Annotated in this window: 92 protein-coding genes and 2 pseudogenes (1 of these 94 running past the window's edge); 39 read left to right on the top strand and 55 right to left on the bottom strand. The window is 67.0% G+C overall.

The features are described 5' to 3' along the window. From ACJJVL_RS03570 to ACJJVL_RS03580, 3 genes are all read right to left on the bottom strand, one after another. Window positions 1–1,718: ATP-binding cassette domain-containing protein (locus tag ACJJVL_RS03570; RefSeq protein ID WP_405216942.1), on the bottom strand; the 1,718-nt coding region annotated here is incomplete at its 3' end. Window positions 1,719–1,776: 58 nt separating this feature from the next. Continuing rightward, on the bottom strand, window positions 1,777–3,240 hold the full coding sequence (locus ACJJVL_RS03575; protein ID WP_405216943.1) for an MFS transporter: 1,464 nt from the start codon (window positions 3,238–3,240) through the stop codon (window positions 1,777–1,779). A 252-nt stretch (window positions 3,241–3,492) separates the two neighbouring features. Next, window positions 3,493–4,692 (bottom strand): cysteine desulfurase-like protein, encoded by a 1,200-nt coding sequence (locus tag ACJJVL_RS03580; RefSeq protein WP_405216944.1) that lies wholly within the window; start codon window positions 4,690–4,692, stop codon window positions 3,493–3,495. A 183-nt stretch (window positions 4,693–4,875) separates the two neighbouring features. Here ACJJVL_RS03580 and ACJJVL_RS03585 point away from each other — a divergent pair, with 183 nt between their 5' ends. Continuing rightward, complete coding sequence (locus ACJJVL_RS03585; RefSeq protein ID WP_405216945.1) at window positions 4,876–6,138, top strand: glycosyltransferase; 1,263 nt, start codon at window positions 4,876–4,878, stop codon at window positions 6,136–6,138. 64 nt (window positions 6,139–6,202) lie between these two features. On the opposite strand, the gene ACJJVL_RS03590 is transcribed toward ACJJVL_RS03585, so the two are convergent. Next, window positions 6,203–6,796: an NADPH-dependent FMN reductase gene (locus ACJJVL_RS03590; RefSeq protein WP_405216946.1), complete on the bottom strand. Its 594-nt coding sequence runs from the start codon at window positions 6,794–6,796 to the stop codon at window positions 6,203–6,205. A 136-nt stretch (window positions 6,797–6,932) separates the two neighbouring features. Beyond that, window positions 6,933–7,943, bottom strand: a complete 1,011-nt coding sequence (gene galE / locus ACJJVL_RS03595) for a UDP-glucose 4-epimerase GalE (RefSeq protein ID WP_405216947.1) — start codon at window positions 7,941–7,943, stop codon at window positions 6,933–6,935. 126 nt (window positions 7,944–8,069) lie between these two features. On the opposite strand from galE, the gene ACJJVL_RS03600 reads away from it, so the two are divergent. Next, complete coding sequence (locus ACJJVL_RS03600) at window positions 8,070–8,249, top strand: hypothetical protein (RefSeq protein ID WP_405216948.1); 180 nt, start codon at window positions 8,070–8,072, stop codon at window positions 8,247–8,249. A gap of 26 nt (window positions 8,250–8,275) precedes the next feature. On the opposite strand, the gene ACJJVL_RS03605 is transcribed toward ACJJVL_RS03600, so the two are convergent. The 4 genes from ACJJVL_RS03605 to ACJJVL_RS03620 all read right to left on the bottom strand — a co-directional run bounded on the left by ACJJVL_RS03605 (window position 8,276) and on the right by ACJJVL_RS03620 (window position 13,681). Next, the gene (locus tag ACJJVL_RS03605) at window positions 8,276–9,721 is read right to left on the bottom strand and encodes a DUF222 domain-containing protein (protein ID WP_405216949.1); all 1,446 of its coding nucleotides are present in this window, start codon (window positions 9,719–9,721) and stop codon (window positions 8,276–8,278) included. A 246-nt stretch (window positions 9,722–9,967) separates the two neighbouring features. Beyond that, window positions 9,968–11,494 carry a hypothetical protein gene (locus ACJJVL_RS03610; RefSeq protein ID WP_405216950.1) on the bottom strand — a complete coding sequence of 509 codons (1,527 nt, stop codon included), beginning with the start codon at window positions 11,492–11,494 and terminating at the stop codon, window positions 9,968–9,970. Between the two features lie 88 nt (window positions 11,495–11,582). Continuing rightward, window positions 11,583–13,085, bottom strand: coding sequence for a glycosyltransferase (locus ACJJVL_RS03615; protein ID WP_405216951.1), 1,503 nt, complete (start codon window positions 13,083–13,085; stop codon window positions 11,583–11,585). Window positions 13,086–13,198: 113 nt separating this feature from the next. Next, window positions 13,199–13,681 (bottom strand): VanZ family protein, encoded by a 483-nt coding sequence (locus ACJJVL_RS03620; RefSeq protein ID WP_405216952.1) that lies wholly within the window; start codon window positions 13,679–13,681, stop codon window positions 13,199–13,201. A 57-nt stretch (window positions 13,682–13,738) separates the two neighbouring features. Between ACJJVL_RS03620 and ACJJVL_RS03625 the strand changes: the two genes are divergently transcribed. Together ACJJVL_RS03625 and ACJJVL_RS03630 are read left to right on the top strand one after the other, a co-directional pair. Next, window positions 13,739–14,389, top strand: a complete 651-nt coding sequence (locus ACJJVL_RS03625; protein ID WP_405216953.1) for a low molecular weight phosphatase family protein — start codon at window positions 13,739–13,741, stop codon at window positions 14,387–14,389. Between the two features lie 4 nt (window positions 14,390–14,393). Then, window positions 14,394–16,268: a glycosyltransferase gene (locus ACJJVL_RS03630; RefSeq protein WP_405216954.1), complete on the top strand. Its 1,875-nt coding sequence runs from the start codon at window positions 14,394–14,396 to the stop codon at window positions 16,266–16,268. A gap of 32 nt (window positions 16,269–16,300) precedes the next feature. On the opposite strand, the gene ACJJVL_RS03635 is transcribed toward ACJJVL_RS03630, so the two are convergent. After that, window positions 16,301–17,050, bottom strand: coding sequence for a DUF6270 domain-containing protein (locus tag ACJJVL_RS03635; RefSeq protein ID WP_405216955.1), 750 nt, complete (start codon window positions 17,048–17,050; stop codon window positions 16,301–16,303). Between the two features lie 573 nt (window positions 17,051–17,623). Between ACJJVL_RS03635 and ACJJVL_RS03640 the strand changes: the two genes are divergently transcribed. The 5 genes from ACJJVL_RS03640 to ACJJVL_RS03660 all read left to right on the top strand — a co-directional run bounded on the left by ACJJVL_RS03640 (window position 17,624) and on the right by ACJJVL_RS03660 (window position 28,232). Then, window positions 17,624–19,903, top strand: coding sequence for a glycosyltransferase (locus ACJJVL_RS03640; protein WP_405216956.1), 2,280 nt, complete (start codon window positions 17,624–17,626; stop codon window positions 19,901–19,903). 46 nt (window positions 19,904–19,949) lie between these two features. Then, window positions 19,950–21,452 carry a hypothetical protein gene (locus ACJJVL_RS03645; RefSeq protein ID WP_405216957.1) on the top strand — a complete coding sequence of 501 codons (1,503 nt, stop codon included), beginning with the start codon at window positions 19,950–19,952 and terminating at the stop codon, window positions 21,450–21,452. After that, window positions 21,449–22,249, top strand: coding sequence for a polysaccharide pyruvyl transferase family protein (locus ACJJVL_RS03650; protein WP_405216958.1), 801 nt, complete (start codon window positions 21,449–21,451; stop codon window positions 22,247–22,249). Before ACJJVL_RS03645 ends, ACJJVL_RS03650 begins: the two co-directional genes overlap by 4 nt. A gap of 177 nt (window positions 22,250–22,426) precedes the next feature. Further along, window positions 22,427–23,683, top strand: a complete 1,257-nt coding sequence (wecC, locus tag ACJJVL_RS03655; protein WP_405217089.1) for a UDP-N-acetyl-D-mannosamine dehydrogenase — start codon at window positions 22,427–22,429, stop codon at window positions 23,681–23,683. A gap of 46 nt (window positions 23,684–23,729) precedes the next feature. Next, window positions 23,730–28,232: a glycosyltransferase gene (locus ACJJVL_RS03660; RefSeq protein ID WP_405216959.1), complete on the top strand. Its 4,503-nt coding sequence runs from the start codon at window positions 23,730–23,732 to the stop codon at window positions 28,230–28,232. A 1,083-nt stretch (window positions 28,233–29,315) separates the two neighbouring features. Here ACJJVL_RS03660 and ACJJVL_RS03665 read toward each other — a convergent pair. After that, a complete protein-coding gene (locus ACJJVL_RS03665) occupies window positions 29,316–31,856 on the bottom strand; it encodes a heparinase II/III family protein (protein ID WP_405216960.1) in 2,541 nt (846 codons plus the stop codon). A gap of 246 nt (window positions 31,857–32,102) precedes the next feature. On the opposite strand from ACJJVL_RS03665, the gene ACJJVL_RS03670 reads away from it, so the two are divergent. The 3 genes from ACJJVL_RS03670 to ACJJVL_RS03680 all read left to right on the top strand — a co-directional run bounded on the left by ACJJVL_RS03670 (window position 32,103) and on the right by ACJJVL_RS03680 (window position 36,092). Continuing rightward, a complete protein-coding gene (locus ACJJVL_RS03670) occupies window positions 32,103–33,833 on the top strand; it encodes a hypothetical protein (RefSeq protein WP_405216961.1) in 1,731 nt (576 codons plus the stop codon). Between the two features lie 134 nt (window positions 33,834–33,967). Beyond that, window positions 33,968–34,582, top strand: coding sequence for a serine O-acetyltransferase (locus tag ACJJVL_RS03675; RefSeq protein WP_405216962.1), 615 nt, complete (start codon window positions 33,968–33,970; stop codon window positions 34,580–34,582). A 10-nt stretch (window positions 34,583–34,592) separates the two neighbouring features. Next, window positions 34,593–36,092 carry a NosD domain-containing protein gene (locus ACJJVL_RS03680; RefSeq protein ID WP_405216963.1) on the top strand — a complete coding sequence of 500 codons (1,500 nt, stop codon included), beginning with the start codon at window positions 34,593–34,595 and terminating at the stop codon, window positions 36,090–36,092. 425 nt (window positions 36,093–36,517) lie between these two features. On the opposite strand, the gene ACJJVL_RS03685 is transcribed toward ACJJVL_RS03680, so the two are convergent. Then, window positions 36,518–37,960: an APC family permease gene (locus ACJJVL_RS03685; RefSeq protein ID WP_405216964.1), complete on the bottom strand. Its 1,443-nt coding sequence runs from the start codon at window positions 37,958–37,960 to the stop codon at window positions 36,518–36,520. 173 nt (window positions 37,961–38,133) lie between these two features. Between ACJJVL_RS03685 and ACJJVL_RS03690 the strand changes: the two genes are divergently transcribed. Next, on the top strand, window positions 38,134–39,375 hold the full coding sequence (locus ACJJVL_RS03690) for a glycosyltransferase family 4 protein (protein ID WP_405216965.1): 1,242 nt from the start codon (window positions 38,134–38,136) through the stop codon (window positions 39,373–39,375). 25 nt (window positions 39,376–39,400) lie between these two features. Here the strand turns inward: ACJJVL_RS03690 and wecB are convergent, their stop codons facing one another. The 5 genes from wecB to ACJJVL_RS03715 all read right to left on the bottom strand — a co-directional run bounded on the left by wecB (window position 39,401) and on the right by ACJJVL_RS03715 (window position 45,024). Beyond that, on the bottom strand, window positions 39,401–40,549 hold the full coding sequence (wecB, locus tag ACJJVL_RS03695) for a non-hydrolyzing UDP-N-acetylglucosamine 2-epimerase (protein WP_405216966.1): 1,149 nt from the start codon (window positions 40,547–40,549) through the stop codon (window positions 39,401–39,403). Window positions 40,550–40,569: 20 nt separating this feature from the next. Further along, window positions 40,570–41,409 carry an ABC transporter ATP-binding protein gene (locus ACJJVL_RS03700; protein ID WP_405216967.1) on the bottom strand — a complete coding sequence of 280 codons (840 nt, stop codon included), beginning with the start codon at window positions 41,407–41,409 and terminating at the stop codon, window positions 40,570–40,572. After that, entirely contained in the window at window positions 41,402–42,370 is a 969-nt protein-coding gene (locus ACJJVL_RS03705; protein WP_405216968.1) for an ABC transporter permease, read from the bottom strand. The genes ACJJVL_RS03700 and ACJJVL_RS03705 overlap by 8 nt, the downstream gene beginning before the upstream one ends. Before the next feature lie 67 nt (window positions 42,371–42,437). Further along, window positions 42,438–44,219 (bottom strand): glycosyltransferase, encoded by a 1,782-nt coding sequence (locus ACJJVL_RS03710; RefSeq protein ID WP_405216969.1) that lies wholly within the window; start codon window positions 44,217–44,219, stop codon window positions 42,438–42,440. A gap of 58 nt (window positions 44,220–44,277) precedes the next feature. Next, window positions 44,278–45,024, bottom strand: a complete 747-nt coding sequence (locus ACJJVL_RS03715; protein ID WP_405216970.1) for a hypothetical protein — start codon at window positions 45,022–45,024, stop codon at window positions 44,278–44,280. A 283-nt stretch (window positions 45,025–45,307) separates the two neighbouring features. Between ACJJVL_RS03715 and ACJJVL_RS03720 the strand changes: the two are divergent. After that, a pseudogene (locus ACJJVL_RS03720) lies at window positions 45,308–46,556 on the top strand (IS256 family transposase). A 1,188-nt stretch (window positions 46,557–47,744) separates the two neighbouring features. Beyond that, window positions 47,745–48,080: an Lsr2 family protein gene (locus ACJJVL_RS03725; RefSeq protein ID WP_405216971.1), complete on the top strand. Its 336-nt coding sequence runs from the start codon at window positions 47,745–47,747 to the stop codon at window positions 48,078–48,080. A gap of 121 nt (window positions 48,081–48,201) precedes the next feature. Here the strand turns inward: ACJJVL_RS03725 and ACJJVL_RS03730 are convergent, their stop codons facing one another. The 3 genes from ACJJVL_RS03730 to ACJJVL_RS03740 all read right to left on the bottom strand — a co-directional run bounded on the left by ACJJVL_RS03730 (window position 48,202) and on the right by ACJJVL_RS03740 (window position 51,252). Then, window positions 48,202–49,545: a maltokinase N-terminal cap-like domain-containing protein gene (locus ACJJVL_RS03730; protein WP_405216972.1), complete on the bottom strand. Its 1,344-nt coding sequence runs from the start codon at window positions 49,543–49,545 to the stop codon at window positions 48,202–48,204. Between the two features lie 91 nt (window positions 49,546–49,636). Further along, window positions 49,637–49,885: a hypothetical protein gene (locus ACJJVL_RS03735; RefSeq protein ID WP_405216973.1), complete on the bottom strand. Its 249-nt coding sequence runs from the start codon at window positions 49,883–49,885 to the stop codon at window positions 49,637–49,639. Between the two features lie 74 nt (window positions 49,886–49,959). Next, window positions 49,960–51,252 carry a trypsin-like serine protease gene (locus tag ACJJVL_RS03740; protein WP_405216974.1) on the bottom strand — a complete coding sequence of 431 codons (1,293 nt, stop codon included), beginning with the start codon at window positions 51,250–51,252 and terminating at the stop codon, window positions 49,960–49,962. Window positions 51,253–51,457: 205 nt separating this feature from the next. On the opposite strand from ACJJVL_RS03740, the gene ACJJVL_RS03745 reads away from it, so the two are divergent. Then, entirely contained in the window at window positions 51,458–52,015 is a 558-nt protein-coding gene (locus ACJJVL_RS03745) for a DUF421 domain-containing protein (RefSeq protein WP_405216975.1), read from the top strand. Between the two features lie 36 nt (window positions 52,016–52,051). Here ACJJVL_RS03745 and ACJJVL_RS03750 read toward each other — a convergent pair whose 3' ends face one another. The 7 genes from ACJJVL_RS03750 to ACJJVL_RS03780 all read right to left on the bottom strand — a co-directional run bounded on the left by ACJJVL_RS03750 (window position 52,052) and on the right by ACJJVL_RS03780 (window position 59,522). After that, a complete protein-coding gene (locus tag ACJJVL_RS03750) occupies window positions 52,052–52,987 on the bottom strand; it encodes a DUF4349 domain-containing protein (RefSeq protein WP_405216976.1) in 936 nt (311 codons plus the stop codon). Window positions 52,988–53,047: 60 nt separating this feature from the next. Then, a complete protein-coding gene (locus ACJJVL_RS03755) occupies window positions 53,048–55,204 on the bottom strand; it encodes a hypothetical protein (protein WP_405216977.1) in 2,157 nt (718 codons plus the stop codon). Between the two features lie 123 nt (window positions 55,205–55,327). After that, window positions 55,328–56,299 (bottom strand): TetR/AcrR family transcriptional regulator, encoded by a 972-nt coding sequence (locus ACJJVL_RS03760; protein WP_405216978.1) that lies wholly within the window; start codon window positions 56,297–56,299, stop codon window positions 55,328–55,330. Between the two features lie 31 nt (window positions 56,300–56,330). Then, on the bottom strand, window positions 56,331–57,158 hold the full coding sequence (locus ACJJVL_RS03765) for an aldo/keto reductase (RefSeq protein ID WP_405216979.1): 828 nt from the start codon (window positions 57,156–57,158) through the stop codon (window positions 56,331–56,333). 34 nt (window positions 57,159–57,192) lie between these two features. Then, window positions 57,193–57,756, bottom strand: coding sequence for a pyridoxal 5'-phosphate synthase (locus ACJJVL_RS03770; protein WP_405216980.1), 564 nt, complete (start codon window positions 57,754–57,756; stop codon window positions 57,193–57,195). Between the two features lie 144 nt (window positions 57,757–57,900). Next, window positions 57,901–58,164 (bottom strand): ribbon-helix-helix protein, CopG family, encoded by a 264-nt coding sequence (locus ACJJVL_RS03775; RefSeq protein WP_405216981.1) that lies wholly within the window; start codon window positions 58,162–58,164, stop codon window positions 57,901–57,903. 416 nt (window positions 58,165–58,580) lie between these two features. After that, window positions 58,581–59,522, bottom strand: coding sequence for a GlxA family transcriptional regulator (locus tag ACJJVL_RS03780; protein WP_405216982.1), 942 nt, complete (start codon window positions 59,520–59,522; stop codon window positions 58,581–58,583). Window positions 59,523–59,630: 108 nt separating this feature from the next. On the opposite strand from ACJJVL_RS03780, the gene ACJJVL_RS03785 reads away from it, so the two are divergent. Further along, the gene (locus tag ACJJVL_RS03785; protein WP_027020518.1) at window positions 59,631–59,942 is read left to right on the top strand and encodes a putative quinol monooxygenase; all 312 of its coding nucleotides are present in this window, start codon (window positions 59,631–59,633) and stop codon (window positions 59,940–59,942) included. Window positions 59,943–60,574: 632 nt separating this feature from the next. Continuing rightward, window positions 60,575–61,900, top strand: coding sequence for an ISL3-like element ISPfr2 family transposase (locus tag ACJJVL_RS03790; RefSeq protein ID WP_026138135.1), 1,326 nt, complete (start codon window positions 60,575–60,577; stop codon window positions 61,898–61,900). A 97-nt stretch (window positions 61,901–61,997) separates the two neighbouring features. Here ACJJVL_RS03790 and ACJJVL_RS03795 read toward each other — a convergent pair whose 3' ends face one another. The 5 genes from ACJJVL_RS03795 to ACJJVL_RS03815 form a co-directional block, all read right to left on the bottom strand. Then, window positions 61,998–63,200, bottom strand: a complete 1,203-nt coding sequence (locus ACJJVL_RS03795; protein WP_405216983.1) for an MFS transporter — start codon at window positions 63,198–63,200, stop codon at window positions 61,998–62,000. Between the two features lie 62 nt (window positions 63,201–63,262). After that, window positions 63,263–63,610: a DUF6804 family protein gene (locus tag ACJJVL_RS03800; RefSeq protein ID WP_405216984.1), complete on the bottom strand. Its 348-nt coding sequence runs from the start codon at window positions 63,608–63,610 to the stop codon at window positions 63,263–63,265. A gap of 196 nt (window positions 63,611–63,806) precedes the next feature. Continuing rightward, on the bottom strand, window positions 63,807–64,835 hold the full coding sequence (locus ACJJVL_RS03805) for a 6-phosphofructokinase (RefSeq protein ID WP_405216985.1): 1,029 nt from the start codon (window positions 64,833–64,835) through the stop codon (window positions 63,807–63,809). Window positions 64,836–65,045: 210 nt separating this feature from the next. After that, a complete protein-coding gene (locus tag ACJJVL_RS03810) occupies window positions 65,046–66,245 on the bottom strand; it encodes an MFS transporter (RefSeq protein WP_405216986.1) in 1,200 nt (399 codons plus the stop codon). Between the two features lie 199 nt (window positions 66,246–66,444). Beyond that, a complete protein-coding gene (locus ACJJVL_RS03815) occupies window positions 66,445–67,632 on the bottom strand; it encodes an acyl-CoA dehydrogenase family protein (protein ID WP_405216987.1) in 1,188 nt (395 codons plus the stop codon). 222 nt (window positions 67,633–67,854) lie between these two features. Here ACJJVL_RS03815 and ACJJVL_RS03820 point away from each other — a divergent pair, with 222 nt between their 5' ends. Continuing rightward, window positions 67,855–69,024 (top strand): CaiB/BaiF CoA transferase family protein, encoded by a 1,170-nt coding sequence (locus ACJJVL_RS03820; protein WP_405216988.1) that lies wholly within the window; start codon window positions 67,855–67,857, stop codon window positions 69,022–69,024. A gap of 20 nt (window positions 69,025–69,044) precedes the next feature. Here the strand turns inward: ACJJVL_RS03820 and ACJJVL_RS03825 are convergent, their stop codons facing one another. After that, complete coding sequence (locus ACJJVL_RS03825; protein ID WP_405216989.1) at window positions 69,045–69,941, bottom strand: LysR family transcriptional regulator; 897 nt, start codon at window positions 69,939–69,941, stop codon at window positions 69,045–69,047. A 242-nt stretch (window positions 69,942–70,183) separates the two neighbouring features. On the opposite strand from ACJJVL_RS03825, the gene ACJJVL_RS03830 reads away from it, so the two are divergent. From ACJJVL_RS03830 to ACJJVL_RS03840, 3 genes are read left to right on the top strand one after another with little or no spacing between them, the layout of a single operon-like run. Further along, window positions 70,184–71,566: an NAD(P)/FAD-dependent oxidoreductase gene (locus ACJJVL_RS03830; protein ID WP_405216990.1), complete on the top strand. Its 1,383-nt coding sequence runs from the start codon at window positions 70,184–70,186 to the stop codon at window positions 71,564–71,566. Window positions 71,567–71,589: 23 nt separating this feature from the next. Then, window positions 71,590–72,447, top strand: coding sequence for a sugar phosphate isomerase/epimerase family protein (locus tag ACJJVL_RS03835; protein ID WP_405216991.1), 858 nt, complete (start codon window positions 71,590–71,592; stop codon window positions 72,445–72,447). Beyond that, window positions 72,447–73,451 carry a LacI family DNA-binding transcriptional regulator gene (locus ACJJVL_RS03840; protein WP_405216992.1) on the top strand — a complete coding sequence of 335 codons (1,005 nt, stop codon included), beginning with the start codon at window positions 72,447–72,449 and terminating at the stop codon, window positions 73,449–73,451. The genes ACJJVL_RS03835 and ACJJVL_RS03840 overlap by 1 nt, the downstream gene beginning before the upstream one ends. 317 nt (window positions 73,452–73,768) lie before the next feature. Here the strand turns inward: ACJJVL_RS03840 and ACJJVL_RS03845 are convergent, their stop codons facing one another. Both ACJJVL_RS03845 and ACJJVL_RS03850 read right to left on the bottom strand, forming a co-directional pair. Beyond that, complete coding sequence (locus ACJJVL_RS03845; protein ID WP_405216993.1) at window positions 73,769–75,049, bottom strand: TRAP transporter large permease; 1,281 nt, start codon at window positions 75,047–75,049, stop codon at window positions 73,769–73,771. Next, a complete protein-coding gene (locus ACJJVL_RS03850; RefSeq protein ID WP_405216994.1) occupies window positions 75,046–75,705 on the bottom strand; it encodes a TRAP transporter small permease in 660 nt (219 codons plus the stop codon). Before ACJJVL_RS03850 ends, ACJJVL_RS03845 begins: the two co-directional genes overlap by 4 nt. A 161-nt stretch (window positions 75,706–75,866) precedes the next feature. On the opposite strand from ACJJVL_RS03850, the gene ACJJVL_RS03855 reads away from it, so the two are divergent. After that, a complete protein-coding gene (locus ACJJVL_RS03855) occupies window positions 75,867–76,802 on the top strand; it encodes an NAD(P)-dependent oxidoreductase (protein WP_405216995.1) in 936 nt (311 codons plus the stop codon). After that, the gene (locus tag ACJJVL_RS03860) at window positions 76,802–78,451 is read left to right on the top strand and encodes a thiamine pyrophosphate-dependent enzyme (RefSeq protein ID WP_405216996.1); all 1,650 of its coding nucleotides are present in this window, start codon (window positions 76,802–76,804) and stop codon (window positions 78,449–78,451) included. The genes ACJJVL_RS03855 and ACJJVL_RS03860 overlap by 1 nt, the downstream gene beginning before the upstream one ends. A 70-nt stretch (window positions 78,452–78,521) precedes the next feature. Here ACJJVL_RS03860 and ACJJVL_RS03865 read toward each other — a convergent pair whose 3' ends face one another. From ACJJVL_RS03865 to ACJJVL_RS03890, 6 genes are all read right to left on the bottom strand, one after another. After that, the gene (locus ACJJVL_RS03865; RefSeq protein WP_405216997.1) at window positions 78,522–79,478 is read right to left on the bottom strand and encodes a hydroxyacid dehydrogenase; all 957 of its coding nucleotides are present in this window, start codon (window positions 79,476–79,478) and stop codon (window positions 78,522–78,524) included. Further along, window positions 79,475–80,935, bottom strand: coding sequence for an aldehyde dehydrogenase family protein (locus ACJJVL_RS03870; RefSeq protein WP_405216998.1), 1,461 nt, complete (start codon window positions 80,933–80,935; stop codon window positions 79,475–79,477). The genes ACJJVL_RS03865 and ACJJVL_RS03870 overlap by 4 nt, the downstream gene beginning before the upstream one ends. 80 nt (window positions 80,936–81,015) lie before the next feature. Further along, complete coding sequence (dctP, locus tag ACJJVL_RS03875) at window positions 81,016–82,044, bottom strand: TRAP transporter substrate-binding protein DctP (RefSeq protein ID WP_405216999.1); 1,029 nt, start codon at window positions 82,042–82,044, stop codon at window positions 81,016–81,018. A gap of 136 nt (window positions 82,045–82,180) precedes the next feature. After that, window positions 82,181–83,308, bottom strand: coding sequence for a mannose-6-phosphate isomerase, class I (manA, locus tag ACJJVL_RS03880; RefSeq protein ID WP_405217000.1), 1,128 nt, complete (start codon window positions 83,306–83,308; stop codon window positions 82,181–82,183). Between the two features lie 7 nt (window positions 83,309–83,315). Beyond that, on the bottom strand, window positions 83,316–84,137 hold the full coding sequence (locus ACJJVL_RS03885; protein ID WP_405217001.1) for a PfkB family carbohydrate kinase: 822 nt from the start codon (window positions 84,135–84,137) through the stop codon (window positions 83,316–83,318). A 132-nt stretch (window positions 84,138–84,269) separates the two neighbouring features. Further along, on the bottom strand, window positions 84,270–85,283 hold the full coding sequence (locus tag ACJJVL_RS03890; protein WP_405217002.1) for an SIS domain-containing protein: 1,014 nt from the start codon (window positions 85,281–85,283) through the stop codon (window positions 84,270–84,272). A 199-nt stretch (window positions 85,284–85,482) separates the two neighbouring features. On the opposite strand from ACJJVL_RS03890, the gene ACJJVL_RS03895 reads away from it, so the two are divergent. The 7 genes from ACJJVL_RS03895 (at window position 85,483) to ACJJVL_RS03925 (ending at window position 92,328) form a co-directional block, all read left to right on the top strand. After that, on the top strand, window positions 85,483–86,187 hold the full coding sequence (locus tag ACJJVL_RS03895) for a GntR family transcriptional regulator (RefSeq protein WP_405217003.1): 705 nt from the start codon (window positions 85,483–85,485) through the stop codon (window positions 86,185–86,187). Between the two features lie 189 nt (window positions 86,188–86,376). Next, window positions 86,377–87,375 (top strand): ABC transporter substrate-binding protein, encoded by a 999-nt coding sequence (locus ACJJVL_RS03900; RefSeq protein WP_405217004.1) that lies wholly within the window; start codon window positions 86,377–86,379, stop codon window positions 87,373–87,375. 50 nt (window positions 87,376–87,425) lie between these two features. Continuing rightward, window positions 87,426–88,436, top strand: a complete 1,011-nt coding sequence (locus ACJJVL_RS03905) for an ABC transporter substrate-binding protein (RefSeq protein WP_405217005.1) — start codon at window positions 87,426–87,428, stop codon at window positions 88,434–88,436. A 5-nt stretch (window positions 88,437–88,441) separates the two neighbouring features. Further along, the gene (locus tag ACJJVL_RS03910) at window positions 88,442–89,476 is read left to right on the top strand and encodes an ABC transporter permease (protein WP_405217006.1); all 1,035 of its coding nucleotides are present in this window, start codon (window positions 88,442–88,444) and stop codon (window positions 89,474–89,476) included. A gap of 10 nt (window positions 89,477–89,486) precedes the next feature. Beyond that, window positions 89,487–90,248: an ATP-binding cassette domain-containing protein gene (locus ACJJVL_RS03915; protein ID WP_405217007.1), complete on the top strand. Its 762-nt coding sequence runs from the start codon at window positions 89,487–89,489 to the stop codon at window positions 90,246–90,248. Window positions 90,249–90,442: 194 nt separating this feature from the next. Continuing rightward, window positions 90,443–91,573, top strand: a complete 1,131-nt coding sequence (locus ACJJVL_RS03920; RefSeq protein ID WP_405217090.1) for a M20/M25/M40 family metallo-hydrolase — start codon at window positions 90,443–90,445, stop codon at window positions 91,571–91,573. Then, on the top strand, window positions 91,570–92,328 hold the full coding sequence (locus tag ACJJVL_RS03925; protein ID WP_405217008.1) for an HAD family hydrolase: 759 nt from the start codon (window positions 91,570–91,572) through the stop codon (window positions 92,326–92,328). Before ACJJVL_RS03920 ends, ACJJVL_RS03925 begins: the two co-directional genes overlap by 4 nt. A 518-nt stretch (window positions 92,329–92,846) precedes the next feature. Here ACJJVL_RS03925 and ACJJVL_RS03930 read toward each other — a convergent pair. From ACJJVL_RS03930 to ACJJVL_RS03940, 3 genes and pseudogenes are all read right to left on the bottom strand, one after another. After that, window positions 92,847–93,260: pseudogene (locus ACJJVL_RS03930) on the bottom strand (PIN domain-containing protein); the annotation flags it as partial. Window positions 93,261–93,292: 32 nt separating this feature from the next. Continuing rightward, window positions 93,293–93,730: a helix-turn-helix domain-containing protein gene (locus tag ACJJVL_RS03935; RefSeq protein WP_405217009.1), complete on the bottom strand. Its 438-nt coding sequence runs from the start codon at window positions 93,728–93,730 to the stop codon at window positions 93,293–93,295. A 161-nt stretch (window positions 93,731–93,891) separates the two neighbouring features. After that, window positions 93,892–94,848 (bottom strand): DUF4349 domain-containing protein, encoded by a 957-nt coding sequence (locus ACJJVL_RS03940; RefSeq protein ID WP_405217010.1) that lies wholly within the window; start codon window positions 94,846–94,848, stop codon window positions 93,892–93,894. A 131-nt stretch (window positions 94,849–94,979) separates the two neighbouring features. On the opposite strand from ACJJVL_RS03940, the gene ACJJVL_RS03945 reads away from it, so the two are divergent. Further along, window positions 94,980–97,136, top strand: a complete 2,157-nt coding sequence (locus ACJJVL_RS03945) for a cell wall-binding repeat-containing protein (RefSeq protein ID WP_405217011.1) — start codon at window positions 94,980–94,982, stop codon at window positions 97,134–97,136. Between the two features lie 92 nt (window positions 97,137–97,228). Here the strand turns inward: ACJJVL_RS03945 and ACJJVL_RS03950 are convergent, their stop codons facing one another. The 6 genes from ACJJVL_RS03950 to ACJJVL_RS03975 all read right to left on the bottom strand — a co-directional run bounded on the left by ACJJVL_RS03950 (window position 97,229) and on the right by ACJJVL_RS03975 (window position 101,416). Further along, on the bottom strand, window positions 97,229–97,612 hold the full coding sequence (locus ACJJVL_RS03950; protein WP_405217012.1) for a hypothetical protein: 384 nt from the start codon (window positions 97,610–97,612) through the stop codon (window positions 97,229–97,231). A 9-nt stretch (window positions 97,613–97,621) separates the two neighbouring features. Beyond that, window positions 97,622–97,822, bottom strand: a complete 201-nt coding sequence (locus ACJJVL_RS03955; RefSeq protein WP_405217013.1) for a type II toxin-antitoxin system HicA family toxin — start codon at window positions 97,820–97,822, stop codon at window positions 97,622–97,624. A gap of 120 nt (window positions 97,823–97,942) precedes the next feature. Next, window positions 97,943–98,914: a TetR/AcrR family transcriptional regulator gene (locus ACJJVL_RS03960; protein ID WP_405217014.1), complete on the bottom strand. Its 972-nt coding sequence runs from the start codon at window positions 98,912–98,914 to the stop codon at window positions 97,943–97,945. Window positions 98,915–98,947: 33 nt separating this feature from the next. After that, complete coding sequence (locus ACJJVL_RS03965; protein WP_405217015.1) at window positions 98,948–99,775, bottom strand: aldo/keto reductase; 828 nt, start codon at window positions 99,773–99,775, stop codon at window positions 98,948–98,950. Window positions 99,776–99,824: 49 nt separating this feature from the next. Further along, window positions 99,825–100,088, bottom strand: a complete 264-nt coding sequence (locus ACJJVL_RS03970; RefSeq protein ID WP_405217016.1) for a ribbon-helix-helix protein, CopG family — start codon at window positions 100,086–100,088, stop codon at window positions 99,825–99,827. Window positions 100,089–100,213: 125 nt separating this feature from the next. Beyond that, window positions 100,214–101,416 carry an MFS transporter gene (locus ACJJVL_RS03975; protein WP_405217017.1) on the bottom strand — a complete coding sequence of 401 codons (1,203 nt, stop codon included), beginning with the start codon at window positions 101,414–101,416 and terminating at the stop codon, window positions 100,214–100,216. 115 nt (window positions 101,417–101,531) lie between these two features. On the opposite strand from ACJJVL_RS03975, the gene ACJJVL_RS03980 reads away from it, so the two are divergent. After that, on the top strand, window positions 101,532–102,488 hold the full coding sequence (locus ACJJVL_RS03980; RefSeq protein ID WP_405217018.1) for an IS481 family transposase: 957 nt from the start codon (window positions 101,532–101,534) through the stop codon (window positions 102,486–102,488). Between the two features lie 66 nt (window positions 102,489–102,554). Here the strand turns inward: ACJJVL_RS03980 and ACJJVL_RS03985 are convergent, their stop codons facing one another. Next, entirely contained in the window at window positions 102,555–102,902 is a 348-nt protein-coding gene (locus ACJJVL_RS03985) for a DUF6804 family protein (protein WP_405217019.1), read from the bottom strand. 442 nt (window positions 102,903–103,344) lie between these two features. Next, on the bottom strand, window positions 103,345–107,754 hold the full coding sequence (hrpA, locus tag ACJJVL_RS03990; protein WP_405217020.1) for an ATP-dependent RNA helicase HrpA: 4,410 nt from the start codon (window positions 107,752–107,754) through the stop codon (window positions 103,345–103,347). On the opposite strand from hrpA, the gene ACJJVL_RS03995 reads away from it, so the two are divergent. The 3 genes from ACJJVL_RS03995 to ACJJVL_RS04005 all read left to right on the top strand — a co-directional run bounded on the left by ACJJVL_RS03995 (window position 107,753) and on the right by ACJJVL_RS04005 (window position 109,852). Continuing rightward, the gene (locus tag ACJJVL_RS03995) at window positions 107,753–108,709 is read left to right on the top strand and encodes a hypothetical protein (protein WP_405217021.1); all 957 of its coding nucleotides are present in this window, start codon (window positions 107,753–107,755) and stop codon (window positions 108,707–108,709) included. The genes hrpA and ACJJVL_RS03995 overlap by 2 nt on opposite strands. 21 nt (window positions 108,710–108,730) lie before the next feature. Further along, a complete protein-coding gene (locus ACJJVL_RS04000; RefSeq protein ID WP_405217022.1) occupies window positions 108,731–109,189 on the top strand; it encodes a GNAT family N-acetyltransferase in 459 nt (152 codons plus the stop codon). 189 nt (window positions 109,190–109,378) lie between these two features. After that, a complete protein-coding gene (locus ACJJVL_RS04005; protein WP_405217023.1) occupies window positions 109,379–109,852 on the top strand; it encodes a cupin domain-containing protein in 474 nt (157 codons plus the stop codon). Between the two features lie 102 nt (window positions 109,853–109,954). Here the strand turns inward: ACJJVL_RS04005 and ACJJVL_RS04010 are convergent, their stop codons facing one another. Further along, window positions 109,955–110,689, bottom strand: coding sequence for a hypothetical protein (locus ACJJVL_RS04010; RefSeq protein WP_405217024.1), 735 nt, complete (start codon window positions 110,687–110,689; stop codon window positions 109,955–109,957). 254 nt (window positions 110,690–110,943) lie between these two features. Here ACJJVL_RS04010 and ACJJVL_RS04015 point away from each other — a divergent pair, with 254 nt between their 5' ends. Next, complete coding sequence (locus ACJJVL_RS04015) at window positions 110,944–112,725, top strand: DEAD/DEAH box helicase (RefSeq protein WP_405217025.1); 1,782 nt, start codon at window positions 110,944–110,946, stop codon at window positions 112,723–112,725. Window positions 112,726–112,827: 102 nt separating this feature from the next. Here ACJJVL_RS04015 and ACJJVL_RS04020 read toward each other — a convergent pair whose 3' ends face one another. Together ACJJVL_RS04020 and ACJJVL_RS04025 are read right to left on the bottom strand one after the other, a co-directional pair. Beyond that, window positions 112,828–113,286 carry a hypothetical protein gene (locus ACJJVL_RS04020; RefSeq protein ID WP_405217026.1) on the bottom strand — a complete coding sequence of 153 codons (459 nt, stop codon included), beginning with the start codon at window positions 113,284–113,286 and terminating at the stop codon, window positions 112,828–112,830. Window positions 113,287–113,504: 218 nt separating this feature from the next. Next, window positions 113,505–114,176 carry a hypothetical protein gene (locus ACJJVL_RS04025; RefSeq protein ID WP_405217027.1) on the bottom strand — a complete coding sequence of 224 codons (672 nt, stop codon included), beginning with the start codon at window positions 114,174–114,176 and terminating at the stop codon, window positions 113,505–113,507. A 166-nt stretch (window positions 114,177–114,342) separates the two neighbouring features. On the opposite strand from ACJJVL_RS04025, the gene ACJJVL_RS04030 reads away from it, so the two are divergent. Both ACJJVL_RS04030 and ACJJVL_RS04035 read left to right on the top strand, forming a co-directional pair. After that, a complete protein-coding gene (locus ACJJVL_RS04030) occupies window positions 114,343–115,119 on the top strand; it encodes a hypothetical protein (RefSeq protein WP_405217028.1) in 777 nt (258 codons plus the stop codon). A 32-nt stretch (window positions 115,120–115,151) separates the two neighbouring features. Next, window positions 115,152–115,343, top strand: partial view of a sortase domain-bontaining protein gene (locus ACJJVL_RS04035; RefSeq protein WP_405217029.1) — the 5' end (the start) only. It continues 477 nt past the right edge of the window; only the first 192 of its 669 coding nucleotides appear in the window; it begins with the start codon at window positions 115,152–115,154; its stop codon lies beyond the right edge, outside the window.

The following is a 115,343-nucleotide window of genomic DNA, read 5'->3' on the forward strand; positions in this document are numbered from 1 at the left end:
GTCGCGTGACGCGCGTCGGCTGCGCCGTCGCGCTCCTCGACCTGCGGGAAGGGGGAGGGGGCGCCGACGCGGAGCGTCATGGTGGCGAGGGCGAGGGTCGCGGGCTCGTGGCTGGCCAGCACGACGACCGCGTGCTCGGCACGGCGCCGGATGGCGGTGCGCACGCGATCGGCGGCGACGCGGTCGAGGTGGGCGGTGGGCTCGTCGAGCACCAGCAGCGTCGCGCCGCCGTCGACCCGGGCGAGGGCGCGCGCGACGGCGAGGCGGCGCTGCTCGCCCGGGCTCAGCTCAGCGACGGCGCTGTCCGCGACGTGCCCGAGCCCCAGCTCCTCGAGCGCCCCCAGCACATCGGCGCCGGGACCGTCGGCGGCGTAGAGCGCCAGCTCCTCGCGGGGCGTGCGGGCGAAGCCGCGCGGTGCCTGCGGTGCCCAGCCCACGGCATCCGCCCGCACCCCGCGCACCGTGCCGTGCACCTCGGCATCGGCGGGCAGGGTGCCCGTCAGCGCCGCGAGCAGCGTCGACTTCCCTGCACCTGAGGGGCCGGCGACCGAGACAATGCCGCTGAGGCTCGCGGTGATGCCGTCGAGGGTCGGGTGCTCGCGGCCGGCGTAGCGCACGGAGAGTCCGTCCAGGTTGATCGCACCGGCTGCATCGCGCACGTCGGCGGGGGATAGACGATCGATGATCGCCTGCGAGCGGTCGAGCGCCGAGAGCCCATCCTGCGACGCGTGGAAGGCGGTGCCCACTTGACGCAGGGCGTTGAAGGCCTCCGGCGCGAGGATCAGGGCGAGCAGCGCCGGCTCCAGCGCCATCGTGCCCTGCAGCAGCCGAAGCCCCAGGAAGACGGCGACGATCGCGACCGAGATGGTGGCCACGAGCTCGAGCGCGAGCGCGGAGAGGAATGCCCAGCGGAGCGTCTCCTGCGTGCGATCGCGATAGCCGCGCTGCAGCTGCTCGAGCGCGGCAGTCTGCTCGTCGACGCGGCCTAGGCCGACCAGCACGGGCAGACCGCGCGCCAGCTCGGCGAGGTGGTCGGCCAGCCGGGAGAGTGCCGTGAGCGCCTCATCGGTGCGCTGCTGCGTGTGCTTGCCGATCAGCACCATGAAGAAGGGGATGAGCGGCACGGTCAGCACGATGATGACCGCGCTCACCCAATCGGCGCCGAGGATCCGGATGCCCACGAGCAGCGGCACGACGGCGGCGGCAACGATCGCCGGGATCGTCTGCACGTAGTAGTCATCGAGGTCGTCGAGTCCGTCGGCGGCCAGGACGGCCGTGCCGCCTCCCTGCGGCTCGCCCGCGGCAATCCGGCGCCAGAGCTGCCCGCGGATGCCGCGCTTGACCTGGGTGGCGATGCGGCGCGCGAGCACAGAGGTCGCCCATTCGCCTCCGGCGCGCAGCAGCACGCCGAGGATGCCGAGCAGCACGATCGTCTGGGTGTCCGCGGGCGTCAGGCCTCCACCTGCGAGCCCCGCGATCCCGCGCGCGATTGCTTCGGCGATGAGCACGAGCCCGCCTGCGCGGAGCGCTGCGAGCAGCCCCAAGGCGTAGATGCGCCCCTTCGGCACCGGGCCGAGCGCCGGCCGACGGAAGCCGGGGGCATCCGCGCTTCGCTCCGCCTCCAGCACCCACGGATCGTGCTGCGGGGGCGTCCCGACGTCGCCCGCCGGCGTGCGAACCCCGTCTCCCGTGGCGGTGGCTGGGTCGGATCGAGGCACGCCTCCATGATCCCAGTTCCGCGAGACGGCCGCGGAGCACCGGATCCGTGCCGGCGCCTCAGAACTGCTCGGTGTCGTCCTCCGCCGGCTCGGGCATCGCGCTCCGACGGCTGCCGACCAGCACCAGCGCGGCCGCGCCGGCCATCGCGGCGGTGATGAACGCCGCGGTCGCGTGGTTCGGCAGCGCAGCCGATCCGCCGGGTGCGAGCGCGTAGAGCGCCGAGATCACGCCGATGCCGACCGCGGTGCCCGTGCGCTGGGCTGCGGCGATGAGCGCAGAGGCGATGCCCGCGTCGATGCTGGCTGTCTGCACGAACGCGGCATTCGTGTTCGGGCCGACGAAGAGACCGACACCCAGGCCGATGCCCAGCAGCGGCACGAGCATCACCAGGAAGGTGAGCGATGCTGCCGGCAGCACCAGCACGAGCGCGCCGACGATCAGCAGGCAGACCGAGATCATCGTGAGCCCAACGGTGACGATCCGCGTGCCGAACCGCTCCGAGAGCGAGTGCGAGAGCAGCGACCCGAGCACGCTGCCGAGCGCGAACGGCGTCACCACGAGCCCGGCGGCGAGCGCATCGTTCCCGAGGCCGTCGAGCCACAGCAGCGCCAGCATGAGGAACGAGGCAGTGAAGCCGGCGAAGCCGAGGAACGTCGACACGATGCCGATGGGCAGCGCGCGCTGCCGGAAGAGCCGCGGCGGCACGATCGCGAAGCTGTCGCGTCGCTCGCGGCGCCGCTCCCACAGCATGCATCCGGTCATGAGCAGCAGGCCGGCCGCGAGCAGCGCCGCGTTCAACGGCGTGACGCCGGTGCCAGCCGCGAAGGGCAGCACGACGGCGAGGATGCCGGCCGTGAACAGCAGCATGCCGAGCGGATCGCTGCCTCGCGCGCCCAGCGGGTTGTCGCGCGGGATGACGAGCACGGCGGCCACCGTCGCCAGCACCCCGAGCGGCACGTTGAACAGGAAGATGAGGTGCCAGCCGTACTCGCCGCCGACCTGCAGCAGCAGCCCGCCCAGCACGGGGCCGGCGGCGCTCGCTGCGCCGAAGACCGCCCCCATCACCGCAAAGGGCTTGGCTCGTTCAGGGCCCGTGAACAGCAGCTGGATCAGCGCGTTCAGCGGCGTCAGCACCAGACCGCCGGCGATGCCGGCGAGGATGCGGGCGAGGATGAGCTGGGTGGCGTCGGGCGCGAGGCCGCACCAGGCGCTCGCGAGCGTGAAGACTACGACACCCGCAATGAAGACCTGCTTGTGGCCGTAGCGATCGCCGAGCCTGCCGGCCGGCAGCAGCACGAGCGCGAACGCGATCGTGTAGGACGTGAGCACGAGCGACTGCTCGACCGCCGTGGCCCCGAGGCTGTCGCGGATCGCGGGCAGCGCGACGTTCACGGTCGTCACGCTCAGCAGCGTGAGCGCCGTGGGCAGCAGGAGCATCGCGAGCGCGAGCGACCGGCGACGAGCGCTCGGCGCCTCCTGCAGCCGGGCGCCGGTCTGTGGCACGGCCTGCGGCGCAGCCATGTCGCCTCCTCCTGGTCGACGGCGCTGCTTGCTGGCAGCACCGAACCATCGTCATGATCGTGAGCTGCCGAGGCGCAGGCCTGAACCCGGTCCATGTAGCGGGGAGATCCCCTGCATGTCCAAGCACACCAGCAGGACAGCCTCATGGCTTTTCGGCTGTGCCCAGCCTACCGGCCCGCCCGTGCACGTCCCGGAGCGAGCGATCCGGCCAGCGCGGGCGAGCGCGGCAGGGAGCGCGAGGACCGTCGTCGGTCAGCCGAGGAAGTCGGCCAGCCCGGTCAGCAGCCGGTCGATCTCGGCATCGTCGTTGTAGGGGGCGAGGCCGACGCGCACGCCGCCGTCGACGTCGAGCCGCAGCGCGGCGAAGGGCTCCTGGGCGTAGAAGCTGCCGGCAGGCGCGACCACGTCGCGCTCGGCGAGGAACCGGAAGGCGTCGGATGCATCCCGATCGGCGAGCGTGAAGAAGAGCGTCGAGGTGCGGTCGGCGGCGACCGAGTGCAGCGTGACGCGCTCGCCGAAGGCGGCGAGGCCCTCCTCGATGCGGCCGCGCAGGCGCAGCTCGTGCTCCTCCATCGCCTCGTTCGCGGCGATGAGGCGCGCGCGTCGGGTGTCGCCGTCGCCGAGGCCGGCGATGAAGTCGACGGCGGCCGTTGCGCCCGCCATCACCTCGTACGGCAGGGTGCCGAGCTCGAAGCGCTCCGGCACGGCGTTGCTCGACGGCAGCAGCTTGTCGAAGCGCAGCGTCTCGAGCAGCGCGGGATCGGCGGCGAGCGCGGCGCAGTGGGGGCCGAAGAACTTGTAGGGCGAGCAGACGAAGAAGTCGGCGCCCAGCGCGGCAACATCCACCGACGCGTGCGCGGCGAAGTGCACGCCGTCGACGTAGACGAGCGCGCCGACCGCGTGGGCGCGCTCGGCGATGCGGGCAACCGGTGGCTTCGTGCCGAGCAGGTTGGAGGCCGCGGTCACGGCCACCAGGCGTGTGCGCTCGGTGATGATCGTCTCGAGCTTCGACAGGTCGAGCTCGGCGGTGGCGGGGTCGAGCTCCAGCCATCGCACCGTGACGTCGGCGCGCTCGGCCGCCTGGATCCAGGGGCGGATGTTGGCGTCGTGGTCGAGCTGGCTGACGACGATCTCGTCGCCGGGCTGCCAGTCCTTCGCGAGCGTGCGTGAGAAGTCGTAGGTGAGCTGCGTGGCACTGCGGCCGTAGACGATGCCGCGGGCGTCGGCACCCAGCAGGTCGGCGTACGCGCTGCGGAAGGCGGTCACCGCGGCATCCGCGTTCCGCTCCGCGGGCGTCACAGTGCCGCGGTTCGACAGCGGTGCCGTGAGCGTGCGCGCGATCGCTTCGCCGACCACCGCGGGCGTCTGCGTGCCGCCGGGCCCGTCGAAGTGCGCGAGGCCGGAGGCGAGCGAGGGGAACTGGGCGCGCAATGCGGCGACATCGAGGGTCACGGTGCTCCTTCGGCAGCGGCGCTCGGATGGCGCCATCCCCGCAACTCTGCCACGCGCGCGCCCGCGGTGACGTCGGCGGCACCGGTGGGCGACCGCAGAGTAGCCCGGAGGGTTGGCTCAGGACACATAACGATGTTACGCAATTCTTGTCCAGGTCGTAGAGAACGGCGCTACGGTGGCGCCGTGCCGCATCTGCTCGTCACTGCCATGCCGTTCGCCGGGCACGTCCGGCCGATGACGGCTGTCGCTGGCGCCCTCCTCGATCGCGGGCACCGCGTGACCGCCTACACGGGGGCGGCCTACGCCGATGCGTTCGACGAGCTCGGCTGCGAGGTGGTGCTCTGGCGCGACGCACGCGACTTCGACGAGCACAGCATCAGCGACACCTTCCCCGCGACCGGCCTGCCCGGACGGTTCGGGATGCTCGCCGACCTGCACGACCTGTTCATCGGCACGGCGCCCGGCCAGGTCGAGGACATCGTGGCCGCGCATGAGCGCGCCCCGTTCGACGCGATCGTGGGGGATGTGCTCGCGGTCGGGTCTGGCCTTGCCGCTGAGGTGCTGGGGCTCCCGTGGGCGACGGTGTCGCTCGTGCCGCTGTCGCTGCACAGCCAGGATCTGCCGTCGGGTGGGCTCGCGCTGCACTCGGACCAGACGTGGATCGGGCGCGTGCGGGACGCCGTGCTGCGCGCGATGATGCCATCCCCCCGCGAATCGATCGAGCGTGCCTACCGGGCAGCGCGCAAGGCGTGCGGACTGGGCCCCGGTCGTCCGTTCGGCGAGGCGATCTACGCCGAAGCGCTGGTGCTCGCCACGGGTTCGCCGCGGCTCGAGCTCTCGCGCAACGATCTGCCCGACAGCGTCGAGTTCGTCGGCAACCTCGAGCCGCGCGGCCGGCCGATGGGCGCGCTGCCGCTGTGGGCGGAGACGCTGGTCGACGAGCCGCGGCCGGTCGTGCTCGTCACACAGGGCACGTTCGACACCGATCCGGAGAACCTGCTGCAGCCCGCGCTCGACGGGCTGGCGAACGACCATGTGCGGATCATCGCCACCACGGCCGGTCGCGATGTCGGCGATCGCGTGCCACCGAACGCGAGGCTCGTCGACTTCATTGCGTTCCCACCGATCCTGCGGCACGTGCGCGTGGGGGTGACCAACGGCGGCTGGGGTGGCGTACTCGAGATGCTGGCGAACGGTGTGCCACTGGTGGTCGCGGGCGGCAGCCTCGACAAGCCTGAGGTCGCGGCTCGCGTCGCGTGGTCGGGCGCGGGCATCGACCTGCGCACAGGGCGACCACGACCGATTCGGCTCAGGAATGCCGTTCGGCAGGTGATTCGCGAGCCCTCGTTCCGCGAGCACGCCCTCGAGATCGCCGAGGAGTTCCGGCAGCTGGGGGGCGCTCCCCGCGCTGCCGAGTCGATCGAGCGCGTGCTGCTACTCCGGTGAGGGACCGCACGATAGCTTCTCAACGCTGCTGCCTGATGGTCGGCACGCGCCGCGCGAGCCTGGCTCAGCTCGCCTGCGGCACGACCGTCAGCACGCGGCGCACGAAGTTGTCGAAGGAGCGCATGTAGGTCTCGAGGAACTCCTTCGTCGACTCGTTGACGACGTTGTCGTTGGCGTCGTAGTCGTCCTCCTTGAAGGTGATGTACGCCTCGATCTCGTTCATGAGCGGCGCGTTGCAGAACGCCATGATCGATCTCAGATGCTGCTGGCCGACGGCCGTGCCGATGCCGCCGGGTGAGGCGCCGGCGATGCCGACCGGCTTGCGGGCGAACGAGTTGGTGCCCCAGGGGCGAGAGGCCCAGTCGATGGCGTTCTTGAGCGCGCCCGGGATCGAGCGGTTGTACTCGGGCGTGACGAACAGAATGCCGTCGGAGGCCTCGATCGCCTTCTTGAGCGCGGTCGCCTCTGGTGGGTAGTCGCCATCGAGGTCGCGATCATACAGGCCCAGCGTGTCGATCTCGATGAACGAGCACTGCAGGTCTGCTGGCGCCAGCTTGATCAGCGCGTTGGCGAGGCGGCGGTTGATCGACGAGCCAGCGATGCTGCCGCAGATCACGCCGATCGTGTACGGGGGTTCGTGGTGGTAGGTGTCAGCCATTGGGTCAGCATGCACCCACTGGCTGAATGTGTCGAGAGCATGCGAAGTCAGGCGGCGCTCTGCCCGTTCCCATCCGCCCGGTGCCCAGACGATCTCGAGCAAGCCGCGCACATCCTCGCCACGAGGCCGCCAGCCGTCAGTCCGCGTACCCCCGCGGGTTCTGCCGCTGCCAGCGCCACGCATCCCGCACCGCGTCGTCGAGCGAGCGGGTGGCACGCCAGCCCAGGCGCTCGTGCGCGAGGGTGGGGTCGGCGGTCGAGATCGCGGCGTCGCCCGGTCGGCGGGCGACGATCTCGTGCGGCAGCTCGCGACCCACGGCGGCCTCGAACGCACGCAGCACGTCGAGCACCGAGCCTCCGCTGCCGGTGCCGAGGTTCACGGTCAGCACGCCGGGCGCCAGTGCTTCGAGCGCGGCCACGTGGCCCTCGGCGAGGTCGACGACGTGGATGTAGTCGCGCACGCCCGTGCCGTCGGGGGTGTCGTAGTCGTCGCCGAAGATGCGCAGCCGCTCGCGCACGCCCGCCGCTACCTGCGCCACGAACGGCATGAGGTTGTTCGGGATGCCCTTGGGATCCTCACCGATGTTGCCAGAGGCGTGTGCGCCCACCGGGTTGAAGTAGCGCAGCACGGCCGCCTGCAGCGCCGAGTTCGCCATCGAGGCGTCGGTGACGATCGCCTCAATGATGGCCTTCGTGCGGCCATAGGGGTTCTCGAGGTCGAGGCCCACCTGCGCATCTTCGGCGAGCAGCGGGCCCGGCCGCTCGTAGACGGTCGCGGACGAGGAGAAGACGAAGCGTTCGACGCCTTGCTCGGCCATTGCCTCGAGGGTCGCGATCGCCGAGCCGAGGTTGACGCGGTAGTACTCGAGCGGCTTCGCGACCGACTCGCCCACGGCCTTCCGGCCGGCGAAGTGGATCACCGCGTCGATGCGGTGCTCGGCGAGCACCCGACCGACGAGCTCGCGGTCGCCCGCGTCGCCGACCACCAGCGGGATCTCGGTGCCGGCGAGGCGCGATGCGCGGCGCACTGCCTCGTCGCTGGCGTTCGAGAGATCATCGAGGATGACAACCTCATGCTCGTGCTCGATGAGGACGATCGCCGTGTGCGAGCCGATGAAGCCGGCGCCTCCGGTGAGCAGCACGCGCATGGGACCTCCTGGGATTGAGTGCCAGAGCAGTCTAGGCGGGCGCTCAGGCGGGCCTCAGGCGCAGGCACCCGCAACGCGCAGTCGAACCACAGCCAGTTGCCCAGGTGCATGAGCGATAATGGCGTTATGGCGATCTACACGCTCGACAACGGTGTCGAGTACGAAGTGGCGGAATGTCCGCTCTGCGGGCTCGTCGCGCCCCGGCCGCGGGCATTCGACGGCCTGCTGCACTGCGTGCGCTGCGACATGATGTGGCGCGAGTTACCGCGAGCGGCAGCGCCGCCCGCGGCACGGCCAGCGGCGTAGGCGTCGCCGCGAGTCAAACGGTCGGCTCAGGCGACGGGCTGGAGGTAGAGCACGCTTGGATCGAAATCAGTGGCCCAGCCGCGTCTGCGGCGCGGCGCGCGGACTCTGGGGACGACGATCCACCCCCGAGGGCCCTTGAGCACCTCGAGTCTGCCGCGATGCACCTCGTGGTGATGGTGCGTGCAAAGCATGATGCCGTTGTCAATGTCGGTCAGGCCGCCCAGGCTCCAGAAAGTGACGTGGTGCGCCTCGCACCAGCTGATCGGTGCCGTGCAGCCAGGCGCCCGGCAGCCCTTGTCTCGAGCCGCCAGCGCTCGGCGCTGCGCCCGCGAGAATAGGCGCTCCGTGCGGCCGAGGTAGAGCGGGAGCCCGTCTGCGCCGGTGACGACCGCCTGGATGTGCGCGTCGCACATCATGGCCATGGCCACGTCGACCGGTACGGCGTCGCCGGTGCGCTCGTCGGTGGCACTCCCGCCAGGCTCGCCGTCAAGCGCCGCTCGGTAGGTCGCCTCGGAGAGGTGGAGCACGACCGTTGGTGCTTCCCCGCCGACCCGCGGTGCGTCGCTCTGCTCGGCTGCGGTGCTCACCATCGCGATCAGTGCATCGGCCATCTTCTGCGGACGCGTGCGGTCATCGACGAGCTCGGCGCGCTCGCGCTCCTCGTCGGTGAGGAAGACCGGCGTGCGGGGCGACGTGAAGGGGTCCATGGCGGCGAGGAACACCGCTCCCTGATCGGGAGGAAAAGCGAAGCGCCCAGCAAGCATGCCGTCGGCGCGGGTGCCGCAGGTGAGACTGCGCCGCCGCAGCTGCTCCTCATAGCGCGGCTCGACGCCGTCGGGATCCAGACCGTTGCGCCACGCCCGCGCGAGCTTGGCGAGCAGGAGCGGCGTCATCGGCTGCTCGACCACGCCGTCTTCGCCGGGATGCGCCCCGCGCGCGCCGAGAGCCGAGGCGACGAGCGCCCGATCCGCAGCCTCCAGGTCAGCAGGGTTCGCTCGATCAGGCGCGTCACCGAGGCTCTCGATGATCGCACCGGCCTGATCGATCGTCACCGCGCCAGTCGCAACGGCCTCGCTGAGCACAGGGAACCGAGTGGGCACCGTGCCGCCCGAGAGCCTCGGGCTCGGGCGCAGGGCCGCCGAGACCTGTAGCAGGCGCTTCCCTGCTGGATGCGTGATGCCGAACTCGGTGGTCAGCATGTCGAGAGGGTCGCGGTAGCCGCAGGCAACGGTGAAGCGGTCATCCTTCGGCAGGCCGTCGTGCCGCTTGGAGATGTCGTCAGCGATGCGGACGCGCAGCGCGTCATTCGCGCGGCCCACGTCGCCGACAAGGCCGACAGCTATACGGCGCTGCTCTTCGTCGAGGCGGGGGAGCAGGGCATCGAGCGTCGCGGCCGCTGCGGCAATCGCGCCGATCGCTGAGCGCAGGGCGTTCGAGACGTCGGCCGTTTGACCGGTTGACTGCTGTGTCATGATCGCCCTCCTTGCGCTTCTGGGGACCAGTTTATCGAAAGTATGTTCGATCAATCAGAGTTGTCCACAGGTTGCGCGAGCCCGGGTTCGGCGCAGCGATGCACTTCAGTCGAAGAGCAAGGGCGGTCGCCCCCTCGGCGTGCGGGTGCCTCCTCGCCGCGCGGTCAGCGACGAGGAGGCGCGGCTGAGCGCACGTGTTGTCGCTCCTCGCCACGCGGTCGGCGACGGGGCAGTGCCCGCCGAGCGTCAGGCGCTCAACGCCGCTTCACCTTCGGCGATGAAGCGGTAGACGAGCGCGTCGACGCGCTGCTGCTTCGGCAGCGAGAGAGCGGCAACGAGCAGGCGGCGCGAGCTGAGCACCGGCGCCGGCGTAGTCGCGAGGTCGTACTCCGAGTAGCCGGCAGCGCCCCACTTCGGCATCCGGTGCTCCCAGTGGAACAGGTCGTAGAAGTCGTAGCCGCGCAGCGCGTCGAGCGAGAACTGCGTCCACTCCATCCAGCGCGCGATCTCCCCAACGAGCTCTGGGTCGCGCGCGAACGGCGACGCGGTGTACTTGCTGGCCAGCAGCTCGGGGCGCAGGTCACGATCGGCGGTGTTCGTGTACATCCCCGTGATGATCGCCCCACCGACGCCGAAGATCATCGCCGCCTTCGCGGGCGCCGCGATGTAGAGCGCGTTGGCGAGCGCCGCGTAGCGCTGGTAGGTCGGGAAGGTCGCGTTGTAGAGCGCAGCGAACGGCGACGCGGGCGACATCGCCGGCACATCGAGCGTCAGGTGATGCAGGCCCGCGGATGCCGCGACCCGGCTGGCGGTGAGCAGGTCGTTGCGCGTGCTCTTCTGCGGCCGATGCAGCGGGTGATACGTCAGCGCGACGGCGCCCGCACCGCGTAGGTCGACGAGCCCGGCCTCCAACACCGCGCGCGAGTCACGGCCGGAGGTGAGCGTCAGCACCGTCGCGGGTTCGACCGAGATCCAGTTGCGCACCTGCTGCTGCAGCGCATCCCTGAACCCGGTCGCAGCTTCGAGCGGCGGCAGCTCGACGCGGTCGGTGCGCGGCCAGAAGCGCTCGTGCGCGACATCTGAGCCCCGGATGGTGAGGCGCGCGTTCGCGTACACCTGGCCGACGCCGTCGTGGCTCGTGATGAGGCCCGGCAGCCATCTGCCGGCGGGGTCGCGGTAGCCGGGGTGCGCCATCACCCAGCGCATGCGCGAGCTGTCGAGGCCGCCAGCGCGCTGCGAGAGGATCTGGGTGTGCGAGGCGAGGGCCACACCCGAGTCGCCGCGGTGCCAGAACACGGATCGGGTTGCCAGCGGGTCGCCGTAGACGTCGAGTCGCTCGCCCCGGGCGATGAGCACGACGTAGCGGCCGGAGATCCACGCGATCATCTCGTCGAGCGCCGCGGTCTGCGCCTCGACCCCGCGCGCGTTCGCGAGCCCGCGCACGATGCGGCCGGCAACGCCTCGGCGCTTGCTCGGACCACCGTCGTCGAACGCCTGCCCAAGCACAAGCACCTCGGCGGCAGGGGAGGTGGCGTGCTGCCGCTCGAGATCCGGGTCGAGCCGCACGTGCCAGCGGCCGACCGTTAGGTGATCCCAGTGCTCGTGCGGTGCGAACGGCGTGGGGCCGTCGGTGACCACGAACCCCTTCGCGAACGAGTTCTTGTAGCCCCACACCTTGTAGCCGGGCCGCAGCTCGTGCTCACGGCGATGGAAGGCCGCGACGGCGTCACGCCGCTGACGCTCGCGTCGGTGGCTGCGCAGCGCATCCAGCATCGTCGGCTCCCCGTCGCGTTGATCGCGTGCCTACCGCGGCTGGTGCGGGCACGTTGCTGCGAGGCTACCTCGGGGCGCGCGCAAGGGGTCAGGCGGCGCGCTTGTGGCGCTCGCGATGCGAGCCGTCGACGATCGTCGCCGTGATCGCCGTGATGACTGCAGTGCCGACCGCGATCGCGGCAGCGTCAGCCGTCTCGCCCGCGAGGTTGGCGTCGAGCGGCTCGCGAGCGGTCTTCGCCCATCCGTGCACGCCCAGCAGCTCGCGCACGAGCCCAACGGTGAATGCCGGCCAGATGAGCCACGTGTAGGCGAGGTAGACCGGCAGATACGCGAGCGCGACGAGCGGGCTCCAGGCGCCGCCCGGTGCGACGACCACGAGGGCCGCGTACACCGGGCCGATCGAGATGACCGTGAACAGCACGATGAACGCCGGGCTGCTGCCGAGCCACGCGACGTTGCCGACCAGCAGCATCGCGAGCGCCGCGATGAAGCCGGCGCCCATGACGGTCTGCAGCGCGGGCGCGAGCAGGTACAGCAGGTGGTCGATGCGCGAGGCGAGTGCTGAGCGCAGCTCGCGCCCGCTGCGGAGCGTGGGCACGGTCTGCCAGGCTCCCTGCGCCCAGCGGATGCGCTGCCGCAGCAGCCTGCGCACGTCAGTCACGCCTTGCTGGTCGACAGTGGTGAGCACGGTCTGGGAGCCGTGCCAGCCGGCCCGCATCATCCGCACCCCGATGTCCTGGTCCTCCGTGAGGCGGTCGCGCCAGGGGCCCCGCTCGATGCCCGTCGGGAGGGAATCCTCGACCACCAGGTCGTCGAGTGCCGCGAGCCGCATGTACTGCCCGTTGCCACCCATGTTGGCGGTGCCCCAGCGCGAGCGGCCCAGCTGGTAGACGAAGGCGGTGATGGCGAACTCGAGGTGCTGGGCCCAGGTCAGGATGTGCCCGCGGTTGTAGATGCGCACGAGCGACTGCACGCCGCCGATGCGCTCGTCTGCGAATGCGCCGGCGAGCACGCGCGGGGAGTCGGCGGCGACTCGGCCGTCGGCGTCGACGATGCCGACGATGATGCGGTCGGTCGACCAGTGCCGGTACGCGCGCTGCTCGAGCACGTGCTCGTGCAGGTAGCGCCACGCGTCGTCGAGCGCCGCCGACTTGCCGTGCTGCGCGTTCGGCAGCTCGCGGCGCAGCACCTGCAGGCCCGGGGTCCGAGTCTGCAGATCCGCCAGGATCTCGGGAGTGCGGTCGCCGGATCCGTCGTCGATGACGAGCATCACGCGGTTCGTGGCTTCGACGTCGAGGATGCGGCCGACGCTGTCGGCGATCGTCACCTCCTCGTCGAGCGCTGGCACCAGGTAGACCCACAGGAACTCCTGCTCCTGCGCGTCGGCCACCGCGCGGCGCTGCCTCCGGCGTTCGCGCACGCCCTGCACGATCAGCACGCTGACGACAACGAAGCCGATGACCGCGAGCCCAAGGAGTACGACGAGCAGCAGCTGCAGCGGCAGGGGCAAGCCCTGGTACGGGTTCCAGGGCGCGTCGAGGATGCCGCTCGTGAACTGACTCGAGCGGACAGCGACCAAGGGGGCGTGCATGAGACATCCAGTGATGAGGAGCCGATGCGGGAGCGATGTGGCTCAGCGCGTGTACTCCCTCAACCGTACGAATTTGAACTAAAGGAGCAGGGCGGTGAGCACTGAAGGAATCCTCAGGATTGAGTGTGCGAGCCAGGGCCCCGTTGTGCACTGCGACGCCGGCTGGCACGCATCAAGGCCTCGCATGCGACCGCGAGCACCACGCCGATCAGCGCGCCCGCCGTGTTCGCGACGACATCCTTCACCGAGGCCACGCGCCCGGGCAGGAGAACGTGCTGCACGAGCTCGATGCCGATCGTCGTCGCCACGCAGAGCGACAGCGCGATCCACCATCGCCGTGCGCCGAGCAGGAATGTCAGCAGCAGCGCCAGCGGCACGAACATCGCGACGTTCGCGAGCACCTCGAGGCGCGTCCAATAGACCCACTGCAGCAGCTCGCGCGAGTGGAACCACTCGATGCCGCGCACCACCCGCGGCTTGGCGCGCAGCAGCCAGTGCGTGGGCCAGAGAGTGAGCACGCCGACGACGGGGAGCGCTACCAGCATCCCGATCGCCCCGACGCGGCGCAGCGGCGCGGACGGTGCGGTGGCGTGCATCGCTCCATCATCCCGCGTCCCCCTGTGCGATGCGCGTCCTCGCGCTACATTCAACCCATGGCGCGACATGCCGACACGACGCAGTCAGGCGAGGAGATCTTTTGCATCCTCGCGGTCTGCACGGGCAACATCTGTCGCTCGCCGCAGGTGGAGCATCTGCTGCGAGACCGGTTGCCCAGCGCCCTCCCGGGCGCCGACCCGACTGCGATCGAGTTCGCGAGCGCGGGCACGCAGGCTGTGGTCGACGCTCCGATCGAGCCGCAGGCGGCGGCGGAGGCGGCCCGGCTCGGCGTCGAGAGCACAGACGAGCATCGGGCACGCCAGCTCGAGGCGACCCAGATCGAGCGGGCCGACCTCGTCATCGCACTCGCGGCAGAGCACCGGGGCAACATCGTGCGCCTGCTGCCGGCGGCGAACCACCGCACCTTCACGCTCATCGAGCTCACCCGCGTCGTCGAGGCGCTGGCCGAGGGCGGCCGCGTCCAGCCGCCCGAGCCGCTCGGCGACGACGGGGTCGCGGCATTCCTGCAGCGCGTCGTCGAGGCGGCGGCTGCCGCGCGCGGCCTGCTGCCGATCGCCGCGACCAAGGACATCGACGTGCCCGACCCCTACGGCCGCTCGGACAAGCTCTACCGTCGATCGGCGGATGCGGTGGCCGAGCACGTCGACCGGCTCGTCGCAGCGATCGGCGCGCTCGCGAGAAGATAAGGGCGTGAAGCCCCTCGACACTCTCCGCACCGGCCTGTGGCACCTGCGCAAGGGCGGCGTCAGGCAGTTGCGGGATTGGCGGCTGCGGCGCACCATGACCGAGCGGAACAGCGCGACGAGCCGCCCCCGCGATCTGAGCGCCGACATGCCCGTCTGGCCCGTCGCCGATCGCGGCACGCGCCGCCCGCACCTGCGGGTCGGCACGATCATGGATACGTTCTCCGCCAGCGCGTGGGGCTACGAGTTCGACGTCGTCGAGCTGCAGCTGAAGGAGTGGCGCGCGCAGCTGGAGCAGCAGCCGATCGACCTGCTGTTCGTCGAGTCGGCGTGGTCGGGGTCGCGCGGGTCGTGGAAGTTCCTGCTCAGCGGCCCCAAGGCGCCCCACGAATCGTTGCGCGAGCTTGTCGCGCACTGCCGCGAGCAGGGCATCCCCTCGGTCTTCTGGAACAAGGAGGATCCGCCCCACTTCGACGACTTCCTCGAGACCGCGCGTCTCTTCGACCGGGTGTTCACCACCGACGCGAACCTGCTCGACCGCTATCGGGAGGCGCTCGGGCACGACCGTGTCGACGTGCTCGGCTTCGCTGCGCAGCCTGCGCTGCACCACCCGATGCGGCAGAAGGGCCTGCATCAGGAGTTGGATGTCGCGTTCGGCGGCAGCTACTGGTCGCACAAGTTTCCCGAGCGACAGGCGCAGATGGATCTGCTGCTCGGCGCCGCGGCCGAGGTGTCGGAGCGTCGCGGCATCGGCTTCGACATCTACTCGCGATTCGAGAACGACCCGAAATACCGCTTCCCGGAGCGCTTCGAGTCGTTCGTGCGCGGCTCGCTCGACTACGACCGGATGCTGAGCGCCTACCGCGCCTACAAGGTGATGCTCAACGTAAATTCGGTCGTCGACAGCCCGACGATGCTCGCGCGCCGCGTCTTCGAGATCCTCGCGAGCGGCACGCCCGTGGTGACGACGCGCAGCCCCGCCGTCGAGCACTGGTTCGACGGGTCCGAGATCTCGATCGTCGACGACGAGCAGGAGGCCGCGCTCGTGCTGCGCGCGCTCGTGCGCTCGCCCGAGCTGCGCGATCGACAGGTGCACCTGGCCCAGCGACGCATCTGGCGCGAGCACACCTTCTCTCGCCGCGCGACCCAGGTGCTCGAGTCAGTGGGCATCGCCGACACCGCCGCATGGCGCCGGCCGCGCGTGAGCATCATCGCGCCGACCATCCGTCCCCACCTGGTGCCCGGCATCATCGCCACCGCCGGCCGCCAGGTCGACGTCGACGTGCAGCTGCTGCTGCTGCTGCACGGGTTCGACGCCGAGGATGCCGAACTGCAGGCCATGGCGCGCGAGGCCGGCGTCGCCGAGCTGGTCGTGCTGCGCGCCGACCGCGACACCACGCTCGGCACCAACCTCAACCGGCTCGTGCAGGCCAGCGACGGCGACGTGATCGCGAAGTTCGATGACGACGACCTCTATGGTGACCACTACCTGCTCGACTCGTGCTTCGCGCTCGACTACTCGGGCGCCGAGCTTGTCGGCAAGCACGCGCGCTACCTCTATCTCGCGTCGCTGGATGCGACGGTGCTGCAGTCGCCCGAGCGGGAGCACCGCTGGACCGATCTGGTGGGCGGCCCCACGATGGTCGGACCGCGCGCGACGTGGGAGGCGACGCCGTTCGAGGACCGCACGCTGGGGGAGGACACCACCTTCCAGCGGGCGCTGCTCGCCGCCGGCGGCGCCATCTACAGCGCCGATCGGTTCAACTTCATGCAGATGCGGGATGCCCGTGCGGGGCACACGTGGAGCACGGAGGATGAGCGGATCCTGGCGAACGGCTACGTGATCAGCTTCGGCCTCGCTGACGGACACGTCCTCGTCTGACGCGTGATGCTGCGCCGACGCTCGCGTCGCGACTAGGAAGCCTCGGCGAACCCCTCGAAGCCGTGCACCTCACGCAGCTGCCGCAGCACCTCGCGATAGACAGCGGGCGAGTAGTGGAAGGGCGCGAGCCCCCATCGGTGCGCTGGGTCTGCCAGCACGACTTCCTCCGGCAGTTCGACCCTGCGGAAGCCGCGCTGTCGCAGCTCGTCGTAGTAGCGGCGGAACCGCTTGTTCGCCTCGCTGGCGCGCACGCCCATGCTCCACGGCGACGGGTCGCCCTCGGTGGTGCGAACGGCCCACGGCACCTCGAGCACGATGGTGCGGTCGAAGAGCCCGAGCGTGTGCAGCGTCGCGGCGAAGGCGTCGACGCGCTCGCGCCACAGCGCGAAGTGCTCATCGGTGCCGAAGGGGATGAGCTCGGCCTCGTCGAGCGTCTCCGAGACGGACGCGACCTTCATCGTGTCGATGCTGCGCGTCACCACCGTGCCGTCGGGGAAGCGGTGCACGCCGTGTCGCTCGTCGGCCAGATCCCAGAGCAGCACGTCGGTGTCTGCGGCGAGGCTCTCGAGCCGGTCGAGCAACCCGCCCGCGAAGTCGGCTCGGATCATACGTCCTTGGAACTTGGAGGTAACGTCTTCGAGGAGCGGCAGGTGCGAGGAAGCGTCGCTGCCGACAGAGATCAATGACTGGCGCGCCACATAGCCCTTGAGATCGACCGTGCTTGGGGTGGCGAACTCGACAGAGTCGCGAGCAACGCAGCTGCCGTAGACCAGCACTCTCATGGCCTCACTCGCTGGGCTTGTCAAGGCACTCCTATGTTCGAGGCCCGCGTGGTTCGCTTGCCGGTCGGCCGCCCACGATACCCAGCGTGCCTATGAGTGACCGACACTCCCTAGCTCGGCGCGGCCGATCGCCAGTCGGCGAGCGGCTGCGAGCAACGACGTTTCTTGCGAGCGGAAGCTTTGAGGGATGGGCAAGCGCCACCACCGAGGGAGAAGCTGTCGCAGGGCCTGTTGCGAAGGGCGCGGAAGCTGGGTCGTGGAGAACACCGCGCATTGAGCGTGATTCACGCGCGTGGCATCGACTGGTGCGCTAGCGGAATCCTAGCGCGAGCGGCGTCGACCCGGTTCCAGGCGTATGCGGCTTGCATCGTCCCGATACGATGACCGCGCGGCCATCGCCGGTGGCCGTGTGCAATCAACGCAGGATCGCGAGCAGTGACAATGCGGAATGCACCCTGGTGTCTCCCGGTCCCGCGCTCGGCTCGTAGGTTCGGCACGACGTCCCGCACCCCGAACCACGAGGCAGCCATCGCTGCTGGAGGAACCATGAAGTCCCGGTACACAGCGCTAGTAGTGATCTTGGGAATCGGGGCGATTGCCGCCGGCGTCGGTGCCGCACTGATGACCGAGAGCCGTGCAGCCGTGCCAGCTGCTGTCGCGCTCGCCCTCGTCGTGAGCCTCCTCGCCCTTGTTGCGCACCGACTCAGGTACGCGGCGGCGATGGTCAAGGCGCTGCGCGGCGTCGACCGGGCAGTGCGTCGCGTGGCCAGCACGACGGGGAAGACCGCACCACTCGTGCGCGATACTTACGACGCACAGCGCGCCTCTGCCTCTGAGCAGTCCGCCTTGGCGGCGGCAGTCGAGGGTGCAGTTCAGACGATCCCGCCGCTGCATCGCGCGGTTGCGGCGAATGCCACCGACATCACACGTGTCGGTCGTCAGGTGCAAGAGGTTGCGGCCAAGGTGCAACAGGTTGACACTCGGTTTGCGGAGACTCAGCGTGCGGTCGCCTCGATGTCGAAGCAGCTCGCGACTATCGAGAAAGCGCTCTCGGCGGAGCGCTCCGCGCCGCCAAAGCCTGTTCCGAAGCCCGTGCCCACAAAATCTGCTCCTTCGGCGGCTGACCAGTTCGCAGCTGTCGCGCCGGGCAAGACCAACTTCCCGGCACCCACGCTGCGCGTCGGTGTGATCCTCGATGAGTTCTCCGAGGCCGCGTTCAAGCCGGAGTGGCAGCAGCACAAGCTACTCCCGGGGGAGTGGGAGCGTCAGATCGAGGGGATCGCGCTCGATCTGCTCTTTGTCGAAAGCGCATGGAGTGGCAATGACGGCGCGTGGCGCTATCAGCTCGTGGGCTCGAATGCACCGTCAGCGTCGCTGGTCGATCTTGTGCGCGGATGCCGTGATCGCGGCATCCCGACCGTTTTCTGGAACAAGGAGGACCCGCCGCACTTCGAAGATTTCATCGACACCGCAGCGCTCTTCGACTGGGTCCTCACTTCAGACGGGGACCGAATCCCGGAATACCGGGATCGACTTCGGCACGATCGGGTCGCGGTGCTGCCGTTCGCTGCGCAGCCCGCGCTTCACAACCCGGGGCTGCGCCGGGGCGTCATGCGGGACCTGCCTGTCGCCTTCGGCGGCATGTACTTCTCGCACAAGTATCCGGAGCGGCGAGCACAGATGGACTTTCTGCTGCCGGCGGTTGCCGACCTCGGACTCGACATCTACTCGAGACACGCGAATGGTGACGTGAAGTACGCGTTCCCTGCACCGCTGGACAAGTACGTTCGCGGTGCTCTGCCGTACCCGAAGATGATCGACGCGTATAAGCGCTACAAAGTCATGTTGAGCGTCAACTCCGTCGTGGAGTCACCGTCGATGTGCGCTCGGCGCATCTTTGAGGTGTCGGCCTGCGGTGGCGTCATCGTGTCTCCCCCCTCGGCCGCGATCCCGAACTACTTCGAGCCCGATGAAGTTGTAGTCGTGAATGACGCGACGAGCGCGCGAAACGCGACCCGGGCACTCGTGCGGTCGGTCGAACACCGCGACCGCATCGCCTTGCGGGCGAGGCGTCGCGTCTGGGCTGAGCACACGTACGGACACCGTGTTGATGCGATCTGCGAAGCGGTAGGCATCACCCAGGAGCTCGCTCGTGCGCATCGCCCCGGCATTTCTGTGCTGTGCTCCACGATCCGTCCGCACCTCATCGAGGGTGTGTTCGCGACCATCGGCCGGCAGACGGAGACGAACATACAGCTCGTGCTGAACCTCCACGGCGCTGAAGTGTCGGATGCGCAGATCGACCGGTTGGCCCAGGAGCACGGTGTGGCTGACTACACTGTGCTGAGGATGCCTCGCTCGGACACCCTTGGTGCATGCCTAAACGCGATGGTCGACATCGCGGCGCATTCGGTCGTTGCGAAGATGGATGACGACGACTTCTACGGTCGGCACTACTTGCAAGATCTGCTGGACAGCTACTTGGTGTCGGGTGCTGAAATCGTGGGCAAGGCCGCGAGCTACGTCCACTTCGAGGGTCGCGAACAGACCATCCTGAGCGCACGTGCAACGGAGAATCGGTTCTCGACGTTCGTTCGAGGGGCAACGCTTCTGCTCTCGACCGACGTCGCGCGCCGCTTGCGCTTTGGGGCCGGAAACAGGTCTGAGGATACTGAACTGCTGAAGCGAGCCGTGGCGGAAGGGCTCTCGATATACGCGTCCGACCGCTTCAACTACTGTGTCATCCGCAATCGTGATCTCAGCAGCCACACCTGGCGCATCGATGAGGACGAATTGTTCGCAGCAGGAGACCTCGTCGGGTTTGGCGACTTCCGCGGGTTAGTGGAGGCATGATGCTGACGATTGCATGTCACGCAGCAAAGTCAGAGAGAAGCGCCCGATGACTGAGGTCGCCGCGCTGCGGCAGACCTGGGCCAGGCACTTTCCAGCTGTCGGCGAAGAGCGCCTTGCTGGCACGATGTTCGAACGCATGATCTACGCGCGTGGCTACCTATTCACGGATGCGCGACTCGCGGCGGTCCCGAATCACTGGGACAAGGTCGCGTTCGGTAGCAAATGGTTCCTGCACTGGGACCCACGCCTGGAAGTCGGACTCGCGACGCAAGACTCTACGACGGTGCTCGTCATTGGCGTGTGTCTCGACGTTGACCGTTCTATCTCGCGCAACGATCAGCTCGCGCGGGCTCTGCTCGCCATCGCCGGCGACCGCGAGAGCTTCCAAGACCGGATCGATGAGCTTGCAGGGCGATTCCTCATCGCGGTCGCCAGTCCACAGGGGATGCTGCTGCAAGCTGACGCGACGGGGCAACGCCAGCTCTTCTACGCTGACGCGGAACATGGTCGACTGGCAGGATCCCACCCCCGACTCGTTGCGGAGCAGTTCGAAGTCGCTTCGAGTGCATTTGGCACCGCGAATTTTTTCGCTTGCAACGGTTCGGATTGCTTTCCGCCAGGAGTCACCCCATTCGCGGGCGTGCGTCATCTCTCACCCAACTTGGCGTTGGAGATCGAGACGGGACGCATAGAGCGAGTGTTCCCCAGAGCTGATCGCGTGGAGATGGCACCGGAGGACGCAGCTCGATCGCTCGTGGCAGCGGTCGGAGCGCAATTGCCGCTGCTCGCTGCACGGTGGCCCCTGATCACCTCACTGACAGGAGGCTTCGACAGCCGGATCACGCTCGGGTTGACGCGGCATATCTCAGCGCAAATGCAGTACTTCACCTTCGATCAGACATATCGAGAGACGGTCGAAGTGACGCGACACGATACGTCGACCGCGGAGCGCTTAGCGCGCGACCTCGGCTTGCGACACATGACTTTGAGAATCGCGAACCCAGATATGCCGCTTGAATATGTCCGCGCTGCTGCACGCAACTCCCCGGTTTCACACAATCGCGTCGTGTCTTGGGCGTACTACACGTCGTTGCCCCATGATGCGCTGCACATCCGATCGAACCTGTACGAAACCGTGCGGTCCGTGTTCCGAGTCAACGGCATCGAGCACGAGCGACTGACCCCTGAAGTGATGCATTCGATCTACAGCAGGGGGCGAGGGGAGGACCCGCTCGTGCGCGAGGCGTTCGCGCAGTTCATTGATGAGACGGACTTCTCTAACAGTCGCGGGTTCGATCAGCTCGACCTGTTGCACTGGGAGTACCGCATCGGCTCGTGGTTGCCGTGGGTCAACGTCGAGAGCGACATCGCTCATGACGTTGTCATCCCGATCAACTCCCGCCGCATCTTGCGTGACCTGCTTTCGGTACCGCTAGCCGACCGAAAGGCGGGTTCAGCGATGCTGATCGCGGCTCACATGGCTTGGCCGGAAGCCATGGGATACGCGATCAACGGCGTATCGCGACGTGTGCCGGACTACAACGGATGAACACGTCTACCGCAAGCACCTGCGCCACTTACTGGTGGCGGCGTCCCGACGGTCTACTGAACTTCGGTGACGATCTGACGCCCTTTCTCATCGAAGAGCTGTTCCCCAACCTCACGCCGCACTGGGCAGATGTCGAGAACGCCGATCTTGTCGGTATCGGCTCGGTGTTGCAGCAGTTCAAACAGCCCCGCCGCACCCCGTTGGAGTGCTGGGGGGCCGGCTACATCGCAGCGGATTCATGGGCGATGCACGACCGCACTCGGTTCCACGCTGTGCGCGGTGAGCTGACGCTCGCGAAGCTGCAGCCAGCGCAGCAGCGCGGTGTGGTGCTGGGTGACCCTGGGCTACTGATGGGGCTGTTGTTCAATGCGAATGAGATCGAGACCGACTACGAACTCGGCGTCATACCGCACTACGTCGACGCAGGCCTGCCCGCAGTCAGCGAGTTGCGTTCGTCCGCGCACGTGTCGGTAATCGATGTCGCTGCCCCCGTCGAGGATGTCGTCCGAAGCATCGCGCGATGCCGTCGGGTCATCTCGTCAAGCTTGCACGGGCTGGTGGTGAGCGATGCGCTGCGCATCCCCAACCTTTGGGTCAAACTCTCGAACGATGTCGCGGGCGACGGCTTCAAGTTCGCGGACTACTACTCAGCCTTAGGCCGCGAAGCGCATGCCATACCCATCGCGCCAACGCCAGGCCTCGTGCAACTCATTGACGAGCGGTACCGCCCGATCGACGCGCTCGAGGAGATGCAAACGGCGCTACTCGGTGCATTTCCTCGCGAGGTCGCGCACTGACGAACTCTCGCACCTGGCGTTAGCGGATGTCGTGGGCGGGTGCCTGAAGGCGCGTCGAATGGTGCTCGCCAGACGGCGGCGTCGCCAGCGCTGTCGCCAGATAAGATTGCGATTTACGTGCCAGTTTCGAGTAGAGCCCAGTATTGCGGACCTCGAGGCGTACAGGAGGATGGACCCATGACTGAAACCACTTCGACCTTCGACACTGTCAGCGTCGTCGGGCTTGGCTATATCGGCCTGCCGACGGCTGCGTTCATCGCATCGAAGGGTATCCGCGTAATCGGTGTGGACGTGAACGAGTCGTTCGTTGAGCGCATCAGTAAAGGTGAGGTGCCGTTCTTCGAGCCCGACTTCGAGGCAACGCTCGCTGGCGTGGTGAGCAAAGGCGCACTCACGGCGCAGACGACGACTCCGCACGCTGACGCGTACATCGTGGCAGTGCCGACGCCGTTCCAAGAGGACTACTCGGTCGACACCAAGTACATCAAGGCTGCATCCAAAAGCATCGCCGAGCAGTTGAAGGGTGGCGAGCTCGTCGTGCTCGAGTCAACGTCGCCTCCCGGGACGACAGAGGAAATGGCGCAGTTCATCCTCGATGCTCGCCCTGACCTCACCGATGCCGATGGCAAGCCGAACTCGGTCTACTTCGCCCACGCACCAGAGCGCGTGCTCCCGGGCCGGATCATGATCGAGATGGCCGAGAACGACCGCGTCATCGGTGGCGTCACGCCGGTGGCCGGCCAGATGGCGCGGGATCTCTACGCAACGTTCTCAAACGGCAAGCTGCTGGTGACTGATGCCCGCACGGCAGAGATGGCAAAGCTCACGGAGAACTCGTTCCGCGATGTGAACATCGCGTTCGCGAACGAGCTCTCGATCATCAGCGACAAGCTCGACATCGATGTCTGGGAGCTTATCGACCTGGCGAACCACCACCCGCGCGTGAACATCCTGCAACCGGGCCCGGGCGTCGGTGGCCACTGCATCGCGGTCGACCCGTGGTTCATCGTCGCTGCCGCGCCCGAGGAGGCGAAGCTGATCCGGTGTGCGCGTGAGGTCAACGATAGCAAGCCGAAGTATGTGGTCGGCAAGGTGCTCTCGAAGGCGTCGAAGTTCAAGGCTCCGGTGATCGCTGCGCTGGGCATTGCGTTCAAGGCCGACATCGACGACCTGCGCGAGTCGCCGTCGTTGGAGATCGTTCGTGAGATCGCTGCGGAGATGCCGGATGCGAGTGTGCGCGTGGTGGAACCGAATGTCGAGGCTCTCCCCGCGCGACTCTCTGAACTGGCGAACGTGCAGTTGCAGGACGCCGAGTCGGCGATCGCAGACGCCGATATCGTCGTGATGCTCGTCGACCACACCCCGTTCAAGCGAATCGATCGCGGAAGCCTCCAGGAGAAGGTGCTCATCGACACCAAGGGCGTCTGGCGCTGATCGTTCATCACCGTCACGTTCTGATAGTCGAGAGGCACGAGCAAGCATGAGACATTCTGACGAGCAGCGGGATGAGGCGCTGTTGCGCCGGCAGTGGGTGCAAGACGTTGCAGCTGATCAAGACGCATTGCTGAAGAAGTACGAGGGGTTGCTCGCGCGCGACCTGAAGCACCGCAAGCAGCAGCGGCAACACGAGCAGCGTATCCGCCAGTTGGAGGCTGAGGTACGCGCGGCCCGCAAGCAGCAGGACCGTGACCTCACCCGAAGGCTCGCATCGGCTCATGGCTCGCTCGAGGCCTACCGCAAAGAGACTAAGCGACTCAAAGACGACCTGCAGCGGGTGAGATCATCGAACTCGATGCGCATCGGCAAGATCGTGCTCGGCCCTCTGCACGCTGTGAAGCGTCTTGGCTCGCCTTCGAGTCGGCCGAACGTGACGGACCGGCATGCACTCGAGACTGCGGACGCCGCCGCGAGCGCGCATGTCGCACCGGCTGCTGAAGCCCTCGTCCCGTCTGAGCCAGTCACCGGTGCCGCGCATGTGGTGCCCGTGTCAGAACGCTCGCTCGACGCGCTGATCCGGGAATTCGATCAGGATCCGAGCTCGAAGCGCTTCGTGCGAGTGCTCAACAGAATGTGGTTCAACCACGGCTCGATCGAGGCACCTGCTCGATACATCCTCGAACATCCTGAGGCGGCAGAAGCGCTGACTTCGAAACAAGCAGTGCTCGCGACGCGGATTCTGGGTGAGTACCGTCTTGCGCAGCGCGGTGTCTCCGTGCCTCCTCGTGCCAGTGGCATCGCTTACGTCGCCGAGCCTCGCAGGGTCATGTACTGCGTGCACTCGACACCGATCTATAACTCCAATGGATACTCGACACGCACTCGCGGTGTCGCAGCCGGGCTGCAGGCAAACGGCGTTGACATTGCAGTGGTCGCTCGGCCCGGTTATCCCTGGGACTCATCGACTGACTCGGCGAAGCCAGAAGTGAAGCGCACTGAGCGCGCACTCGACGGTGTTCCATACGTTCACCTTCCTGGGCTGCCGCTCACCAGTGCCCCTATCGATCACTACCTCGATGTAGCGGCCGACGCTTATGTCCGTGAGGCACGCCGACAGCGCCCGAGCGTGATCCAGAGCGCGTCGAATCACCGGACTGCGCTACCAGCACTCATCGCGGCACGGCGGCTTGGAATTCCTTTCGTCTACGAGGTCCGCGGCTTGTGGGAGGTCACGACCGCTTCCAGCAAGGAGAGGTGGGACAAGACCGAACAATTCGCATCGATGGCGGGGCTCGAGACGCTCGTCGCGAATGAGGCCGATCTTGTGCTCGCAATTACGCGGCAGACTGCAAATGAACTGATTCGTCGCGGCGTGGACCCCGACAAGATTCACCTGGCTCAGAATGCTGTCGACACTGAGCAGTTCGCGCCCTTCCCCAAGGATGCCGTGTACGCAAAGACGCGTGGGATCCGAACTGATGTACCGGTCATCGGCTTTGCTGGCAGTCTCGTTGCCTACGAAGGACTGGATACGCTGCTCGACGCTTCAGCGATCCTCGTGGCACGGGGAATCGGTCATCAGGTGGTGATCGCGGGCTCGGGAGGGGCAGAGGCCGGGCTTAAGTCGAAGCGTGACCAAATGAAGCTCGCGACGACTCGCTTCTTGGGTCGCTTGCCGATCCAGGAGATGCCGCGGCTGCTCAGTACGTTCGACGTCATGCCCTTGCCGCGGGCCTCGACAGCGGTCACAGAGTTGGTGTCTCCGCTCAAGCCCCTTGAAGCTTTCAGCTCGATGAAGGCCGTCGTCATGTCAGACGTCGCGCCGCACCGTGACCTCGTGGGCTCAGAGCAGCCGCGCGGTCTGCTGTTTCCTCCAGGTGACGCGGAAGCGCTCGCAGATGCATTGCAGCGAATCATTGAGGACGACGACCTCGCGCGTCAGCTCGGACGCACCGCGCGGTCGTGGGTGTTCCACGAGCGAACGTGGAACCAGTTGGGGATCGTCATGCAGCGGGCGCATGCCACCGCCGCGACCGAGTACGACCTAAGGATCGGTGAGGAAGGAAAGCCTCTCGAGGAGTTGCGCATTGGGCTCATCGCCGACGAGTTCACGACAACGACGCTGTCGGCGACCTCGCAGGTCGTTTCGCTGACACGCACCGGCTGGCGGGAGCAACTCGCCTCTGAACGTCTCGATGTGGTTTTCATCGAATCGGCATGGGAGGGCAACGGCGGCGAATGGCACCGCGCAATTGGGCACTACAGCGCAGCGGAGAGCGCCGACATCACCCGGTTGCTCGAGCACAGTCGGTCGCTTGGTATCCCGTCAGTCTTCTGGAATAAGGAAGACCCAGTGCATTTCAACCGGTTCCGCCGCACGGCGTGCCTCTGCGACCATGTGTTCACCACGGATGCGCAGATGATTCCCGAGTACCTCACGACGCCCGAAGCTGTCTCGAAGACGGTCTCTTCGCTGCCGTTCTACGCGCAGACGAAGATCCACAACCCGATGCCGACCGAGCGGGAGTACCGCCACAGCGTGGCCCACGCGGGTACCTATTACGGCAATCGCTACCCGGATCGCTCGAGGCGTCTAATCAAGATGCTCGATGCGGCGGAGCCGTTCGGCCTGACGATCTACGACCGCCAGGCATCGAATCCGGACTCTCCGTACCAGTTCCCTCCGCAATTCGCGCACGCAGTCGCGGGCTCGTTGCCCTACGGCGACGTCATCGATTCGTACAAGAGCCACCTTGCCCAGATCAATGTCAACTCTGTGGAGCAATCGCCGACCATGTTCTCGCGTCGTGTCGTTGAGATCGCAGCGTGCGGCGGCGTCGTGCTCTCCAGTGGCTCGCGCGCCATGACAGAGATCTTCGGGGGCACCATCCCTAGCACGAACGACGAGTCCAGCTGGCGCGCGATGCTCCTGGATTGGTCGATCAACCCCGTCGAGCGGGTGCGAGAGGCATGGCTGCAGATGCGCAGCGTGTACCGCGCTCACACGGCCGACACGGCGATCACACTGCTCGCGCGGACGGCCGGAATACCGGTCGAGAGCCGCGGACTGCCCTTGTACGCGCTCGTCATCGACGACCATTCCGAGGAACTCCTTATCAGCGTGGCACGTCAATCGGTGCCACCGCGCGCTGTGATCGTGGACGCTCGTTGGCTTGACGAGGTTGCAGCTGCGCTCAGTGGGACAGCAATAGCAGTGCTCGACTCAGCGACCGCCAGACTGCACGACTTCGAGTGGGTCGGAGCGGCAAACCAGGTGGTTGGGCGCACACACTTCGAAGATCTGCTGATAGCGACGCGGTTTGGCGATTGGGATCGGTTAGCGTTCGACTACGCGGACGAGGGATCTCTAGGCAGCACCTTGGCACGCCCCGCGTCATCGAGCGTCGTGCACCCCGGCCTCGTGCGGAGCTCCCGTGTCGGCGACGACTTGCATGTTGCGTTGCGTGCAGCTGATGCGCGCACGGTGGAGTTGCTATTCGTTCGGCCGGTGGCCGCCGTTCGCGACGACGCGACCGCGGCCGCAGTCAATCGCAGTGAACTGTCGCCCAAGCGCATCCTTTTTGCGGGTCACGACCTGAAGTTCGCCCGCGCACTGATTCAGTTGCTCGAGGATGCCGGCCACGAAGTCTTGATCGACAGGTGGCAAGGCCACAATCAGCACGACGAAGCAGAGTCTGAACGACTTCTCGCGCGGGCCGATGTGGTGTTCGCCGAATGGGGATTGGGTAATGCCGTGTGGTATTCGGAACATTTGCTACCGCACCAGCGAATGCTCGTGCGCGTACACCTACAGGAATTGCAACTCCCGTACCTTCGTCGTATAAAGCACTCGAACGTCGACGAGTTTCTGTTCGTCGGAGAGTTGATCCGACTTACTGCCATCGAGAGTCATGGTGTTCCGGCAGAGCGGTCATCGGTAGTCCCAAACTTCGTAGACGTGCACGGACTCGACCAGCCTAAGTTTGAGGGAGCGGAGCACACTCTCGGTCTCGTCGGAATAGTGCCGCAACGCAAGCGTCTTGACCTCGCGGTCGAACTCGTCGAACGACTCAGGGCAGTGGACTCCAGATACAAACTGCGAATTAAGGGGAAGCGGCCTGAGGAATACGAGTGGATGCAGCGTCGGCCAGAAGAGCTCGCGTTCTATGAGCGCGCATATGCGCGAATCGATGCGATCAACGCAGAGGAGCCCGGCACCGTCATATTTGATGGGCACGGCGACGACATGGCTGAGTGGTACCGAAACATCGGTGTCGCCATTTCGGTTTCGGACTTTGAGTCCTTCCATTTCACTATCGCAGACGGCGCGGCCTCGGGTGCGGTCCCGGCTAGTCTTGCCTGGGCTGGCGCCGAGTACCTCTACCCGGGTGATTGGCTTTACAGCGACATGCGGGCTATGGCGGATGGCCTTCTGTCACACAGGGTGCCTGCTGGGGATGCCCCACGTGCGGTGATCGCGCAGCGATACGCGCAGTCGAGTGTGCTTTCGGCGCTGGTCAACCGATTGTTTTCCCAGCAAAGCTAGTTGGCCAGTGCTCGCGCACGTAAGCGCCCTGCCTCGCCCGGTGCTTGGGAAGACCCGCGATTCGTTGCTCTGACGCGATCGCGATTGATTCCTAGCGGTTGAGGTCCGACCGACACCGGCGCCACGCCCAAGAGAAGGACGGAGGGAAGAGTTGCGCGCTGCCGTGCCGCGGTCGACCATCACCACGTGCATCAAGAGCCTCGCGTCCGCGTCCGGGGTCGGTCGAGTGACAGCTCGGGCTCGGTCCAAAATGGGGCGGCGGAGGCAGCGCAGGCCCTAGCCCGAGACCGCCGGGCACGAAGTTCGCGCGAGCCGGACAGGGCACGTTAACAGAGAGAAAATTAGGAGACCACCTTGTCGCCGCCAACTACACTTGGCGAGACGTCGACAGAACTGATCAATATAGCTCCTACAAAGCGTGTGAAGATGCGCGATGATCCATTCGCGCAGGAATAATGATCGATATCGACCATTACGGCGACGGTTCAGGCTCTCCGAGCGCTTCGATGTTTGCAGTTATATTCCAGAATCCACCCCGCGGTGAGGACCATGCGGTAGTAATGCGCCCGTACTCGCGTGTGCGTCAGGCGGAAGGCTTAACAATACGGAATTCGAACGCTGGAATTTATAACAACAACACGTAGAATGATAACTTGAGTCCCGGAAGTACGGGCGAGGGTGTCGCGTTCTCTAAACTGCACCCGTCCTGTCAGACTTCAACTCCTATGTATACCTATTCGACGGTCTGCCTGGCTGAATAAAAACACGACGAAGACTTGGTCGTTCCTTTCCGCGACTGGCGACGTGCCGCAAATCAAGAATGCGGTGGGAGAGGTCGTCGCCTCGATGAGACAAGATGGCTCGATCCACATGGAGCAGGTCAAGGCACTAGAAGATCGGGTGACAGCCATGGAGGCTGCGATCGAGGAGATCAAGGGGGAAAAGTTCGTCTTGACCTCATTCAACTGGCCGCTGCGCCAGAGTCATCCCCTCCTGTCTAGCTCCGCATCCCACCGGGGCTCGTTGGTCGCCCGATTCCCGACGCCCTGCAGCCGCTTCTCTGGGTCTCGTGAGCATTGCGTATTATTGGCCAACCGAGACGCGAGGAGTCGTGAAAGGCTTTAGCCTTACGGAGCCAAACCGACCGTAGACGCGAGCGCGATACATTCCTGGCATAAGATCCACCCACGCAAAGTGCCGTTCAACACCGTATGGCACGTTTGCAATCAGCGTGGAATCGCGATACAACTTTACGCTGAACGAGTACCCGGGCCAAGTTGGAAGTACGAGTCGCAATGCGCCAGCTTCAAAAGCGAGGTCCACCCCAGCCTCAATAAACGACTCATGGCCCGGTCGGGCGACTGCAGTAGCAAGTTCTGAGATCAGTTGCTCGCCTCGCTCTGTGCCAGTCGCATTCGCATCCGTAACCAGGACGTCGACCGACCACCCCGCATCCAGGAGCTTCGCTTGAAACGAGCCGAGTTGCTCGAGCTGATGCGTGTCAGGCCCGCGCACCAGTTCTGCCAGACTGAGCAACCCGCCAGCGCTTCGATTAGAGGAAGCGAGCGCGCCCTGCAATTTAAGCAAACCAATTGCCGAGGGCTCGCCGTCGCTCGGAACAAGGAAAAACAAGTCGGCGTTGAGTCGGTACGCCAGGGCCAGGCCAGTCTCCGCCAGCGTCGCTGGGGCCAATACGACGAGCCGTTCAGAATCGTCATCGTGCGCAGCCGAAAGCTCAACGGTGATTGTGTTGACCATCTGTGAGAGTAGGGCCTCAGTCGGCGTTGATTCTATGCGATCGGCTTCAACAATTAGGAAGTTTGATCCGAGAACGCCGATCGTGTCCATAAGGCCTCTATTCGCAGCCGGGCCAGCGTCAGCTTCTAGCAAAGCGACGACAGGCGACGAAAACGCCGGATCGGCGCGTATGACGCGGGGATCAACTGTCGATGTGCGCGCGTCCTCTTCGACCGACTCGTTGTCGTCACTGAAGTTAAACGGCGGCGACAGGCGAAAGTGCGTTGTCATCGCTGTGCTGGATGCGGAGAGTCTCACGCGGACGCACATAGTCGCTTCCGCGACACCGAAGTCACGGAAGTGCCACCCGATTGGTTGCGGCTCGAGCTCGCCGCGGTGCACGGTCAGTTCGAAATGGACGTCAGCGTCGATGCGGGCGTCGGCGATTTTTGTGCCATTGCGGTAAAGTGCAAATCCATCGGGGTGCAGGGTAACTGTAACGTCCGGGGCAACATTCCAGTACGCGTCATATTGGTTAACCCACTCAGACGTAAGCGTGTCCAGGACGGAAAGTCTGTTATGGTCGGCGGCGACCCGTAGCTCTCTCTCATGTTTAGCACCGGACAGTCGGCCCGTGCCCGCGCGAACCACGGCTTGCAGGCCCTCCGTGGTAATGGGAGACATCCAGACGGTCTTCGCGGCAGAATCGACGCGGGGAACAGACCGTCCATTTACAACAACATTATTGTGCGCAAACTGGCTGTACGCGTACTTCGTCAGCGGCTTCGCGTAGTCATATCCATACGGTCCGGCCTCACATAGGATCGGCCTGCCGTCACGCCAAACCAGGATAGAGAGGTCGTCGCTGTGTTTATGGTAGTTGGCGTTGTAGGCAGCTGTGAATGCGATGAACGTGGCATCCGGGTCGCCCCAACTTGATCGGGAGTAGAAGTATCCGCTCTGAGGTAGATGCAATGCGGTGTTTACAGGGCGGCGTCCGCGCGCGCCTTTGGTTGCTGCAAACTCGAACTCCGCGCTATTGAAGACGTTCAGATGGCTGCCCTCGAGACGAGATCTCTTGGTGTCGCTGATGGGCACGAAGTTCCCCGTAGGCAGGATCGCGTGGGTCGCATAGCGCCCGGCAAGCTGAAGTATCGGCGAAAGCGACGGGCGACGATTTGTGGTCAGATCGCGGCAGATGGACTCGTGTTCGGCTAGCGAGCGCGAGATCATCAGATGGTAGGTCGGAGAGTTTTCGATATGGACGCCATCTGGGGTGAATGATCTCGAGAAGTATGCGTCCAAACGCGAGATGCTGGTCTCCAATTTTGCCTCGAGGGCAGGGTCCGGCCAAGTCGCAAGGATGGAATAGTTTCGGAGTGCGATGTCCTGAAACATCCCGTGATTATTGCCGGTGGAGTGGAACTCATCCGTGAGCAAGAGGTCCGAAGTTTCCCGCAGGAGGTCGGTAATAAAGGCTCGATCTTCTTCCTGGAGGCGTTCCCGAATGGCTCGCTCCAGCAGCAACAGACTGAGCAACCTCTGTGCGGTGGTCTCATCGTGGAACGCCATTTCGGCCGGCGACTCTGTCCGCTGGCCGTGCTCCTTCGCCCACCAGCGATACAAGCCTACGACGTGAGCGAGGGCCTCTTCCGAACCATCGTCTTGGAGCCAGGGTATCCACGAACGAGTGAACAAAAGTGCGTGGAGGTAGCGGCCCAATGACCTGTCGCCTCGTGCGAGCCAAACGTCCGCGGAAAACAGGTTCAGCGACCGCCCCGTTGGCCCAGTCACGACCTTGTCGGCAAGGAACCGCGAAAGCGACAGCTGGCCAGCCTCTCGCTTAGGCATTAAGAATGTACTTAGGACTTCATTCTGCAGTTGCACGGGATGGGGCTGGTGCATCGGGCTTGACTTCATGGTGATCTCGATCGGGTCGATGGGCGGGTGCCCTTCGGAAGAAGCATGGTGGAACGTATCGAGCGTACCTGGGTCGTCCGTGCGAGGATGGTTCCACGTACGTTCGAACAGTGAGGCCGCATGCCGCGTATCCCAGTGATATACAGTCGTCGATCAGCGATTCCACTGCCGTCGACTGGTGATACGGCCCGGCTAGGTGAGCGTCTCTTCGGTGTGGGTGTAATTCGGCACGACTTTCGAGACGGCCTGTCTGTACTAGGCGTAGACGGATCGGGCATTGTCAACGGCCGTTTTGTGGTGACGGCTAGTGATGCACGAGAGGCACTCAGCAATGCGGGAGCAGAGCAACTTGACAGCATCGGCAAAGGGATTCGCGGGTCACTTACGCTCTATCTCTACGATCCCCGTGCCGAAACGGCCTACGTGTTGGTGGACCCGCTCGGAGGCAGCCTGACTTACAGCTTCGAAGCGGAGGGCATCTTCTCTATTTCGTCGCACGTCGAGCAGATGGCCGATCTGTTGAGCGGCGAACCGGTCTCGCCACAGAAAAGCCTCGCCTACGCTATGTCACAGTTGGCAACGGGCATGTACGGCGGCGTGGTCGAGAGCAGCTACGAGGGGACGAAGTTGCTGCCGCCCGCGAGTTACGTTTCGGTGAGAAGCAACGGGCATCAGATCCACCGCTACGACTGTGTTGGCGTGGAGACTGATGCCGCATCAATGTCGTGGTCCGAGGCCGTCGAGCGGGCCAGGTTCGAGATTATCGAAAACGTCAGGGTGACTGCCGAGTACGGTGCGCCGCGGCAGATTGCGCATCTGACAGGCGGCATGGACTCTCGTCTAGTGCTGGGTGCCGCGCTCGCAAGTAGAACCACAGATGCTTTCGCGTTCAACACGCGAGGATCTGAGCATACTCGAGACAAGATCGTCGCACGCGCGCTCAGCAGCGTCTTCGGCCTGCAGATGACAGACGATCCGGGCTTAAGCGAGGCCGTGCCGCCTGGTACACGCGAAGATTCGATTCTGGGCCCGCTGAGGTTTACCGGAGGGCTGGCGGTGCCTCCCGTTCATGGCGGCATGTATCCCAGTGGGACCGTGACACTTGCTGGCGGCTACGGCGAGTTCTACCGTTCCTACTCGCGCCCGCAGGACTACATCAACACGCGAGTAAGCGCGCGGGAAGGAGCGCTCACCAAGTGGGGCTCATATGCCTTTGGCGAGCAGCCAGCCGAACGACTGTTCACCGACGAACTGGTCGAAGGCTTTCTTCTGCCGATTGAGGAGTCGATGGAGTTCGCGGCGGCCAAGGGGCTCGGTCCGGACACTTGGGTCGACATCTACTACCGACGCCGCCGGAATAGGCACTTTGTGGGAGAGATTTCGCGGGCATGGAGTCGTCGTGCGCCTCGTTTTGACCCCCTCTACAGCACCTTTGTAAGCGAGTACCTCCTGCGACGCAGTTTCGACGAACGAGTTTCTGCAGCGTTTCAGTTCGATGTCATGGCAGCGCTCGAAGTGTCCCTGCCTCAATATCCATTCGATACGTCGCGATTCAGTCCGACCTATCTGGCACTCCGCGGGCAGCCCACAACGAGAGAGTTCCCACAGGGCATTCTGGCACCGCACGTAAACGATTGGTCGTCGCGGAAGCCGGCCGTAGCGGTCGAGCGCTACCACGACGGCCGTGAGGTCTTGCCGCAAGACAAGTCGACCGCTAGTCGCTACGGCATTTCTACTCCCGCTGCCGCCGCGGTCCGAGTCGCTAGCCGAAATGTCGTTCGGCTAATGCAAGAAATGCCTGGAACAGAACTGGACCGAACTATCAAGCCCAGTGTCCTCCATAAGATTCGTGGTCGTGCGTGGCGGCACGAGTGGAGCCGTCGCGCGCTGTTCACCATCGAGCGCGGCCTGGCTTGGTACCTGGACGGACCGGGGGATAGATGATCCTCCCGCACCCCGGCGCATTACCGAGCCTCCCGATGAGCTCCCCAGCCCAGCACTATCGGCTCTGGGGCCGGAACCGGCACACTGCGCTCGCCGCGCTCGTTCTCACGGTTCGACATCGCCCTCGGCTCGCCATGCTCGATGATGGCGACCGCCCGCAACCGTGGCTGGATTTGCCCTCCGAGACGGTCGGCGAGTTGCCATCGGAGACTGTGGTGCTCTATTCGGCGTTGGACACGCCACCTCCGGCCAGTGTGCCGAAATGTGAATCGTTTCAGCTCGATCTCGCCACCACTGACCGGCTCACCGTCGAGATGCGCCGTCTATCGCTGATCACTTTGCATGGCGTTCAACGCCAGTTGCACGTTTGGGGCTTTGACCGCGAGGCGGCATTCGTCCATAACTTTATCTTCCACGAGTTCAACTGCCGCGTGCCCGCGACGGCTGAGATAGGTGAGGGAACAACGCTCGCATACGGAGGCATCGGTGTCGTGGTGCACAAGGATTCGAAGATTGGCATGAACGTGAAGATTGGCCAGAATGTCACATTGGGCGCAAGAGCGGGAGGGAGCGGACCACCGATAATTGGCGATGATGTTTTTATCGGGCCGAACTCGGTCTGTTTGGGTGGTGAGATCGGCAGCGGAGCCGTCGTCGGTGCTGGCAGCGTCGTTTTGAAGCCTGTGGCCGCAGGCGCGGTGGTCGCCGGGAACCCGGCACGCGTCATTCGCGGCCCTTCGCTCGGATAAGGAGAGCAGTATGAGCACTGTCGACGTGACCGCCTTCGGAGCGGACCCGAGCGGCCGCATTGATTCGTTTGACGCAGTGCGTGCGGCCGCAGCTGTGCTGGAGGAGCATGACACCCTCTACTTCCCCCAGGGCGAGTACTGGACTGCGCGCCGCGATGCACTGCGTCCCGAGCACTTTGTGCCCATCACCGTGAGCAACGTCGTCGTGTGCGGTGAGGGTGCGACGCTGAGGAACTTTATGTTCAACGTGGCAGGTGCGTACGGTGAACCGGTTGCGCTCGGCGCCGTGAGCGAATCTAGCGCTTCGCTGAAGTCGCTTACAGATGTCAACTTGGTCGCCGGCGATTATGCTCAACTTCTGTCCTCCACCAACGCTTATTCTGCGCAGGCGGGCGCTGACCAGGGTGGCAGCAGGAGTCCGTCTTCCGATATTCTCTATCCTGTACGGTTTTCCGAGTTTGCGCGAGTTCGCGACGTTGCGGGCGACGTCTTGCATTTTACGGCGGACCTCATTTTTGATCGCTATCAGCAGCCGGCTCGCGGCATGGAAAAGGCTGAGCTTGCGGCTCAGGGGCCGGAGCTGCGGAAAGTCTACTTCGCGCGGAATGTTGTCTTCTCTGGGTTGGTCTTTGACATGCGGGAACACCGATATTTTCGGACGTTGCGCTTTCGCGCGACACGAGATTGTGCGGTCAGGGGTTGCGAGTTCCTCGCGGGCTCGCAACCGGGTCGCCACCTTCAGGCGTCCGACAGCTTGCGGTTGAAGTTTACTGGCAACTCCAGTTCAAGACGGCCGGGTTCCGACGCTAGGGGATCGTCTTGGAATTCTTTCATGTTCGCCGCCGGTTGTCAGGATGTGCTCTTTGCGGACAATCGAGTATTCGGCGACTGGCAGGCCGTCGACTTCACGTCGTTCGGCGAGAGAGACTTCGGCGAGTCGGAAGATGCAACGACATGGCGCACTACGCAACAGATCCGCGTGGTTGACAATGTTTTCAACAACTGCTCCGACGGGATCACGACTCATCCGGGCACTTATGACGCGACGATATCCGGAAATATCGTTCGTTCTAGCGCGACAGGTGCACGGATTCGTTCACGCAGAAACCTTCTTTGCGGTAATTCGTTCGAAACCAGCCGCGCCGGTCTAGTTGTGTCGTCGTTTTTCGATGAGACAATAGTTTCTTCGAATAGAATCAGACGGACCGACTCCATGGAGTGGAGCGGTCGTTGGGTGGGTCTGCTCGCTCTACTAACTTCACAGGAAGTGATGACCTCAAATGCCGTTGCGAACGTGCTGATTTCGGGCAATGTGTTCAGTGATGCGGCACAGCGCTCCAGTAGCCTGGCGGTTCAGTTTATTCACGACCGCAGAATATCTTCTCGCGCTAAGTCGGATTTTGTGCGCGACTCTGGAAACTCATGCGACGTGCGGATCGTCGCGAATGCCTGGGCGGACTTAAAATCCGAACTCGACCGCGATATCCGGGGAGTTAACTTCGCTGGTTAAGCTTCACGCTGTCGTTATGTAGTGATTTCAGGTGGAGGTGTTGACTGCATCACACACGACTCTGCGGAGGGAGGCACGGGTCAGCCTGGTGAAGCGAAGTTCTGTGCTTGATGGTCGCTTGCTAGTGTCGAACTGTGCGCTTCAGAAGCCGCGTCCTGGTCACCGCGGAGTGCGTTCCGCATGCTGCTCGTACTTATGCGGCGCACCGCGCAGAACGCGGACGCGATGAGCATCTGCAAGGTCGTGGTTTCGCCCCCGCGCCACGAAGCAGAATTCATCGAGCGCAATGGCGTAGCGCCTGGGCGTGGCTTCCAGGCTCTTGCGAGCCTTGCGAAATCGACGACTGACGTTGCTCCTCGATTTCCTGGAGGGTTGGAAAAGACGATGGCACTGCCGTTGGCGCAGTGCGGGGAACGGCGTAACGGCTAATGGAAAACTGAACGGTGTAGCTCCGCGTCTGGCGTAGCGAAATAGGTCTTACGGCGAAGTATAAAGAAGATTGCGCCTGCGACTACCCAAGCACCGAGTGCGATCAGTGACGGCATGCCGAGAGCACCGGGGGAGCCGGGCACCAGGAGAAGCAGCATGAAACCAATCGCGAACGCGCAGCCAAGGAGGCCGATCACCTGAAGGCCGACGGTCGGCGATTGGGCCTCAGACATGCCAGGTAGGCGCCCCGAGCGACCAAGCTTGAATGCGCAGTAGCACGTGTAGAAGTAAGCGACTGTGATGCCAAAGCTGGTCATGTCGACCACCCACAGGAGCGCTGCGCGGCCGAACCAGGGAGTGACGAGGCATATCAAGGTGGTGAATACGATTCCGATGACCGGCGTGTTCCAACGCGGGTGCAGTTCTGCAAACACGCGCGGAAGCATCTTGGCGCGGCCCATAGTCAGCAGGACGCGGCTCGTGGAGACGTAGAAGCCGTTGAGCCCCGTCACGACGCCCATGGAGACCGCGACCAGCATCAGGATCATGCCGATCGGTCCGGCAACTTCAGTGATAGCAACAGCTGGGGGCCATGCCGTGTCCGCGTAGAGCGCCCGCTGATCGCCGACGGCGATGGCGGTGGCGACAGTCATCGCCATGTAGATGAACGTTGCGGCGACGACGCCCCACAGCAGCAGCGCGAGCGCTTTGCGAGGCGAGAAGTCAAATTCACCTGCCGTCTGCGGCACGTTATCGAAGCCGACGTAGGCCCACGGCGCGAAGGCCACGATCGTCGCAATCGCGGCAATTGGTGAGACCTCAGCCGGGAATGCAGGCGGGAGCGCGGTATCAGCACTGGCGAAGTGCGCAACCGCTGCGATCAGGATTGCCGCCACCGCGAGCAGCATCACTACGCACGCGACGAACTGGAGCCGGCCAGACAGTTCGACACCGCGCGCATTTATCCAGGCGAAGACGAGCAGGAAGAGCGTTGACACGATCACTTCGGGCAAATAGATGTCCCAGCCGGCGATGGAATACAACTTGACCTGCATCATGAGATCCGGCAACGCCATGCGGAACACGAGTGCTATTGCTGAAGCGTTGAGTGCCACGATGCCGGCGTAGCCGAGCGTCAGGCACCAGCCAGCGATGAAGGCGTGTATGCGACCCAGCGACGCAAGCGCAAACGCGACTCCGCCGCCGGTCACAGGGAGAGCACTTATCACGGAACCGTAGCTGAGACCGATGACCGCGATGAGCGCGCCACCGATGAGGAATCCGAGCAGCGTCCCGCCCCAGCCCCCGGCGTCCAGCCAATCAAACGGGAGGATGAAGGCGCCCCACCCGACTGCAGAGCCGAGCGCAATTGCGAACACCCATCTTGGTTTGAGCGTCCGCTTCAGGGTGGCCGTCGACGTCGAGGGTTCCGAGCTCATGTGGTGGGTACCTGTCTAGGAGCGGGCACGAAGATTGCGCGCAATCACAACGCAGCGACTCCCGAACCTAGCATGCAGCGTCAATGCTCAAATCGCATCCGCCGTGAAGATGTAACGCATCCGGATATCATGTCCTGGTGAAGTGTGTGATGAATGGCGAGGACTGAGGTCCAGTGCGAGTACTGCTGCTTACACACTATTTTGAGCCGGAGAATGGCGCACCACAGCGACGTTGGCATGCTCTGATCCAACATCTCGTGTCCGCCGGGCACACCGTTGACGTCATCGCACCCCCTCCGCACTATCCGACTGGAAAATTGGATCGTGACGCACCCGCTTCTTCGCGAGCGGGCGGCGTTGCAGTTGGATCGCACGGTGGCACCGTGCACCGTGTCTCGTACTTGCAGCACAACGCGAGTGTTGCGTCACGTACCCTCGACCATCTGTGGGTCGTGAGGGCATCGACCAGTCACGCGTTGAAGCTCGCGCGAAAGGGTGTCATCAACCCGGAGGTCGTGGTCGCGACCGCGCCCGGGCTGCCGACGCTGCTCGCGGGCCGGATCGTCGCGAAGCGGCTCGGCCTGCCCTTCATTGCGGAGATGCGTGACGCTTGGCCTGATCTCGTCTCGCACACGCCGGGTCTGATCAGCGGCAAGGGGCTTGTCTCACGTGTGAAGCAGCGGGTGCACGAAGCTGTCACGTCACTGCAGCGCGGTGCGGCGATGGTCGTGACCACGACGGAGAGCTTTGCGGACGTGCTGCGCGAGCGAGGCGTGGATTCGGTGCACGTGATCCGCAACGGCACGTCGCTCGAGCGCTATGCAGTCATCCCACCGACTCGGCACGACCATGATGAGTTGCGAGTGCTCTACATGGGCACCGTTGGTCGGAGCCAAGGTCTTGAGACGGTGATCAGAGCTGCTGCGGCTGCGCGGCAGCACGAAGTGCCGGTGCAAGTTCGCATCGTGGGGTATGGCGCCGATGTGCCTCGATTGCGCGCCCTCAATGCGGCGCTCGGGTCGCCTGTCGAACTGCTAGACCGCGTGGAGCCGAGCGAAGTGTTCGGCCACTACGACTGGGCTGACACGACCGTGGTGTCGCTACGCGACTGGGAGCCTTTTCGCTGGACTGTGCCGTCGAAACTTTACGAACTGATGGCCACCGGGAAGCACATCACCGCGATCGTCGATGGTGAGGCGGCTGGGCTCGTGCGAGCTTCAAACAGTGGCGACGTCGTGGAGCCTGGAAATGCCGATGCGGTCGCTGCTCTGTGGCAGCGACTCGTGAACGATAGAAGCCTGGTAGCGGGTCACGGTGGCGGCCGTGCATGGATCGCAGCGAACGCTGAATACGACGTGATCGCCGAGCAGTATCGGACTCTGCTCGAGGCGGCCGTGAGAGGCCGCTCGAACTAACCACCGCGCGCTGCGCGGCCGCAGCTCAGATCGAGAACTCAGGCTCCCGCTCACCGACGCCGAGCATCGCAGCGATCGCAGCAATCGCTCGCGCGGAGGCTCTGCCGTCACCGTAGGGATTAACCGAGTTCGCCATCGCGGCGTACGCGTGCGGATCGGTGATCAGGTGGTTGACCTCGAACTCGATGCGCTCGCGGTCTGTGCCGACCAAGCGCACTGTGCCAGCGTCGACCGCTTCGGGCCGCTCCGTGTTCTCGCGCATGACGAGCACGGGCTTGCCGAGGCTCGGAGCCTCCTCCTGCACGCCACCGGAGTCGGTCACCACGATCGTGGACGCAGCCATGACCTTGGTGAACTCCGCATAGCCGAGCGGCTCTGTCACGACCACGTTGTCGAGCCCTTCGAGGTGGGGAAGTACGGCCTCTCGCACGGCGGGGTTGCGGTGGATCGGCAACACGATGATGTGGTCTGTATGCTTGCGTGCGATGTTGGCGAGTGCCTCACCGATGGCCCGCATGCTGCCGCCGAGATTCTCGCGGCGGTGCGTTGTCGTGAGGATGATGGGTCGGCCGCTCTCGAGCGCCTCGGCCAAGCGGCCGTCACTCGGCACCGTGTCCCACGACGCCGCCTCGAGCAGCGCATCGATGACCGTGTTGCCCGTCACCACGATCGACTTGGGGTCGACAGACTCGCGCAACAGGTTCTCGCGTGAGCCCGAAGTCGGAGGCAGGTGCAGCTTCGCCACCTGGCCGATGATCTTGCGGTTCGCCTCCTCGGGGAAGGGCGAATCGATGTTGCTCGTGCGGAGACCGGCCTCGAGGTGCACGACCGTCACCTGTCGATTGAACGCGGCGATCGCGGCCGCCATCGCCGTCGACGTGTCGCCCTGCACGATGACGACATCGGGACGTTCCTGCTCGATGAGTTCGTCGATGCCCGCGATCGCTCGAGAGACGATGCCATTGAGCGGCTGTCCCGGCTTCATGAGATCGAGGTCGTGCTTCGGTGTGATTCCGAAGCGCTTGTTGACCTGATCGAGCATCTCGCGGTGCTGACCAGTGACGACTGGAATGGACACGAATCGCTCGTCGCGCTCGAGCGCATCAATGACGGTGGCGACCTTGATCGCCTCCGGTCGCGTGCCATAGACAGTCATGACCTTGTGCTGCTGCATCAGTGCTCCTTGCTCGCGGCTCAGTACTCGATAGAAAGGTTGGGAGGGTGCGCCTCGGTGGCCGATGCGAGCGCCTTCTTGGCGGCTTCGTGCTTGCCGAGTGCGATGCTGTGCGCGTAGTAGCGATACATGTTCGCCACTCCGTCGGCGGGGCCATCGGCGATCAGGGTGCCGGCGTCGAGCCACAGCGCTCGGGTGCACATGTCTTCGATGGTCTTCGCCGCGTGGCTGACTAGGAACACGGTGCCGGCGCGGGCGATGAGGCCGTGCATGGCCTCTTTCGAGCGCTCCGCGAACGACGCGTCGCCTGTCGAGAGTGCTTCATCGATCATGAGGATCTCGGGATCGGCGGCGACCGAAATAGCGAACCGCAGGCGGGCGCCCATGCCTGACGAGTAGGTCTTCATCGGTTGCTTGATCGCGTCGCCGATGCCTGCGAGCTGTTCAATGCGCTCCTTGGCGAAGTAGGCGTCATCCGGTGTCATGCCCATTGCGAGCGTGCCAAGCCAAATGTTGTCCTCGCCCGAGAGTTCGGGCACGAGAGCGGCGCTGATGCCGAGTAGTTGGGGTTGCGCCGACGCGGTGACGACACCAGATGTGGCTGGCTGCAGCCCCGCAAGCACCCGCAGCAACGAACTCTTGCCCGAGCCGTTGAGCCCCACGAGGCCGACCATCTCGCCCTCACGAGCAGCGAGTGTGACACCGCGCAGCACCGGGCCGGTCACAGAGGTCGATGAACCGCGCTTCCACCATCGGTCTCCCGAACTTCGCTGCACGGTGTAGCGCAGACGCACGTTCTCGGCCGCGATCGTGACCTTCGGCTCGCCGCTCAGGCGCCACCCGGCGTTCGCACTATTCACGGCCGTAACGCTCCTCGTTCCACCAGAAGAGCGTGAACCCGACAATAATCGCACCAGCGACCCAGATGCAGAGCAGCATCCACTGATCGATTGGCGGCACGGCGCCGTCGATCAACACCGCGCGGTACATGTCGAGCACGACGTAGAGCGGATTCGCCTCGACGATCGCCACCGCTGTCGGTCCCAGCCGCTCGACGAATCTGTCGATCGGGAAAATGACCGCCGATCCGTACATCAGGAATCGCGACGCAAAGCTCATCGCCTGCGACAGGTCTGGCATGACCGCGCCCAGCCAGCCAAAGAACAGGGCGAAGCCGAGACTTAAGCCGAGTTGGAGCAGAAGGATGATCGGGAAGAGCGACCACGCCATGGCCGGCGCCTCGTGCGGGGGAATCGCCATGATCATGATGAACATCACGCCCATTGCGGGGAGTGAACTCAAGAGGTCGCGCAGCACCAACGAGAGCGCGAGCGTCGCACGGGGGAAAGCGAACGCTCGAATCATCGCCTTCGAGTTGCGGATCAGTGATGCCCCGCCCGTGATCGCACGTGACATCGGCTGGAACATGAAGACGCCGATAATCACGAACGCGATGTAGTTGTCCATGCCACGCGACATCTGCAGCAAGAGGCCGAAGATCACCCAGTAGAAGATGGCGTCAAGGATTGGGCGGACGATGTACCACGCCATGCCGAGCCGTTCGTTGGCGTAACGGGTCAGCGCCTCGCCTCGAGCGCCCGCCCAGATGAAGTGACGGCGATCGATCAGCTCGGTGAAGTACTCCCTGAGGGGCGGCCGACTACCGACGCGACGCAACTGGCTGGCGTCTCCATAGTTGGCCTTGAGCTCGCTGCGCAATTGCGGCGACAGCAAACTTTCGCCTGCCTGCCGGGTCGACCATGCCCGTCGCCACTTGGAGCGGAGCCCTCGAGGCTCAGCGCGCTGCGACGTAGAGGCCATTCGCGATCCTGGGCTTTTCTTCTCGGGGGTGGGGTGCGATGCGACGGGGCGCACCTCATCGATCTTCTCACATTCCGCGTCTTGCTCCGACTGCGCTGAGCTCTCGGAGGTAGGTCGAACCCACCGAGCTCCAGGTGAGTGTGGCTGCTCGCGCTCTACCTCGCTGCTGCAGGGCAGCCCTTTGGTCGTCGTCCGTTGTGAGCTCGACGATGCGCGCGCACAGCGCCGCTGGGTCGCCAGCGGGGACCGCGGCGTGGAGCTGCTCGAGTTCAGCGCCGATCGACTCGAGCAGCGGCGGCAGCGCGCTGACCAACAGCGGACGACCGCTTGCCATCGCCTCAACAGGCTTCAGCGGTGACACGGTCCGAGTGACATCACGGTCGTGGCGCGGAACGACGAAGAGGTCGAGAGCATCCCGGTAGTCGGCCACAGACTCACGTGCGACTCTGCCAGTGAAAACCGCGTGGCCGGCGAGGCCATGGCTTGCAGCACGCTGCTCGAGCGAAGGGCGCGCGGTCCCGTCGCCGACGAGCAGCACCCGCACGTCGTGACCCGCCTCGCGGGCGAGTGCCACGGCGTCGAGAAGCACGTCGAACCCCTCGTAGTCCACGAGCGACGAGGTCGATCCGACCCAGAAGCCGTCAAGTGGCAGCCCTAGCGACGCACGTGCGTCGGCTGCAGAAACGGGAACGCGCTTGAGTAGCTGTTGATCGATGCCGTTCGGCACGAGGTGCACGCGATCACGGGGCACCCCACGCGCGGCGAGGTCATCACGCATGCTGCCCGAGAGTGTGAACACTGCATCGGCGGCAGAGGCTAGCTCGGCCTCGCGCTTGCGAGTCAGCAGGAAGCGCTCGCTCGCGAGTGCCCGCTGTCGGGCCTCTTCGCTGCCGAGGCTCGCCACCCATGTCTGCTCGAGCATGCCGCGCACCTCGTATGCCCAGGGGAGGTCGAGCGCTTCCGCGACTTCGCGGACGACGATGGCGTTCGGGTAGTGCGTCGTGGTCTGAAGTGCGGCGGGGTGAACGCGAGAGGCGAGTGCGGCGAGTGCGTCGGCCTGCTGCAGCAGGCGGCCGTCAGGTGTGCGCGCGAGCCACGTGGGGAGAGCTCGGTGGTAGCCGACTCCGTCGACACGGTCTATGGCTTGCGCGCGCAGGCCACCGACGACGACGGGATACCCGACGCGGGTCATAGCGGTCGGCGATAGGCCTGCGTCGCGCTGTGCGAGCAGCACGGCGTGCGAGCGGACGGTGTAGCCCGACTGTGTGTGCGGCAGCGAGTTGGTGAGCAGATGCAGCACCCCGCTCCGGGAGGCTCTCATCTCTCCGCACCTCTGGGTCCATCGAAGTCGGGTCCCGGGTGACATCAGCGCGAGTTCGGCGCGGAACGCCCGATGCAAGCGCGACGACGGTGCACAACTCTCCAGTAGCGCGATCGCAGCCGTTGCTTCACCAAGCTGCCACGCGGCGCGCGCCCTGGTGGCCGGGTGTATGCGGCTGTCGTCGACGATCAACTCTGGCCGGCCTGCAGCTTGCGCGATCTCAGCGGCGAGGCGACTGAAGACTCCGCGCTCCGCTGTCTCGTCGAGACTCGCGTGAGTTCCAGCTAGGTCGCCGGACAGCCAGAGTCGAAGCAACTGGCCGTCGTCGCCACGCATGGCGCGTGCGGCGCGCAGAAGAGGCCCTCGGGCGCTGGACGAGCGACGAGCGAGTTGGATGCCGAAGGTCAGAGGGTCGGCGTAGATCGATCGAGCAGCCGTGGTCGTGGCGATCGCCGCGTTGCCTGCCAATTGCCGTGCGTGCGCCGCGCGTCGCAAGAACGCACAGCGGGTTTCCTCGTCGGCCAGCATGCAAGCAATCATTCCACCCGAATCCGCGTACTTCGGTGACGTCGACCGCTGTTCCGCATCACCGCTCGAAGCGGAGCGTTCTGACCCTTGGCAGCGCGCCATCCACCGAGGCTGCGAAGGAACCGCCACCGACGAAGCCGCTGCGCCAGTTGGCGAGTCGCGACAGCAACCGCCCCTGCCCCCGGAGGTCTGTCGGCGGGCTCTTTCTGAGCGGCGAGATGATGGTCGGATCGAGCCCATCGCTTTCCATAGCATCGGAAAATTCGGCCAGCCCATCGTTGATCAGCCCCGACATGTCAGGGCGCAGGCGTCCCTTATATCCGCTAGGCATCATCGTCGCTTGCATGCCGCGCTGACCCGCCCTGCATGCGGCTTCGTTGGCACGGAGCTTCGACCAGTCGACGATCGCGGGTCGTCCGTTGCTGAATCGCCATCGGCCTGACCGAGCGTCGAGGTCATGCAACTCGGGCGCTAGCCGCTCGACGATATCGAACAGGATGCGACCGCTGAAACGCTCATCCGGACCCAAGAGAGACAGGGACCGCTCGAACTCCGGCTGCACCAGAAGAGAGTGGTTGGCGATGCCATACGACAATCCCCACCGTCGGCCTACCGCGTGTCCGCGGAGACGGAAGAACGCATAGTGACGATCCAAAGCGTCGCGGAAGTTGTCGCACCCTAAGTGCACGATCGCCGCCGCGAAATTGTCGCTCGCATCCCGTTTGACCTCTGCTGGGCCGGGCAGAGTGCCGATCAGGCTGTCGCACAGTCCGATCGCATCCAACTGTTGAGCCGCGGGCGTCATGTGCAAGCGCGGCCAGACAGGAATTACCGCTAGCACCTTCGACCAATAGCGCCGATAGTCTCGCGGCCAGCCGCGTTGACTTTGGCCTCACCTTCGTGCAAGTGGTACCAGATCCCAGCAGACACGAACTGGTGGCTGAGGCCACGTCTGAACTTCCGGAAGTAGTTGAGTCCCGCATAGTGGTGTAACGCTCGGTGACCGGGCTCGTCGCTACAACGTGGACGCGGTCACCGTGTGATCCTTCGAGGAATCTCCTACAACCCACTCGAACGGAGTCATCACGATGACCGCTCCTCATATTGTCGACCCTGCCGGCGTGCTGGCAGAAGCCCTGACCGACGCGTCGCCCGATCTGATGCGCTCGCTGTTGCAGACGATGGTCAACGCGTTGCTGTCCGCCGACGCGGACGCCGTGGTCGGTGCCGAATGGGGACAACCCAGCGCCGACCGCGTCACCCGCCGCAACGGCTACCGGCATCGCCCGCTCGACACGCGCGTGGGCACGGTCGATGTCGCGATCCCGAAGTTGCGGCAAGGCACCTACTTCCCTGACTGGCTGCTCGAGCGGCGCAAGCGCGCGGAGACGGCGCTGATCACGGTCGTCGCCGACTGCTACCTCGCCGGGCGTCTCCACCCGCCGGATGGACAAGCTGGTGAAGACACTCGGGATCCATTCGCTGTCGAAGTCGCAGGTCTCGCGCATGGCGGCCGAGCTCGACGAGCACGTCGAGCAGTTCCGCCACCGGCCGCTGGACGAGGCAGGCCCGTTCACGTTCGTCGCCGCCGACGCGCTGACGATGAAGGTCCGCGAGGGCGGCCGCGTCATCAGCTCCGTCGTCATGGTCGCGACCGGCGTCAACGGCGACGGCCGCCGCGAGGTGCTGGGCATGCAGGTCGCCACCAGCGAGACCGGGCCCGCCTGGAACGCGTTCTTCGCCGACCTCGTCGCTCGCGGCCTGGCTGGCGTGCGCTTGGTCACCTCCGACGCGCATGCCGGGCTCGTGGAGGCGATCGCGGCGAATCTGCCAGGCGCGGCCTGGCAGCGCTGCCGCACCCACGACGCCGCGAACCTCATGTCGGTGACGCCCAAGAGCTACTGGCCGGCCGTGAAGGCGATGCTGCACTCCGTCTACGACCAGCCCGACGCTGCCGCCGTGCACGCCCAGTTCGACCGGCTGCTCGACTACGTCGTCGAGAAGCTGCCGGCCGCGCACGACCACCTCGATGCCGCTCGCGCCGACATCCTCGCCTTCACCGGCTTCCCCGAGGCCGTCTGGCAGCAGATCTGGTCCAACAATCCGAACGAGCGACTGAACCGGGAGATCCGCCGCCGCACCGACTCCGTCGGCATCTTCCCCAACCGCGACGCGATCATCCGCCTCGTCGGAGCGGTCCTCGCCGAGCAGACCGACGAATGGGCAGAAGGCCGCCGCTACCTCGGCCTCGACGTCCTCGCCAAGAGCCGCCTCACCCTCGTCCCCGACACCGGAGGCGAGGTGACCACCGAGACCGTCCTCCAGCTCTCCGCCTAACCAATCAGAACGAAGGACACCGCTACACCACTACTTGGGACTTGACCCCGGAAGTTCGCGAGTTGCCCAGCGAGCGAATCGGGCCATGTGTCGCGTGGAGTGCGTCGATCGGCCCACTTCAGCCCGTAATGGTCGACGAGCCTGCTCGAGCTGGACAGATCCTCCACGACGATGCTCAGAGTAGCGATGGAGGTCCCGCTCGGGCTTGGGTCAGTGGCAAGGACTGAAACCTGATCTTTGACTCCTGTGGCTAGGGCGAGCGCCAGGACTACCCGTGAGTCTTTGCCCCAGAGAAATCGATCCCGACGTTCGAGTAGTCAGAGACAAGGCCCCAATATCGGAGATCGCTCGCTCGACGCCACGATCGACCATCTGATGGTTTGAGGCAGACTCGATGGTGGTCGGCTTTGGCCTGCGCACGCTTGCGTACCCGTCGCTTTGAACGAGGACCGCCTGATCCGGCGCGATCATCGCGACGCCCCGCGTCGGAGTCGAGAAGTCGTAGACGCAGTGTAGAAGTTATGTTTCGCGGCCATGGTTGGGAGGAGCGCTGACCAATAGTTTTCGAGCACGCCGCCAGCTGCACCGGGAGTGCGCGAGACCTCTGCCGCCAGAGCTTTGATGAACAGTGCCTTGCCGTCCACTGTGGTGCTGAACGCGTCGTCGAGCGGCTGGATCGCGAACGGGTCCGCGAGAACTAAGACGCGGTCGCGCGAATCCCGAGCGACGCACCACCACTCGCCGGTCCTTCGGAGGATATTGCTGAGTGGGCAGTGCTTAGCAAACGACGGTTCGTCTGTCACGGGTTACAGGTGGCGCCCCAGGCCAAATCGACACGAAGGTCATCGAGCACGATGCTGGGCGACGAATTCACCTATTCGGGTGCGTCCGGGAAACGGAGGGCCACCACTTCCAGACAAACTCCATCCGCCTTCGACTGACTTGCGCTTCCCCTCTGGAGACGAGCGGACTCTGTAAGCGTAGCTTGGTTGACGATTGAATCGGGGTGGTGCACTGCGTATCGATCCAGTCGTCTACGTCGCTCACGCGGGGTGTAGCGCAAGCGCTGTGGATGGTTGCGGTCGCAGCTAGCTTTGCTGATGGGTAATACGGGTGGCGCCCTGCACGACGTTAATTGCTGCGCAAGCGGTGCGCGAATCACTAGTTCTGTGCGGTATATTCCTGAGCATGGCTAAGAAGACTCTCGTTCAACTCGTCGACGACTTCTCGGGCGACAGCATCTCGGACGGCGAAGGCCGCACCGTGCGTTTCGCATTCGACGGGGCCGAGTACGAGATCGACCTCACGAACAAGCACGCGGAAGAATTCTCAGATGTGCTCGAGCGATACATTCGGGCGTCGCGCCGGGTCACTGGTCGCAGGAAGGCTGGCGGAAGCACGGCGCGCAGCGGCGGCAATTCGCAGACTGCGGCGATTCGGGAGTGGGCCGAGTCGCAGGGGCTGAAGGTCGCGACGCGCGGGCGGATTCCGGCGGAGATTGTGGAGCGGTACAACTCGCGTTGAGTTGTTCGATCCGAGAGGCGTCGTCCTGTGGGGCGGCGCCTTTTGGTTTCGTGACGCCCTTGGCCCTGCGGGCCGAGGGCTCCTCAACTAACGGCGCGGAGCGCCCCTCAAGCAACGGCGCTCAGTTGCGAAGGATCGCTTTCACTGCGGACAGGGGGACCGGGAGCCAGGTGGGGCGGTTGCGGAGTTCGTAGACGACCTCGTAGAGGGCCTTGTCCAAGAGGAGGGCTCGGTAGATCGGGTCCTGTGGGTTGACAGGCTCCAGGGCGGCTGCGTAGCCGTCTAGGAATTCTGACTGGCGGGCGCGCACCCAGTCGCTCGCCACCGCGGGGTCGGCATCCGGCTGCTCCTGCAGGGCTGAGCCCGCGGCGTAGTCGAAGGAGCGCAGCATGCCGACGACGTCGCGCATGCGGGGCTCCTTCACCATGCGCTCGTGCATCGGGCGCAGCGGCTCGCCTTCGAAGTCGAGCAGGCGCCAGCCGCCGTCGGCGGAGCGCAGCACCTGGCCCAGGTGCAGGTCGCCGTGGATCTGCTGCAACTGCCCGATCGAGTCGATCTCGCGCAGACGGTGCAGCTCGGCGGTGAGACCGTCGTCGAGGTCGGCGAGCACATCCGCTGCCTCCTGTCGTGCCCACTCGAGGCGCTGCTCGAGTCCGGTGATGAATCCCTGCGTCTCCGGCTGCTGCGCCTCGGTCGTGCCCATGACATCAGCCAACGACCGATGGACGGACGCGACGGTGGCGCCGAGCGCACGCGTGTCGGGCAGGTCTGCCGCCTCGCCGCGCAGGGTCGCGAGCGCGTGCAGGCGGTAGAGCTCCCAGGCATCCTGCGCGTCGGGCACGAGCTCGGAGATCGCGAGCAGGTGCCCGGTGACGGTCGCGTCGCCGGCGGGCCAGGTGGCGGCGATGGAGGCCAGCAGCTTCGGCACATCGGCGCAGCCCGCGCGGGTGAGCGCGCCGGTGACGAGCACGTCGGGGTTGTCGCCGGGGGAGACGACGCGGAAGACCTTCGCGATCCAGCGAGAGGCATCGGCCGATTCAGCGCCGCCGATGATCGAGGTGTTCGACTGCTCGCCCGTGATGACGTGGATGTGCTCGGCCGGGGCGGGCGCCGAGGTTGCGTCGCCCCTCAGCCCCTCGGCCGTGCGTGTGCCGGTCGCGATGTCGACCAGAGCCTGGACGACGCCAGCGTCGAAGCAGGCGTCGGTGAGCCAGCGGTCGCCGACCTGCGCGATGGCGGCCGGGCCGTGCTCGTCGTGCCACGTGATGGGCACCTGCAGCAGGGTGCCGCCGGCGCGCAGCAGCAGGATGGCCGCGTCGCCGAGGTCATACGCGTGCTCGAGCGTGACATCCACCTGCTGACCCTTCAGCGGGTACCAGCGGGTGGTGGGCATCCACGCGGCAATGGCTTCGATGACCTCGGGGTCGTCGTAGCCGCGAGCGTCGGTCGGGGTGTGTGCGCTCATGCGGCCACCTTGCCAGGTGCGGGTGGGCGCTGTCTGGGGAATCTTCGCGTCGCTACGGAGGATTGATCGTGCGAGCACGCGATCGAGCGCTTCACATCGCGCGGTGCCAGATCCCATCGCGCAGCATCAGCACGACCTGCGACCCGCTGTGATCGAAGGCGCCCAGGTGCACGTAGGTGATGTCGGAACCGGAGACCACGCGCTCGACCGGCACGCCGGTGCTCTGCTGCCACGTCTGCAGGCTTGTGGTGCCGCTCACCTCGCTCTGCAGGTCGGCGAGGACTGCTGCGACGTCGCTGTCGCTGTAGGACAGCGGGGGGCTCTGGAACTCTTGTTGCACGCCTGAAAATGTACCCCAGGCGTGTCCCCCAACGCGAGAGGGAGGCAGGGAGTTCCCTGAGGGTTCGGTGTGAGCTATGGGCGCAGCGTGGTGTGCAGCTGCAGGCCGTGCACCGTGGAGAGCAGCTGCGAAACGGGTGCGATGAGCCCCTCCTTCGAGCAGTTCACGCTGTACGACGACTTCAGGCCGGAGACGACGCCGACGGCGATCGCGCCGCTGGACGACGGCAGGCTCACGACCGGCCCGCCGGAGTCGCCCAGGCAGAACGCGCTGCTGCCGCTTGAACGCACGATCTGCACGTGCATGCATTCCGGCCCGCGGTTCGTGCCATAGCAGGTGACGTAGGCCTCGCCGGCGGTCAGGTCGCACTTCCAGCCGGTGATCTGCCCGGAGGAGCAGAGGCGGTAGCCCGACGGCGGCCAGGTCGTCTGCGAGCCGGTGATGTTCACGGTGGCGGTCTCGCTCGTGTAGATGCGGGGGAGGGTGCGCGCGTCGTAGGACGCGGCAATCACGCCGAGGTCGTAGGGGCGAGCGCCGTCGTTGAGCTCGTGCACGAGATCGCTCACGCCGATGCGCGTGCCGTTGCGGTTGCGCACCGCGCGGTTGTCGGCGTAGTCGCTGCAGTGCGCGGCGGTGACGATGAGCGGCTGGTGGCCGTAGAAGCCCGTGAAGCCCGACGTGCAGCTGACCCAGCCGCCGCTGGCCCAGTGCGTCTGCACGCGCATGCCGCCGGAGAGCACGCTGGAATCGTTCGAGCGCGTGGCTGAAAGGTTCGCGCCCATGACGCCCGCTTGCATCGCCGCGCCCGGCAGCATGCCGGTTGCTGCGGCGTTGACGGGGGCGCTGTCGGTCTCTTCGACCGTGACCTCGGCGCCCAGATCGGCTGCGGCGCGCTCGGCGGTCTCGATCACGTCGAGCACCTCGCCCTCGAGCGCGATGTGCTCGCTGCCGACCGCCTCAGCGGCCTCCTGCGTCGGCACCTCGACCGAGAGCGCATCCGCGTTCAAGCCGATCGCGAAGGCGCCATCCGCCGGCATCGCCGCAGCGAGGTCGTAGGCGATCTCGAGCATCTCCTGCTCGCTCGAGACCTGCGGCACGAAGTCGATGCGGATGCCGTCCTCGGCCGCGGCGTCTGCCATCGCGCGCACCTCGGTGGGCACGGCGCCGGCCCAGCCAATGCTGATCGTGCCGGCGACAGGATCGCCTTCGATCGCGCCCAGGCGCGGGTGCGGGGTCTGGGCATCCCAGTTGGCGATCTCGTCGATCACCGCGAAGTGCGCCTCCTGCATCTCGGCGAGATCCTCGGATGCGAGGGTCGGCGACGCGGGTGCGATGACGAAGGAGGCGGTGAGGCCAACGGATGCCATGGCGGCAAGGAGCAGTGTGCGGCGGCGCAAGCGAGACCTCGTGACGGTTCGTTATGGGCTGGGGGACCGCGTCGAGTCTAGCGCCGAGTCTCAACCTTTGGTGGAAAGTTTGCAAAGTGCGCATCGCGGTCGCTACTCGCCGGTTCGGCCCTCGCGGGCGTAGCCCGCGCCGCCGCCGCACGGTGCGATCCGCGAGGATGAGCGCATGGACGATCTCTGGTTCTACCTCGGCATCCCACCGCTGGCCGCGCTCGCGGTCGTCATCTCGACCGCGGGCCTCTACGGCACGTTCCTGCTGCTCAGTCGCGTGCTCGGGCAGCGGGTGCTCGCGCGCCTGTCGGGCTTCGACCTGCTGGTGGTGATCGTCTTCGGCGCGATCATCGGCCGCGCGATCCTCGGACACGTGCCGACGTTCGCGGCGGGGCTCGTGGCGATGGCGACGCTGCTCGTGCTGGAAGGCGCGATCGGCATGATCTCGCGGAAGGGGCGGCTGCAGGCGCTCGTGCACAACCGGCCGGTGCTGCTCATGGCCGGATCGCAGCTCGTCGCCACCGAGCTGCGGCGATGTCACGTGACGGTCGAGGAGGTGCACTCGCAGCTGCGCCGCGCGGGGATCCGCAGCCAGGAGGAGGTCGCTGCCGTGATCTTGGAGCCGACCGGGGAGCTGAGCGTCGTGCGGCGCGGGGTGCCGATGGCGCGCAGCCTGCTGGCGGGGGTGCGGAGCGCCGAGCGGATGCCGGAGGATCTGCTCGCCGACGCGTGACGGCTGGTCGCGCCGCGGCTCGCTCGCGGGGTGGTGCTACTCCGTGGTCTGCGTCACCGGGTTGACGACCGTGGTGCCCTCGGCCGCCGCGGTCTTGGGCGGCATCCGTCGGAGTGCCCTGCGGACGAGCAGCCAGACGACCAGGCCGATGAGCGCGAGGATCACGAGCGCCGGCATCGCCTGGCCGAGGCCGAACAGGAAGGTCGCGCCCCAGGCGAGGAAGCCGAGCCAGCCGGCCACCAGGCCGTCCCAGAAGCTGGGGGTGCCGGTGGGGCCTTCGACGCCGGTGGAGCGGATCTGCACCTCGATCGTCGACATCGCGACCAGCTCCTCGAGCGAGCGCTGCTCGGCCAGCAGGCCCTCGAGCTCGCTCGTGCGCTGCGTGAGCTGCGCCTCGACCGCCAGCAGCGTCTCGGTGTCGGCGGCGGTCGCGAGCAGCTCCGTGAGGCGCTCGACCGATGCGCGGGATGCATCCACCCGCACCTGCAGATCGCGCACCTGGTTCGTGACGACCTCTTCGCCCAGGTCGAGGGTCGTCACCTCTGCGAGCCCGCGCAGCGCGTCGAGCAGGCCGTCGACCTCGGCGGCCGGCACCCGTACGGTGAGCGTCGCCCACGCGGGCTCGAAGTCGGTGGATGCGCCCTCGGCGCGCCGGTCGATGGTGCCGCCGCGCGCTTCGGCGGCGTCGGTGACCGCGTCGGCGACCTGTAGCGGATCGCCCGCGCGCATCGAGACGCTGCCCGAGACGATCACGGCGCGGTCCTCGTCGGCAGCCGCTTCGGGCTCGCCGCCGGAGGCATCGGCGCCGTCGCTCTCGGCGCCGCCCTCCTGGGGCATCTCCCAGCCGGTGTCGGGACCGACGGCGGGATCAATGGCGGGGGAGCTGCTGCCGACGCCGAACGCGCCGCAGCCGGTGAGGAGCACGGTGCCGGCGATCACGATGCCGGCCATCGAGAGGAGTCTGCGGGTCATGCTTCCAGGGTGCGCGAGATCCCGCGGAACCACAGCCCAACCTTTTGGGCGACTTGGGCGTCAGTCCCTCAGAATTTCCAGCGAGCGCAGAGTCTCTCTGTACCACCGTGGTGACGCAAGTGAGAACCAGCGGCTGCGCTGCGCGGCAAATATCAGCGCGATCGTGAGGGGCAAGAGAACCACTGAGACGGCGACCGCATCGCTGAGTGATGCCAAACCGTTGAGATACAGCAGCCAGGGGGCGGAGTTCGTGAGCGCGGCAAGCATAAAGGTGAAGACGAGGAATGAGGCGAAAAGCCAGCCATGGTGTGTCAGCAGCGTGCGTTGATCATGCAGGAGTTTTTTGGCGGTCGACTGAGCGCTCGAGAGTTCGATCTCGAAATGAGAGCGGAGCTCCTCGATCTCCAATCGATGGCTTGCCTCAAGCTCAAGAACCTCACCCCGCTGTGGCGAATGGAGATCAGCGACCGAGCCCGAAAGCGACCCGCTCCAAAGTGGATAGTTCGAAAGTAGCCGCGTGCTGGTGGTCGCGGTGAGCAGATGCTCTTCCAGACTCGCTGAGCGCGGATCGTCGAACGGGCGCTCGAACGAGATGCCTGCGGGCTCTTGTATCGCTGCATACTGCGGCTCCCTGCTCAGCGCTAGGCGATAGAGCGCTCGTTCCATCGAGGACAGCAGCCTGGTGTCGATCCTCTCCGCGGTGCCGTCGTACTGGAGGATGGCGACATCCAGTCCGTGGGCGAGCCGGCCGGGTACAGAAGACGGAGCCTGAGATGGCCGCGTGATTTCGCGCAGCAAGTCGTGGTCTCGTGCAACATGCAAGGCCCATCTGGCACCCCACAACTGCACCGGATCCACGTCTGGCTCACGTGATGCGGCGATCATCCACTTGCGAACGCGAGAAAGTTCCGGGAAATCGATGTTAAGCAGGTTCGCCGCAGCATAGAGATTAGCCGTTGGAAGCAGCAGACGCCCCGAGCTGCCGTCGACGATCCGCTTGCGAAGGACAATGGAAACGACGCGGCACGCTTCTTGCTCAGTCAGGGTCGCGGGGATCCGATAGGGCATCTGCACGGTCTCGTTGACCTGCGCGACGAGAGCTGCGTACGCGAGTTGCACGAAAGTCGGCGCGTTCCAGATCTCTGCTTTCTGCGCCACAACGCCGGCACGGTGCACACGCTCCATGTACGGCGGTTCGCCCGCGAGGCGGGCGAGCACCATAACGTCATCGCACTGGTGGGCCGGGAACGAGACTGTGCCTTGGTCCTCAAGAAATCGCAGGAGCTCGTGCCGCTTGAGCGGCAGCCCAACGGCGCTCCCATCGCGCCCCGGGGTCACCTGGAGGTGGCCCGCCCATCGCGGAATGGCCCGCAAGTCAGACCGACGTCTAACCTGCACGACCGCGACCGGCCCGGCTGCGGCTGCGAGTCCCTGCGGTAGTCCATCGCCGAGCACCAGATGTGTCTTTGTGCGGACCAGCCACCGCATAAGTAGTGTGAAAAGGCTGTCGTCTACATCGAGTGCCTCCGCGAGGTCGTCTACGTGGACGCAACACAGTGCGACTCGCTGCTCTTTGCGGGAGAGGCGTATGAGCGGTGAGTGCGCATCGTCACTTACGAGTTGAGCAGCAGTTGCCCAGTGCTCGTCGGCATCGGGTGCAATCTCAACAGACGTCCTGAGTTCACGCATGGTGTCACTAGTGTTCACTTCCCCAGGGCCCGACGCGAATGGATCAGCCAGCGTCACCTTGCCAGTCTGCGCACTCACCGCTTCGTTCGAGCGCACCTCGACTCCACCCAGAGCCGGATGCGGCACGAACCGGAACCGCCGCTCGGGAGCAAGCGACGTCGCGATCACGGCGAACCCGCCGCCCTGGTCGATGTAACGCCAGATGGATTCGCTGTGGTTGGAGAGAGCCTGGCGCACTCTAGCGAGTTGCATAGCTCCGGGCGTCACCATGATCGCCGCGAAGTCGGTCGAGTCTGGGCTCAGCAACAAATCATCGAGCCGACCTTCGTCGAAATACTGGCACACGACCCACGGAGGAGCAGAGCGATCGATCGCTGCCCGATTCCTGCCGGGATAGTGGGCGACATCTGAAGCAGAGATCACTACGGCTACACGTGCTTGCGTAAGGACCTGCTCTGGAGAGACCCGGTTCTCGAGATTCGCCACCATCGTCACTTCCCAACGATTCAAGCAGCGCGTCTGGGACACGCTCCGCGCCTTCGGACGCCTTCGCGTATAACCTACCTCGCGACCTGAAGAACTTTCAGCACCGCGACGTTTGCGTTCGATTCTGCGGCGCAGGGCGTTCCACTCACTCCCTCACCTGTGCGCCTACTTGCGCGCCTTCGCCTCCTGCTTCGCGGCCTTCAGGGCCGCCTTCGCGGCGTCGCGCTCTGCCTGCGCCTCGGCCTTGGCCTCGGCGGCGCGCAGCCGCTCTGTGGCCTTCGCCACGGCATCCGCTGCCTTCGCCTCGGCCTGTCGCAGCTCGGCGCGCGCCTTATCGACGATCTTCGCCGCCTCGCGCACCTGCTTGTCGTTCGCGATCGTCGCGGGCAGCGCGGCGATCGGATCGTCCTCCTCGACGCGCTCGAGCCAGCGTTCGATGCCGTCGAGCAGCCGGTTGAGGCCGAAGGTGAAGCCGCGCCCGGGTTCGCTCTTGCTGGTCTCGAACACGCCAGCGCGCACGGCTGGCGCCAGCAGCGGAAACCGCTCGTCGGTGACGAGCTGGGGCAGCGCGCGACGCACGGTGTCGTCGACGGCGGTGTCGCCGGACCCTTTCGTGTACAGGCCGATGTAGCCGAGCAGCAGCAGCAGCGTCGGCAGCTTGCCGTTGTCGGTCATCCGCACGCCCTCGAGCGCAGCGAGGCCCGACTCCACGATCGCCAGCCGGTTCGGGGTCGTCGGGATCGAGCTGGGCGGCAGATCCGCCAGCCACGGGTGCGCGTCGTACGTGGTTCGCACGAACATCGCCCACTCGCGCAGCCGTTCGCGCCACGTGCTGCCGGCGTCCGGCACCGTGACCTCGCTCGCCGAGTCGAACATCAGCAGCAGCAGCAGGTCGTCCTTGCCGGTGACATAGCGGTAGAGGCTCATCGGGGCGACGCCGAGCCGCGCGGCGAGCTTGCCCATGCTGACCGCCTCGAGGCCGTCGGCGTCGGCGAGCTCGATCGCCGCCTCGACGATGCGCTCGGTGGAGAGCTCGCGCTTCGGGCCGCGGTGCGGCATCGCGGCGACGCCCCAGGTGAGGGCGTGCGCGTGCGGCAGGTCGGGGGTGTCGGGGTGGCCGTCGGGCTCGATGGTCACTGGTTGCTCATCCCTCGGCCGCTGCGGGCCGTCACTGTCGATCATCCGGGTGGGTGCCGGTGCGCTCGCCGGTCTCGAGGCCCGCGATGCGCGCCATCTCGTCGTCGCTGAGGCTGAAGCCGTCGACGTCGAGGTTCTCGCGCAGACGATGCGGATGCGTCGACTTGGGAATCAGGGCGCCCCCGAGGTGCAGATGCCAGCGGATGATCGCCTGCGCGGGGGATACGCCGTGGTCGGCGGCGATCCGCTGCACGGTGGGATCCTCGAGCACGCGTGCACGGCCGAGCGGGCTCCACGCCTGCGTGACGATGCCGTGCTCGGCGTGGAACGCGCGCAGCTTGTGCTGCGGCAGCCACGGGTGCGACTCGACCTGGTTGATCGCGGGCACGACGCCGGTCTCGTCCATGAGGCGCTGCAGGTGGGCCTCGGTGAAGTTGCTGACGCCGATCGAGCGCACGCGGCCCTCGCCCTGCAGCGCGATCAGCTCGCGCCACACGTCGACGAAGCGCTGCCTCGCCGGGCGCGGCCAGTGGATCATGTAGACGTCGATGTGCGTGCCGAGCGCCGCCTCGCTCGCCTTGAACGCGGCCCTGGCCGCCGCGGGCGTCTGCTCCGGGTCGCCCCAGAACTTGCTCGTCACGGTCAGCTCGTCGCGATCCGTGCCGGCGCTGCTCGCCTGCGCGAGCGCGGCGCCCAGCTCGCGCTCGTTGCCGTAGAACTCAGCGCCGTCGATCAGCCGGTAGCCCGCGTCGAGGCCCGCGGCCACGACATCCTCGGTCGCCTCCAACGGCACCTTGTAGAGCCCGAAGCCGAGCGCGGGGATGGCGTTGCCATCGTTGAACTCAAGGGTGGCGGGCATGCGTCGATTGTGTCAGTCGGGTGGGCCGCCCGGTTCAGCCCGCCGGCGTGGACGGCTGCCGGTGCGTCCAGCCCTCGTCGCCGCGCCGATACTCGACGCGCACGTGCCTGCGATCGAGCGTCGCCTGCAGGAACTCGAACCGCGTCGGCTGCAGCGCCCACAGCACCCACTCCGGGTTCGGCGCACCCGTGTAGCTGGGGCGCTCCGCCCAGTCGGCCTGCGACGCATCCGCTCCCAGGTCGGTCACGTGACCCGTCACCTCGACCTGGCGGCCGAGCGGACGCCAGAAGCACAGCGCGGTCGCGATCGGGCGCGCTGCCAGCTGCGCGGCCTTGCGCGAGCGGCGGTTCGAAGAAAAGTGCAGGCCGTGCTCGTCGATCGCCTTGATGATGAGCGTGCGGCTGGACGGGGCGCCATCCTCACCGATGGTGCTGAGCGTGAACGCGTTGGGCTGTCGTTCGCCGGTCGCGATCGCGTCGTCGAGCCAGGTGCGGAACAGATCGAGCGGATGCTCCGGCACGCCATCCGGGTCGAGCACGGGCAGGTCGTCGGGGAACGTGGGCAGGCTGCGAAGCCGCGCGCGGTAGTCGTCGCTCATCCGCGTCACGATACGCGCCGGCGACCCCGCGCGCGCCAGGCCGTCGCCGACCCCGTCCACCTTCCCGGACCTGGTGCACCAGGTCGCCCAAGGTGGAAGGGGTTGACGAATCGTGCGTCGAGTGCGACGCGGCGTCATGCGCCTTCATGCGACCGCTGCAGCGAGCACGTCGCGGATGAACTCCGAGCGGGTCTTGTGATGCTGTGCGGCCTGCGCATCGACCGCCGCGATCTCTGTGGGCGTCAGTCGCACGGTCACGACTTGCGAGGGGCTTTCACCTCTGCCGGGCCTGCCTCGACCCCGCTTCCTGAGCTCTGCGGTGCCGTAGCCTGCTTCGGCCTCTGCGCTCCACTCGGCAATCTGCTCCTCCGTGACCGGAACGCCGCGAATGGTCTCGTTCGCATCCATATGAATATTGTATTACGAAACCGGCTCTTCCCAGATGAGGGTGTAGGTCGGCCGGGCGCGTCGGTCCGCAGATAGACGTCGAGATCTCCCGACGACGGAGGTTCCTACGCCATCCATCCGAAAGACCTCGACGTGACCGACGCTACCCCGCCGGCCGGCTTCGGCCGCCCTGACCTGACCGCCTTCGCGTCTTATCCCGATCGGCTCTGATCGGGTCTGCTGATCCTCTCGACGAGAACGCAGCGACATCACAGCCACCCAACCCCGACCGTCCGGGAAGCCGGGACACGTCACATGGCCTGTGCTGCGGGCGTGTCGAGTGGGTCGTCCAGGGGCGACGCAGGAGCGTCGACGCGACGTGCTGAGAGGTGGTTCCAGTCGAGCACTGGCACACCGGCTACAGGCATGGCGATAGGTCAGGAACGGCGTCGCTCCCTGCGCAGGAGGGAGCGCAGAGTCTCGGCGTTCGCGTAGCCGACCCGTAGCGCGATCTCGGCGGAGGTGAGGTCCGTGGTTGCTGAGAGGTGCCGAGCTCGTTCGATGCGAAGCCGTTGGACGAAGCCGAGCGGAGTGAGGTTGAGCGCCGCACGGACTCGTCGTTCGAGGGTGCGCCGGCTGGTGCCGAGCGACTGCGCGACGAAGGCGACGTTGAACGGTTCGTCCAGGCAGGCGCGCACGAAGCGTTCGAACTCGACGACGATCGGGTCCTCGTGCCGGAGATGTTCGTAGGCGACGAAGGCCGCCTGCGACGGGCGCTCGTCGATGATGAGGAGCTTGGCGACATGTTGGGCCAGGGCGGGGCTGATCGATCGCACGAGTGAGAGCGCGAGGTCGATGTGGGCGAACGCGGCGCCGGCGGTGACGAGGTTCCCGTCGACCACGACCATGGTGTCGAGATCGAGGGCGACGGTCGGATAGCGCTTCAGGAACTCCGGCCCCAGGAACCAGCTGGTCGTCGCCCGCCGATGATGCATCCGTCCGGTCTCGGCGACAGCGAACACGCCGGTGCACGCCGCGGCGATCCGGGTGGTCGCCTCGTCGAGGCGCCCGAGCGAGGCGATGACCGAACGAGCATCTCGGCTCTGGAGGACGTCGTTGGTAGCGGCGGCCGTGAGGGTTCCAAGCGCAGGGACGACGACCACGTCGAACTCTCCGGACTCCGACAGCGGGTGGTCCACCGACAGGGTCATCGATGCCGTCGTGGTCACTCGCCGTTTCGGTCCGAGGATGGCGAGTTCGATCGGGTCGATCCGCGGGTCGACATCGCCGCGGGCACCGTCGGCCACCCGCACGATGTCGATGATCGACGCGATAGCCGAACCGAAGCAGCCGTCGATCGCGATCAGTCCGATACGCATGACGTAAACAATAGCAATACTGCCGTATACGCCACTCCCCACCGGCTCTCGCTCGTCATACGCTGAACTCGCTTCACCAAGAAACCTCGACACCTAGGAGAGTCCCTCATGTCCACACCCGCATCACTTCCGTATGCCTTCGTCGCCAAGATCGTCGCGGCCGATGGACAGCACGACGCGCTCGCCGATTTGCTCGCCGGCGCTGTCGCACTCGCCAACGAAGAAGTAGGAACGATTGTCTGGTTCGCGGTCAGGACCCACGCCGACACCTTCTGGATCTTCGATGCATTCCCCGACGAGGCCGCTCGCGACGCCCACGCCAACGGCGCCATCGTCGCAGCCCTGATGGCCAACCAGCACCTCCTCAGCGCAGCGCCCGAGATCCTGGCGGCCGACGTCCTCGCGTCCAAGCTCCCGTAGTCCGCCAACGCACGAGACGATCGCGCCCCGCCGAGCCGTCGCCAGGTCGCGACGCAACGCCATGCTGCGTTGCCGAGCGGTGCGAGGCCTATCGGCACACGGACAGGATGCCGGCCGCGAGCGCTCAGCCGGCGAGGGGTCCGTCGCAGAGGAGAGCGACGTCGGTGTCGGGCAGAGCCGTGAGGCCAGCGCATCGCGCGACCACCAGAACCGAACCGCCCCTGACCTGCGTTTCCGCAGGTCAGGGGCTGTTCGCCGGAGCCGCCTGTCGGAATCGAACCGACGACCTAATCACGTCGGCTTTGCGTCTATCGCTTGATGCGCCCACTGGGCGAACGAGCCGCTGACCTGCGCAAACGCCGAGCGTGGGGGACGCCGCCATCCGGTGGTGACCGACGACGACCGACCAGTACCGGCCGTTTCACCGGAGCTTGCGGCGGCGTCGAAGCCGAGCAAGCTCCATTCCTTTAGCTCACCGCGCCCTCCTCCTCGCCGGTCCCGTCGTCGTCGAAGACGTTTCAGGGGTCTTCTCAGATGACGGTGTAGGCCGGCCGGGCGCGTCGGTCCGCAGATAGACGTCGAGATCTCCCGACGACGGAGGTTCCTACGCCATCCATCCGAAAGACCTCGACGTGTCCGACGCTACCCCGCCGGCCGGCTTCGGCCGCCCTGACCTGACCGCCTTCGCTCGACTCGACGGCCTCGGTCTGAGCGTGACCGGACAACGACTTGAACCGGATCGTGCGGTCCTCGCGTGCCGCGTGGTGGAACCAGATCAGTGGTGCCGACGGTGCGGCAGCGAAGGCGCTGCTCGTGACACCGTGATCCGGCGGTTGGCCCACGAGCCGCTGGGCTGGCGACCGACCGTGCTGGAAGTTGTAGTGCGCCGCTACCGCTGTGCCGACTGCGGACACGTGTGGCGCCAAGACACCAGCGCCGCGGCGGAGCCACGCGCGAAGCTCTCGCGCACCGGGCTGCGGTGGGCGCTGGAAGGGATCGTGGTCGCACACCTCACCGTCGCCCGTGTCGCCGAGGGACTCGGGGTCGCGTGGGACACCGCCAACAATGCGGTCCTGGCTGAAGGCAAGCGGCTGCTGATCAACGACCCCACGCGGTTTGAGGGCGTGAAGGTCATTGGCGTCGATGAGCACGTCTGGCGCCACACCAGGCGTGGCGACAAGTACGTCACCGTGATCATCGACCTCACCCCGGTCCGCGATGGCGCCGGCCCAGCAAGGCTGCTGGACATGGTCGAGGGCCGGTCGAAGGCGGCGTTCAAGACCTGGCTCGCCGACCGCGACGACGCCTTCCGTGACGCGGTCGAGGTGGTCGCGATGGACGGCTTCACCGGGTTCAAGACCGCCGCTGCAGAGGAGATCCCGGACGCGGTCACGGTGATGGATCCCTTCCACGTCGTGCGCCTGGCCGGTGACGCCCTCGACAGGTGCCGGCGCCGGGTCCAACTCGCGATCCACGGGCACCGTGGGTTCAGGGACGACCCGCTCTACAAGTCGCGGCGCACGCTGCACACCGGCGCGGACCTGCTCACCGACAAGCAGAGCGACAGGCTACGCGCGCTGTTCGTTGATGACGCTCACGTCGAGGTCGAGGCGACCTGGGGTGTCTACCAGCGCATGATCGCCGCCTATCGCCACGAGGACCGGCAACGTGGCCGCGAGCTCATGGAGAAGCTGATCACCGACCTCAGCGCCGGCGTCCCCAAGGTGCTCACCGAGCTCACCACCCTGGGCCGGACCCTGAAGAAGCGAGCCGCTGACGTGCTCGCCTACTTCGAACGACCCGGCACCAGCAACGGGCCGACCGAGGCGCTCAACGGACGGCTCGAACACCTGCGCGGCTCCGCACTCGGGTTCCGCAACCTGACCAACTACATCGCCCGAAGCCTGCTCGAGACCGGCGGCTTCAGACCCCAACTCCTACACCCCCGATTGGGATGAGCCACGAAACCCTTGTGGGGTCGAGAAGCAGGCTGGCGAATGCGCACGGAACTGCATCGCGTCGCGCGAGCGGAAAGCTCGGAGCGCCGCGCAGCTGTCAGCGCGGCAGCTCGATCGGCGCCGTGTCTGGCGGGTCGCCGATGCCGTGGCGCAGGTCGGGCTGGTGGCGTCGGAAGATGATGGCGATCGAGGCCGCGATCGCCACCATCACGACCGCCACCCACACTCCGCCGACGCCGCCGATGGCGTCGATCGCGACGCCCGCGATCGCGGAGCCGACCGCGGCGCCCAGCAGCTGGCCGGTGCCGATCCAGGCGTAGGCCTCGGGGGTGTCGGCGAATTTCACGGTGGCGGCGATGATCGCCGAGAACGACGCGAGCGCGGGCGCCGTGCCGAGACCCGCGATGAAGAGCGCGATCGAGAGGCCGACGACCTCGCTCATCGGCAGTGCGATGAGCATGCCTGCCAGCACGATCACGAGCCGGATGCCGAGCGACCACGGCGTGATGCCGCGGCTACCCAGCGCGAAGCCGCCCAGCAGCGAGCCGAGCGCCGAGATCGCGAGCACGACGCCGGCCTCGAGCGCGCCCTCACCGAAGGTCGCGACGACGCCCGCCTCGACGGCCGAGAAGCCGCCGATGAACATGGCAGAGACGACGACCGAGAGCAGCACCGGGGGCTTCCGCAGCACGCGACCGAGCTTCCGGGTGGTGGGCGGGATGCGCAGCCGACGCACCTCCGGCGAGATGATGAAGAAGGCGGCGCCGACCACCTGGATCACCAGCACGACCAGCAGCGTCGGGCCAGTGCCGATGAACGCGACGAGCGCGACGAGCAGCACGGGCCCGAACACCCAGATGATCTCCTGCAGCGCCGCGTCGAACGAGAACAGCGCTGACAGGAGCCGCTGCGGCACCATGCGGGGGTAGAGCGTGCGGACGGTCGGGGTGATCGGCGGCATGGCCGCTCCGGCGATGGCGCCGGCAACGACATCCGCCCACAGGGGCAGATCGAGGGACGCCATCGAGAAGAGGGCCGAGGTGGAGATGACCGTGGTCGTGACGAGCACCGCGACCGTGCCGAAGCGGGCCATGAGCCGGGTGACGAAGGGGCCGGCGACGGCCATGCCGACCGAGAACGCGGCGAGCACGAGGCCGGCCGCGGTGTAGGTGCCGTGCTGGCGCTCCATGTGCATGAGCACGCCGAGCGAGTACATGCCGATCGGGAACCGCCCGATCAGCTGGGCAATGATGATGCGCAGCAACCCTGGGACCCGAAGCACCTCGGCATATGTGCGCACCAAGCGATCCTAGGACGCGGCGGATGCGCTCGTGCGGAGGCACCCCGTGCGGGCGTGGGGGATCAGTCGGTGCGCGGCGTCTTGATCGAGAGACCGGCGGCGACGAACAGCGCGGCCGACACCAGGTGGCCCCAGAACCAGACCGCGGTGAGCGTCGCGCCCTCCCACGTGAACGGCATGATCGGGTTCCAGACCACCGCGATGATCACGAACACCGGCACCCACCACCACTGCTTCGCCTGCACGGCGTACCAGAGCACGATGAGGGCGAGGATCGCGACCACGTAGCGCAGCACCTCATCCCACGCGCCCGCCAGCCACAGCTGCGCGGCGACGAGCGCGAAGGCGGCGAGGATGCCGGGCGCGAACGCGTTGCGCTGGAAGGTGGGGCCGTAGCGGTTCTCGTCCATCGTTCTCCAGGGTATTGGGCGGGGACGGGCGGCGGGTCTCGTGACGCTGGCGGCGAGGGTTCGTTGGTCGAGAAGGCGGCGAGCGGCGCCCGTCGCCCTCGCCGGGCCGGTCGGCGTTGTGCCAGATGGCGTGATCGCGCGCGCGGCCGCTTCGAGCGGACCGCTACCAACCGAGAGCTTCGACGACTGGCCGGTGTCAGCCGAAGAGCATCTCGGCCTCGCGGTAGCGGCGCTCTGGCACCCGCTTCAGGTCGCCGAGGGCATCGGCCATCGGGACGCGCACAATTTCGGTGCCTCGCAGCGACACCATCGAGCCCCAGGCCTGATCGACGATCGCGTCGACTGCCGCGAGGCCAAAACGCGTCGCCAGCACACGGTCGGCGCCGCTCGGCGCCCCGCCGCGCTGGATGTGGCCGAGGACGGTCGCCCGCGACTCGATGCCGGTGCGCTCTTCGATCATCGGTGCGAGCAACTCACCGATGCCGCCCAGTCGCGGCCGGTTGAACGCATCCAGGCCCTTGTGCGAGTGCGCCTCCTCCATGCCCTCGAGTGTGAACCCCTCGGAGACCACCACGAGCGGTGCCCGACGGCGGTCGTAGACCGACTGCACGTACTCGCATACCCATTCGATCGAGCGCGGTTGCTCCGGGATGAGGGTGACGTGCGCGCCCGTAGCAATCCCGGTGTTCAGTGCGATCCAGCCCGCGTGCCGTCCCATCACCTCGAGCACCATGCAGCGCATATGCGAGTCGCCGGTCGTGCGCAAGCGGTCTCCCGCCTCCGTAGCGATCTGCACCGCGGTGTCGAAGCCGAACGTGTAGTCGGTCGCATCGAGGTCGTTGTCGATCGTTTTCGGCACTCCGACCACCTGTAGCCCGTCGTCCGCGAGCCGGTTGGCTGCCGCGAGGGTGCCCTCGCCACCGATCGCCATCACCGCGTCGATGCCCAGCCGCGCGAGCGTCTCCTTGATTCGTTCCGGCCCCCCGTGAGGACCTTCGTACGGGTTCGTGCGACTGGTGCCAAGGATTGTGCCGCCAATGCGCGAGGTACCGCGCACCGAGGCTCGATTGAGCACGTGCACGTCACCCTCGACCAAACCGCGATAGCCATTGCGGATGCCAACGAATTCCAAGCCGTGGTGCACGATCCCGGTGAGCACCGCTGCGCGGATCACCGCATTGAGGCCGGGGCAGTCGCCGCCGGACGTGAGGATGCCGATTCGCATGTCGCCTTCCACCGGACAGCACTGGTGTGCCTCCGGCGCTCCCATTCAAGCGGCGAGCGCACCGAAAGTCCAACCGCTGCCAGCACCCGATCCGCGCGCTTGATGCTTCCGATTTTCGCTGTACGACAGACGCGTCGCAGCGCCGTGCGCAACGGGCGCATCGCAGCGTGGACCGGCCCGGGGTCCGGGCGGTCGCGCGCTGGCGTGCGGCTATGAAGCGCCGCGTGTCTGGGTCCGCGCGGCGTTGCGTGGCAGGTCGAACGACGACGCGAGCACCAGCACGATGGCAGCGACGCCGAAGGCCGGGATGAGCAGCATGGCACTCCCGAGCCCCAGCAACTGCTCAGCGAGCGCAAGGGCCGCTGGCCCTGCCGCGATCGCCAAGCCGAGTGCCATTGTGCTCGCGGCAGCCGCGGTGTCGGCTCGATGATTCGATGCCGTCACGAGCCTCGCCAGCGAGAGCGGGAACTGCCCTCCAACGCCGAGGCCAATCACGAACAGCGCTGCGAGCCCCGAAATGGAGGAAGGCGAAAGCCAGAGCACGAAGAAGCCCGCGATGCTCAGCAGGATCGAGCCAAGGAGCAGCGCATCCTGAGAGATGCGCGACGGACTACGCGAAAGCGCTAGCCGGCCAATGACCATGCCAAGCAGCATGAAGGTCGGACTCGCGGTGGCGAGCGCGAGATCCACGCCACCGGCATCGTGGAGCCACACAGGCGCCCAGAGCGCGGTCGCGAACTCGATCCCGAGCACGAGGATAGTGCCCATCCATACAATGACGAACGACGCTCGTGGCCCTGGCTCGCCGCTGGCGGCGGCTGGCGGCGCAGCTGCGGCACGGCGTGACGTAAGGGTGTTCGCGATGAGCGAGCCAGCGACGAGCACGAAGGCCATCGCGAGGCCGGCTCGCCAGCCAAACATGCTTGCACTGGCAATTCCCACGAGCACGGGCGCAGTGACTCCCGCGATCTGCGAAAGCGCCGATCCTTCGTTGAGCAGGCGCGCTCTCACCACGGGCGGTTGGTCGGAGAGGTCAGCGAACGCGTTTGACTGCACGAGCGTGGCGAAGGCGCCGGTGAGGCCAATACCGAGCAGCGTGAGTGCGAGGTGGCTGGCCATGAGGTAGCACCCGAGGCCGAGCGCGATGCCGGCGGAGCCGATCACAATGCTGCGTGCCCTCGTGGCCCGGCGCGCGAGCGCTGGCGCTACGAGCGCGCCGACGATGAACCCGGTGCCGAAGGCGGTCGCGTGCAGCGACGCGAGCGCCATAGGGATGTCGAGGTCGCGCGCGAGCAGCTGTACGGTCGGCGCATATCCGTCGATGACGAAGGCCACGATGCCGAGCTGTGCGTACCGCAGCCAGATCAACGGCGTGCGTCCCAGCCCCTCTCTCGAGCGGGCGCCCGTCACGGCCGCTCGTTGCGGCCCGACGAGATACGGGCGACGGCGCGGCGGCGGAGCGACCGCACCTTGGCGACGCCGACGCCTGCCTGCGCATTCACGAACAAAATTGCCACCTCACTCGCACTCAACCCAATGGACAGCCTCGCGCTGCGCTAACCACTCCACGTTGACCGGAGCCGACCGACGCAGGTCGCGTCGTGGACACCTACCCACGGAAAGCTGAAATGCCCGTCAAGCGCTCGCCGAGGATGAGCGTGTGCACCTCGTCTGTGCCCTCATAGGTGCGCACAGATTCGAGGTTGTTCGCGTGCCGCAGTGGCGAATAGTCGAGTGTGATGCCGTTGCCGCCCAGCACGCTGCGGGCGTCGCGCGCAATGTCGATTGCGACGCGAGTGTTGTTCAGCTTGGCGACCGAGATCATGTGGTGGGGCATCGAGCCTGCGTCCTTACGACGCCCCAGGTGCAACGCGACGAGCTGCGCCTTCTGGATCTCGAGCGCCCAGTCGACGAACTTCTTCTGCGTCAGCTGGTAGCCAGCGAGCGGCTTGCCGAACTGCATCCGTTGCTGCGCATAATCGAGCGCAGCGTCGAAACTGTCCCGTGCTGCACCGACAGCGCCCCAAGCGATGCCATAGCGCGCCTCATTGAGGCACGAGAACGGACCGCTGAGGCCCTTCGCCCCCGGAAGGACGGCGTCGGCCGCCACCCGCACGCCCTCCAGCGCGATGTCGCACTGTATCGACGCCCTCATCGACAACTTCTGTGCGATTGGCGTTGCGGTGAAGCCCTCGCTGTCGGTCGGCACGATGAAGCCGCGGACGCCATCGTCGGTCGCCGCCCAGATGATCGCCAAGTGCGCGATCGAGGCGAGGCCGATCCAGCGCTTCGCGCCGTCGATCACCCATGCATCGCCTTCACGGCGCGCGGTCGTGAGCATGCTGGAGGGGTCGGAGCCAGCGGTCGGCTCGGTGAGGCCGAAGCATCCGATCACCTCGCCTGCAGCCATGCGCGGGAGCCACTCCTGCTTCTGCTCCTCGGAGCCGTGCTTCGCGATCGCGGACATCGCCAGCGACCCCTGCACCGAGACGAACGTGCGGATGCCCGAGTCGCCCGCCTCCAACTCCTGCATCGCAAGCCCGTACTCGACCGCGCTCTTGCCGGCACAGCCATACCCTTCGATGTGCATGCCGAGCAGCCCGAGCTCTGCCATCTCGGGCACAAGCTCGACCGGGAACACACCCTGGTCGTACCACGCGGCAATGTTCGGGCGGATGCGGCGGTCGACGAATGCGCGGACGGCGTCGCGCAGTTCCAGCTCGGCTTCGCTCAGCTCATGGTCGAGCTCCAGCAGATCGCTGGCGTTGGCGACGACGCTGCTCGCATCACGGTTCACGGGTGACTCCTTCTCTCGGGGTGTCCCTAGCGTGCCGCGTCGGGGGGCCGCCTTGCGCATTGGTGCATAAACGGCCAGCGATCATTGCGATTGCGGCATCGTTCGCCTCCGTGGTTGCAGGGTGGGCGACAGTGGGAGCCGAATAGGTGCGAGAAGGGGAACGATGTCTGAGCGAAGCGTGCGCGGCAAGCGCGACAGCAAGGGTGCACGAGCGTGATTGCCATGACCGAGCTCGAGTCGCTCTTCGGGCGGCGCGCGACGGGACCGCTTGCTGGACTGGTCGTCGCCGACCTCAGCAGAGTGCTTGCCGGGCCGTATGCGACCATGCTCCTGGCTGACATGGGTGCGCTCGTCATCAAGGTCGAGAGCCCCGCAGGCGATGACACACGTGGCTGGGTGCCGCCGGTCAGGGATGGCGTCGGCACCTACTACCTCACCGCCAACCGCAACAAGCACTCGATCGCGCTTGACTTCGCTGAACGCGATGACTTGGACCTGCTCCACCGCATCATCGATCGTGCCGACGTGCTGGTCGAGAACTTCCGGCCCGGCAGTCTCGCCAAGTTCGGTCTCGATGCGCACACCCTGCAGGCGCGCCACCCGGACCTCATCTATGCGTCGGTCACAGGTTTCGGCTCCAAAGGCGGTGCGGACCTGCCGGGCTACGACCTGCTCGCACAGGCGGTGTCGGGGCTCATGTCCGTGACGGGCGATGCGACGGGCGAGCCGACGAAAGTCGGTGCCGCCCTGGTCGACGTTGTCACGGGGCTGCACACCGCGGTCGGCATCCTCGGCGCCCTCCAAGCGCGCTCGGTAACGGGCGCGGGCGACCGCATCGAAACCAACCTGCTCTCGTCGATCCTCTCCGGACTCGTCAACCAGACGTCCGCCTACGTCGCCGCCGACGTCGTGCCGCAGCGGATGGGGAATGAGCACCCCAGCCTGTACCCCTACGAGCCGTTCCCGACGGCAGATCGACAGCTCGTCCTCGCCATCGGCAACGACCGCCAGTTCGCGCGCCTCTGCGAGGTGCTCGGCGTGCCAGAGGCCGCCGACGACGAGCGCTATCGGACCATGGCCGCGCGCAACAGCAACCGTGCCTCGCTGCGCACCCTCCTCGTGCAGCGATTGCGGACCAGGGGCGCGGATGCCTGGTTCGACGACCTGCGACGCGTCGGCGTGCCGTGCGGGCCGATCCAGGGCGTCGACGGTGGCGTGCAGCTGGCGACTGAGCTCGGGTTGGAACCGATCGCGATGGCAGGGCCCGAGGGCGCCGCGGTGCCGACTGTGCGGCATCCGATCTCGTATGAACGCGCGACGATCGACTACTCGCAGGCTCCGCCCGCACTTGATGCCGATCGGGCGCGCGTGTTGCAGTGGCTCAACGGCTGACGTGCCGACGCGCCACCCGGCTACTCGTCCTTGGCGAAGGCGAGCGAGGCGACGTCGATGACCGCGCGCACGGCTGGCTCGGTCGTGCCGGAGCGAAACGCGAGGCGCACGGCGACGGAGCCAAGGTCTGCGCTGAGCGGCCGAAACGCGATGCCGCGCGATGGCAGGCTGTCGCGGACGCCAGACAGTGTGAGCGCGATCCCTTCTCCGGCTTCCACGAGCAGCAGCTCAGTGGCGGAGTCGGGTGCCGTGTGCACGATGCGCGGCACGAACCGACCGTGGCGCCCGAGCAGATGCAATCGGTGGGAGAGCGTCGCCCCGCTGCCGCCCGGGAGCACAACCCAGGGCTCGTCGACGAGTTGCTGCGGCGAGAGCTGCGGGTGTCGCGCGAGGCGGTGAGAGGCCGGAAGCGCAACCAGCAGATCCTCTCGCGCGATCACGCGCGACTCGATCTCGCGTGGCAGAAAGTCCCAGCGCCCCACGAGCACGTCGAGGCCGCCGTCCTGCAGCCGCTCCAAGCCCGGGCGCGAGAGTTGTGAACTCTCGAGTTCGACCGTGAGACCCGGTCGTTCGCGGCGAGTGGCTATCATAAGCTCGGCGACCAGGTGGCCGACGGAAGCGCCAGCAAACCCCAGGCGGACCCGGCCGGTCTCACCGGCGTTCGCGCGGCGAACGATCTCAGGCATGCGCTCTGCCATCGTGACGAGTTCGCGTGCGGGCGCCACCAGTGCTTCGCCGGACGGGGTAAGCGTCACGCTACGCGTGCTGCGATCGAATAATTGCACAGCGAACTGATCTTCCAGCCGCTGGATGAGCCGACTCAGCACCGACTGCGCCACGTGCAGTCGGGCTGCCGTGCGGCCGAAGTGCAATTCGTCGGCAAGCGCGAGGAACGCACGGGCCTCGCGGATCTCCACGCGCATAGTCTAAGCCGGGTGCGCCGGCGCCGCAGCACGGGCGGCCCTCGCGCACGTGTGGTGAGGTGGTGTGTGCGGTCCCTCCGCCCAGCCGCGCCGTCCTGGTGATATCGTTATCACGCGGGCGCTGGTGCCCACGAAGATGCGCGATGAGAGGCTGATCGATGTCACAGACGTTCCGGCTGAGGAAGCCAGTGCCTGCCGAGAAGACGGAGCGATCGTACTGGATCCAATCCTCTGGGATGAGCGACCCCGACTACCTTCCCTCGCTGAGGGGCGACATCGATGCCGAAATCTCGATCGTCGGGGGCGGCCTCACCGGGCTCTGGACCGCGTGGCGCATCAAGGAACTCAATCCCGACGCCGACGTCGTGATCCTCGAAGCTGACTTCTGTGGATCCGGAGCCTCGGGACGCAACGGCGGCCAGGTGCACACTTGGTTCGGCAGCCTCGACTACCTGCGCTCGGTCGTGGGAAGGAACGAGGCGATCCGGCTCGCGCGCGCGACCCGCGATGCCATCGCGGAAATGCAGGAGTTGCAAGCAGATGGTGTGCTCGAGATGGATCTCCAGCTCGGCGGATTCGTCAGTGTTTCCGTCGCTGCGGCGCACGACGGAGGGTGGAGCGAGAAGATTGCAGAGCTCGAGACGATCGGCGAGGAGCCGTTCGAGGCGATGGGCAGGGGACGCGCGCAGGAGGTCAGCGCCGCAGCGACCAGTCGCGAGGGGATCTTCGAGCAGTTCTCCGGCACGATGGATCCGTTCAAGCTCTCACGCAGCTTGCGAGATCGACTCATCTCGCAAGGCGTGCGCATCTTCGAGCAGTCGCCTGTCGTCGAGTTTCGCACTGGCATCCCAAGCGCGCTCGTCACGGCAGCCGGGAGCGTCGCCGCCAACCGCGTGCTCATCGCGACCGGCGCGTGGGCAGGATCCATCCCGCAGATCAACCGCGCCGTCTACACCGTCGATGGGCAGGTCGTCACGACCGAGCCCATTCCGGAGCTGCTCGACGAGATCGGCATCGAGGCTGGGCGCGCGATCAGCGACAGCCAGATGCAGGTGCTGTATCTGCAGCGCACCGTCGACGACCGGCTGCTGTTGGGACAAGGCAGCGGTCTGCCGGTCTACAAGGACCAGCTCGGGCAGCGCACCAATCACAACCCGCATCTGCAGGAGGACGTGACTGCCGAGCTCCGTCGCATGTATCCGCGACTTGAGGGTGTGGCGATCGACTACTCCTGGGGCGGACCGATCGACATCTCGGCGAGTCACCTTCCAATCATCGACACGCTCGACAAAGCGCCTAACGTGCTGTTCTGCGTCGGGTGGACCGGCACAGCGCTCGCGCAGATCCCCGTGGTGGCACGGATGCTCGCCGCGCGCCTGCTGGACGTGGACGACGAATGGTCGAGGAGCCCCCTCGCAGACCAGTCGGGTCGCATCACTACGGTGTTCCCCGAGCCGTTCCGTTACATCGGCGCCAGTGTCGTTCGCAAAGCGGTGCAGCGGCGCGTCGTACGAGAGCGCGCGGGCAAGCGCGTTGCCTGGCCGACTCGCGCGCTCATCTCGCTCATGCCGCGCTACCGTGAGCCGGCGCAGGAGTATGTGCCGACCGAGCGATCGTGACGAACAGAACGCAGGAGGCCAACATGCTCACCATCGACGCCGTCACCGGCACGAACTTCGCGTACCACCGTGTGCCGCTCACGCGCTGGCTCGACGACATGGTCGCCCTCGACCGGCGCGAGCTCGAGCTGTGGGGGATCGCTCAGCACATTGACCTGTTCGACTTGAGCGTGCTGGCCGTGCGCGCGCTGAAGGCCGAGCTCGACGCCCGCGGACTGCGAGTCGCGTGCGTCACGCCAGAACAGATCATGTACCCGGTGAACGTTGCAAGCGCTGACCCCGTCATCATCGCTCGCACGCAACGGTTCTTCCGCAACGCCTCCGAGCTGTGCGCCGAACTCGGCGGCGACCTTGTCTTCCTGACCCCTGGATGGGGCTGGGAGGGAGAGCCGATCCACGATGCTCAGCGCCGCGCGGCGGGGCAGCTCCATGACATCGCCGAGCACGCTGCCGGGCTCGGTTTGCGCTGTGTGCTCGAAGCGCTGCAGCGGCACGAGTCGAATCTCGGCGTCGGCATCGAAATGCTCGGTGCTGTGCTGGACGCAGCCGACGCCCCAACCCTCGGTGTGGCACTCGACACCGTCGCCATGGCGACATCCGGCGAGGGCATCGAGGATTACTTCTCGCGCTTCGGCGACCGCGTGTGGCACGTGCACCTCGTGGATGGCTCGCCCGGAGGCCATCGCGCGTGGGGTGACGGCGAGCTACCGCTCGTGGACTACCTGGCCCAGCTGCGGGCGGTCGGCTACGAGGGACTCGTGACCCCCGAGCTGTTCGGTACGCCGTACATCTACGACCCCACCGCTGCGCACGCGGCCAACCTCGCGACCATTCGGCAGGCGTTCGAGCAGGTCGACGCACGCACGGCGGGCATTCGCTGATGCCGGTCACGCTCCAGAGCGTTGCCGCAGCCGCCGGGGTCTCGCAGGCCACCGCGGCGCGAGCCCTGAACAACTACGGCTCCGTCAGCGCTGGCGCCAAGGAGCGGGTGCTCAAGGCTGCTGCTGATCTGGGGTACGAGACCAACCACGTCGCACAGGCACTGCGCTCTGGCAATACCCGCACCGTGAACTTCCTCCCGGGCAACATCGGGGTGCCATTCTTCGCGCGCATTGCGCACATCCTCTCTGGCGCGCTCGAACAGGCGGGGTATGTGCTCGCTGTCTCAAGCTCATACGAGCAGGTGGAGCGTGAGCGCTCGATCATCGAGTCGATGCGCGCCCGGATGAGTCCAGGCTTGATCGTGGCCCCCGCGCACCGTGATCTTCACGAGCACCTGCAGCGGCTGCAGCAGCGCGGCACGGCGGTGGTCGCCATCGACCGCTCGCTTGCGGCCCGTGGCATCGATTCGATCACCGTTGACAACTACGCGCTCGGCGCCGATGCCGCGGCGCATCTGATCGGGCTCGGGCACCGCACACTGGGCCTGATCTACGACTCGGACGACATCGGCTCAACGCCCGATCGCGTCCGGGGAGCGTCGGAGACCATCAGGGCCGCCGGCGGCACAGTCGTCGCGGTCCAGGCAGGCACCGACCTCGAGGTGGCCACGACGCGCATCCGCGCGCGCCTGGCGCCGTCGTCGTCGGAGCCCACCGCGATCATTGCCATGGACGCGCTCATGACGGAAGCGACGATCGTTGCGGTCCGCCAGCTCGACCTGCGCATTCCCACCGACCTATCGCTCGTCGCGGTCGACGACCACTCGCTCGCGCGCCTGCTCGACCCACCGTTGACCGTCATGGCGCAGCCGGTCGATCAGATAGGCGACGACGCGGCGTCGCTCATGATCCAACGGCTGGAGGAAGGCCGCGCCGGTGAGGTCGTCGACCTGCGTCATCGCGCTGAGCTGATCGTGCGCGGATCGACCGCGCAACCCGGCTGAGCAACGCTCCCGCCGCGCTCGCTGTATTGAGGCATCGCGTGGTTGGTACTCGCGCTGCGGGGGGTGGTTGCGTGCGCGAGACAGACACCGTGACGAGCCAGGATCCGCGAGATGGTCCCTGCCGGGACGACCGTCTCGACCGCGAGCCGGAGCGGCCCCGCCGCATCCACTCGCGCCCGGCCGAGTTCTGCCGCGACGCGCACGGCCGGGTCGCCCCTGTGCGACTGCGGCGACGATCCGCGCCATGCCGAACGGCAACAAGTGCAGGAACACTCTCGCAAGATCCGAGCCGTCACCAACGGCCCGGCGCCGTACAGCTAGAGCACCGCCGGCAGCCAGGTCGACAGCACCGGGATGAACGTGACGGCCAACAGCACGACGACCAGAGCGAGGAACAGCGGAGTGAACGCCCGCACGAATGCTGGGATCGATACCCGTGTGATCGCGGCGACCGTGTAGACGACCGTGCCGACCGGTGGGGTGAGCGAACCGATGCTCAGGTTGAGCACGATGATTATGCCGAACTGCACGGGATCGATGCCGAGCTGCACCGCGAGCGGGGCGAGCACGGGCACCAGGATGATCATCAGGCTCGATGATTCGAGGAAGATGCCGAGCACCAGCAGGATCAGGTTAATGATCAGCATGACGATGATCGGGTTGTCGGAGATGCCCAGAAGAAACCCTGACAGCTGGTCGGGGATCCGCTCGTAGGCGACGACGATCGCAAACACCGAGGCGGCGGCGATGATGATCATCACGACACCCGTGATCAGTACGGCTTCACGCAGCAGGCTCGGGATGTCGCGCCAGGTGATGGTCTTGTAGACGTACATGCTCAGGATGAGCGCATAGACCACGAGCACGGCACCGAGCTCGGTCGGGGTCATGATGCCCAAACGCAGGCCGACGAGCAGCAGCACGGGCATCAGCAGAGCGGCGAAGGTGCGGCGGAAGCCACGCCAGATCTCACGCAGCGTGGGGCGTCGCTCGTTGGCCCGCGGGAACTTGTGCACGCGGGCGAGCACCCACACGGTGGTGGAGAGCGCGATGGCGATGAGGATGCCCGGGAGGACGCCGCCGATGAAGAGGTCGCCGATCGAGACGCCGCCGAGCACGCCGTAGAGGATGAGGCCGATGCTCGGCGGCAAGATCGGTGAGATCGAACCGGAGGCGACGCTGATCGCTGACGCGAACGCATTGGTGTAGCCCTGCTTGCGCATGATCGGGACGAGGATCTTCGCGTCAATCGCGGCGTCGGCGTTCGCCGAACCAGACATGCCGCCGATCATCAGGCTGTTGAGCACATTGACCTGTGCCAGACCGCCGCGGAAGTGCCCGACGAGCGTCGTCGCAAAGCCCATCATGCGTTCGGCGACCCCGCCCCCAGCCATGACGACGCCGGCCAGGATGAAGAATGGCACAGCAAGGAGTGGGAAGGAGTCGAGGCCGCTCGTCAGCCGCTGCACGACCTGAGGGCCACCGCCGCCGCCCTCGAACACGAGGTACCCGACCGAGATCGCCAGCAGTGCTGCCCAGACTGGTACCCGGAGGGCGAGCAGTCCGAGCATCACGGCGATCAGCAACGCGAGGGTCATGCGCGTGTTCCCTTCTCGTTGTCATCGGCCTGGCGTTCGGTGATGAAGACGGCCTCCGTCACGGACGTCGGGGGCTCGTAGCCGCCGCCGACGGGAGCATTTGCCTCCAGCGACGCGAACTCGTCGTCGCTGTCGTCCTGCACCGGAGCGAAGACGCCGGTCACGACGCCGCGCCCGGCATGCACCACGTCACGGATCGCGTAGATCGCCATGAGCACGAAGCCGACCACGATCGCGGCGGTGAAGACGCCACGATTGACACCGAGGCCGGGGACCTCAACGAATCTCGTGTGCAGCAAGGCGTCGATCGAGAAGTAGAGCACGTAGCCGATCAGTGCCAGCACCAGCAGCTGCACGAGCAGCTGCGTCGCTGCCTGCAGACGCTGCGGGAAGCGCGCGACGAGCACGTCGATGACGATGTGGCGCCCCCGCCGGGCGATTCCACCGGCGCTGATGTAGGTGATCCAGATGAAGCACAGCATCGCGATCGAACCGGCGCCCGGGATCGGACTGCTGAAGATGTAGCGCGCGGCGACATCGGCACAGAGCAGCACGACGGTGACCGCAAGGAGGATCGAGGGGATGCCTTCTTCGATCGCTGTCGCGACGGCGGTGATGGCTCGGCGCGGCCTGGTCTGCGTTCCTGGTGTAGGCACTGCTTCGTCCTGATTCCGTTGACTTCGTTGTCTCTGCGGTGGCGCTTGAGCGCGCCAGACTGAATATTGATAACGTTACCATTGAACGGATGGCCGCCGTGAAATGCCGCGGGGTCCGAGTCGCAGCACAGGCGAGAGGCGTGAAGATGCGTGGAGTTCCAGTGAAGATCGTGCACCCAGACGGGAGCCAGGACGAGCGTGAAGAACTCGAGCGCGCGCTGCAAGAGCACAATATCCCGCTTGACGACGTCGAGGTGCACTACGGCGCACCCGCGAATGCCGATGAATGGGTCGAGCGAGTTGGCGACGCCGAGCTCGTGATGCTGGGATGGAGCCTGCCAGATGCTGCCCTCGAGCGCTTCCCGGCGGTGCGAGGGATCGTCTTCCTGGGCACGGGCGCTGCCGATCATGTCAACTTGGCGCTCGCACACCGGCTCGGCATCGAAGTGCGCACCGTGACCGGCTATGGCGACGACTCCGTCGCGGAGCACGCGCTCGCGCTGCTGCTGGCCATGGCCCGCCGGATCCCTGAGCACGATGCGCAGGTACGCGAGGGCGAGTGGGGACAGTTCGCTGGCACGATGCTGCGCGGCAAGACCGCCGGTGTCGTCGGCCTGGGCGGCATCGGCCGTCGGTTCGCGCAGCTCGCGGCCGGAATCGGGATGGATGTGATCGGCTGGAATCGCAGCGCGGAGCAGGGCGAGCGCATCCACGACAGCGGTATCCCGCTGGTGCCGCTCGATGCGCTGTGCAAGCGCGCCGACGTCGTGTCGCTGCACCTCGCGCTCAACGCAGACACCGAGGGCATCATCTCGGCTGAGCGCATCGACGCGATGGCAGCGGGAACGATCCTCGTGAACACCGCACGCGGAGGCGTCGTCGACGAGGCCGCTGTGCGACGCCGCACCGATGCGGGGGAGCTGCGCTACGCAGCTGACGTCTTCGATCCGGAGCCCTTGCCCGCGGATTCGCCCCAACGGCAGTCGCCGAATACGGTGCTCACACCGCACGTGGGCTTCTTCACACCCGAAGCTACCCTCGAGCTGTACCGGGGCGCGTGCGCGCACATCGCGACGCTGCTCGCGAAGGCAGCGTGATGACGATGCGCGCTGGCCACCTGCTGATCGAGAGCCTGCACGAGCAGGGCCTGACCCACTACACGTGCGTGCCGGGCGAGAGCTTCCTCCCGGCGCTTGACGCCATGCCCGATTATCCAGGCAGCGACCTCACCGTGTGCCGCCACGAATCGCCTGCCGGGCACATGGCCGAGGCGCACGGCAAGCTGACGGGGATGCCCGGGGTGTGCTTCGTCACACGTGGGCCGGGGGCGATGCATGCATCTATCGCGGTGCACACGGCCGATCAGGATGCGACGCCGCTGCTGCTCTTCATCGGCCAGATCGATGCCAAGGATCGCGGGCGCGGAGCCTTCCAGGAATTCGACTCGCACCAGGTCTTCTCGTCGATGGCGAAGTGGGTCGTGACCATCGACCGCGCCGAGCGTATCCCGGAGACGATTGCGCGCGCCGTGCGCATCGCGACGACCGGCCGACCTGGCCCGGTGGTGATCGAGCTGCCCGAGAACATGCTGTACGACGAGATCGAAGCCCAGCAGGCCCGCCCTGTCGCTCAGGTCGAGCGCGAGCGCATCGATGGGCTGGCCGAGCAGCTGGCGGACGAACTCGCAGCCGCGCAGCGACCGCTCGTCGTGCTCGGCCGTGGCGGTTGGGGCAGCGAGCAGCACGCCGCGATCGCTCGCTTCGCCGAGCGCAACGCGCTGCCTGTCGTCGCCGCCTGGCGCAGCCAGGACCTGATGGACAACGACTCCTGCTCGTATGTCGGCCACCTGAGCCTGTCCGTAGAGCCCGAACTGGTCTCCCTGGTGGAGGAATCGGACCTCATTATCGGGATCGGGGGCCACTTCGGCGATGTTGATACCCGTGGCTACCAGCTGCTGCAGCCCGCAGAGGGTCGCAGGGTCGTGCACATCGCCCGAGCAGAAGTCGATCTCGATCGCTATGTGCACGCCGACATCGCCGTCGTCGCGAGCTCTGGTGAAGCGCTGCGCAGCATCGACGGTCTCGTGGTCGACTCCGAGCGCTGGCAGGGCCGCACGGCAGCAGCGCACGAGGACTACCTGCTTCGCCGCACGCCAGCGGCTGGCGACCTGCTAGGCAACGCGATCGCCTGGCTCACCGATCGGGCGCCAGCCGGCTCCGTGATCGCGAACGGTGCCGGCAACTACGCCGTGTGGCTGCACCGGTACTATCGCTACAGCACCTATGGCACGCAACTCGCCCCCGCGAACGGAGCGATGAGCTACGGGCTACCTGCAGGCATTGCGGCTGCGACGCTCGATCCGGAAAAGCCCACGTTCGTGTTCGGAGGCGACGGGTGCTTCGCGATGAGCAGCATGGAACTTGCGACGGTTGCCGCGCGACAGCTGCCTGTCATCTCCATCGTCGTGAACAACGAGGCCTATGGGACGATCCGGATGCACCAGGAGCGGGAGTTTCCGGGCCGCGTGAGCGGCACGAGCCTCGTCAATCCTGACTTCGCGGCACTTGCACGGGCGCACGGCATCGCCGGCCACACCGTGACCGACCTCGAAGGATTCATGAGCGCAATCGAGACGGCACTTGCGTCAGGGGGGCCATCGCTCATCGAGATGCAGACCGACGTCCGCCGTATCTCGCCGACGACACGCATCATCGAGGGCGGGCTCGCAGCGGACGACAGTCGCTGAACGAACTCGGTGCGCTACTGATCGTTCAGCGATCGGTAGCGCACCGCGTCTCGTGGCGAGTGCTGACTGATCAGAGAGCGTCGAGGACGCTGCGTGCGACGTCCACTGCCATGCGCTGGACGGCTTCCTCGGTCATGGCTGCGAGGTGCGGCGTCGCGATGATGCGCGGCTCGTGAAGAATTGCGTCGTCAGCTGCAGGCGGCTCCTGCTCGTACACGTCGACCGCGGCCCCCAGCAGGTTGCCAGAGCGCACTGCGGCAATCAGCGCATCATGGTCGACGAGGCCGCCTCGGGCGGCGTTGATCAGGACTGCGCCCTCGGGCAGCAGGGCGATGCGCCGGGCATCGACAATGCCCCGAGTCGCATCGCCGCCAGGCAGGTGGAGACTCAGGATATCGGAGCGCGACATCACGTCATCGAGCGATTCCAACGCCGTGATCTGCGCCGCGGCCAACACCGCGGGGTCAGCGAACGGGTCGTAGGCGATCACCATCAGGCCCAGCGCCTGGACGCGGCGCGCGACCGCGCGGCCGATCGCGCCGGCGCCGACCAATCCGAGCGTCGAACCCTGCAGTTCGCGCCCGAGCAACCCGGCGCGCTGCACTTGGCCAGGCAACGAGCTGGGCTGCTGGAGCGCACCGCCGGCGAGTGAACCGCGCCCTTCGTCGAAGCGACGGAAGAGACTGAACGCCGCAGCCACCACGTACTCTGCCACCGACTCGGTGTTCGAATGAGGAGTGTTGACGACCACGATGCCACGGCGACGTGCTGCCTCGAGGTCGATGTTGTCGAGCCCAGCACCGTGCCGACCGACGACCCGCAGTCGAGGCGCCAGGTCGAGCAGGGCTGCATCGACTCGCGTCGAGCGCACGATCAGCGCGTCTGCGTTGGTCAGAGCTGTTGCCATGCGCGCGTCTCCGGGGCCATTTAGCACGACGACGTCGACGCCGCTGTCGCGCAAGAGTCGCTCGCCGTCTGCGTGGATGCTCTCCTGCAGCACGACGCGAGCCGTGGCGCTGGCGCTCATGCCTCGCCAGCGTACGTGTAGACCGTTGACGAGGTCGTGAAGAAGTCACGCGCCGCAGTGCCCTGCTCCCGGCTGCCGTAGCTCGACGCCTTGTTGCCGCCGAACGGCACGTGCAGATCGGTGCCGGCGGGGGAGCGGTTGACCGCCAGGATGCCCGCACGGCACCGTGCCGAGAAGTCACGAGCGCGCGCGAGCGAGCCTGTGATGATGCTCGCAGAGAGGCCGTACTCGACGGCATCGGCTAGACGGAGGGCCTCCGCGTAGTCGTGCACGCGAATGACGGTGGCGACAGGCCCAAAGACCTCTTCCTGATTGATGCGCCAGTGATTCTCGGTGTGCGTGAACAAGGTCGGCTGGAGGTAGTATCCGGGCGTCTCTGCCTCGACCCGCTCCCCGCCGAACGCAAGCTGACCGCCCTCGGAGCGGGCGATCTCGATGTACTCGAGATCCTGCTCGAGCTGCGATTCGCTCACCACCGGGCCCATGGTCGTGCCAGCCGCGCGTGCGTCGCCGACCGTCAGACCGCGCATCCGCTGCACCAGGGCCTCGACGAACTGATCGTGCACGGCATCGTGCACGATCAGCCGGCTGGACGCGGTGCATCGCTGCCCGGTGCTACCGAACGCGCCGTCCATGGCTGCGTCGACCGCGATCTTGAGATCGGCGTCGTCCATGACGATGAGCGGGTTCTTGCCGCCAAGCTCGAGCTGGACCTTCTTCATGCCGTGGGCGATGGCCGCCGCTGCAACCGTGCGACCGACTGCCGACGATCCGGTGAACGTGATGGCCTGCACGTCGGGCGACTCGCAGAGCCTGACGCCGATCTCGCGCCCGGCACCCATGACGAAGTTGAACACGCCGTCAGGGCATCCGCTGCCATGGATGATCTCAGCCATCAACCAGCTCGTGCCGGGGGTGAGCTCCGCCGGCTTCAGAACGACCGTGTTGCCGTACGCGAGCGCCGGTGCTGTCTTCCATGCAGGGATCGCGATCGGAAAGTTCCAGGGGGTGATGATGCCGACAACACCGACAGGGCGGTGCACCGTCTCGATCGTCGCAGGTGATGACAGGCTCGCGTAGACGGATCCGCGGGCGCTCAAGACCTCGCCCGCGTAGTAGGCGAACGTCGCCGCTGCGCGTCGGACCTCGCCAACCGACTCAGCAAGCGTCTTTCCCTCTTCTCGCGCAAGCATGTCGGCCAAGTCGCCCTCGCGGGCGGTGATGCCAGCGCTGATCCGATGCAGCACGGCCGCGCGCTCGGCGATCGGCGTCGCTGCCCAGCCGGGGAACGCCCGGGCAGCCGCCTCGATCGCGGCATCTGCCTCGGCTGCGCCCCCCTTGGCGTACAGGCCGACCAGGTCACCAGTGTTTGAGGGGTTCCGGTTCTCGGTATATGAAGTTCCACCGACGAGTGAGCCGTCGATGTAGTGGTCGTACCGGGGTGCTGCCGAGCTCATGATGCTCCTTCATGCGTGCGCGGTGCGTGCCCGCCATTGTGCTGGGCACGCACCGCGCTGCGGGTGTGGATGGGTGGGTGTTAGCCCTGCGCGGCCTCGCGCACCTGCTGGTAGAGCTCTTCGTTGCCCTCGTAGAACGGTGCGGTGCGCTCGCGGTAGGCATCCGAGTCAGCTTCGTGGAACTCCACGCCCGACTCTTCCTCCATCAGCGCCATGGTCGACTCGATCTCGGCTGCGTACTGCTCCTGAGCTCGCTCGCCGCCGGCGATGAACTCCTCAGAGATGATCTGCTGCTGCTCTTCGGTGAGCGACTGCCACAGGGCCTCGCTGATGCCGTAGCCGATCAGCGTCTGGAAGTGACCGGTAAGCGTGACGTGCGTGGCGACTTCCTGCCAGCGCTGTGGGTATGTGCCGTTGATCGGGCCCTCCGCTGCGTCGACGACGCCCTGCTCGAGAGCGCTGTAGGTCTCGGTGTTCGCGACCTCTGTCGGCACAGCGCCGAGCAGGTCGAACGTCGTGAGCCACGTGTCGATCGGAGGTGTGCGCAGCTTGATGCCAGCGAGGTCGTCCGGGTGGGGGACCGGCTGGTTGGCGAAGATGTGGCGCGGGCCGTCCGTCCAGCCGAGCGACAGGACGCGGATGCCCTGCTCAGCAGCGACCTGGTCGCTCATCTCTGCGAAGAACTCGGAGCCGAGGAAATTGTTGACCTCGTCGTTGCCGTCGAACAGGAAGGGGCCACCCAGCAGGCTGAAGTCGGTAGCGCCCATCTGCCCGATCGTCCCGGCATCCATGTAGGCGATGAGGTCTTCGCCGTTCGCGACCTGCTCAGCGGTGTCACCGGTGGTGCCGATCTGGCCGGAGGGGAAGACCTCCATCACCAGCTCGCCGTTGGTGCGCTCCTGAATCGCCGCGGCGACCTCTTCGACGATCTGGCCGTCGATGCTGGTCGGCGGGTTGACGTGCGAGATGCGGATGGTGCGGGTCTCGCCGCTGCCCTGCTCGTCACCGTTGGCGTCTGGGTTGTTGCCGCCCGACGTGCTGCAGCCGGTCAAGAGCAGGCCGGCCGTCGCGATGAGCGCGGTTCCTACCAGGAGATGCTTCTTCTTCATGGCCAATGTCCTTACGGTCTTCGGACGCGCGGCACTCCGATGGGCTCGCGCGTTGATAACGATATCATTGCGACCATGCGCTTCGCGTAACGGAATTGCAACGGTGTGTCAGTGGCGCTCAGTCAGCGCCAGAAGATCAGCTGGTGAGGACGGAGATCACTGCGAACGAGCCGCTGCCGTGCACGACCGGAGCGTCGCCGTCGAGGATGAACGCACCGGCGCCGCGGCGCAGCGCAAGCCGTTCGTCACTCGAGACCAGTTCGCAGTCATCGGCGAGCGCGATGAGGATCTTCGGTCCGGATGCTGGCACCTGCGAGCCCCCGGCATTGCCCTCGTGCACCTCAACGCGGAACTCCTCGACACCGGCGCTCGCCGACGCGGCGTGCGGCCTGCTGAGCAGTGCGGGCGTTGTGATGAGGTTCGCGATCGACTCGCCGACGTCGACGCGCTTCGGTGTGAGGCCGAGTCGGAAGACGTTGTCTGAGTTCGCCATCACCTCGAGTGCCAACCCGGAGAGATAGGCGTGCGGCACACCCGAGCGCACCATCACCGACTCGCCCGGCGTGAGTCGCACGCGCTCCAGCATCAGGCTGACCAATGCCCCGGCGTCGCCCGGATACTGCTGCTCCAGCTCGAGCAGCGTCGCCGCTGGCTCTGAGCCTTCCGCCGCCAAGCGAGTCGCGACGACGACGGCTTCCGCGACGTCCTCTGCAGAAGCAGTGGCGAGGATCTCGACTGCCTTCCGCAGGGCAGCTTCGTCGCCAGGCTGGAGCGCTTCGAGTGCCGCCTGCGTTGGTGCGAGCCCGAAGGGGGCCAGCGTGCGCGCGAGGTCTTCGAGCGAACGCAGGCCAACGAGGCCTTCGAAGTCCGTGAGCGCCAAGATCATCTCCGGCTTGTGATTGCGGTCGACGAAGCGGCGCTCAGCGGCGGGCACATCGGCATCCTCGGCGAACCCTTCCGCCGCGCGCGCGGCGCTCGGATGCACCTGCAGCGAGACCGCCCTCCCCGGTGCCAACAGCTTGACGAGGAAGGGAAGCTCGCCGTTGAAGCGCTGGGCAACAGAAGCGCCGAGCGCGCTGATTGGGTCTTCAGCGATGAGTGCCGAGAGCGTGCGCCCGTCGGCCAGCGTTGATGAGCCCGCCGGGTGCGAGCCGAACCAGATCTCGGCGAGCGGGTGCGCGGCGTCACCGACGCCGGCAAATTCCTGGATCGCACGTGTGGATCCCCATGCATACGGCTGCTGGGCCGGCACCAACGCGAACATCGTGCTCCTATCCAAATGACGCGATCTCTGTGAGCCGCTGCGGCCATCCGCCCACGTGCTGGCAGGCATGCGAGCCTCGTGCAACGCCTGCAGCCAGTGCACCCTCGACGTTCTCTCCGCCAAGCGTGGCTGCGATGAATCCTGCCATGAACGCGTCGCCAGCGCCCGTCGTGTCGACAACGCTCACCGGCTGGGGCTTCGCCCGCCACCGCTGCGAGCCCTGGCCGGCGATTGCGCCTTCCGAGCCCAGCGTCGCGACGGCTGTACGAGCGCCATCCCCCAGCAGCTCGAGCACGATGGTCTCGGCGACATCGGCGTCTTCGCCAGCAGAGGCGAATGCGACCGTGAGGCTGTGCCATTCGGGGCTGACGCTGCAGTCTTGGCTGACACGCACGGGCGATGCAGCTTCGATCGCAGCACCGAGTTCGCGCGAGCGCGGCAGCATGCCGACGTGCACCCAGCGACTCGCGGCGATCGCCTCGATCGCGTCGTCGGTCGGGAAGTACGCAGCGGTGACCCCGAAGTCTTCGGAGTCGAATCTCCTGTCGCCCTCTGCCGTGCGGCTGATCGTCGTCAGCGCGGTGCTGCCGGGCATCGTGACGAGGCCGTCGAGCACGACACCGCGCGCTGCTGCGGCATCGGCGACGGCGCTGGCGTTCTCATCGTCGCCCACTGCGCCGAAGTAGCCGACGCGCAGACCCATCATTGCCAGCTGTACAGCGACGTTCAGCGCGTTGCCGCCGATCAAGTCGCCGATCTCGGGTTCGTCGAGGAATCGGTCGAGGGTGTTGTCGCCCACCACGGCGACGTCGAGCGGTTGCGAGGTCATCTTTGAACTCCGTCGTCTTGCGCAGGTCGCTGCCTGCAGGGTCACCGGCGCTCTCACTCTGACACGCCACGGTTGGTCTCGGCGCCGAAGGGCAGGGCCGGTGACGACCCTGCCCTTCGATGCATGCGGAGGCTAGAAGTTGCCCTTCTTGTAATAGCGGCGCGTGGTGAGTGGGTGGTCACGCACAACCTGCAGGTGCATGCTCAGCCGCTCGAACGCTGCCGCGATGACGGCCGGGGCGATCAGAGCGCGCACGTCGTCGGAGATCGCTGCGAGCTCGAAGTCCTTCGTGTCGAACACGCGCAGCTTCTTGGTGACGGTGGTCGCGAAGCGCTCCACGCGGTCTGCCAGCGGTCGCTGCTCGTCCTCGCCCTTGATGAGCCAGACGCTCGTGTCTTCTTCAAGAAGCTCGAGCGTGCCGTGGAAGAAGTCGGATGCGTGCACCGGACGAGTCCAGATCCACTGCATCTCTTCCAGGATGCACATTGCGTAGTACCAGCCCTCGTACCAGGTGTTGCCAGCACCGGTCACGATGTGGTGCTGCTCATCCTTGATCTCGGCGGCGAAGGCCTCGGCGCGAGGCTCGAAGGTGCGCTTGACCTCGACGAGCTGGGCCGGCAGCGTCTGTAGCTCGGCGATGATGTGGTCGTAGTCGTCGATCTCGCCGCGGACGTCCATGATCGCGAGCGCGATGAGCAGCGACTGCAGGTAGAAGTTCTCGCTCGAGGTGTCGTCGGCGCAGAAGTTGGTGAAGTTGATGTCGGCCTGCTCAGCGAGCGGCGTGTCAGCCTTTGCGGTCAGCGTGAGCACGCGGGCGCCCTTGGCGCGCACGAACTCGAGTGCGGCGAGCGCTTCCTTGGTTGTGCCGGAGACGGTCGGGAAGATGACCAGCGACTTGGGGCCGAGGTGCTTGCTGTCTGAGTTGACGAGCTCTGCTGCCATCTCGACAAAGGTCGGGAAGGTCGAGCGGGTCTGCAGCAGCCGCGCTGCGGGCTGCATCAAGAAGTTCACACCGCCAGCGCCGGCGAAGAAGATGTTCTCCAGCCCATTCGCGAGTTCGGTCTCAATGGCACTGCGGATTCCGGCGGCGTGCTGCACTGCCCCGCCCTGGATACCGAGGTACCGCTCTTCGTCAAAGTTCAGCATGTCGCATTCCATCCTTCATCAGCGTGCTCGTCGAGCATCATGTCGGACAAGTGTAACAGGACGTCTGGCAAGTGCGGAGATGCTGGTGATCCGCGGTGCTTGGTACGGTCAAGCGACACGCCGGAAGCTGCGATGCAGTTCAAACCAAGGAGACACCCTGTCCAGGACCACGCCGACGGCTCGAGCCAGCCGGGGAAGCATGGTGCTCCGCGTCTACGACCAGATCCTCGCGCTCATCGCCGACCTGGGTTTGAAGCCCGGGGATCGACTGACTGCCGAGACCGAATTGGCTGAAGTCTTCGGTGTCTCGCGCTCGACCGTCAGAGAGGCGCTTCGACTCCTCGAGCAGGAAGGCGTCGTGCACGCCAAGCAGGGGCAGGGCCGATTCGTGTCGGCGTCTGGCTCGTTGCGACTTGAGCGCCCGATGACGAAGTACGAGAGCATCACCGAGGTGCTGACTGCCCGCGGTTACGCCGTCACGAGTGCGGTGCTCGACGTGCGTGTTGCTGCAGCGGATGCTCGTGAGGCCGACGCACTCGGCCTCACTGCGGGCGACGAAGTCATCCGTCTGCTGAGAATCCGTTACGGCAATGACGAGCCGCTCGTGGTCAGCGAGAACACCTTGCCGCATGCGGCGATGCCCGGTCCTATAGAGCACCGCGACTGGAGCGGCTCGCTCACGCTCGCGCTTGCGGGTCACGGTCACCTTGTCAACGCATCCATCGCAACCATCTCGGCTGTCGAGCTGCCCGAGATCTGGCAGAGTCGCTACCACCTTGAGGGACTGGGCCCGTGGCTGCTCGTCTCTGAGGTCGGCATGACTCGCACCGGCGACCACGTCTTGCTGGCGTCGGACTATCACCGAGGGGCCGAGATCTCCTTCAGCGTGCTCCGACACCGCTGACATCTCACTCGCGCCGCTCGAGGGCTTGGCCTTCGAGCGGGCTTTGTCGTGCCCGGATGCTGGCGCACTTTGGAGCGGGTCGACCCAGGCAGGTCTGACTACCGCCCCTTGATGTAGGGCATTCATGGTGTAGTGTCTGACAACATCCGACCTCACTGGGGGGATCGGGCCAAGCAAAGGAGCTTGACTATGAAGCACAAGAAGGTTTCAGCCCTCCTCGCAGTAGCGACCGTTGCACTCACCGCCGGCTGCGCCGCCGGAACGAGCCCAGAAGGCGAACCCGCCGACACGCAGGGCGCCGCGGCAGACATGCCGAGGATCGCGTTCATCCCCGGCATCTCCTCTGACCCGTTCTTCGTCGCGATGGAGATCGCAGCGCAAGAGCAAGCTGAGGAACTCGGGTTCGAGCTCGTCTATCAAGGCAGCTCGAGCGACTATTCGCCGCAGTCGCAATTGCCGTTCGTCGAGAGCGCGCTCGCAGACGACATCGATGCGCTGATCATCGCCCCGACGGACGGCGACGCATTGCAGGCATCGGTGCAGCGCGCAGTCGCCCAGGGCATCCCCGTCATCACGGTCGACACGACCGTCACCGATCGGTCTGAGCTCGTCTCACATGTCACCGGCGACAACGAAGACGGTGGCCGACAGGCAGCGATCGCAATGGCAGAGCTCGTCGGCGGCGAGGGCCAGGTCTTCGTCATCTCGGGTGCGCCCACGATCACGACCGACACGCAGCGTGTCGAAGGCTTCGTCAACGAGATCGAGGCGAACCACCCCGATATCGAGATCGTCGGCATTGAATATGCCTACAGCCAGCCGTCAGAAGCGACGACGAAGATCAACGCGGCGCTGCTGAACTACCCAGACCTCGCTGGCGTGTTCGCGGTCGAGGGCAACAGTGGCGTCGGTGCGGTCGCGGCACTGCGAAACGCGGATGCCATCGGCGACGTAGCGCTCATCGGTTACGACGCCTACTCGAACCAGGTTGCCGAGCTCGAAGAGGGCCTCTACAGCGCCCTCATCGCCCAGGATCCTGCCGAAGAGGCGCGCATCGCCATCGGGTTCGCGCTCGCGGCCATCGAAGGCCGAGATGGCGACATCGAATCTGAGGTCATCATTCCGAACGTGGTGATGACAGCCGAGAACCTCGCTGAGACGCGCCAATACCAGTACGCCGAAAAATAACCGAAGAAGTCTGCAGGTTGAACGACACCAACCACGAAGGACGTAGCACTATGCGCACGAAGAAGTACCAGAAGCAGGTCATCGCAGTCGGCATCACCGCTATCACAGGGCTGGTGCTCGGTGGCTGCGCAAGCAGCGGGCCGACGACCGAAACGGATGCCGGTCAGGGCGAGGCAGCAGACCCCATCCGCGTCGCTTTCATTCCGGGGATCTCGTCGGATCCGTTCTTCAGAGCCATGGAGATCGCGGCCACCGCTGAAGCAGCAGAACTCGGCATCGAGCTCATCTGGCAGGGCGCATCGGACGCGTACTCTCCGCAGGCTCAGCTGCCGTTCGTCGACGCAGCATTGGCCGACGACATCGATGCGCTGGTGCTCGTGCCGACGGATGCTGACGCGTTGCAGCCGAGCGTTGCGCGGGCCACCAGCCTGGGAATCCCCGTGATCACGGTCGATACAACGGTGACCGACAGGTCTGAGCTCGTCGCGCACATCACGGGCGACAACGTCGATGGTGGCTCGCGCGCGGCCGAAGAGCTGAGCACGCAGACCGGGGGAGAGGGCACCGTGCTCGTCATCTCGGCATCGCCGACGAACACGACGGGCACGCAGCGGGTCGAAGGCTTCGAAACGACGCTCGCGAGCGACCATCCGGGGCTTGAGATGCTGCCGGTGCAGTTCGCCTACAGTCAGCCATCTGAAGCAACGACGATCTTGAACACGACGCTGCTCGAACACCCCGATCTCGCCGGCGTCTTCGCTGTCGACGGCACGTCATGCACCGGTGCGATCGCAGCGCTCAACAACGCCAACATGGTGGGCGAAGTCTCGCTCATCTGCTACGACGCGTATGCGGCGCAGGTCGCTGAACTCGAGGCAGGATCGATCTCCGGCCTCATCGCACAGGACCCGGCGCAGGAAGCACGCCTTGCGCTGCAGTATGCACTGGCGGTTGTCACTGGCGAGGGTGCGGATGCGATCGAGTCAGAGGTTGTCATCCCCAACGTGGTCATGAATCTCGCCAACCTCGCCGAGACTCGCGAGTACGAGTACGCGGAGTGAATCAGGTGAACACGACGACGAAGGATTCGCCGACCGTCGAATCCAGCCCGCTCAGGGAGCGGCGTGGTGGCCGATGGATAGAGCTCGCCACGCGGCAGGAGACGCTGCTGATCCTGGTCTTCGCGATCATGGTGACCGTCTTCTCAATCCTGAACCCGCGCTATTTCTCCACGGCCAGTTTCGGCAACATCATGCAGGATTTCGCTCCTGTGATGCTGATGGCCATCGCGCAGACGTTCGTGATCATCACGGGCGGCATCGACCTCTCAGTTGGTGCCGTCCTCGGGCTCTCCGGAGTCTCCGCAGCCTTGACGATTCGCGCAACGACGGCGAACGGCGTCGACCCGGGTCTGAGCATCGCGGCCGGCATCGGCACGGCGCTGCTCGTCGGCGTGCTCGTCGGTGTGATCAACGGCTTGCTCGTGACACGCGTGAATCTCGCACCCTTCATCGCGACACTCGCCACGATGGGCGCCTGCATGGGCACGACCCTCGTGGTCACCGGGGGCGTGCAGATCGCAGGTGCCCCCGCTGAAGTCGTGCACATCGGCAACACCCGGTACCTCGACATCTTCACGGCACCGCTCTTCGTCGCGCTCGTGATTCTTGTCGTGGCTGCGATCGTGCTGTCGAAGACGCGCTTCGGCCGCCACACCTACGCCATCGGCTCGAACGTCTTCGCCGCACGCGTCGCGGGCATCAACGTGAAGCGGCACCTCATGAAGGTGTACGTGCTCGGCGGCGTGCTCGCCTCGATCGCTGGCCTGTTCGTCTACTTCCGACTCGGATCGGGTTCTCCCGCCTCTGGGCGTGGAGGAGAGTTGCAGGCGATCGCTGCTGCAGTCATCGGTGGGGTCAGTCTCATGGGCGGTCTTGGCCGTGTCACCGGCGCGGCGCTCGGCGCGCTCATCACGGCAAGCGTGCTCAGCGGGCTCATTCTGATCGGCGTCGAGCCGAATGCGCAGCAGATCGTCGTCGGTGCCCTCATCGCCGTCGCTGTCGCCGTGCAGGGCATCGGCCGCTCGAACGCAGGAAGCTAGGGAGAGAGCAATGACCGCACAGCAGCCTGTATACGAAGCACGCGGCATCAGCAAGCGCTACGGCAACGTGATCGCGCTCGACAACGTCGACTTCTCGGTCGCAGCGGGGGAAGTGGTCGGCCTCGTCGGCGACAACGGCGCGGGAAAGTCGACCCTCGTGAAGGCACTCTCAGGTGCCCACCGCCCCAATTCTGGCGAACTCTACCTCGACGGCGAGAAGGTCGAATGGCGCTCGCCTCACGAGGCGCTCGAGGCCGGCATCGAGACCCTGTATCAGGATTCCTCGCTCGCGCCCGACCTCTCGGTCAGCGCGAACATGTTCCTCGGTCGTGAGCAGGTCGTGCCAGGGTTCTGGGGCAAGCTCGGCTTCCTGGCGAACAAGCGCATGGATGAGGTGGCGAGCCAAGAACTGGAGAACGTCGGCATCGCGGTGCCGTCATCGACACGCTCGATCTCGAAGCTCTCCGGTGGTCAGCGCCAGGCCGTCGCCATCGGGCGTGCGGTCAGCTGGGCGAACAAGGTCATCATTCTCGATGAGCCGACGAACCACCTTGGTGCGCGCCAATCCTCAGAGGTCTTGCATGTCGTCAAGGCAGCGCGTGAGCGAGGCCTTGCCGTCATCTTCATCTCGCACACGCTTCCGCACGTGCTGGAAGTGACCGATCGCATCGTCGTGCTACGACTCGGCAAGGTGTCGGTCGAGGCGCCAACGAGCGAATTCACGCCTGACTCGCTGGTCAAGGCGATCACAGGGCTCAGCGGAGCCGCATGACCGGGATGTCAACCGAGCCAGATGCTGATCTGCTCGCTCGTCTCGATCGTGCCGTCGCCGAGCACGCCGAATCGGCTGAGACGCTCCTGGTCGACCTCATCGCGATCTCGAGCGTCAATCCCTTGCAGCCCGGAGTCAACGCCGAAGAGCACCTGGGCGGCGAGTCTGCTGCGAATGCGCTCCTCGCCGAGTGGATGTCTGGCGCGGGCGCCGAGAATCACACCGTGACGGGCGACCGCGGCCGCGATAATCTCGTTGCTGTGCTGCCTGGCTCTGGGGGAGGGCGCTCGCTCGCGGTCAACGCCCACATCGACACGGTCGCTGCACAAGACGGGTGGCAGACCGACCCATGGACCGCCGTGCGCACAGGCGACCGAATCTACGGCCTCGGCACGACAGATATGAAGGCAGCGCATGCTGCGACGTGGCTCGCGTTCCGTGCGCTCTCGCAGGCCGGCGTGCAGCTCGCTGGCGATCTCCATCTGCACTCGGTGATCGGCGAAGAGACCATGAGCCATGAGCTGGGTACCACCGCGGTGCTCGACGCTGGATTCGCACCAGATGCCGCATTGATTCCCGAGCCGACGTCGCACGACGACGGTGCGCTGCAGGTTGCAAACACCGCCGCAGGCAACTACCTGTTCTCGATGACGGTGCGTGGAAAGTCGACGCATTGGGCTTCGCGCAACCTCGCCATCAGGGCCGGTGGCGGGGGCGATACAGTGGGCGTCAACGCGATCGACAAGGCCGTCTACATCTACTCGGCGATGCGTCAGCTCGAAGAGCAGTGGGCATTCACGAAGCGCCATCCGCAATTCGCGCCGGGCGCGTTCATCATCCACCCTGGTGTGCTGCATGCGGATGTCGGCTTCCCGGCTGCGCCATATTTCCCTGACCGCGCGCGCTTCGACTACCTGCTCTCCTTTCCTCCAGGTGACACCTCGGAGGCCATCCGGGCAGAGGTCGAAGGGCACATCAACGCGGCCGCAGCGCTCGACCCGTGGCTTGCCGAGCATCCGGTCGAGTTCGAATGGATCGACACCTGGCCGCCCGCCTACACCGACCCGCAGAGCGACTTCAGTCGCGCGGTGATGGCCGCGCGCAATGACGTGGCGGCAGGCTTCGGGGCGCCCGCCATGGATGCCCCGCGGCCCAACGGCGCACAGTCGGATGCGTCGTTCTATGAGGCGCGGGGTGTGCCCGCGATCGTGTGCGGCCCTGGCAACCTGCAATCTGCACACGCTGCGAACGAGTTCGTCGACCGAAGGCTGATTTCGGCAACTGCGCGCATGATCCTGCGAACAGCACTCGGGTGGAGCACGTGACGAGCGAGTCGGCCCCCACGGCATCGGTGATGGATGCATCTGGCGCGGCGACTTTGCCCTATGAGGCGGTCATCTTCGACTGCGACGGGGTGCTCGTCGACAGCGAAGAGCTGGCAATGGAGGTCTCGCACCGACTGCTCGCCGAGCTCGGCCTGCACTACGATCCCGCAGAAATGCGGCGGCGCTTCGTCGGCTGCTCCAGTCGGTTCTTCCGCGAGACCGTAGAGGCAGATCTCGGGCGTCCGCTGCCGGAAGATTGGGATGCGCGCTCGGGCAGTGCAATGGCGGCGGCGCTGCGGCGGGACGTCGCCGCCATACCCGGAGTCGAAGCGGCACTGCGGTCCATCCGTCTGCCCGTCGCGGTGGCGTCGAACTCGGGGCACGAGCGCATCCGCCTGAGCCTCGACACGGTCGACCTGCTGGACAGGTTCGAACCAGCAATCGCGAGTGCGGAAGATGTCCCCGACGGCAAGCCCGCTCCCGACGTCTATCTGCACGCGGCCGCTCTGCTGGGCGCCGACCCCGCCCGGTGCATCGCGATTGATGACAGCCACTTCGGCGTGCGCGCGGCCTATAGCGCGGGAATGCGTGTGCTGGCCTTCGAGGGCGCTGGCGAGATCGCGGAGCTGCCGCGGTGCGACCGGGTGACGACGTTCCACGATATGCGAGAGCTACCGGCCTTGCTCGACGCTCTGCAGCGCGAAGTGCTGGGGAGTTCGATCCCCTGCGACGATGCGATCGGACAGACCCGCTGAACTTGAAGGCCGACGATCGCGAGGACCACCAGCACCGGGATCGAATGACCGAGGCCGAAGAGGACCGTGGCGCCCCAGGCGAGGAAGCCCTGGCAGCTTGCGACCAGGCCATCCCAGAAGCTGGGCGTGCCCGTGGGGCCCTCGACGGTGGTCAAGCGGATTCTGCACCTCGATGGTCGACATCGTCACCTACTCGTCGAGCGAGCGCTGCTGCGACCACCTCGATGGTCGACATCGCCACATGCTCGTCGAGCGAGCTGCTGCGAGAACAGGCTCTCGAGCTCGGAAGTGCGCTGCGCCAGCCGGCCTTGGCCTCCGGTAGCCAAGCTTGCGGTCAAAGCTGGAGAGGGATCTATCGCAAGTGCGACGGCTTGAGGTAATCGGTCGGACGGCGGCCCGCCTGAGCCTTGAGGTGCCCGAGGACCCTGAGGCCGAACGTGGGGGCGTCGGTATTAAGCAGGCGGTTCTGCAAGTCCACCCGCTCGCCGCGATCCGCGTTGTACTGCCGCGCTCCTTCGTCACTTGGCTGGTAGCACCGGGCAGGCCGTCGTCGACAAGGATGAAGAGTCATCAGAGTGATACACCGAGTACTGCAAGGAATCCGATCGCATGTTTGCAAATCCACGGTCGGCGGTGACAAAAATCTTGGCCTGGGAAGCAACTGCGGCCGCAAGTACGTGCCGATCGTGCGGATCGGTGCCGTTCCACCTGGTCGCCCCGTCGAGATCCGGCACGACCTCGTCGAGGTTCACGCGAGTTGCTTTGACGAGGCGCGTGACAGCTGCGCCGTTTGCCTTTGCATGGCGGCGTCGAAAGGTCCGTCCGGCCTCGATGAGCACGTCCGGGCTGCTATGGAGCGTGTACATGCCGTCTGTCGCGTTGCGCAGGAGAAACTGCCAGTCACGGAGCACGCGCGAGTAGAGGACGTTTGCGTCGACGAATACCGCTGCTCCACCCTTCGACGCTAGCTGTCAGTCGAGTTCGAGGTCCTCGGCCGCGCACTGCATCTCCTGAACGTCAGTCGACGCAGTTCGTTTCGTACGTCGCGCTGGTAAAGGACATCCTTGGTCAGCACCCGCGTGTGGGTGCCAACGTTGCGTGCACGAAGCGAGTCCCCCCGAACCAGCTTCATCAGGGTCGGTCGCGACGCCCCAAGGACATCTGCTGCAGCAGTCGTCGTCAGTTCGGTTGGAAGAGTCTGCACGTTCGTTCGACCTCCGCACGCGTCGCTTTCCAGCAGGCTCGTGAGGAACTGAGCGAGCTCTGGCGGGGCCGAAACGTCCTGGCCGTTGAACCTGTTCGTCACGGCATCCACGTCATGATCCGTGATCTGCCCAACGAAGTCGGAGGCTCGCCTCTGTAGCTCGTCGTCGATTATGAAGTTGCCGTTCGCGAGAGTCATCGTGGTCATGATTTGCGCTCGACCTGGTTGCCCATGCTCGATGCTAGACACGCTTCAGTTTCAAGTGAAATCCTCCCTCCGCAAGGTGTGGACGTTGTCGCCGATCTCGTTCGCGGACCGACCCACCGGTCAATGATCCGTGTGTCACTCCGCCGTGAGCGCTACGGCACGTTGATCGTGCTGCTCGTCGTCACCGGGTTCACGACTGTGGTGCCGTGCATCGGCTGAGGTCGGGCCAGCATCCATTTCCTGGTGCGGCGGATGATCAGGAGGGCGATGAGAGCGATGGCCGCGAGGATCACGAGCGCCGGGATCGACTGGCCGAGGCCGAAGAGGAACGTGGCGCCCCAGGCGAGGAAGCCCTGCCAGCCGGCGACCAGGCCATCCCAGAAGCTCGGCGTGCCGGTGGGACCCTCGACGGTGGTCGAGCGGATCTGCACCTCGATGGTCGACATCGCGACCTGCTCCTCGAGCGAGCGCTGCTGCGACAGCAGGCTCTCGAGCTCGGAGGTGCGCTGCGTCAGCTGCGCCTCGACCTCGAGCAGTGTTTCTGTGTCGGCGGCCGTCGTCAGCAGCTCGGTGAGGCGCTCGACGGATGCGCGGGAGGCGTTCACCCGCACCTCGAGGTCGCGCACCTCGTTGGTGACGACCTGCTCGCCCATGTCGAGCGTCGTGACCTCGGCGAGCGCCCGCACCGCGTCGAGCATGCCGTCGACCTCGACGGCGGGCACCCGCACGGTGAGGGTCGCCCAGGCGGGCTCGAAGTCGGTCGAGGCGCCCTCTGCCCTGCGGTCGATCGCCCCGCGGCGTGCCTCGGCGGCGTCGGACACCGCATCCGCCACTCCGAGGGGATCGCCCGCGCGCATCGCGACGCTGCCGGAGATGATGACTGCGCGATCCTCGTCGGCGGCCGCCTGGGGCTGCCCGCCGCCGGAGGCGCCGGTGTCGCCGCCGTCGCCGGACTCCTCCTGGGAGGGCATGCCGCCCCAGTCAGGGGCAGACCCGATGCCGGGCTCGGCGCCAGGCGACACGGTGCTGGCGCCCATGGCGCCGCAGCTGGTGAGGAACACGGTGCCGGCGATGACGATGCCGGCCATCGAGAGGAGTCTGCGGGTCATGCTTCCACTGTGCGCGCAAGGCCGCAGAAGCACAGCCCAACCTTTTCTGCGAGTTGGGCGTCAGCGGGCATGTGCGTAATTCGCACCCGCTCATCGGTAGGCTGAACGGGCTCAAGTGAGAGAGACTCAACATGATCCTTCGCCTTCTGGCCTCCGTAGCAGCGGGCGTCGTCGCCGCCGCATCTTTGCTGCTCGCGGCTCCTGTCGCATCGGCCGTTGAGTCAACGCCGCCGGTCGTCCACTGCTACGGCGCATCGACCTTCGCCAACCTCTGCGGAACTGAGTCGCCGTCGCCGTCGCCGCTGCAGCAGCATGTGCCAGACGGCGTGACCGTGGTGAACTACGCGGTCGGCAGTCATCGGTCGTTCGCCATCGCTACGAAGATGGGCGTGCACCGGCTATCGACTGGACGGTCGATCACGATTCCCGCGACCGGTGGGATCGAGATCGGCGTTCCCGCCGGGCTGCCGGTGCCGGTCGAGCGTTTCGACCGCCTCACCATGCGGTCGACGATCGCCGGCATCGAGGGAACGTTGCTGCGCGGCCATGGCGCTCAGTGGCGGTTCACGAGAGCGCAGGCTGGCAGGGCGCAGTCCGTCGCCGCCGGCACGCCCATCGTCTCGCTGGAGGTGCCGCAGGCCGGCGCCATCTCGATCATCAGCCCCGGCGTGAACAACCTGCTCGAGGTCGATCAAGTGATGCGCGACCTCGCCGCTATGGTCGCCGCCCACCGCGCTGCCTCCGACGCGCCCTACTGGGTGGCGACGGCGAATCCGGCCTGGGGAGGGTTCGACTCCTCGTACGGAGCTGCGCGGTTGCGAATCAACGAGGCGATCCGCGCGACCTACGGCGATCACGTCGCTCCCTACGGGGAGTACCTCCTCAACGGTGCGCTCGCAGACGCCGGCATCGTCCCCACCGCCACCGACCGTCGGCGCATCGCCAACGGCATGACCCCCGAGTCGTTCCAGCTCTCGGCGAAGGACTGGACGCACCACAACACCGCAGGACGCCAGATCGGCGCACGGTACCTCGCGCAATTCGTATCGGGGGAGATGACGACCGACCGCGCCTACGACCGCTTCAACGCAGACGCGAGCCTGTCGGTGACGTCACGCAACGACTCGATCGCAGTCTCGGGCTGGGCATTCGACGGCAGCGATGTGCACCAGCAGGTGTCCGTCGCGATCTCAGTCGACGGCACGCACCGAGCGACTGTGATCGCGAACCGATCGTCACCGAGCCCGACGGCAGACGACGTGCCCGGGGCGCACGGCTTCTCATGGACCACCGCCGCTTCCGACGGCGCTCACCGGGTGTGCGTCACGGCGCTCGGGATCTCGGCGGGCGAGGACTGCCAGCCGAGGTGCGCAGGGGTCACGGTCGAGCGGTACCCCGCACCCGGCAGGATCGCCGGCAGCGACCGGTATGCGACCGCGGCCGAGCCCTCGAGCCGGCACTACCCCGACGGAGCGAGCGAGGTCTACATCGCCAGCGGCCAGGTCTTCGCTGATGCGCCGAGCGCGGCGGCGGCGGCCGCGCACGTCGAGGCTCCGCTGCTCCTCACCCATCGGAGCGCGCTGCCGGCGGCAACGCTCGCCGAGCTGCGCCGCCTCGACCCGAGCTCCATCGTGCTCGTCGGCGGCACCCCCACTGTGTCGCAGGAGGTCGAGGAATCGCTCGAGCGGATCGCACCGACGGTCACGCGGATCGCGGGCGCCGACCGGTACGAGACGAGCGCCCTCATCGCAGAGCACGCATTCACGGGGGCGACGACAGCCATGGCTGCGACGGGACGGAACTTCGCCGATGCGCTCGCGGCGGGACCGGTCGCGGCGCTCCACGATGCACCGGTCGTCCTCGTCGACGGCCGCGGCAAGCCCGCGACCAGCACGCTGAGCGTGCTGCGCTCGCTCGGCGTCGAACACATCACCGTCGTCGGCGGTACCCCATCGGTGAGTGACGCCACCATGGCTGCGCTCAGTCAGCAGCGCACGAGCGATCGCTTCGCCGGGTCGACGCGCTACGAGACCGCGGCGCAGCTGAGCCACGCGTTCGGCGGCCCGACGAGGAGCATCTACGTCGCCTCGGGCTCCACATTCCCCGATGCGCTCGCGGCCTCTGCGGTCGCCGGCGCCGACGGCATCCCGTTGCTGCTCACGCCCGGCACGTGCATGCATGCAGCGGTGTTCGACGAGATCGAGCGCCTGGAGCACCCGAGGGTGACCCTGATAGGTGGCAAGCCGACGCTGTCGGTGGCAGTGGCGAGCTTCCGCCGCTGCGGATAGCGCGAATGTTGACGGTGGCCACAAGCGTTCATCGGTGATGAGCTCGGACTAAGCCCAACCGTTCGGGCGACGTGAGCATCAGGGCGGCGCCGTCAGCGTGCTGAGGCCGCGCCGTCCAGCAGTTGGTAGACGCGCGAGCGCGAGATGCCGAGCGCAGCGGCGGCGTCGTCGGCGCTGATGCCGCTGCGCCTGATGCGCGACAGTGCATCGCGTCGGAGCGCTGCGGCTGAGGCCGCTGCGGCGCGCGCGTCCGCTTCGCGCGCGGCCGCCTCCCGCCAATCGGCGACGACGTCAGGCGGCAACTCGACGTGTGTGACGAGCTCGAAGTCATCGGTGTCGGTGACCAGACGGATCAGGTCTCGCGTCATGGTCTCGACCTCGGCGAGTTTCAGCGCCTGCGTCACGTGGTCGAGTTCTCGCACAGTGACCGTCCACCAGCGGCCGTCTCTGGTGACGTCGGCGTGATAGGTAAGCATCCGCCTGCCTCACTTCCAGCTCTCGGGTACGTGGCCCACGATCTTTTCGATGCTCCGCAGTACCCCCGGGGAGATGCGGCTGTGCCTTGGCAACGGGATCGAGCGTGCCCCGGGCCTGCTCCACTTCTGGTGGCCGCCCGACTCGCTTGCGACCTCGTAGCCCTCGCTTCGGAGGAAGCGCTCCACCTCGCTGCGCTTGGCTTCCTTCATGAGCGTAATCTAGCCAGGGATAGACGATCAAGAGGAGCCTGGGGTGGACGCTGTGGATGCGGCGCGGCGGCACTCGAGGACCAGCGGCTTCGTCGACGGCCGCCCTGAGCGGCGGTGACGCTATTTCCGCGCCTTCGCCTCCGCCTTCGCGGCCTTCAGCGCCGCCTTCGCGGCGTCGCGCTCGGCGGCCGCCTCAGCCTTGGCCTCGATCGCGCGCAGCCGCTCGGCGGCCTTCGCCACCGCATCCGCTGCCTTCGCCTCGACCGCCCGCAGGTCGGCGCGCGCCTTCTCGACCAGTTTCGCCGCCTCGCGCACCTGCTTGTCCTGCAACACTCCAGGGGGCAGACGATCGAGCGGCTCATCCTCCTGGTCGCGCTCGACCCAGCGCTCGATGCCGTCGAAGAGGCGCGAGAGGCCGAAGCCAAAGCCGCTCGCGTCGTCCTCCTCGGTGGTCTCGAAGATGCCCGCGCGCACGGCGGGCGCGAGCAGCGGGAAGCGCTCGTCGGTGACGAGCTCGGGCAGCGCGCGCCGCACCTCGTCGTCGACGGCCGCGTCGCTCGACGCCTTCGAGTAGAGCGCGATGTAGCCCAGCAGCAGCCGCAGCGTCGGCAGCTTCATGCGGTCGGGCGCCGGCACATCCTCGAGCGCCGCGAGGCCCGCCTCGATGATCGCGAGCCGGTTGGGCGTCGTCGGAGTCGAGCTGGGCGGCAGGTCGGCCAGCCACGGGTGCGCGTCGTAGCTCGTGCGCACGAACATCGCCCACTCGCGTAGCCGCTCGCGCCAGGTGCTGCCGGCGCCCGGCACCGTCACCTCGCTCGCGGAGTCGAACATCAGCAGCAGCAGGTCATCCTTACCGGTGACGTATCGGTAGAGGCTCATAGGAGCGACGCCGAGGCGCGCTGCGAGCTTGCCCATGCTGACCGCGTCGAGGCCGTCGGCGTCGGCGAGCTCGATGGCCGCCTCGACGATGCGCTCGGTGGAGAGCTCGCGCTTGGGGCCGCGGTGCGGCATGGCGGCGACGCCCCACGTGAGTGCGTGCGCGTGGGGCAGGTCGGGGGTGTCGGCGTGGCCGGCCTCGGGTTCGGTCGTCACTGCGCGCTCATCCCTTGGCCGCCGCGCGGGCGGTCACTGTCGGTCATCCGGGTGGGTGCCGGTGCGTTCGCCGGTCTCGAGGTCCGCGATGCGCGCCATCTCGTCGTCGCTGAGGGTGAAGCCGTCGACGTCGAGGTTCTCGCGCAGGCGATGCGGATGCGTCGACTTGGGAATCAGCGCGCCACCGAGCTGCAGGTGCCAGCGGATGATCGCCTGCGCGGGGGAGACGCCGTGGTCGGCGGCGATCCGCTGGATCGCGGGATCCTCGAGCACCCGGGCGCGGCCGAGCGGGCTCCACGCCTGCGTGACGATGCCGTGCTCGGCGTGGAAGGCGCGCAGGTCGTGCTGCGGCAGCCAGGGGTGCGACTCGACCTGGTTGATGGCGGGCACCACGCCGGTCTCGTCGATGAGCCGCTGGAGGTGATGCTGCGTGAAGTTGCTGACGCCGATGGTGCGCACGCGGCCCTCGTCGCGCAGAGCGATGAGCTCGCGCCAGACGTCGACGAAGCGCTCTCTGGCCGGGCGCGGCCAGTGGATCATGTAGATGTCGATGCTCGTGCCGAGCGCAGCCTCGCTCGCGTTGAACGCGGCCCTGGCCGCCTCGGGTGTCTGCTCGGGGTCGCCCCAGAACTTGCTCGTCACCGTCAGGTCGTCGCGGGCGATGCCGCGCGCGGTCGCCTGCGCGATCGCAACGCCCAGCTCGCGCTCGTTGCCGTAGAACTCGGCGCCGTCGATCAGTCGGTAGCCGGCGTCGACCCCTGCGGCGACGACCGCTTCGGTCGCATCGAGCGGCACCTTGTAGAGCCCGAACCCGAGCGCGGGGATGGCGGAGCCATCGTTGAGCTCGAGGGTGCGGGGCATGCGTCGATTGTGTCAGGCGGGTGCTCGCTGCGCTGACCGCGGCGCCGACTTACGCGACCGACGCCGCGAGCACATCGCGGATGAACTCCGAGCGCGTCTTCTGGTGCTGTGCTGCCTGCGCGTCAACGGCAGCGATTTCCGTCGGCGTCAGGCGCACGGTCACGACTTGCGAAGGCTCAGCACCTCTGCCGGGTCGGCCTCGACCACGCTTCTTCAGGGCAGCGACGTCGTGCCCGGCCTCGGCTTCCGCGGCCCACTTCGCGATCTGCTCTTCTGTGACCGGAACCCCGTTGATGGTCTCTTTCGCCTTCATGCAAATATTGTATTACGAAAGAGTGGTCGGGTCGATGTGTACATCCGTGAACGCACAACGCGCAGCCCGGGAACGCCGACTCCGACACGTTGTCATGCGCTGCACGTCCGTCAGACGTGGAGGAGTCAGCGCGGCAGCTCGATCGGCGCCGTGTCCGGCGGCTCACCGATGCCGTGGCGCAGGTCGGGCTGGTGGCGCCGGAAGATCATGGCGACCGCCGCCGCGATCGCGACCATCACGACCGCCACCCACACGCCGCCGATCCCGCCGACTGCATCAATCGCGACGCCTGCGATCGCCGAGCCGACCGCGGCGCCCAGCAGCTGCCCCGTGCCGATCCACGCGTAGGCCTCCGGGGTATCCGCGAACTTCACCGTGCCGGCGATGATCGCCGAGAACGCGGCGAGCGCGGGCGCCGTGCCGAGACCGGCGATGAAGAGCGCGACCGAGAGCCCGACGACCTCGCTCATCGGCAGTGCGATGAGCATGCCGGCCAGCACGATCCCGAGTCGAATGCCGAGCGACCACGGCGTGATGCCGCGACCGCCCATGGCGAAGCCGCCCAGCAGCGAGCCGAGCGCCGAGACCGCGAGCACGATGCCAGCCTCGAGCGCACCCTCATCGAAGGTCGCAACAACGCCGGCCTCGACGGCGGAAAAGCCGCCGATGAACATCGCCGAGACAACCACCGACAGCAGCACCGGAGGCTTGCGCAGCACGCGGCCGAGCTTGCGCGTGGTCGGCGGGATGCGCAGGCGGCGCACCTCCGGCGACACGATGAAGAATGCCGCGCCGACGGCCTGGATCACGAGCACGACCAGCAGCGTCGGACCGGTGCCGATGAGCGCGACCAGCGCCACCAGGAGCACCGGGCCGAAGACCCAAATGATCTCCTGCAGCGCCGCATCGAAGGCGAACAGCGGCGAGAGCAGTCGCTGCGGCACCATGCGCGGGTAGAGCGTGCGGACGGTCGGGGTGACCGGCGGCATGGCGGCGCCGGCGATGACACCGGCCACGACATCCGCCCACAGGGGCAGGTCGAGCGACGCCATCGAGAACAGCGCGGAAACGGAGATGACCGTGGTCGTGATGAGCACAGCGACCGTGCCGAAGCGGGACATCAGCCTGGTCACGAAAGGACCGGCGACAGCCATGCCGACCGAGAACGCCGCGAGCACGAGACCAGCGGCCGTATAGGTGCCGTGCTGGCGCTCCATGTGCATCAGCACGCCGAGCGAGTACATGCCGGTGGGGAACCGCGCGATCAGCTGGGCAATGATGATGCGCGCCAGCCCTGGGACCCGAAGAACCTCGGCATATGTGCGCACCAAGTGATCCTAGATGTACTGCGCCGGGACGTTGGTGACAGTTCGGGTCTTGTGAGCAAGGAGAACCTCCGGGCTTAGTGGAGCTGTTCAAGGTCTTCACGTCCCGGAGGTTCTCGTGGCCCAAGTTATCCCGCGCTTGTCCCCGTTTGGCAGAGCGCTGATCGTCGAACGTGTCGGCCAGGGGCGACCGGTCGCGCACGTTGCGGCCGAGCTCGGCGTCTCTCGTCAGACCGCGTATCGGTGGGTGCGTCGATTCCGCGCCGGTGGCATGGATGCGCTGTTCGACCGGTCGAGCCGGCCGCATTCGTCGCCCAAGCGCACGACTCATAATCGTGAGGTTGCGGTGCTCGCCGCACGCGAGCGCATGCGGCAGGGGCCGCTGCGGCTCGCGGTCGAGACGGGCGTGCCAGCACGGACAATCTCGCGGATCCTGGCCCGTCATGGTGTCCCGCGGTTGTCGTGGTGCGATCCCATCACCGGCCGGTTGATCCGTGCCTCACGGACGACCGCGCACCGCTACGAGCGCGAACGCCCCGGCGACCTCGTCCACGTCGACGTGAAGAAGCTCGGTCGCATCCCGGACGGCGGAGGCTGGCGCGTGCACGGTCGATCCGAGACGGTTCGAGGCCGCGGGATCGGCTACGACTTCGTCCACGCCGCCGTCGACGACCACAGCCGGCTCGCCTACGCCGAGATCCACCCGGACGAGCGGTCGGAAACGTGCGCGGGCTTCCTCCGGCGAGCAGCCGACCACTTCGCCGGCCACGGCATCACGCGTATCGAGCAGGTCATCACCGATAACGCGCTCGCGTATCGACGCGCCCGTGCGTTTCCCGCAGCCGTCGCCGCGCTCGGCGCCCGGCAGCTGTTCATCAAGCCTCACTGCCCTTGGCAGAACGGCAAGGTCGAACGCTTCAACCGCACCCTCGCCACCGAATGGGCCTACCGACAGGCATTCGACTCGAACAGCGCACGCACTGACGCCCTTGCACCATTCATCGAGCACTACAACACTGAACGCATCCACTCAGCGCACGGAACGACTCCCGCAGCACGGGTGTCACCCAGGTGATGGCTCAGTACACCTAGAGCGCCGGGGATGGGTTGCAACGGCGGCGCCCAGGGCGTCGGTGGCGGATCAGTCGGAGCGCGGTGTCTTGATGGTGAGCCCGGCGACGACGAACAGCGCCGCGGCGACCAGGTGACCCCAGAAGTAGACGGCGGTCAGGGTCGAGCCCTCCCAGGTGAACGGCATGACCGGGTTCCACGCGATGGCGATGACGGCGAACACCGGTACCCACCACCACTGCTTCGCCTGCACGGCGAACCAGACGACGATGAGGGCGAGGATCGCGATCACGTAGCGCAGCACCTCGTCCCAGGCGCCTGCCAGCCAGAGCTGCGCGGCGACGAGCGCGAAGGCGGCGAGAATGCCGGGGGCGAGCGCGTTGCGCTGGAAGTCGGGGCCGTAGCGTTTCTCGTCCATCGTGCTCCAGGGTATTGGGCTCCGCGGCCCTTCACGGTTGGTCTCGTGACGCCCGCGGCTGCGCCGCCCGCTCCTCGACCAACGGCTGTCTCGTAGGACAGTCCTATGGATGTCAAGTGGGGTTGAGGTCGTGTTTGAGGGCGGCGAGGATCTCGCGGCAGAGGTAGCGCTTGAGGGCTCTGATGGCGTCTCGTTTGGAGTGTCCTTCGGCGAGTTTCCACCAATCCACGGTCCCCGTGGAAGCCCTCCACGCCAAGCTCGTGAACAGGCTCACAAGCACTAAGACCGACCGGCGTCGACCGCAGCACACCCAGCATGGCCCGCCACCAGACCCAGCCATAGCCCCACTTTCGCCCATCCAAAGCGGCGCCCGCAGGGCGCCCCGCCAAGCTCGTGACGCGCGCGGCTTCGCCGCGTGCTCCTCGACCGGTGGAGGTGCGGGTCAGGCGGCGAGCGCCTTGCGGATGCGCTGCGGCGAGACGGGGCCCGCGGTGCCGAGCTGCTGCGCGAAGAGGCTGACGCGCAGCTCCTCCAGCAGCCAGCGGGCGGTGACCAGCCGCTCGGCCTTCGCCGCGCCGTCTGAGCCGGGCACGGCATCCGTCACCTCCGGCGCGAGCGGCAGCGTGCCGCCCGCCGCGGTGAAGAGGGCGGTGGCCTGCTCGACCTCGGTCATCCAGGTGCGGTCGCGGTTCGCGGTCTCTGGCAGGCGCTTCACGCGGTACTCGATCGCCCGCACGTAGACCTCGAGTCGCGCCAGGCGCTCGAGCCCCGTGCGGCTGACGAAGCCGTCGAAGATCAGTTGATCGAGGTTGGCGCGGGCGTCGGCGAGCGCCGCCATGTGAGCGAGGCTCGCGCCCTCACGGATCGCCCGGTCCGCGTTCCGGGCCGACGTCAGGATCCGCGCCACCTGGCTCGCGAGCGCGAACATGCGGTCCACGAGCCCGTCGGCGACCTTCGCCCGCAGCGCCTCGAACTCCTGCGTCGTGGCGGGCGGCGTCGCGCCCAGCTCGGCATCGATGATCGCGAGCATCAGGTCGTCGAAGAGCCGGTCGGTCGAGACGTACGGACTCGCGCCCAGCGCCAGCTTCTCGGCACCGGTCAGGTTCGACTGCACGTAGGGCGCCGGGCTCGGCACCTGCCGCAGCAGCAGCTGCCGCACCGCCGCACGCTGGTCGCGCTGCTGCGCCTCGCTCGTGCTGGCCAGCCGCACGCCGACCGTGCCCTTGCCGGTGATCGCATAGCCCGGGTAGGCGCGCACGGTATTGCCGCCCTGCTTGACGTCGATGTGCGCCGGCAGATCCTCCACGAATCCGGCCACCTCGTCGCGCTCCAGATCGCTCGTCACCTTCACGGCAACCTTCGCGACCTGCGAGCGCGCCTGCCCCGCGAAGCGCCGCTTGAGCACCTCGAGATCCTTGCCCTGGCCGAGGCGCCGGCCGCGAGCATCCTCCACCGCGAAGGTGGGCTTCAGGTGGTCGGGGATGCGTCCCCAGTCGACGTCGTCGGCGACCGCCTGCACGTAGGCGATGCGGCTGATGCGGGCCGCGAGCACCTCGGCGAGCGGGCGAGCGGACCCCGGCCCGGATGCGGCGCCGTCGCCCTGCGCGGGCTGCGTCGGCAGCTCGGTGAGCATCCCGCGCGCCCAGTCGGCGGCGGGCACCACGTGCTTGCGGATGTGCTTGGGCAGGCTCTTGATCATCGCCGTCAGCAGCTCCTCGCGCATGCCGGGCACGAGCCAGTCGAAGCCGGTCTCGCTGAGCCTGGGCAGCACCGCGAGCGGCACGTGCACGGTGAGCCCGTCGTCGGCGGTGCCGGGCTCGAAGCGGTAGCTGAGGCGCAGCCGCTGCTCGCCCTGCTGCCACTTGGTGGGGAACTGCTCCCGATCGATCTGCGCGGCCTCGCCGGTGAGATCCTCGCGCGTCATCGTCAGGAGCGCCGGCGTCTCCTCACGGGCGGTGCGCCACCAGCCCTCGAAGGCGCGCGTGGATGCGACGTCGGCCGGGATGCGCGCGTCGAAGAAGTCGAACACGGCCTCGTCGCCGACCAGCAGGTCGCGGCGCCGCTGGCGCTCCTCGAGTCGCTCGATCTCGCGCCGCAGCTCGCGGTTCTTGCGGTCGAAGTCCTGCGGGGAATCCCACTCGCCCTCGACGAGCGCGTGCCGGATGAAGAGCTCGCGCGCGTGCTCGGCATCGATGCGCGCGTACTGGATGCGGCGGCGCTCGACGATCGTGACGCCGAAGAGGGTGAGCTTCTCGTAGGCGACGACGGCGCCCTGCTTGCGCTCCCAGTGCGGCTCCGACACCTGGCGCTTGACGAGGTCGCCCGCGAGGGGTTCCGCCCACGCGAGGTCGATGGCTGCCACGTTGCGCGCGAACAGCCGGCTGGTCTCGACGAGCTCTGCCGCCATGACTGCCCGCGGCGGCTGCTTCGCGAGCCCGGAGCCGGGGAAGATCTGGAAGCGCGCGCCGCGAGCTCCGAGGTACTCGGCGCGCTGCCGGGTGCGGCGGCTGTGCTGGCGCGCGCTCTCGCCGGGGCGCGGCTGCTGCGCCTTGCCGGTCTCGTCGATCGTGCCAATGCGACCGAGCAGTCCCGAGAGCAGCGCCTTGTGCACGGCGACCGCGTCGACGGATGTCGCGAGCGAGCCGGCGCCTTCCCGCGCTCCCGCAGGTCGACCGTCGCCCTCCGTAGGTCGAGGAGCGTCGTCGCGCAGCGGCGCCGCGTCACGAGGCCGGTTGGCGCCCGCTTCCGTAGGTCGAGGAGCGTCGTCGCGGAGCGGCGCCGTGTCACGAGACCGGTTGGCCCCTCTGGTCTCGTGACGCGATCGGCCTTCGGCCGCTCGCTCCTCGACCGACGGGGAGGGTGTCTTGGTCTCGTGACGCGAGCGGCCTTCGGCCGCTCGCTCCTCGACCAGCGGGGACGGGCGCTGCGGGGCGCGCGTCACGCCCAGCGCCTTCGTGAGCTGCCGCACGACGTCCTGCCACTCGCGCACGCGCAGGAAGCTGAGGTGCTCTGCCTTGCAGAGCTTCCTGAACTGGTTGCCCGACAGCGCCGCCTGCTGCTCCTGCAGGTACCGCCACAGCGCCAGCAGCGTGATGAAGTCGCTCGTCGGATCGGTGAAGCGCGCATGCATCCGATCCGCCTCCTCACGCCGCTCCAGTGGCCGCTCGCGCGGATCCTGGATCGTGAGCCCCGCAACGATCGCGATCACCTCGTGGGCGACGCCGGCGTCGCGACCGGCCACGGCCATCCGCCCGAACCTCGGGTCGACGGGCAGGCGGGCGAGCTCGCGCCCGATCTTCGAGATCGAGCCCGCCTTGCTGATCGCGCCGAGCTCGAGCAGCAGGTCGTTGCCGTCCTTGATGTCGCGCGCCGCGGGCGGCTGCAGGAACGGGAACTCCGCCAGCGGACCGAGTCCCAGGCTCGCCGCCTGCAGGATGACCGCCGCGAGGTTCGTGCGCAGGATCTCGGGGTCGGTGAACTCGGGCCGCTTGTCGAAGTCGGCCTCGCTGTACAGCCGGATCGCGATGCCCGGCGCGACGCGCCCGGCGCGCCCGGCGCGCTGATTGGCGCTCGCCTGGCTGATCGCCTCGATCGGCAGCCGCTGCACCTTCGACCGGGCGGAGTAGCGCGAGATGCGCGCGGTGCCCGTGTCGATCACGTGCCGGATGCCCGGCACCGTCAGGCTCGTCTCCGCCACATTCGTCGCGAGCACGACGCGGCGACGGATGCCGGCCCGGTTGGTCTTCTCGAAGACGCGATGCTGGTCGGCCGCGCTCAGCCGGCCATAGAGGGGCAGGATCTCGGTGGCCTGGCCGAGCCGCCCCGCGAGCGCGCCCTGCGCGTCGCGGATATCCGCCTCGCTCGGCAGGAACACCAGCACGTCGCCCGCGTTGTCGCGCGCGATCTCCTTGAGCGCCGCCTCGATGCCGTCGATCGGATCGAGGTCGACGTGCGTGTCGGGCTCGCCGTCGTCATCCTCGTCCTCATCCATCTGCTCGCTCACGAGCGGGCGGTAGCGGATGTCGACCGGGAACGTGCGCCCCGACACCTCGATGATCGGGGCGTCGTCGAAGTGCCGGCTGAACGACTCCGGATCGATCGTCGCACTCGTGACGATCACCTTGAGGTCGGGGCGGCGGGGGAGCAGGCGCTTCAGGTAGCCGATCAGGAAGTCGATCGTGAGGCTGCGCTCGTGCGCCTCGTCGATGATGATCGTGTCGTAGCCCTTGAGGTCGCGGTCCCGGTGCATCTCGGCGAGCAGGATGCCGTCGGTCATCACCTTGATGCGCGTGGATGCGCTCACCTGGTCGGTGAAGCGCACCCTGTAGCCGACCTCGCTGCCCATCTCGACCGCCAGCTCCTCGGCGAGGCGCTCGGCGATGGTGCGGGCGGCGAGCCTGCGGGGCTGCGTGTGGCCGATGCTCTCGCGGCCGAGCTCGACGAGCATCTTCGGCAGCTGCGTGGTCTTGCCGGATCCGGTGGCGCCCGCGACGATCACCACCTGGTGGTCGCGGATCGCCGCCATGATCGTCTCGCGCGCCTCGCTGACCGGAAGCTCGGCCGGGTACTCGATGCGCATCCCGCCATTCTCTCGCACGCGCCCGCCAGCTCCTTGCTCGCGCTGGCGCATCCGTCCGACCGTGGCCGGGCGCCTTGTTTTCCGGACCCCAGTTCGGTAGCCGGACCCGAGAACTGAGGTCCGCCTGCCGAACTGGGGTCCGCGAAATCCGCCCGAGCGAGCGCGAGATCGGGCGGGGATGCGGAGCGCGGTCGGCAGCGAACAGGGGATCCCTCCACAAGCGCTCTCGCTGCCAGACACCGACCCGGCGGACCGTGACACGCTGCGGCGCATGCAGGGTGACGACGGCGCCGGCGAGCGATCGATCCAGCTCCATCGCGCGCGGGAGATCGTCGCCGCCTCGCCGGGCGCGCAGCCGGAACGGGATGCGTCGCTCGTCCAGGTGCGCCACGGGGTGTACGCCGACAGCACCGCGTTCGAGAACCTCGATCGAGACGCCAGATATCTCGCCCGCATCCGAGCGGTGCATGCTGTGCGCTCGCAGCCGATCTTCGCCCGCGAATCGGCGCTGGCCGTGCACGGCGTTCCGTTCGGGCTTGAACCCGACGCCGTCTACACCACGGGGAATCTGCGCACTGCGCGCAGGAAGGGCGGCGTCGTGCACGTGCCGGTCGAGCTGCACCCTGCGGATATCGCGGTGGTCGGCGACCTCGCCGCCTGCTCTCTCGCGTTCGCGCTGGCGGATGTCGCTCGGCGGCGGGGCGCGCTCGATGCGGTGTCTGCGCTCGACTGGGCACTTCGGCGCGGCAGCGTCACGAAGGAGGAGGTGCTGGCAGCCCTGGACCGGCAGGGCAAGCGCGGACGGGCACGCGCAGCAGCGGTCATCGCGTTCTCGGATGCTGCATCGGAATCGGTCGGCGAATCGTGGAGCCGCGTGCGTGTCTTCCAGCTCGGGTTCGCGATGCCGGAGCTGCAGGTGTGGGTCGCCAGACGCAGCGGCCAGCGCTACCGCGTCGACATGCGGTGGTGCGTCGAGGGTCGCCGTCCGGTCTACGGCGAGTTCGACGGGATGCAGAAGTACGGGGAGCTCGCGCACCTGGCCGGGAAGACCGGTGCGCAGGCGCTCGCGAAGGAGAAGGCGCGCGACGACGACCTGCTCTTCAGCGGTGATCCGGCGCACTGGGTCTGGGCCGATGTGCAGCAGCCATCGCGCTTGGCTCGGATGCTCTCGGCCGACGGCGTGCCGCGCGTGCGCGCCCCGATGCGGGGCCTCTCCCGGGATTCGTAACGACCCGGCTAGCGTGGGCGCATGGCGGAGATCACGGTGCGTGCAGTGGCGGCGAACGACCGGCAGCGGTGGGAGGAGTTCTTCCACGGCTATCGCACCTTCTACAAGAAGGAGCTTGACGCGGCGATCGCCGAGCGCGTGTGGGGCTGGTTGCTCGACCCGGCGCACGAGAGCGAGGGGCTCGTTGCCGAACGCGACGGCGACCTCGTCGGCTTCGCGCACTGGCGCCGCTTCGCTCGGCCGCTCGCGGGGGAGACCGGCATCTACCTGGACGACCTCTACGCGGCGGAGTCCGCGCGCGGCCTCGGCGTCGGCCACGCGCTCGTCGTGCGCCTGCAGGAGATCGCCGCAGCCGAGGGCGCGACGGTCGTGCGATGGATCACGGCTGATGACAACGTCATCGCGCAGCGGCTGTACGACCGCATCGCGACGAAGACAAGCTGGCTGACTTACGACGCAGCCCCTGCGCACGACGCCTGACGACGCGCCGACATCCTGGCGGCGGCGAACACGGCCAGTCCGGCGAGCCCTGCGAGTCGGCCAGTGCGGCCAGTGCGGCCAGCCCAGCAGCGAGCGCGGCCAGCGCGGCCAGTACGGCCAGCACCGCCGTCAGCAAGGTGAGCCTGTGCTTCCTGGCGCCTCTCAGGCCAACGCGGCAGGATGACGCCCATGGACATCATCGACAACGGCCCGCAGCGCAACGCGTTCGACATCGAGACCGCCACGCGCGAGAACACCAACTACCGCACGGTTGCCTGGAGCGGCGAGCACCTGCAGGTGGTGCTCATGTCGATCGAGCCCGGCAGTTCGATCGGCCTCGAGGTGCACTACGGCACCGACCAGTTCCTGCGCATCGACGCGGGTCGCGGCCGCGTGGTGATGGGACCGTCGCAGAACGACCTCGTGTTCGAGCAGGAGGTGGGCGACGGCTGGAGCATCCAGGTGCCCGCGGGCAGTTGGCACGACGTCATCAACACCGGCGACGAGCCGCTGCGCCTCTACACGGTCTACGCGCCCACGCATCACGCGAAGGGCATCGTCCAGCCCACCGCCGCCGACGCCGAGGCCGATGAGGAGGCCGGCCGGGATGAGCCGCCCGCCTTCGCCGAGGAGATTGACACGAAGGGCGAGGACAAGGCCTGAGCCTCACCCGCCGACGTACGACGCCCGCCGAGTCATCGGCGGGCGTCGTGCGTTGCACGGGCGGATGCGTCAGGGAAGCGACGCGCCCAACGGGCGGATGCGTCAGGGACGCGACGCGCCCTCGTCGCCATCGGCGTCACCGTGCTGCGCGACGCCGCGCGACGGCGCGGCCTCGACATCGGTCTGGTCGGGTGGCGTCGCCAGGTCGGGGTCGGCGCCGATCACGGTGGTGCCGTCCTCGGCGCCCTCGCTCGGGCCTGGACCCTGATCGGTGCTGTCGGTGTGGATCTCTCCCATTGCGCTCTCCTCTGCGTAGACCTGGGTGGCCGAGACTCCGACCGCGGCGTTCGCCGGCGAGCCAGCCGCGGCCGCACCGGCGACCCCGGCCGCTGCGGCGGCCCCGATGACGGATGTGCTTGCTGCTGCCTCCGCGCGTGCCTCGACGGTCGCGTCGCCGTGCTCGCGCCCCGAAGCGCCCGGTGCGGAAGCGCCCGGTGCGGGAGCGCCCGGCGCCGGGTCGTCGGTGTCGTCGGTGTCGCCGTCGAAAGGATTGTCGCCGATCAGCGGCGGCAGCTCCTCGCCGTGCTCGCCCCGCCGCTCGAGCACGAAGACCGCGCTCAGCATCGTGATGATCGAAGCGCCCACGAACACCCAGCCGAGCACGCTGTTGGGCAGGACGCCCATCGGATCGGTGACGCGCGTGTAGCTGAGGATCGCCAGCAGCGCCCCGATGCCGACCAGCACGCTCGTCGTCACGACGAACCAGGTGGGGCGGGTGCGGCGCGTGGCGATGATCGCGCCGATGACCAACGCTGCGAGGCCGAGGAGGTAGTGCATGCGGTCAGCCTAGGTGCGCCGCCTGGGATGCGCGAGCACCGGGCCGGTCCGACGGCTCGCGCGCTTCCGCGGGACGTGCGCACGCCGCGCCGATCCGCCCGCAGCGTGCCGCGGCGCAACCCGCCCGCCGTAGCCCGCGGTCGACCCGCCCGGCGCAACCCGCCCGCCGTAGCCCGCGGCCGACCCGCCCGCCGGGTCCCGCGGCGCGACACGCGAGGTCGGTCGGCGTCAGTGCTCTCGCCTACCCTTGATCGGTGACCTCCCTGCCCCATACCCGTGCCGACGAGCACTTCGGTTCCTGGGCAGCCGATCACCTCTCGCCCACCTACCCGGAGCGTGCAGCGTGGGGCACCGCCCAGCCGCTGCGCGCCTGGCAGCAGGAGGCGCTCGAGCAGTACTTCCGCACCGAGCCGCGCGACTTCCTCGCCGCCGCGACGCCCGGCGCCGGCAAGACCACCTTCGCCCTCCGGCTCGCCTCCGAGCTGCTGCGCCGAGGGGCAGTCCACCGCATCACGGTCGTCGCCCCCACCGAGCACCTGAAGCAGCAGTGGGCGGATGCTGCCCACAAGGCGGGCATCCGCCTCGACCCCGACTTCTCGAACGGCGACGGCGACTACCCCAGGCAGTTCCACGGCGTCGTCGTCACCTACGCGCAGGTCGCGGCCCGCGCCGCCGTGCACGAGCGGATCACGCGCTCGGCGCCCAGCCTCGTGATCCTCGACGAGGTGCACCACGCCGGCGACGCGCTCAGCTGGGGAGAGGCCGTGCTCGAGGCCTTCGGTCCGGCCACCCGCCGCCTCTCGCTCACGGGCACCCCGTTCCGCAGCGACACCGCGCCCATCCCGTTCGTCGAGTACGTGCGCGACGAGCGCGGCATCCGCACCTCGCGCACCGACTACGCCTACGGCTACGACGCGGCGCTGCGCGACTCGGTCGTGCGCCCCGTGCTGTTCATGGCCTACGCCGGCACCATGCAGTGGCGCACGTCGATGGGCGACGAGATGAAGGCCACGCTCGGGCACGGCGACACCAAGGACATCACGAACGGCGCATGGCGCACCGCGCTCGACCCGGGCGGCGAGTGGATCCAGCAGGTGCTGCGCTCGGCCGACGTGCGGCTGACGCATGTGCGGCACACGGTGCCGGATGCCGGTGGCCTCGTGATCGCGACCGACCAGGCCCAGGCGAGGCAGTACGCGTCGTTGCTGCACTCCATCACCGGCCAGGAGCCGACCGTCGTGCTCTCCGACGACGCGGGTGCCTCCGATCGCATCGGCGCCTTCGCCCAGGGTCAGCAGCGCTGGATGGTGGCGGTGCGGATGGTCTCTGAGGGCGTCGACGTGCCGCGGCTCGCGGTGGGCGTCTATGCCACCAACTCGTCGACGCCGCTGTTCTTCGCGCAGGTGGTCGGGCGCTTCGTGCGCTCGCGCAAGCGCGGCGAGGTGGCGACGATGTTCCTGCCCTCCGTGCCGCCGCTGCTGGCGCTCGCGGCAGAGCTCGAGCGGCAGCGCGACCACGCGCTCGACCGCGAGCAGGATGACGACCAGCTGCTCGACGACGACCTGATGGCGGCGGCCGAGCAAGGCGATCGCGAGGACCGCGAGGCGGCGCCATTCACCTGGGAGCCGCTCGAGTCGAGTGCCACGTTCGACCGCGTGCTGTTCGGCGACGCCGAGTTTGGTCAGCTGGTGGAGCCCGCGAGCGAGGAGGAGCTCGACTTCATCGGCATCCCGGGCCTGCTCGACGCCGAGGAGGTCTCCGACCTGCTGAAGCGCCGGCACGCCAGGCAGGCCGCGCGCATCCGCGATCGGCCGCCGAACCAGGAGGCGCCCGAGCCGCTCTACCGCAACATGCGCGAGGAGCGGCAGCTGCTCAATTCGCTCGTCGCGATCGTCGCGAAGCGGCGAGGCGAGGCCCACGCCCTCGTGCACGCGGAGTCGCGCCGCATCTGCGGCGGCCCGCCGGTCGCCCAGGCGTCGCTGCAGCAGCTGCGCGACCGCATCCACTACCTGCGCCGCGTGGTCGACCGGCGCTGAGCCGCGCCGCCGCCGAGCGGCCGCCGGCGCTGACCCGCGCAGCCGCCGAGCGGCCGCCCGGCCCTCAGACGCGCCGCCGCGGCACGAGCGCCGCCAGCGCAGCTAGCGACGCTCGTTGATGTTCACGACCACCCAGTCGCCCGGATCCGCATCGGTGTGCGCGAGAGCCATTGCCTCGTACCCGGTCGCTGTGGCGGCGGCATCGATCTCGTTGAAGTGCAGCCACTCCGCGGCGTACAGCCCGATGTCGCGGTCCTCTTCGAGGACCTGCCACTCCTCGAAGCCGTCGCCGCCATCGGGGTGGTCCTCGTCAGAGACGTAGCCGTTCGCGGCCACGTATGCGGTGAGCGCCGCAGTCACAGACCCCGCGGGATCGTCCTCGACCACCGCGAACGACACGCGCCGCGAGCCGGCCTCCCCATTGCCGGGAGCGACGAAGGTCACGGTGCACTCCACGTCGAGACCGCTCAGAGCGGCAGGCGGCTCGAACGCGGCGAACGGGGCGCCGACGGATGCCGGATCCGGGGCTACGCCACCCATGGAATCGATGTATGCCGTCACGAGCGCATCGCCGCAGCTGTCGGCGGCTGCGGTGGAGGAGGGCGGTGCAGTCGGTGGCCACGGCAGGCAACCGGTCAAGCTCAGCGCAATCGCTGCACCGAAGGCTGCGGAGAGGACGCGGGATGTGCGCATGAGCTCGCTCCTGCCGGGTCGAGGATCGTGCGCTCAGTATGGTGAGCGCTCGAATCGCGCACCAGGGGCCAATTCAACTGCAGCGACTAGTCGTGCTCGACCCAGCAGCCCAGCACCGCGGTCGCGATCGCGTAGGAGGCCTCGCTGCGTGTCATCTCGCCCGCGAAGCCCTCCGGCAGCGCGGTCGCGTCGACGACGAGCGTCTTGCCGTCGCGAAGGAACGCGACCCGGCCCTCGTCATCCGAGAACGACGGCAGCCCGAGCCCGAGCAGGCCCTCGATGTCGTCAGCCTGCAGGCTGCGCTGCAGCTCGTCGTAGTGCTCTTCGCCGGCCGCGGCGTCGGTCGTGTCGTGCACGGTGAGCACGAGCGGTGCCCCGTCGATGTCGTACGTGCAGGTGAACTGCGGCGCATCCCAGCTCGACGTCGGCGTGACCTCGTCATCGAGCCGGAAGGTCGAGGCGACTGCGGTCGCCACCTGGCCGTCGCAGATCATGCGGGCCGCTTCCGACGGCTCGGCGTCGCTCGCCGCGTGCGCTCCGTGCTCCGCACCCTCCATCACGGTGCCGTCCGGCATCGTGTGGGTCGCCTCGGCGTCGCCGTGCGCACCGTGCTCGGCGCCGTCCATCACGGTGCCGTCGGGCATCGTGTGGGAGGGCGCGGGGCTCGGGGCCTCCGCCGGCGCGGCCGTCGTGGCTGCGCAGCCTGTCATGAGCATCGCTGCGATGGCGATGGTGCCGAGCCACGTCGTGCGGGCCATGGGAATCATCCGTTCTGTTGCGATCAGAGGGGATTCGTTGCCCTCCCTCGAACGGTTTGCGAAGAAACCCTGAACTCGTCCAATCCGCCCGGGGCGGGGCGCCGAAGACCATCACAGAAGGGCACAAACTCTTGGGCCCGAGATTGTTTCGGAAGAGGTTCCTCCCATGAAGAAGAAGTCAATCCTGTTCGCCGCCCCAGTGCTGGGTCTCGGCCTCGTGACGATGGGTGCCATGCCCGCGATGGCCGCGGATGCTGCCGGCTCCTACTCGACGACGCTGAACGAGATCAACAACAGCGGCGCATCTGGCGAGGTGTGGATCGATGTCGAAGGCGACATGGCCACCGTCACCGTCAACGCGTCGGGCCTGGCAGCCGAGTTCGATGGCGCCGCCTACCCGCACGTGCAGCACATCCACATCGGCGCGGAGGGCACCTGCCCGTCCATGAGCGCCGATGAGAATGGCGACGGCATCATCAGCACCACCGAGGGTGGACCGTCCTACGGCGAGATCGGCCAGACCCTCTCGGTCGGCGACGCCGACAAGACCCCGGCCGGCGCGCTCGACCTGGCTGCGGCTCCCGGCGGTGACACCATCACCTACAAGGAGACGTTCCAGCTGAGCCAGGCCACGATGGACTCGCTGTCCGGTGGCACCGCAGTCGTCGTCGTGCACGGTCTCGACCCGGCCAACCAGCCCGAGGGCGCGACCGAGCCGAGCGACCTGGTTCCCGAGCTGCCGCTTGCGGCAACCTCGCCCGCGCTCTGCGGTGCGCTCGCCATGGCTCCGGCCGGTGGCGTTGACACCGGCGTCGTGACGGCTGCTGGTTTCGGTGCGACCGAGTCGCAGATGGGTGCTGTCGCGCTCGGTGGCAGCCTCCTCGCTGCCCTCGCAGCCGCCGGCTACTTCATCGGCCGTCGCCGCACCGCCAGCGACAGCTGAACTGCTGATCAGCTGAGCAACGGATCGCATCGATGATGCATCACGGAATGGGCCGTCGTCTCCGCCTCACGGCGGGGGCGGCGGCCCTCCTGTTCACTCTCACCGCCTGCGGCGCCGCGAACGACGCGGAGTCGATGGCGGCCACCGCACCCCCGACGTCGTCCCCGTCGGCCGAGCCGACCGCATCCGCGACGCCCGAGACCGCAACTGCTGCGCCGACCACG

The sequence above is a fragment of the Agrococcus sp. Ld7 genome, assembly GCF_045064095.1.
In the GTDB taxonomy this organism is placed as follows: Bacteria; Actinomycetota; Actinomycetes; order Actinomycetales; family Microbacteriaceae; genus Agrococcus.

Excerpts from the sequence above, each read along its gene's own strand:
- ACJJVL_RS03970 (WP_405217016.1), bottom strand. The coding sequence starts at position 100,088 with ATGAAGGCGAAAGAGACCATCAACGGGGTTCCGGTCACAGAAGAGCAG.
- ACJJVL_RS03775 (WP_405216981.1), bottom strand. The coding sequence starts at position 58,164 with ATGGATGCGAACGAGACCATTCGCGGCGTTCCGGTCACGGAGGAGCAG.
- ACJJVL_RS03660 (WP_405216959.1), top strand. The coding sequence starts at position 23,730 with ATGAGACATTCTGACGAGCAGCGGGATGAGGCGCTGTTGCGCCGGCAG.
- ACJJVL_RS03870 (WP_405216998.1), bottom strand. The coding sequence starts at position 80,935 with ATGAGCTCGGCAGCACCCCGGTACGACCACTACATCGACGGCTCACTC.
- ACJJVL_RS03840 (WP_405216992.1), top strand. The coding sequence starts at position 72,447 with ATGCCGGTCACGCTCCAGAGCGTTGCCGCAGCCGCCGGGGTCTCGCAG.
- wecC (WP_405217089.1), top strand. The coding sequence starts at position 22,427 with ATGACTGAAACCACTTCGACCTTCGACACTGTCAGCGTCGTCGGGCTT.
- galE (WP_405216947.1), bottom strand. The coding sequence starts at position 7,943 with ATGCGCGTGCTGCTCACCGGAGGCGCCGGCTTCATCGGCTCGCACACG.
- ACJJVL_RS03835 (WP_405216991.1), top strand. The coding sequence starts at position 71,590 with ATGCTCACCATCGACGCCGTCACCGGCACGAACTTCGCGTACCACCGT.
- ACJJVL_RS03765 (WP_405216979.1), bottom strand. The coding sequence starts at position 57,158 with ATGCCCGCCACCCTTGAGTTCAACGATGGCAACGCCATCCCCGCGCTC.
- ACJJVL_RS03745 (WP_405216975.1), top strand. The coding sequence starts at position 51,458 with ATGGACGATCTCTGGTTCTACCTCGGCATCCCACCGCTGGCCGCGCTC.
- ACJJVL_RS04005 (WP_405217023.1), top strand. The coding sequence starts at position 109,379 with ATGGACATCATCGACAACGGCCCGCAGCGCAACGCGTTCGACATCGAG.
- ACJJVL_RS03725 (WP_405216971.1), top strand. The coding sequence starts at position 47,745 with ATGGCTAAGAAGACTCTCGTTCAACTCGTCGACGACTTCTCGGGCGAC.
- ACJJVL_RS03890 (WP_405217002.1), bottom strand. The coding sequence starts at position 85,283 with ATGCTGAACTTTGACGAAGAGCGGTACCTCGGTATCCAGGGCGGGGCA.
- ACJJVL_RS03780 (WP_405216982.1), bottom strand. The coding sequence starts at position 59,522 with ATGCGTATCGGACTGATCGCGATCGACGGCTGCTTCGGTTCGGCTATC.
- ACJJVL_RS03575 (WP_405216943.1), bottom strand. The coding sequence starts at position 3,240 with ATGGCTGCGCCGCAGGCCGTGCCACAGACCGGCGCCCGGCTGCAGGAG.
- dctP (WP_405216999.1), bottom strand. The coding sequence starts at position 82,044 with ATGAAGAAGAAGCATCTCCTGGTAGGAACCGCGCTCATCGCGACGGCC.
- ACJJVL_RS03915 (WP_405217007.1), top strand. The coding sequence starts at position 89,487 with ATGACCGCACAGCAGCCTGTATACGAAGCACGCGGCATCAGCAAGCGC.
- hrpA (WP_405217020.1), bottom strand. The coding sequence starts at position 107,754 with ATGCGCCGCAGCGTGTCACGGTCCGCCGGGTCGGTGTCTGGCAGCGAG.
- ACJJVL_RS03950 (WP_405217012.1), bottom strand. The coding sequence starts at position 97,612 with ATGCTTACCTATCACGCCGACGTCACCAGAGACGGCCGCTGGTGGACG.
- ACJJVL_RS03650 (WP_405216958.1), top strand. The coding sequence starts at position 21,449 with ATGAACACGTCTACCGCAAGCACCTGCGCCACTTACTGGTGGCGGCGT.
- ACJJVL_RS03750 (WP_405216976.1), bottom strand. The coding sequence starts at position 52,987 with ATGACCCGCAGACTCCTCTCGATGGCCGGCATCGTGATCGCCGGCACC.
- ACJJVL_RS03885 (WP_405217001.1), bottom strand. The coding sequence starts at position 84,137 with ATGACCTCGCAACCGCTCGACGTCGCCGTGGTGGGCGACAACACCCTC.
- ACJJVL_RS03770 (WP_405216980.1), bottom strand. The coding sequence starts at position 57,756 with ATGAGCGACGACTACCGCGCGCGGCTTCGCAGCCTGCCCACGTTCCCC.
- ACJJVL_RS03965 (WP_405217015.1), bottom strand. The coding sequence starts at position 99,775 with ATGCCCCGCACCCTCGAGCTCAACGATGGCTCCGCCATCCCCGCGCTC.
- ACJJVL_RS03730 (WP_405216972.1), bottom strand. The coding sequence starts at position 49,545 with ATGAGCGCACACACCCCGACCGACGCTCGCGGCTACGACGACCCCGAG.
- ACJJVL_RS03985 (WP_405217019.1), bottom strand. The coding sequence starts at position 102,902 with ATGGACGAGAAACGCTACGGCCCCGACTTCCAGCGCAACGCGCTCGCC.
- ACJJVL_RS03685 (WP_405216964.1), bottom strand. The coding sequence starts at position 37,960 with ATGAGCTCGGAACCCTCGACGTCGACGGCCACCCTGAAGCGGACGCTC.
- ACJJVL_RS03955 (WP_405217013.1), bottom strand. The coding sequence starts at position 97,822 with ATGAAGGAAGCCAAGCGCAGCGAGGTGGAGCGCTTCCTCCGAAGCGAG.
- ACJJVL_RS03995 (WP_405217021.1), top strand. The coding sequence starts at position 107,753 with ATGCAGGGTGACGACGGCGCCGGCGAGCGATCGATCCAGCTCCATCGC.
- ACJJVL_RS03615 (WP_405216951.1), bottom strand. The coding sequence starts at position 13,085 with ATGCACGCCCCCTTGGTCGCTGTCCGCTCGAGTCAGTTCACGAGCGGC.
- manA (WP_405217000.1), bottom strand. The coding sequence starts at position 83,308 with ATGTTCGCGTTGGTGCCGGCCCAGCAGCCGTATGCATGGGGATCCACA.
- ACJJVL_RS03940 (WP_405217010.1), bottom strand. The coding sequence starts at position 94,848 with ATGACCCGCAGACTCCTCTCGATGGCCGGCATCGTCATCGCCGGCACC.
- ACJJVL_RS03645 (WP_405216957.1), top strand. The coding sequence starts at position 19,950 with ATGACTGAGGTCGCCGCGCTGCGGCAGACCTGGGCCAGGCACTTTCCA.
- ACJJVL_RS03610 (WP_405216950.1), bottom strand. The coding sequence starts at position 11,494 with ATGCTGGATGCGCTGCGCAGCCACCGACGCGAGCGTCAGCGGCGTGAC.
- ACJJVL_RS03830 (WP_405216990.1), top strand. The coding sequence starts at position 70,184 with ATGAGCGACCCCGACTACCTTCCCTCGCTGAGGGGCGACATCGATGCC.
- ACJJVL_RS03860 (WP_405216996.1), top strand. The coding sequence starts at position 76,802 with ATGACGATGCGCGCTGGCCACCTGCTGATCGAGAGCCTGCACGAGCAG.
- ACJJVL_RS03905 (WP_405217005.1), top strand. The coding sequence starts at position 87,426 with ATGCGCACGAAGAAGTACCAGAAGCAGGTCATCGCAGTCGGCATCACC.
- ACJJVL_RS03715 (WP_405216970.1), bottom strand. The coding sequence starts at position 45,024 with ATGACGCCCGCGGCTCAACAGTTGGATGCGATCGGACTGTGCGACAGC.
- ACJJVL_RS03675 (WP_405216962.1), top strand. The coding sequence starts at position 33,968 with ATGCTCGATGATGGCGACCGCCCGCAACCGTGGCTGGATTTGCCCTCC.
- ACJJVL_RS03680 (WP_405216963.1), top strand. The coding sequence starts at position 34,593 with ATGAGCACTGTCGACGTGACCGCCTTCGGAGCGGACCCGAGCGGCCGC.
- ACJJVL_RS03800 (WP_405216984.1), bottom strand. The coding sequence starts at position 63,610 with ATGGACGAGAACCGCTACGGCCCCACCTTCCAGCGCAACGCGTTCGCG.
- ACJJVL_RS04010 (WP_405217024.1), bottom strand. The coding sequence starts at position 110,689 with ATGCACTACCTCCTCGGCCTCGCAGCGTTGGTCATCGGCGCGATCATC.
- ACJJVL_RS03710 (WP_405216969.1), bottom strand. The coding sequence starts at position 44,219 with ATGCTGGCCGACGAGGAAACCCGCTGTGCGTTCTTGCGACGCGCGGCG.
- ACJJVL_RS04025 (WP_405217027.1), bottom strand. The coding sequence starts at position 114,176 with ATGGCCCGCACGACGTGGCTCGGCACCATCGCCATCGCAGCGATGCTC.
- ACJJVL_RS03820 (WP_405216988.1), top strand. The coding sequence starts at position 67,855 with ATGACCGAGCTCGAGTCGCTCTTCGGGCGGCGCGCGACGGGACCGCTT.
- ACJJVL_RS04000 (WP_405217022.1), top strand. The coding sequence starts at position 108,731 with ATGGCGGAGATCACGGTGCGTGCAGTGGCGGCGAACGACCGGCAGCGG.
- ACJJVL_RS03590 (WP_405216946.1), bottom strand. The coding sequence starts at position 6,796 with ATGGCTGACACCTACCACCACGAACCCCCGTACACGATCGGCGTGATC.
- ACJJVL_RS03895 (WP_405217003.1), top strand. The coding sequence starts at position 85,483 with ATGGTGCTCCGCGTCTACGACCAGATCCTCGCGCTCATCGCCGACCTG.
- ACJJVL_RS03785 (WP_027020518.1), top strand. The coding sequence starts at position 59,631 with ATGTCCACACCCGCATCACTTCCGTATGCCTTCGTCGCCAAGATCGTC.
- ACJJVL_RS03625 (WP_405216953.1), top strand. The coding sequence starts at position 13,739 with ATGGCGCGACATGCCGACACGACGCAGTCAGGCGAGGAGATCTTTTGC.
- ACJJVL_RS03865 (WP_405216997.1), bottom strand. The coding sequence starts at position 79,478 with ATGAGCGCCAGCGCCACGGCTCGCGTCGTGCTGCAGGAGAGCATCCAC.
- ACJJVL_RS03605 (WP_405216949.1), bottom strand. The coding sequence starts at position 9,721 with ATGACACAGCAGTCAACCGGTCAAACGGCCGACGTCTCGAACGCCCTG.
- ACJJVL_RS03620 (WP_405216952.1), bottom strand. The coding sequence starts at position 13,681 with ATGCACGCCACCGCACCGTCCGCGCCGCTGCGCCGCGTCGGGGCGATC.
- ACJJVL_RS03945 (WP_405217011.1), top strand. The coding sequence starts at position 94,980 with ATGATCCTTCGCCTTCTGGCCTCCGTAGCAGCGGGCGTCGTCGCCGCC.
- ACJJVL_RS03740 (WP_405216974.1), bottom strand. The coding sequence starts at position 51,252 with ATGGCATCCGTTGGCCTCACCGCCTCCTTCGTCATCGCACCCGCGTCG.
- ACJJVL_RS03600 (WP_405216948.1), top strand. The coding sequence starts at position 8,070 with ATGGCGATCTACACGCTCGACAACGGTGTCGAGTACGAAGTGGCGGAA.
- ACJJVL_RS03705 (WP_405216968.1), bottom strand. The coding sequence starts at position 42,370 with ATGGCCTCTACGTCGCAGCGCGCTGAGCCTCGAGGGCTCCGCTCCAAG.
- ACJJVL_RS03900 (WP_405217004.1), top strand. The coding sequence starts at position 86,377 with ATGAAGCACAAGAAGGTTTCAGCCCTCCTCGCAGTAGCGACCGTTGCA.
- ACJJVL_RS03920 (WP_405217090.1), top strand. The coding sequence starts at position 90,443 with ATGTCTGGCGCGGGCGCCGAGAATCACACCGTGACGGGCGACCGCGGC.
- ACJJVL_RS03635 (WP_405216955.1), bottom strand. The coding sequence starts at position 17,050 with ATGAGAGTGCTGGTCTACGGCAGCTGCGTTGCTCGCGACTCTGTCGAG.
- ACJJVL_RS04030 (WP_405217028.1), top strand. The coding sequence starts at position 114,343 with ATGAAGAAGAAGTCAATCCTGTTCGCCGCCCCAGTGCTGGGTCTCGGC.
- wecB (WP_405216966.1), bottom strand. The coding sequence starts at position 40,549 with ATGCAGCAGCACAAGGTCATGACTGTCTATGGCACGCGACCGGAGGCG.
- ACJJVL_RS03805 (WP_405216985.1), bottom strand. The coding sequence starts at position 64,835 with ATGCGAATCGGCATCCTCACGTCCGGCGGCGACTGCCCCGGCCTCAAT.
- ACJJVL_RS03845 (WP_405216993.1), bottom strand. The coding sequence starts at position 75,049 with ATGACCCTCGCGTTGCTGATCGCCGTGATGCTCGGACTGCTCGCCCTC.
- ACJJVL_RS03935 (WP_405217009.1), bottom strand. The coding sequence starts at position 93,730 with ATGACTCTCGCGAACGGCAACTTCATAATCGACGACGAGCTACAGAGG.